107 protein-coding genes, 3 tRNA genes and 1 other RNA gene (1 of these 111 running past the window's edge) are annotated in these 113921 nt (G+C 67.9%); 47 read left to right on the forward strand and 64 right to left on the reverse strand.

Going from position 1 to position 113921, the window contains the following annotated elements:
- The 4 genes from G015_RS0112195 to G015_RS0112210 all read right to left on the reverse strand — a co-directional run.
- Positions 1 to 371, reverse strand: a 371-nt coding sequence (locus G015_RS0112195; protein WP_020146825.1) for a GTP-binding protein, incomplete at its 3' end; no start/stop codon positions are given.
- A 66-nt stretch (positions 372 to 437) separates the two neighbouring features.
- A tRNA-Thr gene (locus tag G015_RS0112200) sits at positions 438 to 513 on the reverse strand.
- 44 nt (positions 514 to 557) lie between these two features.
- Positions 558 to 631, reverse strand: a tRNA-Gly gene (locus G015_RS0112205).
- Positions 632 to 687: 56 nt separating this feature from the next.
- Positions 688 to 772 (reverse strand) — tRNA-Tyr (locus tag G015_RS0112210).
- Positions 773 to 980: 208 nt separating this feature from the next.
- Between G015_RS0112210 and pilB the strand changes: the two genes are divergently transcribed.
- From pilB to zapD, 5 genes are all read left to right on the forward strand, one after another.
- Positions 981 to 2699 (forward strand): type IV-A pilus assembly ATPase PilB, encoded by a 1719-nt coding sequence (gene pilB, locus G015_RS0112215; protein WP_018137562.1) that lies wholly within the window; start codon positions 981 to 983, stop codon positions 2697 to 2699.
- 51 nt (positions 2700 to 2750) lie between these two features.
- Positions 2751 to 3962, forward strand: a complete 1212-nt coding sequence (locus G015_RS0112220) for a type II secretion system F family protein (protein WP_018137561.1) — start codon at positions 2751 to 2753, stop codon at positions 3960 to 3962.
- Positions 3963 to 4247: 285 nt separating this feature from the next.
- Positions 4248 to 5111: an A24 family peptidase gene (locus G015_RS0112225; RefSeq protein WP_018138021.1), complete on the forward strand. Its 864-nt coding sequence runs from the start codon at positions 4248 to 4250 to the stop codon at positions 5109 to 5111.
- Between the two features lie 4 nt (positions 5112 to 5115).
- Positions 5116 to 5727 carry a dephospho-CoA kinase gene (gene coaE / locus G015_RS0112230; RefSeq protein ID WP_018138020.1) on the forward strand — a complete coding sequence of 204 codons (612 nt, stop codon included), beginning with the start codon at positions 5116 to 5118 and terminating at the stop codon, positions 5725 to 5727.
- Between the two features lie 150 nt (positions 5728 to 5877).
- Positions 5878 to 6648 carry a cell division protein ZapD gene (zapD, locus tag G015_RS0112235; protein WP_018649096.1) on the forward strand — a complete coding sequence of 257 codons (771 nt, stop codon included), beginning with the start codon at positions 5878 to 5880 and terminating at the stop codon, positions 6646 to 6648.
- A 22-nt stretch (positions 6649 to 6670) separates the two neighbouring features.
- On the opposite strand, the gene G015_RS0112240 is transcribed toward zapD, so the two are convergent.
- The 4 genes from G015_RS0112240 to G015_RS0112255 form a co-directional block, all read right to left on the reverse strand.
- Complete coding sequence (locus tag G015_RS0112240; RefSeq protein WP_020146826.1) at positions 6671 to 7672, reverse strand: Nudix family hydrolase; 1002 nt, start codon at positions 7670 to 7672, stop codon at positions 6671 to 6673.
- Entirely contained in the window at positions 7653 to 8864 is a 1212-nt protein-coding gene (gene argJ / locus G015_RS0112245) for a bifunctional glutamate N-acetyltransferase/amino-acid acetyltransferase ArgJ (protein WP_020146827.1), read from the reverse strand. The genes G015_RS0112240 and argJ overlap by 20 nt, the downstream gene beginning before the upstream one ends.
- 22 nt (positions 8865 to 8886) lie before the next feature.
- Positions 8887 to 11673, reverse strand: coding sequence for a preprotein translocase subunit SecA (secA, locus tag G015_RS0112250; protein ID WP_018138016.1), 2787 nt, complete (start codon positions 11671 to 11673; stop codon positions 8887 to 8889).
- A gap of 115 nt (positions 11674 to 11788) precedes the next feature.
- A complete protein-coding gene (locus tag G015_RS0112255; protein ID WP_018138015.1) occupies positions 11789 to 12679 on the reverse strand; it encodes a M23 family metallopeptidase in 891 nt (296 codons plus the stop codon).
- A gap of 48 nt (positions 12680 to 12727) precedes the next feature.
- Between G015_RS0112255 and G015_RS0112260 the strand changes: the two genes are divergently transcribed.
- A complete protein-coding gene (locus G015_RS0112260; RefSeq protein WP_018138014.1) occupies positions 12728 to 13156 on the forward strand; it encodes a DciA family protein in 429 nt (142 codons plus the stop codon).
- Between the two features lie 26 nt (positions 13157 to 13182).
- On the opposite strand, the gene lpxC is transcribed toward G015_RS0112260, so the two are convergent.
- From lpxC to rsmI, 19 genes are all read right to left on the reverse strand, one after another.
- Positions 13183 to 14106 carry a UDP-3-O-acyl-N-acetylglucosamine deacetylase gene (gene lpxC / locus G015_RS0112265; RefSeq protein WP_081601195.1) on the reverse strand — a complete coding sequence of 308 codons (924 nt, stop codon included), beginning with the start codon at positions 14104 to 14106 and terminating at the stop codon, positions 13183 to 13185.
- Positions 14107 to 14228: 122 nt separating this feature from the next.
- The gene (ftsZ, locus tag G015_RS0112270; RefSeq protein WP_012983557.1) at positions 14229 to 15386 is read right to left on the reverse strand and encodes a cell division protein FtsZ; all 1158 of its coding nucleotides are present in this window, start codon (positions 15384 to 15386) and stop codon (positions 14229 to 14231) included.
- A gap of 91 nt (positions 15387 to 15477) precedes the next feature.
- Entirely contained in the window at positions 15478 to 16713 is a 1236-nt protein-coding gene (gene ftsA / locus G015_RS0112275; RefSeq protein ID WP_018174839.1) for a cell division protein FtsA, read from the reverse strand.
- 23 nt (positions 16714 to 16736) lie between these two features.
- Positions 16737 to 17459: a cell division protein FtsQ/DivIB gene (locus tag G015_RS0112280; protein ID WP_018993160.1), complete on the reverse strand. Its 723-nt coding sequence runs from the start codon at positions 17457 to 17459 to the stop codon at positions 16737 to 16739.
- A 59-nt stretch (positions 17460 to 17518) separates the two neighbouring features.
- Entirely contained in the window at positions 17519 to 18460 is a 942-nt protein-coding gene (locus G015_RS0112285; RefSeq protein ID WP_018138010.1) for a D-alanine--D-alanine ligase, read from the reverse strand.
- Positions 18457 to 19416, reverse strand: a complete 960-nt coding sequence (gene murB, locus G015_RS0112290) for a UDP-N-acetylmuramate dehydrogenase (protein ID WP_018138009.1) — start codon at positions 19414 to 19416, stop codon at positions 18457 to 18459. The genes G015_RS0112285 and murB overlap by 4 nt, the downstream gene beginning before the upstream one ends.
- Positions 19413 to 20849, reverse strand: a complete 1437-nt coding sequence (gene murC, locus G015_RS0112295) for a UDP-N-acetylmuramate--L-alanine ligase (RefSeq protein WP_018138008.1) — start codon at positions 20847 to 20849, stop codon at positions 19413 to 19415. Before murC ends, murB begins: the two co-directional genes overlap by 4 nt.
- On the reverse strand, positions 20846 to 21946 hold the full coding sequence (gene murG, locus G015_RS0112300; RefSeq protein WP_018138007.1) for an undecaprenyldiphospho-muramoylpentapeptide beta-N-acetylglucosaminyltransferase: 1101 nt from the start codon (positions 21944 to 21946) through the stop codon (positions 20846 to 20848). Before murG ends, murC begins: the two co-directional genes overlap by 4 nt.
- Positions 21943 to 23145, reverse strand: a complete 1203-nt coding sequence (gene ftsW, locus G015_RS0112305) for a putative lipid II flippase FtsW (protein WP_018138006.1) — start codon at positions 23143 to 23145, stop codon at positions 21943 to 21945. Before ftsW ends, murG begins: the two co-directional genes overlap by 4 nt.
- On the reverse strand, positions 23142 to 24488 hold the full coding sequence (gene murD / locus G015_RS0112310; RefSeq protein WP_020146828.1) for a UDP-N-acetylmuramoyl-L-alanine--D-glutamate ligase: 1347 nt from the start codon (positions 24486 to 24488) through the stop codon (positions 23142 to 23144). Before murD ends, ftsW begins: the two co-directional genes overlap by 4 nt.
- Before the next feature lie 4 nt (positions 24489 to 24492).
- Complete coding sequence (gene mraY, locus G015_RS0112315) at positions 24493 to 25575, reverse strand: phospho-N-acetylmuramoyl-pentapeptide-transferase (RefSeq protein ID WP_018174844.1); 1083 nt, start codon at positions 25573 to 25575, stop codon at positions 24493 to 24495.
- Positions 25556 to 26929 (reverse strand): UDP-N-acetylmuramoyl-tripeptide--D-alanyl-D-alanine ligase, encoded by a 1374-nt coding sequence (murF, locus tag G015_RS0112320; protein WP_018995100.1) that lies wholly within the window; start codon positions 26927 to 26929, stop codon positions 25556 to 25558. The genes mraY and murF overlap by 20 nt, the downstream gene beginning before the upstream one ends.
- Positions 26926 to 28443, reverse strand: coding sequence for a UDP-N-acetylmuramoyl-L-alanyl-D-glutamate--2,6-diaminopimelate ligase (locus G015_RS0112325; protein WP_018138002.1), 1518 nt, complete (start codon positions 28441 to 28443; stop codon positions 26926 to 26928). Before G015_RS0112325 ends, murF begins: the two co-directional genes overlap by 4 nt.
- Positions 28440 to 30155 (reverse strand): penicillin-binding protein 2, encoded by a 1716-nt coding sequence (locus G015_RS0112330; RefSeq protein WP_018138001.1) that lies wholly within the window; start codon positions 30153 to 30155, stop codon positions 28440 to 28442. The genes G015_RS0112325 and G015_RS0112330 overlap by 4 nt, the downstream gene beginning before the upstream one ends.
- Positions 30143 to 30427: a cell division protein FtsL gene (ftsL, locus tag G015_RS0112335; RefSeq protein ID WP_018138000.1), complete on the reverse strand. Its 285-nt coding sequence runs from the start codon at positions 30425 to 30427 to the stop codon at positions 30143 to 30145. The genes G015_RS0112330 and ftsL overlap by 13 nt, the downstream gene beginning before the upstream one ends.
- Positions 30427 to 31356 (reverse strand): 16S rRNA (cytosine(1402)-N(4))-methyltransferase RsmH, encoded by a 930-nt coding sequence (gene rsmH, locus G015_RS0112340; protein ID WP_038050256.1) that lies wholly within the window; start codon positions 31354 to 31356, stop codon positions 30427 to 30429. Before rsmH ends, ftsL begins: the two co-directional genes overlap by 1 nt.
- Positions 31357 to 31358: 2 nt before the next feature.
- Entirely contained in the window at positions 31359 to 31799 is a 441-nt protein-coding gene (mraZ, locus tag G015_RS0112345; protein WP_018137998.1) for a division/cell wall cluster transcriptional repressor MraZ, read from the reverse strand.
- 292 nt (positions 31800 to 32091) lie between these two features.
- Positions 32092 to 32438: RNase P RNA component class A (gene rnpB / locus G015_RS13785), an RNA gene on the reverse strand.
- A gap of 48 nt (positions 32439 to 32486) precedes the next feature.
- A complete protein-coding gene (gene rsmI / locus G015_RS0112350; RefSeq protein ID WP_018174849.1) occupies positions 32487 to 33323 on the reverse strand; it encodes a 16S rRNA (cytidine(1402)-2'-O)-methyltransferase in 837 nt (278 codons plus the stop codon).
- A gap of 80 nt (positions 33324 to 33403) precedes the next feature.
- On the opposite strand from rsmI, the gene G015_RS0112355 reads away from it, so the two are divergent.
- The 3 genes from G015_RS0112355 to G015_RS0112365 are packed head-to-tail and all read left to right on the forward strand — an operon-like array spanning position 33404 to position 37020.
- The gene (locus G015_RS0112355) at positions 33404 to 35269 is read left to right on the forward strand and encodes a penicillin-binding protein activator (protein WP_020146830.1); all 1866 of its coding nucleotides are present in this window, start codon (positions 33404 to 33406) and stop codon (positions 35267 to 35269) included.
- A gap of 3 nt (positions 35270 to 35272) precedes the next feature.
- Positions 35273 to 35629 carry a YraN family protein gene (locus tag G015_RS0112360; RefSeq protein WP_020146831.1) on the forward strand — a complete coding sequence of 119 codons (357 nt, stop codon included), beginning with the start codon at positions 35273 to 35275 and terminating at the stop codon, positions 35627 to 35629.
- Positions 35626 to 37020, forward strand: coding sequence for an FAD-binding oxidoreductase (locus G015_RS0112365; RefSeq protein ID WP_020146832.1), 1395 nt, complete (start codon positions 35626 to 35628; stop codon positions 37018 to 37020). The genes G015_RS0112360 and G015_RS0112365 overlap by 4 nt, the downstream gene beginning before the upstream one ends.
- Here the strand turns inward: G015_RS0112365 and G015_RS0112370 are convergent.
- The 6 genes from G015_RS0112370 to G015_RS0112395 form a co-directional block, all read right to left on the reverse strand.
- Positions 37013 to 37447: a ClpXP protease specificity-enhancing factor gene (locus G015_RS0112370; RefSeq protein WP_018137993.1), complete on the reverse strand. Its 435-nt coding sequence runs from the start codon at positions 37445 to 37447 to the stop codon at positions 37013 to 37015. The genes G015_RS0112365 and G015_RS0112370 overlap by 8 nt on opposite strands.
- Positions 37444 to 38070: a glutathione S-transferase N-terminal domain-containing protein gene (locus G015_RS0112375; RefSeq protein WP_020146833.1), complete on the reverse strand. Its 627-nt coding sequence runs from the start codon at positions 38068 to 38070 to the stop codon at positions 37444 to 37446. The genes G015_RS0112370 and G015_RS0112375 overlap by 4 nt, the downstream gene beginning before the upstream one ends.
- A gap of 105 nt (positions 38071 to 38175) precedes the next feature.
- A complete protein-coding gene (locus tag G015_RS0112380) occupies positions 38176 to 38919 on the reverse strand; it encodes a cytochrome c1 (RefSeq protein WP_018993169.1) in 744 nt (247 codons plus the stop codon).
- Positions 38919 to 40328, reverse strand: a complete 1410-nt coding sequence (locus G015_RS0112385; protein WP_018137990.1) for a cytochrome b N-terminal domain-containing protein — start codon at positions 40326 to 40328, stop codon at positions 38919 to 38921. Before G015_RS0112385 ends, G015_RS0112380 begins: the two co-directional genes overlap by 1 nt.
- Positions 40328 to 40930 (reverse strand): ubiquinol-cytochrome c reductase iron-sulfur subunit, encoded by a 603-nt coding sequence (petA, locus tag G015_RS0112390; RefSeq protein ID WP_026182186.1) that lies wholly within the window; start codon positions 40928 to 40930, stop codon positions 40328 to 40330. The genes G015_RS0112385 and petA overlap by 1 nt, the downstream gene beginning before the upstream one ends.
- A 331-nt stretch (positions 40931 to 41261) precedes the next feature.
- On the reverse strand, positions 41262 to 42011 hold the full coding sequence (locus tag G015_RS0112395; RefSeq protein ID WP_026278797.1) for a Nif3-like dinuclear metal center hexameric protein: 750 nt from the start codon (positions 42009 to 42011) through the stop codon (positions 41262 to 41264).
- A 67-nt stretch (positions 42012 to 42078) separates the two neighbouring features.
- Here G015_RS0112395 and G015_RS0112400 point away from each other — a divergent pair, with 67 nt between their 5' ends.
- Positions 42079 to 43197, forward strand: a complete 1119-nt coding sequence (locus G015_RS0112400) for a S1C family serine protease (protein ID WP_018993133.1) — start codon at positions 42079 to 42081, stop codon at positions 43195 to 43197.
- Positions 43198 to 43240: 43 nt separating this feature from the next.
- Here the strand turns inward: G015_RS0112400 and G015_RS0112405 are convergent, their stop codons facing one another.
- The 6 genes from G015_RS0112405 to pepN all read right to left on the reverse strand — a co-directional run bounded on the left by G015_RS0112405 (position 43241) and on the right by pepN (position 51136).
- The gene (locus G015_RS0112405) at positions 43241 to 44149 is read right to left on the reverse strand and encodes a copper resistance D family protein (protein ID WP_020146834.1); all 909 of its coding nucleotides are present in this window, start codon (positions 44147 to 44149) and stop codon (positions 43241 to 43243) included.
- Positions 44150 to 44152: 3 nt separating this feature from the next.
- On the reverse strand, positions 44153 to 44521 hold the full coding sequence (locus tag G015_RS0112410) for a copper resistance CopC family protein (protein WP_020146835.1): 369 nt from the start codon (positions 44519 to 44521) through the stop codon (positions 44153 to 44155).
- 108 nt (positions 44522 to 44629) lie between these two features.
- Complete coding sequence (locus G015_RS0112415; protein WP_018137984.1) at positions 44630 to 46036, reverse strand: multicopper oxidase family protein; 1407 nt, start codon at positions 46034 to 46036, stop codon at positions 44630 to 44632.
- Entirely contained in the window at positions 46036 to 47679 is a 1644-nt protein-coding gene (locus G015_RS0112420; protein ID WP_028490928.1) for a TolC family protein, read from the reverse strand. Before G015_RS0112420 ends, G015_RS0112415 begins: the two co-directional genes overlap by 1 nt.
- Positions 47680 to 47823: 144 nt before the next feature.
- Entirely contained in the window at positions 47824 to 48264 is a 441-nt protein-coding gene (locus G015_RS0112425; RefSeq protein WP_051089003.1) for a hypothetical protein, read from the reverse strand.
- A gap of 235 nt (positions 48265 to 48499) precedes the next feature.
- The gene (gene pepN / locus G015_RS0112430) at positions 48500 to 51136 is read right to left on the reverse strand and encodes an aminopeptidase N (protein WP_020146837.1); all 2637 of its coding nucleotides are present in this window, start codon (positions 51134 to 51136) and stop codon (positions 48500 to 48502) included.
- Positions 51137 to 51458: 322 nt separating this feature from the next.
- Between pepN and G015_RS0112435 the strand changes: the two genes are divergently transcribed.
- Both G015_RS0112435 and G015_RS0112440 read left to right on the forward strand, forming a co-directional pair.
- On the forward strand, positions 51459 to 52280 hold the full coding sequence (locus G015_RS0112435) for a TatD family hydrolase (protein WP_020146838.1): 822 nt from the start codon (positions 51459 to 51461) through the stop codon (positions 52278 to 52280).
- Positions 52273 to 53040: an SDR family oxidoreductase gene (locus G015_RS0112440; protein ID WP_018993177.1), complete on the forward strand. Its 768-nt coding sequence runs from the start codon at positions 52273 to 52275 to the stop codon at positions 53038 to 53040. Before G015_RS0112435 ends, G015_RS0112440 begins: the two co-directional genes overlap by 8 nt.
- Before the next feature lie 26 nt (positions 53041 to 53066).
- Here G015_RS0112440 and G015_RS0112445 read toward each other — a convergent pair whose 3' ends face one another.
- Complete coding sequence (locus G015_RS0112445; RefSeq protein ID WP_020146839.1) at positions 53067 to 55706, reverse strand: PEP/pyruvate-binding domain-containing protein; 2640 nt, start codon at positions 55704 to 55706, stop codon at positions 53067 to 53069.
- A 152-nt stretch (positions 55707 to 55858) separates the two neighbouring features.
- On the opposite strand from G015_RS0112445, the gene G015_RS0112450 reads away from it, so the two are divergent.
- A complete protein-coding gene (locus G015_RS0112450) occupies positions 55859 to 56404 on the forward strand; it encodes a glycine cleavage system protein R (RefSeq protein ID WP_018138970.1) in 546 nt (181 codons plus the stop codon).
- A 186-nt stretch (positions 56405 to 56590) separates the two neighbouring features.
- Here the strand turns inward: G015_RS0112450 and G015_RS0112455 are convergent, their stop codons facing one another.
- The 3 genes from G015_RS0112455 to G015_RS0112465 all read right to left on the reverse strand — a co-directional run bounded on the left by G015_RS0112455 (position 56591) and on the right by G015_RS0112465 (position 60004).
- Complete coding sequence (locus G015_RS0112455) at positions 56591 to 58075, reverse strand: RimK family protein (protein WP_018138969.1); 1485 nt, start codon at positions 58073 to 58075, stop codon at positions 56591 to 56593.
- Positions 58068 to 59237, reverse strand: a complete 1170-nt coding sequence (locus tag G015_RS0112460; RefSeq protein WP_028490930.1) for a GNAT family N-acetyltransferase/peptidase C39 family protein — start codon at positions 59235 to 59237, stop codon at positions 58068 to 58070. Before G015_RS0112460 ends, G015_RS0112455 begins: the two co-directional genes overlap by 8 nt.
- Before the next feature lie 98 nt (positions 59238 to 59335).
- Positions 59336 to 60004: a haloacid dehalogenase type II gene (locus tag G015_RS0112465; RefSeq protein WP_020146841.1), complete on the reverse strand. Its 669-nt coding sequence runs from the start codon at positions 60002 to 60004 to the stop codon at positions 59336 to 59338.
- 117 nt (positions 60005 to 60121) lie between these two features.
- Between G015_RS0112465 and G015_RS0112470 the strand changes: the two genes are divergently transcribed.
- The 13 genes from G015_RS0112470 to G015_RS0112530 all read left to right on the forward strand — a co-directional run bounded on the left by G015_RS0112470 (position 60122) and on the right by G015_RS0112530 (position 72843).
- Positions 60122 to 60346: an addiction module protein gene (locus G015_RS0112470; RefSeq protein ID WP_018876504.1), complete on the forward strand. Its 225-nt coding sequence runs from the start codon at positions 60122 to 60124 to the stop codon at positions 60344 to 60346.
- Positions 60343 to 60642, forward strand: a complete 300-nt coding sequence (locus G015_RS0112475; RefSeq protein WP_018995083.1) for a type II toxin-antitoxin system RelE/ParE family toxin — start codon at positions 60343 to 60345, stop codon at positions 60640 to 60642. Before G015_RS0112470 ends, G015_RS0112475 begins: the two co-directional genes overlap by 4 nt.
- Positions 60643 to 60754: 112 nt before the next feature.
- Positions 60755 to 61075, forward strand: a complete 321-nt coding sequence (locus G015_RS0112480) for a BolA family transcriptional regulator (protein WP_017925236.1) — start codon at positions 60755 to 60757, stop codon at positions 61073 to 61075.
- Positions 61076 to 61085: 10 nt separating this feature from the next.
- On the forward strand, positions 61086 to 62291 hold the full coding sequence (locus G015_RS0112485) for an alkaline phosphatase family protein (protein ID WP_083925141.1): 1206 nt from the start codon (positions 61086 to 61088) through the stop codon (positions 62289 to 62291).
- Between the two features lie 65 nt (positions 62292 to 62356).
- Positions 62357 to 62659 carry a hypothetical protein gene (locus G015_RS0112490; RefSeq protein WP_018138962.1) on the forward strand — a complete coding sequence of 101 codons (303 nt, stop codon included), beginning with the start codon at positions 62357 to 62359 and terminating at the stop codon, positions 62657 to 62659.
- An 18-nt stretch (positions 62660 to 62677) separates the two neighbouring features.
- Positions 62678 to 67210 carry a DEAD/DEAH box helicase gene (locus G015_RS0112495; protein WP_020146843.1) on the forward strand — a complete coding sequence of 1511 codons (4533 nt, stop codon included), beginning with the start codon at positions 62678 to 62680 and terminating at the stop codon, positions 67208 to 67210.
- A 285-nt stretch (positions 67211 to 67495) separates the two neighbouring features.
- Positions 67496 to 67939 (forward strand): type II 3-dehydroquinate dehydratase, encoded by a 444-nt coding sequence (gene aroQ, locus G015_RS0112500; protein ID WP_012983603.1) that lies wholly within the window; start codon positions 67496 to 67498, stop codon positions 67937 to 67939.
- 7 nt (positions 67940 to 67946) lie between these two features.
- The gene (gene accB / locus G015_RS0112505) at positions 67947 to 68399 is read left to right on the forward strand and encodes an acetyl-CoA carboxylase biotin carboxyl carrier protein (protein ID WP_018138960.1); all 453 of its coding nucleotides are present in this window, start codon (positions 67947 to 67949) and stop codon (positions 68397 to 68399) included.
- Between the two features lie 33 nt (positions 68400 to 68432).
- A complete protein-coding gene (accC, locus tag G015_RS0112510; RefSeq protein WP_018138959.1) occupies positions 68433 to 69779 on the forward strand; it encodes an acetyl-CoA carboxylase biotin carboxylase subunit in 1347 nt (448 codons plus the stop codon).
- Positions 69779 to 70660, forward strand: a complete 882-nt coding sequence (prmA, locus tag G015_RS0112515; protein WP_018138958.1) for a 50S ribosomal protein L11 methyltransferase — start codon at positions 69779 to 69781, stop codon at positions 70658 to 70660. The genes accC and prmA overlap by 1 nt, the downstream gene beginning before the upstream one ends.
- Positions 70661 to 70711: 51 nt before the next feature.
- The gene (locus G015_RS0112520) at positions 70712 to 71449 is read left to right on the forward strand and encodes a hypothetical protein (RefSeq protein ID WP_018174871.1); all 738 of its coding nucleotides are present in this window, start codon (positions 70712 to 70714) and stop codon (positions 71447 to 71449) included.
- A gap of 60 nt (positions 71450 to 71509) precedes the next feature.
- On the forward strand, positions 71510 to 72502 hold the full coding sequence (dusB, locus tag G015_RS0112525; protein WP_018138956.1) for a tRNA dihydrouridine synthase DusB: 993 nt from the start codon (positions 71510 to 71512) through the stop codon (positions 72500 to 72502).
- Between the two features lie 2 nt (positions 72503 to 72504).
- Positions 72505 to 72843, forward strand: coding sequence for a helix-turn-helix domain-containing protein (locus G015_RS0112530; protein ID WP_018174873.1), 339 nt, complete (start codon positions 72505 to 72507; stop codon positions 72841 to 72843).
- A 64-nt stretch (positions 72844 to 72907) separates the two neighbouring features.
- Here the strand turns inward: G015_RS0112530 and G015_RS0112535 are convergent, their stop codons facing one another.
- A complete protein-coding gene (locus tag G015_RS0112535; RefSeq protein WP_018138954.1) occupies positions 72908 to 73687 on the reverse strand; it encodes an inositol monophosphatase family protein in 780 nt (259 codons plus the stop codon).
- Positions 73688 to 73816: 129 nt separating this feature from the next.
- Here G015_RS0112535 and G015_RS0112540 point away from each other — a divergent pair, with 129 nt between their 5' ends.
- Positions 73817 to 74134 (forward strand): DUF2322 family protein, encoded by a 318-nt coding sequence (locus G015_RS0112540; protein ID WP_018174875.1) that lies wholly within the window; start codon positions 73817 to 73819, stop codon positions 74132 to 74134.
- A 64-nt stretch (positions 74135 to 74198) separates the two neighbouring features.
- Here G015_RS0112540 and G015_RS0112545 read toward each other — a convergent pair whose 3' ends face one another.
- The 4 genes from G015_RS0112545 to G015_RS0112560 are packed head-to-tail and all read right to left on the reverse strand — an operon-like array spanning position 74199 to position 75862.
- Complete coding sequence (locus G015_RS0112545; protein WP_018138952.1) at positions 74199 to 74786, reverse strand: histidine phosphatase family protein; 588 nt, start codon at positions 74784 to 74786, stop codon at positions 74199 to 74201.
- Positions 74783 to 75349, reverse strand: a complete 567-nt coding sequence (gene ampD, locus G015_RS0112550) for a 1,6-anhydro-N-acetylmuramyl-L-alanine amidase AmpD (protein ID WP_018138951.1) — start codon at positions 75347 to 75349, stop codon at positions 74783 to 74785. The genes G015_RS0112545 and ampD overlap by 4 nt, the downstream gene beginning before the upstream one ends.
- A complete protein-coding gene (locus G015_RS0112555; RefSeq protein WP_081601210.1) occupies positions 75346 to 75672 on the reverse strand; it encodes a co-chaperone YbbN in 327 nt (108 codons plus the stop codon). Before G015_RS0112555 ends, ampD begins: the two co-directional genes overlap by 4 nt.
- A gap of 31 nt (positions 75673 to 75703) precedes the next feature.
- Entirely contained in the window at positions 75704 to 75862 is a 159-nt protein-coding gene (locus G015_RS0112560) for an entericidin A/B family lipoprotein (RefSeq protein WP_018138949.1), read from the reverse strand.
- A gap of 140 nt (positions 75863 to 76002) precedes the next feature.
- Between G015_RS0112560 and G015_RS0112565 the strand changes: the two genes are divergently transcribed.
- Positions 76003 to 78057 (forward strand): UvrD-helicase domain-containing protein, encoded by a 2055-nt coding sequence (locus G015_RS0112565; protein WP_020146844.1) that lies wholly within the window; start codon positions 76003 to 76005, stop codon positions 78055 to 78057.
- 256 nt (positions 78058 to 78313) lie between these two features.
- Here G015_RS0112565 and G015_RS0112570 read toward each other — a convergent pair whose 3' ends face one another.
- Positions 78314 to 80035, reverse strand: coding sequence for a potassium/proton antiporter (locus tag G015_RS0112570; RefSeq protein ID WP_018138947.1), 1722 nt, complete (start codon positions 80033 to 80035; stop codon positions 78314 to 78316).
- Between G015_RS0112570 and G015_RS0112575 the strand changes: the two genes are divergently transcribed.
- Positions 80034 to 81074, forward strand: a complete 1041-nt coding sequence (locus G015_RS0112575) for a lipid A deacylase LpxR family protein (RefSeq protein WP_018174878.1) — start codon at positions 80034 to 80036, stop codon at positions 81072 to 81074. The two genes, G015_RS0112570 and G015_RS0112575, sit on opposite strands and share 2 nt — an antisense overlap.
- Before the next feature lie 15 nt (positions 81075 to 81089).
- On the opposite strand, the gene G015_RS0112580 is transcribed toward G015_RS0112575, so the two are convergent.
- The gene (locus tag G015_RS0112580) at positions 81090 to 82037 is read right to left on the reverse strand and encodes an MBL fold metallo-hydrolase (RefSeq protein WP_018138945.1); all 948 of its coding nucleotides are present in this window, start codon (positions 82035 to 82037) and stop codon (positions 81090 to 81092) included.
- A 437-nt stretch (positions 82038 to 82474) separates the two neighbouring features.
- On the opposite strand from G015_RS0112580, the gene G015_RS0112585 reads away from it, so the two are divergent.
- Genes G015_RS0112585 through dut form a run of 3 tightly spaced genes read left to right on the forward strand, consistent with a single transcriptional unit; the run spans position 82475 to position 84780 of the window.
- The gene (locus G015_RS0112585; protein WP_018138944.1) at positions 82475 to 83077 is read left to right on the forward strand and encodes a DUF502 domain-containing protein; all 603 of its coding nucleotides are present in this window, start codon (positions 82475 to 82477) and stop codon (positions 83075 to 83077) included.
- 10 nt (positions 83078 to 83087) lie between these two features.
- The gene (coaBC, locus tag G015_RS0112590) at positions 83088 to 84338 is read left to right on the forward strand and encodes a bifunctional phosphopantothenoylcysteine decarboxylase/phosphopantothenate--cysteine ligase CoaBC (RefSeq protein WP_020146845.1); all 1251 of its coding nucleotides are present in this window, start codon (positions 83088 to 83090) and stop codon (positions 84336 to 84338) included.
- Complete coding sequence (dut, locus tag G015_RS0112595) at positions 84319 to 84780, forward strand: dUTP diphosphatase (protein ID WP_018995079.1); 462 nt, start codon at positions 84319 to 84321, stop codon at positions 84778 to 84780. The genes coaBC and dut overlap by 20 nt, the downstream gene beginning before the upstream one ends.
- Positions 84781 to 84798: 18 nt before the next feature.
- Here dut and msrA read toward each other — a convergent pair whose 3' ends face one another.
- The 13 genes from msrA to def all read right to left on the reverse strand — a co-directional run bounded on the left by msrA (position 84799) and on the right by def (position 98790).
- The gene (msrA, locus tag G015_RS0112600) at positions 84799 to 85434 is read right to left on the reverse strand and encodes a peptide-methionine (S)-S-oxide reductase MsrA (RefSeq protein ID WP_018995078.1); all 636 of its coding nucleotides are present in this window, start codon (positions 85432 to 85434) and stop codon (positions 84799 to 84801) included.
- Positions 85435 to 85465: 31 nt separating this feature from the next.
- Complete coding sequence (locus G015_RS0112605; protein WP_018993196.1) at positions 85466 to 86626, reverse strand: PQQ-dependent sugar dehydrogenase; 1161 nt, start codon at positions 86624 to 86626, stop codon at positions 85466 to 85468.
- Between the two features lie 84 nt (positions 86627 to 86710).
- Positions 86711 to 87535, reverse strand: coding sequence for an Fpg/Nei family DNA glycosylase (locus tag G015_RS0112610; protein WP_018993197.1), 825 nt, complete (start codon positions 87533 to 87535; stop codon positions 86711 to 86713).
- Between the two features lie 13 nt (positions 87536 to 87548).
- The gene (locus G015_RS0112615; RefSeq protein WP_018138938.1) at positions 87549 to 88526 is read right to left on the reverse strand and encodes a lipid A biosynthesis acyltransferase; all 978 of its coding nucleotides are present in this window, start codon (positions 88524 to 88526) and stop codon (positions 87549 to 87551) included.
- Positions 88523 to 88861 (reverse strand): tetratricopeptide repeat protein, encoded by a 339-nt coding sequence (locus G015_RS0112620; RefSeq protein ID WP_020146846.1) that lies wholly within the window; start codon positions 88859 to 88861, stop codon positions 88523 to 88525. The genes G015_RS0112615 and G015_RS0112620 overlap by 4 nt, the downstream gene beginning before the upstream one ends.
- Before the next feature lie 28 nt (positions 88862 to 88889).
- Positions 88890 to 90344, reverse strand: coding sequence for a TrkH family potassium uptake protein (locus G015_RS0112625; RefSeq protein WP_018138936.1), 1455 nt, complete (start codon positions 90342 to 90344; stop codon positions 88890 to 88892).
- A gap of 13 nt (positions 90345 to 90357) precedes the next feature.
- Positions 90358 to 91737 (reverse strand): Trk system potassium transporter TrkA, encoded by a 1380-nt coding sequence (gene trkA / locus G015_RS0112630; RefSeq protein WP_018138935.1) that lies wholly within the window; start codon positions 91735 to 91737, stop codon positions 90358 to 90360.
- 57 nt (positions 91738 to 91794) lie between these two features.
- The gene (locus tag G015_RS0112635) at positions 91795 to 93174 is read right to left on the reverse strand and encodes a sigma-54 dependent transcriptional regulator (protein ID WP_018138934.1); all 1380 of its coding nucleotides are present in this window, start codon (positions 93172 to 93174) and stop codon (positions 91795 to 91797) included.
- Positions 93171 to 95378, reverse strand: coding sequence for an ATP-binding protein (locus tag G015_RS0112640; protein WP_038038520.1), 2208 nt, complete (start codon positions 95376 to 95378; stop codon positions 93171 to 93173). The genes G015_RS0112635 and G015_RS0112640 overlap by 4 nt, the downstream gene beginning before the upstream one ends.
- Positions 95363 to 95932: a DUF4390 domain-containing protein gene (locus tag G015_RS0112645; RefSeq protein ID WP_018138932.1), complete on the reverse strand. Its 570-nt coding sequence runs from the start codon at positions 95930 to 95932 to the stop codon at positions 95363 to 95365. Before G015_RS0112645 ends, G015_RS0112640 begins: the two co-directional genes overlap by 16 nt.
- Positions 95933 to 95935: 3 nt before the next feature.
- Positions 95936 to 97291 carry a 16S rRNA (cytosine(967)-C(5))-methyltransferase RsmB gene (gene rsmB, locus G015_RS0112650; protein ID WP_020146847.1) on the reverse strand — a complete coding sequence of 452 codons (1356 nt, stop codon included), beginning with the start codon at positions 97289 to 97291 and terminating at the stop codon, positions 95936 to 95938.
- 3 nt (positions 97292 to 97294) lie between these two features.
- Entirely contained in the window at positions 97295 to 98257 is a 963-nt protein-coding gene (fmt, locus tag G015_RS0112655) for a methionyl-tRNA formyltransferase (RefSeq protein WP_018138930.1), read from the reverse strand.
- Positions 98257 to 98790 carry a peptide deformylase gene (gene def / locus G015_RS0112660; RefSeq protein ID WP_018138929.1) on the reverse strand — a complete coding sequence of 178 codons (534 nt, stop codon included), beginning with the start codon at positions 98788 to 98790 and terminating at the stop codon, positions 98257 to 98259. Before def ends, fmt begins: the two co-directional genes overlap by 1 nt.
- A gap of 144 nt (positions 98791 to 98934) precedes the next feature.
- Between def and G015_RS0112665 the strand changes: the two genes are divergently transcribed.
- From G015_RS0112665 to ubiA, 10 genes are all read left to right on the forward strand, one after another.
- Complete coding sequence (locus G015_RS0112665) at positions 98935 to 100104, forward strand: LysM peptidoglycan-binding domain-containing protein (RefSeq protein ID WP_012983636.1); 1170 nt, start codon at positions 98935 to 98937, stop codon at positions 100102 to 100104.
- A gap of 28 nt (positions 100105 to 100132) precedes the next feature.
- The gene (gene dprA / locus G015_RS0112670; protein WP_012983637.1) at positions 100133 to 101266 is read left to right on the forward strand and encodes a DNA-processing protein DprA; all 1134 of its coding nucleotides are present in this window, start codon (positions 100133 to 100135) and stop codon (positions 101264 to 101266) included.
- Positions 101263 to 101748: a DUF494 family protein gene (locus tag G015_RS0112675; RefSeq protein ID WP_012983638.1), complete on the forward strand. Its 486-nt coding sequence runs from the start codon at positions 101263 to 101265 to the stop codon at positions 101746 to 101748. The genes dprA and G015_RS0112675 overlap by 4 nt, the downstream gene beginning before the upstream one ends.
- A 141-nt stretch (positions 101749 to 101889) precedes the next feature.
- Positions 101890 to 104454, forward strand: a complete 2565-nt coding sequence (locus G015_RS0112680) for a DNA topoisomerase I (RefSeq protein ID WP_012983639.1) — start codon at positions 101890 to 101892, stop codon at positions 104452 to 104454.
- Entirely contained in the window at positions 104441 to 105034 is a 594-nt protein-coding gene (locus tag G015_RS0112685) for an L-threonylcarbamoyladenylate synthase (protein ID WP_012983640.1), read from the forward strand. Before G015_RS0112680 ends, G015_RS0112685 begins: the two co-directional genes overlap by 14 nt.
- 16 nt (positions 105035 to 105050) lie before the next feature.
- Positions 105051 to 105980, forward strand: a complete 930-nt coding sequence (gene hemF, locus G015_RS0112690; protein WP_012983641.1) for an oxygen-dependent coproporphyrinogen oxidase — start codon at positions 105051 to 105053, stop codon at positions 105978 to 105980.
- Between the two features lie 22 nt (positions 105981 to 106002).
- Positions 106003 to 107019: a porphobilinogen synthase gene (hemB, locus tag G015_RS0112695; RefSeq protein ID WP_012983642.1), complete on the forward strand. Its 1017-nt coding sequence runs from the start codon at positions 106003 to 106005 to the stop codon at positions 107017 to 107019.
- The gene (gene aroE / locus G015_RS0112700; RefSeq protein WP_012983643.1) at positions 107016 to 107864 is read left to right on the forward strand and encodes a shikimate dehydrogenase; all 849 of its coding nucleotides are present in this window, start codon (positions 107016 to 107018) and stop codon (positions 107862 to 107864) included. Before hemB ends, aroE begins: the two co-directional genes overlap by 4 nt.
- A 104-nt stretch (positions 107865 to 107968) precedes the next feature.
- Positions 107969 to 108634, forward strand: coding sequence for an OmpA family protein (locus tag G015_RS0112705; RefSeq protein ID WP_012983644.1), 666 nt, complete (start codon positions 107969 to 107971; stop codon positions 108632 to 108634).
- Between the two features lie 91 nt (positions 108635 to 108725).
- Complete coding sequence (gene ubiA, locus G015_RS0112710) at positions 108726 to 109595, forward strand: 4-hydroxybenzoate octaprenyltransferase (protein ID WP_012983645.1); 870 nt, start codon at positions 108726 to 108728, stop codon at positions 109593 to 109595.
- A 5-nt stretch (positions 109596 to 109600) separates the two neighbouring features.
- Here the strand turns inward: ubiA and G015_RS14445 are convergent, their stop codons facing one another.
- Positions 109601 to 110377, reverse strand: coding sequence for a ComF family protein (locus G015_RS14445; RefSeq protein WP_012983646.1), 777 nt, complete (start codon positions 110375 to 110377; stop codon positions 109601 to 109603).
- 12 nt (positions 110378 to 110389) lie between these two features.
- Between G015_RS14445 and G015_RS0112720 the strand changes: the two genes are divergently transcribed.
- The 5 genes from G015_RS0112720 to G015_RS0112740 all read left to right on the forward strand — a co-directional run.
- On the forward strand, positions 110390 to 110848 hold the full coding sequence (locus G015_RS0112720; protein WP_012983647.1) for a hypothetical protein: 459 nt from the start codon (positions 110390 to 110392) through the stop codon (positions 110846 to 110848).
- Positions 110845 to 111840: a biotin synthase BioB gene (bioB, locus tag G015_RS0112725; RefSeq protein WP_012983648.1), complete on the forward strand. Its 996-nt coding sequence runs from the start codon at positions 110845 to 110847 to the stop codon at positions 111838 to 111840. The genes G015_RS0112720 and bioB overlap by 4 nt, the downstream gene beginning before the upstream one ends.
- Positions 111841 to 111853: 13 nt before the next feature.
- Positions 111854 to 112606, forward strand: a complete 753-nt coding sequence (locus G015_RS0112730; RefSeq protein WP_012983649.1) for a class I SAM-dependent methyltransferase — start codon at positions 111854 to 111856, stop codon at positions 112604 to 112606.
- 10 nt (positions 112607 to 112616) lie between these two features.
- Positions 112617 to 113798: an 8-amino-7-oxononanoate synthase gene (bioF, locus tag G015_RS0112735; protein ID WP_012983650.1), complete on the forward strand. Its 1182-nt coding sequence runs from the start codon at positions 112617 to 112619 to the stop codon at positions 113796 to 113798.
- Between the two features lie 121 nt (positions 113799 to 113919).
- A protein-coding gene (locus tag G015_RS0112740; RefSeq protein WP_012983651.1) for a glycine zipper domain-containing protein crosses the window boundary here: on the forward strand, positions 113920 to 113921 show a 2-nt sliver of it. It continues 577 nt past the right edge of the window; only 2 of the gene's 579 nt are visible here; only part of the start codon is in view: it crosses the right edge, with 2 bases visible at positions 113920 to 113921; the stop codon falls past the right edge of the window.

Raw genomic sequence — 113921 nt, forward strand, 5'->3', positions numbered from 1 at the left:
CGCGCCAGCAGGATGTGCTCGCGGGTCTGCGGCATCGGGCCATCGGCCGCGGACACCACCAGAATCGCGCCGTCCATCTGCGCCGCACCCGTGATCATGTTCTTCACGTAGTCCGCGTGCCCAGGGCAATCCACATGCGCGTAGTGACGAATGTCGGATTCGTACTCCACGTGCGCCGTGGCAATCGTAATCCCGCGCGCCTTCTCTTCCGGCGCATTGTCGATCTGGTCAAACGCACGGGCTTCACTGCCGTACTTCTTGCCCAGCACCGCCGTCATCGCCGCCGTCAGCGTGGTCTTGCCATGGTCCACATGACCAATCGTCCCCACATTCACATGCGGCTTCTTACGCTCGAACTTTTCCTTGGACATCTCTCGCTTCCCCGGATCGTGACGCTTTCACAAGCGACGCAGGTTGTACGCTGACTTACACAAAATTGGAGCTCATGACCGGATTCGAACCGGTGACCTCTTCCTTACCAAGGAAGTGCTCTACCGACTGAGCTACATGAGCCTGACTTACCTGGCCAGGGCCGGACCCGAACCGTTCGGATCAACTGGAGCGGGTGATGGGAATCGAACCCACATCATCAGCTTGGAAGGCTGAGGTTCTACCATTGAACTACACCCGCAGAACCCTGGCTTGCCGAACCACCGCCCGCTACAGGCCGCTGGCTTGAAAACCCGATGGTGGAGGGAGGAGGATTCGAACCTCCGAAGGCTGAGCCAGCAGATTTACAGTCTGCCCCCGTTGACCGCTTGGGTATCCCTCCTCGATCAAGCCGCGTATTCTGAACCAGCGCGAAGCACAGCGTCAAGCAGGGATTGCATCCCGCTCGCAGATCACGCGGACACGCGCGCGTGTCACTCATTATCTGCCTATGATTTCCGATCATACGGTGCGCCTGACGGTTTCCATTCCACGACAGACGCACGTAGAGTGTGCCTATTCAGGACTTGAAGATTCGCGCGTAGAGGCCCATGCCCAACACGACAACGGCGCCCCGCCTGCCGGGTCTGGCCAAGCGTCTCGTGGACGCCGGCCTGATTGCGGAAGATATCGCTGCCCAGATCGCCGAGGAATCGCGCGCTCAGCAGACCCCTTTGATGCCCCTGCTGGCCAGCAAGGGGCAGGTCTCCGAGGCTCGCCTGGCCGAGGCCGCGGCCGAGGAGTTCGGGCTCCCGGTACTGGATTTGTCGTGCTTTGATCCCGAGCTGCTGCCCAAGGATCACCTGAACGAGAAGCTGATCCAGAAACACCACGCCCTGCCGATCATGCAGCGCGGCAACCGCCTGTATATCGCGGTCTCCGACCCCACCAACCTGGGGGCCACCGACGAGTTCAAGTTCGCTACCGGGATGCCGGTGGAGGCCGTACTGGTCGAGGGGCACAAGCTCGACCGCCTGATCGAAAGCGCGCTGAGCGCTGCCTCGTCGCTGATGGACGATCTGGGCGACGACGACCTGGAGAACCTGGCCATCGAATCGGGTGGCGGCGATGACGGCGACACGTCGGATGCCGGGGACGCGGTGGACGACGCACCCGTGGTGCGGTTCGTCAACAAGGTGCTGATGGACGCCATCAACCGCAAGGCGTCGGACATCCACCTCGAACCGTTCGAGAAGGATTTCCGCGTGCGCTTTCGTATCGACGGCGTGCTGCACGAGATCGCCCACCCGCCGAACACCCTGGCGCCACGTATCACCGCGCGGGTCAAGGTCATGTCACGCATGGACATCGCCGAGCGTCGGGTCCCGCAGGATGGGCGCATCAAGCTGAAGCTCTCGCGCACGCGCGCGATCGATTTTCGTGTCAGCACACTGCCCACGCTGTACGGCGAAAAGATCGTAATGCGTATCCTCGACCCGAGCAGCACCCAGATCGGGATCGATCAGCTCGGCTACGAGGAACACCAGAAGGAGGCCTACCTCCAGGCGCTCAAGCGACCCTACGGGATGATCCTGGTCACCGGCCCGACCGGCTCGGGTAAAACGGTGTCGCTGTACACCGGCCTCGGGATCCTGAACACGGCCGACCGCAACATCTCCACCGCGGAAGACCCCTCGGAAATCAACATGCCCGGGGTCAACCAGGTCAACGTGAACCCGAAGGTCGGGCTGACCTTCGCCAGCGCGCTGCGCGCCTTCCTGCGTCAGGATCCGGACGTGATCATGGTGGGCGAGATCCGCGACCTCGAGACCGCGGAGATCGCGATCAAGGCGGCGCAGACAGGGCACCTGGTGCTCTCCACGCTGCATACCAACGATGCCCCGCAGACCCTGACCCGACTGGCGAACATGGGGGTACCGCCCTACAACATCGCCTCCTCGATCCTGCTGATCATCGCGCAGCGCCTGGCGCGCCGACTGTGCACGAACTGCAAGGAACCGGAGGATCTCCCGGAGGAGGTCCTGCGCAAGGAGGGCTTCACCGACGCCGACATCCAGGCCGGGGTAACGGCGTATCGCGCGGTGGGCTGCGATCAGTGCACCAACGGCTACAAGGGGCGGGTCGGCATCTATCAGGTCATGCCGATCAGCGAAGAGATGCAGCGCGGGATTCTGGAGGGCTACAACTCCATGCAGCTGGCTCAGCAGGCCGCAAAGGAAGGAGTCGAGGACCTGCGCCGCGCCGGCCTGGTAAAGGTTCTGGCGGGGATGACCAGCCTCGAGGAAGTTAACCGCGTGACCAAGGACTAGGGAGACGCCGGAAGGGCTCCGGTTCGGGTCACCAGCACAGGGGGACAGTAGATGGCCGATTCCGGGACAATCTACGCTTGGGAAGGACTGAACAAGAACGGCGACCGGGTCAAGGGCGAGACCCCGGCCGACAGCGAAGCCGTCGCACGCTCCGAACTGCGCAAGAACGGCATCAATGTCGTCAAGATTCGCAAGAAGCCGAAGTCGCTGCTCTCCGGGGGCAAGAAGAAGATTGTCCCCGCGGACATCGCCTACTTCCTGCGGCAGATGACCACGATGCTGCAATCCGGCGTGCCGCTGGTACAGGCCTTCGAGATCGTCGGCCGCGGCAACGAGAAGCCGGCGATGCGCGATCTCGTGCTCAAGCTCAAGGCCGACGTCGAGGGCGGCGAGACCTTTGCCGCCGCGCTGGCCAAGCAGCCCAAGTACTTCGATGATCTGGTGGTCAACCTGGTCGAGGCCGGCGAGCAGGCGGGGACGCTCGAGACCCTGCTGGACAAGGTCGCCACCTACAAGGAAAAGACCGAGGCCCTGAAGGCCAAGATCCGCAAGGCCATGTTCTACCCGGCGGCGGTCATTGTGGTCGCAATCGTGGTTACGGCCATCCTGCTGATCTATGTGGTCCCGCAGTTCGAGGCGCTGTTCCAGGGTTTTGGTGCGGACCTGCCGGTCTTCACCCGCATGGTGGTCGACCTCTCGGATTTCGTGCAGTCCTGGTGGTGGCTGATCCTCGCGATCATGGTCGCGATCGGCTTCGCCTTCGTACAGACCCGGCAACGCTCACCCCGGTTTGCGCGTTTTCTCGATATCGCAATCCTGAAGGCCCCGGCCTTCGGTCCGATCCTGCGCAAGGCCGCGATCGCCCGCTTCGCGCGGACGCTGTCCACGATGTTTTCGGCCGGTGTACCGCTGGTCGATGCCCTCACCTCGGTCTCCGGCGCCACGGGCAACGCGCTGTATCGCGAGGCCACGCTGCGCATGCGCGACGAGACCTCGGCCGGGGCACAGCTGCAGTGGTCGATGCGCAATACCGGGGTCTTCCCCAACATGGTCGTGCAGATGGTCGCGATCGGCGAGGAATCCGGCTCGCTGGACTCGATGCTGGCGAAGGTCGCGGACTTCTACGAGGCCGAGGTCGACAACGCCGTGGACAGCCTCTCGAGCCTGCTGGAGCCCCTGATCATGGTCGTACTCGGCGTACTGGTCGGCGGCCTGGTGATCGCGATGTACCTGCCCATCTTCCAGATGGGTCAAGTCATCTAGGGAAGCCCTGACCAATGTACACACTCGCGTTGGTACCCCAGGTTTTCCGAGACAAGGCGCGCCGTGCAGCGGGTAGTGGTTCTACCCGCAAGCGGCGCAACGCAGGATCGGGGAACCTGGGGTTCCAACCCCACCAATCATTCAATGCAGGGGCTCGGCCGCTTTTGCGCGCGAACGGCGTTGCGGCTCGCTTATGTAGCTCGGCTACACTGCGCTTACCGCGCCTTGTTCGCACGCAAAAGCGACTCGAGCGCGAGCGTGCACATTGGTCAGGGCTTCCCTAGGATGCTCGGCACGGAAGAACTCCTGCCCCTGTCCTGGGCAATCGCGGTCGCAGCGGTATTCGGGCTGCTGATCGGCAGCTTTCTGAACGTGGTCATCGCCCGGCTGCCGGTGATGCTGGAGCGCGGCTGGAACGCCGAGGCACGCGCAATCCTGGAACAGGAGCCCCCGGCGGACGACACCCCGTTCGACCTGCTGCGCCCGCGTTCGCGCTGTCCCCAGTGCGAGCGGCCGATCCGCTCGTACGAGAACATCCCCGTGCTCAGCTTCCTCTGGCTGCGCGGGCGCTGCCCAGGCTGCGGCACGAGCATCAGCTGGCAGTATCCGCTGGTCGAGATCCTCACCGCAGTCCTGTTTGCCCTGACCATCTGGCACTTCGGAGCCGACACGACGGCGCTGCTGGCGCTGATCTTCACCGGCGTTCTGATCGCCGCCGCCGGGATCGACGCGCGCACCACCCTGCTCCCGGACCAGCTGACCCTGCCGTTGCTCTGGCTGGGGCTGCTGGTCAATATCCCGGGCACCTTCACCGATCTGCAGTCGGCCGTGATCGGAGCGACCGCCGGTTACCTGGTGCTTTGGCTGATCTTTCACGGCTTCCGCCTGGCCACCGGGAAGGAGGGCATGGGGTATGGCGACTTCAAGCTGCTCGCCGCACTGGGCGCATGGCTCGGCTGGCAGGCCCTGCCGGTAATCCTTCTGCTGGCTTCCCTGGTCGGGGCGATCGTCGGCATCCTGCTAATCCTGCTGCGCGGGCGCGACCGCAACATCCCGATCCCGTTCGGGCCGTATCTCGCGGCCGCCGGGTGGCTGGCACTGATCTGGGGCGATACGCTGGTGGCGTTCTACTTCCCACAGGGGCTCTAGTGTCATGCGGCGGGTCGGACTGACAGGCGGGATTGGCTGCGGCAAGAGCCGCGTCGCCGGGTTGTTTGCCAGCCTGGGGGTACCGGTGCTCGACGCCGACCGGATCACCCGCGAACTGCAAGAGCCGGGACACGACCTGCATGCCGCGATCGTTCAACAGTTCGGACCAGGGGTACTCGATGCGCGGGGACGCCTGGATCGCGGGGCCCTGCGCACACGGGTCTTCGCACAACCCGACGAGCGCAAGGCGCTGGAAGCGCTGGTCCACCCCGCGGTGCACGCAGAACTGGAACGCCGTCTGCGTGATCTGCCAGACACCAACGGCTATGCGCTGATCGTGGTGCCGCTGCTGTTCGAGGCCGGGTGGGAGCACGAGTTCGACCCGGTCATCGTGGTCGACTGCAAGCCGGAGGAACAGCTCGAGCGCGTCACCCATCGCGATGGCCGCACCCCGGCCGAGGTGCAGGCCATCATGGACTGCCAGTTGAGCCCGGACGAGCGCCGCCAGCGCGGCGACCGGGTGATCACGAACGACCGCACGACCACGGACGAGGATCTGCGCCAGCAGGTGTCCGGCCTGCACGATGAGCTGCGAGCCGTAACGGGGCATGGCTAGCCACATGCATCCGGGCCGCAATAAGGGGAGAGATTGCGCACCGACTCCGATTGCTGACAAGGACGGGTGGAAAGTCGCCCCCTGAATACTGGATACTGCCAAGGTCGTGTTGCCCCGCAACACCGAGAACCCAAGCCGGACGGGCCGCCCGTGACCCAATTGCTCACCTTCGAACAACCGCTGCACGAACGCGTGCGACTGCTGTTGCGTCTGGAGGCGCTGGCCCAGCGGTTCGGGGATGCCCTGGAGTCCGGCCGGCCTTTTGACCACCATGAGGCCCTGGTCTCGCTGGTCGACATCTATGCCCTGGTCACCCGCGTCGACATCAAGCGCGAACTGATGGGCGAGATCGAGCGCCAGACTGCCAACCTCAACCGACTCACGCACCAGCCGGGCGTCGACCCGGAGCGGTTCACCGAGACCATGCAGGCGCAGAAACGCCTGCACTCCGCCCTGGAAGAACAGGCCGGGGCGCTGGATCATCGGGTGCGTGGCAACGAATTCTTCAACAGCGTGCGCCAGCGCATGGCGCTACCCGGCGGGGCCTTCGATTTCGACCTGCCGATCTACCATCACTGGCTGGCCCAAAGCTCCCCGGAGCGCACCGCACTACTGCTGGAATGGTTCGAGCCATTGAACACGGTAGCCGAGGCGACCATCCAGGTCCTGTCCTATATGCGCCGCTCCGGGCGCTCGGAGTCCGCCATCGCCGAAGACGGCTATTTCGAACGCAGCCTGGACACGAGCCATGCATGGCAGCTGATCCGGGTCAGTGTCGATCCCGATCTGGGGTACTACCCGGAGATCAGCGCAGGACGCCAGCGCTTCACGGTACGTTTTTTCTCGCCCGAGGATTTCCGCAGCCGCCCCATCCCCGCCGCGCAGGACATCGAATTCCGGCTGTGCTGCTGTGCCCTGTAAGCGAGTTTAACGGATTCACTTCTCAAACCGCCGCTTCACCGGCCTGCATGCCCAGCAACCCCCGGATGGCCGCGATCCCCTGGGCTCCACAGGTCCGCGCCTGATCCAGATCGGACGCACGCATCCCGCCCAGGGCATAAACCGGGACCCCAGCCTCGCGCACCCGCGCGGCGAATTGCACCCACCCCATCCCCGGCACGCCGGGATGGGAGGCCGTGGAACACACCGGACTCAGGACGGCAAAATCCAGCCCCAGCCGGGCGGCGGCAGCCAGCCCTTCGGCGCCATGCACCGAAGCCGCCACCAGACCCGAAACCGAAGGGCGTTCGTCCAGCGCACGCCAGCGCCGCTCGGGGAGGTGCCATCCGATACCCAACAGGTCCGCGACCCACTCCCACGGGGCGTTGGCCAGCAGCGGTACCCCGCGAGCGCGGGCAAATCTGTGGAGTGGCTCGACCAAGGCGCGGTAGTCCGCCCGCCCCAATGACGGCGCCCGGACCTGCAGCATCGCGCCGTCCATATCCACCAGCGCTGCCTGGACCTGCTCAACCACGGCCGGGATCTCGGCCCGCACCGCAGGGGATGGCGTAATCAAGTAGCGCTGCGGCAGGACCAGGGCCTGGAACATCGGGTGATTGGCAGCGGGGAAATCCGCGGGGTCCAGGGTGGCCGGGTCGCGCCAGGCCCATTCCTGCCCCTCGCGGCCATGCACCTCGCCGGACCAGTCCGTTACCCGGAACACGCGCAGGGCCACGGAACACTCGGCAAAGTCATGGCGCACAGTCAGACACTGAACCCCGGCGCGCACGACAATCCCCAGCTCTTCGTGCAACTCGCGCACCAGCCCGGCAAAGGCGCTCTCGCCGGCATCGATCTTGCCGCCCGGAAACTCCCAATAGCCAGCCAGGTGCCGGCCGGCCAGACGACGGCTGACCAGCACGCGGCCCTCGGCATCGAGGACCAGCCCCACCGCAACCTCCAGCGGCGGAGTGGTACCGACCGGCTCAGGACCGGTATTCGGCATTGATACGGACGTACTCGTGGGAGAAGTCGCAGGTATACTTGCGGGCCACGGCCTGTCCCCGGCCCAGTGCGATCCGGATCTCGATCTCGTCCTGCGCAAAGGCCTGCTGCCCGGCCGCCTCGGTGTAGTCCGGGGAACGCCCGCCGCCGCGGACGATCTCGACGCCATTGACGGTGATGGCGACCTGCTCGATCACCAAGTCCGCGACGCTGGCGCGGCCGACCGCGGCCAGGATGCGCCCCCAATTGGGGTCGGAAGCGAACAGGGCGGTCTTGACCAGCGGCGACAGGGCCACGGTCTCGGCCACCCGGGCGGCTTCGGCCTCGTCACGGGCCGACTCCACCGCCACGGTCACGAACTTGGTCGCCCCCTCGCCGTCGCGCACGATCGCCTGCGCGAGCTCCAGGCACAGATCTCCGAGTGCGCGCATGAAGGTCTCGCGGTCCTCGGCCGTTGCCAGCGTCGCACTACTGGCGCCCGAGGCCATGCAGACGACCGCATCGTTCGTGGAGGTGTCGCCATCCACCGTAATGGCGTTGAAGCTGGCCCCATTCGCTTCGCGCAGCAAAGGCAACAGTTCGGCTTCGGTGATGGCGAGATCGGTCCCGATGAACCCGAGCATCGTGGCCATGTTCGGGTGGATCATCCCGGAGCCCTTGGCGATCCCGGTCAGCGTCACGGTACCGCCCGAGAGCTCGATACGGCGACTGCCGCCCTTGAGCACGGTATCGGTGGTCATGATCGCGCGGCCCGCCTGCATCCAGCCATTCGGTACCAGCGCCGCATGCAGTGTGGGCAGAACCTTGGTGATCCGCTCGACCGGTAGCGGCTCGCCGATCACGCCGGTGGAGAAGGGCAGCACCGCGCGGGCATCACCACCGACCACTTCAGCGACCGCCTCGCAGCAGGCCCGCGCAGCGGCCAGCCCCGGCTCCCCCGTTCCCGCATTGGCGTTGCCCGCGTTAATCAACAGCCAGCGGCCAGGGCGCGCGGACTGGTGTTCACGGGCCACGACGACCGGGGCGGCGCAGAAGGCGTTGGTGGTATAGAGCGCGGCAATGGTGGCATCCGCGCCGGCATCGATCAGCACCAGGTCGTCGCGCCCGGCATAGCGGATGCCCGCCGCGGTAGTCGCCAGACGGATACCGGGCACCGGCAGCAATGTGTCCGGTGGTTGCAGCCCAACGGCCATATTCACGTGCTCCCGTATACGTTCAGAGCTTGCCGTGGCACTGCTTGTACTTCTTGCCCGAACCGCACCAGCAGGGCTCGTTGCGGCCGAGCTTGGGGCCCTCGCGACGATAGGGGGTGTCACCACTGGCCACCGGCTCGCGCTCCTCCGCCCCGGCGTCCAGCGCACTGTCCGGGTTCTCGTGCTGGAAGTTCATGTCGGACTCGGCCGGGGCCTTTTTCTTCGGCTGCAGCGCCTCGACCTCTTCGGGCGAGCGCAGCTGGATGCGCAGCAGATACTTGATCACGTCGTGCTTGATGCGTTCCAGCAGGGACTGGAACATCGCGAAGGCTTCCTTCTTGTATTCCTGCTTCGGGTTGCGCTGGGCGTAGCCTCGCAGCCCGATGCCCTGGCGCAGATAGTCCATCGCGGCCAAATGTTCCTTCCACTGGGTATCCAGCACCTGCAGCATCATGTCGCGCTGCAGCCGGTTCATCGTGGTCTCGCCCAGCTGCTCGCGCTTGCCGGCAAGAAGCGTGCGGGCGTGCTCGATGATCCGTTCGCGCAGCGGCTCTTCGTGCAGGTCGTCCTCATCCTCCAGCCACTGCTTCACGGGCAGATCGATCCCGAATTCGCCGTTGAGTGCCTGCTCCAGACCCTCGACGTCCCACTCGTCCTCGATGGAGCCGGGCGGGATGTACTCGCTGATCTGGGCATTGACCACGTCATTGAGCAAGGCCTCGATCGTGTCGCTGATATCCTCGGTGGTCAGCAACTCGGCGCGCTGTTCGTAGATCACCCGCCGCTGGTCGTTGGCGACGTCGTCGTACTCCAGCAGCTGCTTGCGGATGTCGAAGTTGTGCGCCTCGACCTTGCGCTGGGCATTCTCGATCGCGCGCGAAACCCAGGCATTCTCGATCGCCTCGCCCTCCTTCATGCCCAGGCGTTGCATCAGCCCGCGCACGCGCTCGGAGGCGAACACCCGCATCAGGTTGTCTTCCAGCGAGAGGAAGAAACGGCTGGAGCCTGGGTCGCCCTGACGCCCGGAACGGCCGCGCAGCTGGTTGTCGATACGGCGGGACTCGTGGCGCTCGGAGCCGATGATGTGCAGACCACCGGACTCGAGCACGGCATCGTGGCGCTTCTGCCAGTCCGCCTTGATCTGCTCGCATTTCGCGGTGTCGTCCAGGTCCACTTCGGCCAGCTCGGCGTCCAGCGACCCACCCAGCACGATGTCAGTCCCGCGGCCGGCCATGTTGGTGGCCAGCGTGATCGCGCCCGGGCGTCCGGCGTGGGCAATGATCGCGGCCTCGCGCTCATGCTGCTTGGCGTTGAGCACCTCGAACTTGATCCCGGTCTTTTTCAGCGCCTGGGCCAGGCGCTCGGAGCTTTCCACGGAAGCGGTACCCACCAGTACCGGCTGTTTCCGCTCGACGCACCACTGGATCTCCTTGATGATCGCCTCGTACTTCTCTTCCTGGGTCAGGTAGACAAGATCCTGCATGTCGTCCCGCACCAGCGGCTTGTTGCCGGGGACCACGACAACCTCGAGGCCGTAGATCGTCTGGAACTCGTAGGCCTCGGTGTCCGCAGTACCGGTCATGCCGGCCAGTTTCTCGTACAGGCGGAAGTAGTTCTGGAAGGTAATCGAGGCCAGGGTCTGGTTCTCGCGCTGGATTGGCACGCCTTCCTTCGCCTCGATCGCCTGGTGCAACCCCTCGGACCAGCGCCGACCACCCATGATGCGGCCGGTGAATTCGTCGATGATCTGGACCTTGTTGTCACGCACCAGGTAGTCCACGTCGCGGTGGAACAGGGCGTGGGCGCGCAGCGCGGCATTCAGGTGATGCAGGACCTGGATCGCGCCGGCGTCATACAAGGACTGGTGCTCTTCCAGCAACCCCTCCTCGCGCAGCAACTGCTCGGCCTTCTCGTGCCCATCCTCGCTCAGAAAGACCTGCTTGGCCTTCTCATCGACGTAGTAGTCGCCCTCGCTCTCCTCGTCTTCCTGACGAGTGAGCTGCGGCGGTAGCTTGTTCATCCGCTCGTACAGTTCGGAGCTGTCACCACTGGGACCGGAGATGATCAGCGGGGTCCGCGCCTCGTCGATCAGGATCGAGTCAACCTCGTCGACCACCGCGAAATTGAGACCGCGCTGCACCCGCTGGTCGGCGGAGAACGCCATGTTGTCGCGCAGGTAGTCGAAGCCGAACTCGTTGTTGGTGCCGTAGGTGATATCCGCGGCATAGGCCTCGCGGCGGGTCACCGGACGCAGGTGGTCCATCCCGCCTTCTTCGGCCTTGTACTCGGGGTCGTACAGATACGAGGCGCTGTCCACGCCCAGCCCGCCGGAGGAGTTGACCACGCCAACGCTCAACCCCAGGGCGTGATACAGCCGGCCCATCCACGCGGCATCGCGGCGGGCCAGGTAGTCGTTGACCGTGACCACGTGCACACCATCGCCGGACAGGGCGTTGAGGTAGGTAGGGAGCGTGGCGACCAGGGTCTTGCCTTCACCGGTACGCATCTCGGCGATGCGCCCGTCGTTCAGCACCATGCCACCGATCAGCTGCACGTCAAAATGGCGCATGCCAAGGGCATGCACACTCATGGCTCGGCAGACCGCAAAGGCCTCCGGCAGCAGCTTGTCGATGGACTCGCCGTCCTGGGCGCGCTTGCGCAGCTCCGTGGTCTTGTGTTCCAGCTCCTGGCGCGGCAGGGCCTCGGTGGCTTCCGCGAGGGCGTTCACCTGCTCGACCTGCTTGCGATAGCGCTTGATGATGCGGTCGTTGCGACTGCCGAAGAACTTCTGTACGAGCTGCTTGACCATAGGGATCCGCTTGAGGGGGCTTGTATTAAGAGCCAGCCGTTGTCCGAAACCTATCTAGGATAAACCATCCGCCCACCACCTGCGCGGGGGGCGGGTGCCGGAGAGGGTTTCGGATTCAGTCGTCGCTGGGCAGGAAGTCGTAGGGGTTAACGGCCTGGCCCGCCTTGAGGACTTCGTAGTGCAGGTGCGTATCCGTGGCACGGCCCGTGCGGCCCATGCGCGCAATGGTGTCGCCGGCATCCACGCGCTGCCCCGGCTCCACCAGCAACTCCGAGTTGTGCGCGTAGCGGGTGCGCAGACCACCCCCGTGATCGATCTCGACCATCTTGCCGTAGGCATCGCGCTTGCCCGAGAACACCACGATTCCACCACCCGCGGCCCGGATATCCGAACCATGGCTGCCGGCGAAGTCCATGCCGGAATGGAAGCGCCGGGCGCCGGTAAACGGGTCATTGCGGTACCCAAAGGCCGAGCTGATCCAGGCCTCGTCGTCGACCGGCATCAACTGCGGGCGCAGGGCCTCGCGCGAGGCATCCTCGCGCAGTGTGTCGTCGATCAGGGCCACCGAAGCCTGGTGTCGATGGAGCAGGCGCTCCAGGGCGTAGAGGCGCTCATCCATCGCAATGGGTGAATCCGGGCCCTCCAGTTCGGGGCCACCCTGCCCCCCCATCGCGGGCATCAGCTCGGACAAATCCAGGTCAAGGCTCTCACCCACCGAGCGCATGCGCAGGTCGACGCGGGCGAGCTGGCGTTCGAGGACCACCACCCGTTCGGCCAGGTGTTTCAGGCCCTCGTGCGCAACCTCGCGCTCGGCGGCCTCGATCACCGCCTGGTCGCTTCCCGGTACCACCGGTACCTTGATGACCTCGCGCTGCTGCTGTCCCACCCAGTAGGCGGCGGCGACTGCGGCCACGACCAGGGCGAGCAGGGTTACGGAAAGGACAAGGGTGATGCGAAACGGGAGGCGGGTACAAAGGCCATCCGGTCGTAGTACGATCAGTTGCATGCGTTTCTCAATTACTCTTGTACTGTCGGGCTTCGTGGAGGCACGTCGATGATGCCGCGCCCCGCGAACCGCTTTGTCGCGGCGAATCTGAGCGTCCACAGCGACCGCGATCGGGAGCTGGAACGCGCGCTCGCCCCACTGGTGGGGGAGGAGCTACAGCGCGGACGCCTGGCGCTGACCCGGCAGGGAGAGACCCTGATCGCGGTCTGCGCCGATCGCCCACTGGCGACCGAGATCCGCTTCCAGCAGCGCGAGCTGCTCAAGACGCTCGCGGCGGCCGGCATCGAAGGCACCACCGAGGTGCGCATTCGACTCGACAGCACGCCACGTGCACCGCAATCCAAACCGGTCGCGGTTCAACGCGAGATCCCGGAGTCGGCCCGCTCGCTACTGATGCAGACCGCGCGCTCGATCGGCGACCCGGAGTTGGCCGGGGCGCTGGAACGCCTGGCGGCGCTACCGCCGCAGGGGCGCTAGCCCCCGCAGCGCAGGACAGGACCGCCCTAACTGCCAGCGATCGTGGGCGCCAGCTGCCCGAAGGAGATCGGCAAGCGCTCCGAGGGGTCCTCGAAGGTGACCTTTTCCCAGGCCGTCTCGTCCGCCGCGAGCTGGCGAATCAGCTGGTTGTTCAGCGCATGCCCGGACTTGTGCCCGGTAAACGCGCCGATCAGGCTGTGCCCCAGCAGGTACAGATCACCGACCACGTCGAGGATCTTGTGTTTGACCAGCTCGTTGTCGTAGCGCAGGCCGTTCTCGTTCAGGATCTTGTAGTCATCGAGCACCACCGCGTTGTCCAGGCTGCCACCCAGCGCCAGCTGGTTGGCGCGCAGGGCCTCGATATCGCGCATGAACCCGAAGGTCCGGGCACGCGAGACCTCCTTCACGAAGGAGGTGGACGAGAAGTCCAGCTCGGCGCGCTGGCTTCCGTCGGTAAACATCGGGTGTTCGAAGTCGATGCAGAAACCGACCTTGAACCCGTCATAGGGGTCGAAGCGCACCCATTTGTCGCCCTCGCGGACTTCCACGCTGCGCTTCACCCGGATGAATTCCTTGGGGGCGTCCTGTTCCTTGAGCCCGGCGGACTGCAACAGGAACACAAACGGTCCGGCACTGCCGTCCATGATCGGGACCTCGGCGGCGCTGACATCCACGTGCAGGTTGTCGATGCCCAGCCCCGCGATCGCGGAGAGCAGGTGTTCCACGGTCGAGACGCGCACGTCTCCCTTTACCAGCGTTGTCGACAAACGCGTGTCGCCCACGTTCTCCGCCCGAGCCGGGATCTCGACGACGGGATCCAGATCGCTCCGGTGGAAGACGATCCCGGTATTCACCGGCGCCGGTCGCAGCGTAAGCACGACCTTTTCCCCGGTATGCAGCCCCACGCCTGTGGCCCGGATGCTGTTCTTGAGCGTTCTTTGTCGAATCAACGCGTATAACCTCTTGCTTTTTCAGGTGCAAAGTGGAGCCCGGGGCCCTCCCGGGCTCCTCATGCACACAACGATTACCGCATTATTGCAAGTTTCCGCCCTCCCTGCATGCGGCCCCCTGCTCAGTCGGCTTGTTTGCGCAGAAAGGCCGGGATATCCAGCACATCAATGCCTTGCTGCTGGTTGTAGTCGACCGCGAGGTTGTCCCCGCCGCGACGCTTCACCGTCGGCTGGTCGAGGTCCACCTCGACGTCGGAGCCGACCGCACGCTTGGGCTGGGCATCGACCACACGCACCTGCGGGCGTTCCTGCTGGGCCGTCTGGGCACCGAGGCCGGTGGCCACCAGGGTCACGCGCAGTTCGTCACTCATCTCGGGGTCGATCACGGTACCGACCACCACGGTCGCATCCTCGGACGCCAGGGCTTTCACGGCCTCGCCGACCTCCTCGAACTCGCCGATTCCGACATCCATGCCCCCGGTGACGTTCACCAGGATCCCGCGGGCACCGGAGATATCGACATCCTCCAGCAGCGGGCTGGCGATCGCGGCCTCGGCGGCCTGACGCGCACGGTCTTCGCCGGTACCGGTGCCGGTACCCATCATCGCCATACCCATCTCGCGCATCACGTTGCGCACGTCGGCAAAGTCGACGTTGATCAGGCCGGGACGGGTGATCAGCTCGGCGATCCCCTGCACCGCACCGAACAGCACGTCGTTGGCGGCCTTGAAGGCATCCAGCAGCGTGGTGTTCTTGCCCAGCACGGTCAGCAGCTTCTCGTTCGGGATGGTGATCAGCGAATCGACCTGCTCGGTCAGCGCCTTGATCCCGGACACGGCCACCTGCATGCGCTTCTTGCCCTCGAACGGAAACGGCTTGGTGACCACCGCGACGGTCAGGATGCCCATCTCCTTGGCGATCTGCGCGACGACCGGGGCCGCACCGGTGCCCGTACCGCCACCCATACCGGCGGTAATGAACACCATGTCCGCCCCCTGGAGCAGGTCCTGGATGCGCTCGCGGTCTTCCAGGGCCGCCTCGCGCCCGACCGACGGATCGGCCCCGGCACCCAGGCCCTTGGTGATATCGCCACCCAGCTGCAGCAGCGTCTTGGAGTCCAGGCTCTTCAGGGCCTGGGCATCGGTATTGGCGCAGATGAAGTCCACGCCGTCGAGTTGCGAGTGAACCATGTGCTGTACGGCATTGCCGCCACCACCCCCAACGCCAACGACCTTGATCGTGGCGTTCTGGCTAAAGGTATCCATCAGTTCGAACGTCATGGCTGCGTCCTCTCGGTTCGTGTGTACATGTCTGTCGTTTGCCTATGGTCGGAGAGCGGTCCGACCCCCATAAACCCGGTCGCTCTGATCATCAGAGCTGCCCGGAAAACCAGCGCTTCATGCGCGCCCACACACCCTGGAACCCGCTACTTACGGGCCGGGCCTCCTGTTCCGCACGCGACTCGCGGGCGTAGAGCAACAGCCCCACCCCCGTCGCGTGGATCGGGTTCTTCACCACATCCAGGAGCCCGGTGACCCGCTGCGGCACCCCCAGGCGTACGGGCATGTGGAAGACCTCTTCGGCGAGATCCACCACACCTTCCATTCGGGACGAACCGCCGGTGAGCACCACCCCGGCGGCAATCATTTCCTCGGTTCCGCTGCGGCGCAGTTCCGCCTGCACCAGCTGCAGCAGCTCCTCGTAGCGCGGCTCGACCACGGAGGCGAGCGTCTGGCGCGACAGCCGGCGCGCGGCGCGATCACCGACACCGGGGACCTCGATGCTCTCACCCGGGTCGGCCAGCGTGCGCAGCGCGCAGGCGTACTTGATCTTGAGTTCGTCGGCGTACTGGGTCGGCGTGCGCAGGGCGACCGCGATGTCGTTGGTCACCTGATCGCCAGCGATCGGGATGACCGCCGTGTGCATAATCGCGCCGTGGGCAAAGACGGCGATGTCGGTGGTCCCGCCGCCCACGTCGACGAGGCACACCCCCAAATCCTTTTCGTCCTCGCTGAGCACCGAGTAGCTGGAGGCCAGCTGCTCGAGGATGATGTCGTCCACCCGCAGGCCGCAGCGTTCCACGCACTTGACGATATTCTGTGCCGCCGAGACCGCGCCGGTGACCAGGTGCACCTTGGCCTCCAGGCGTACCCCGGACATCCCGATCGGCTCGCGGATGCCCTCCTGCTCGTCGATGATGTATTCCTGCGGCAGCACATGGAGGATGCGCTGATCGGCCGGGATCGCGATCGCGCGGGCAGCATCGATCACCCGGTCGACGTCGCCGGCGACCACCTCTCCGTCCTTGATCGCGACCACGCCGGTGGAGTTGTAGCTCTTGATGTGAGAGCCGGCGATCCCGGTGTAGACCGAATGGATCTCGCAGCCGGCCATCAGCTCGGCCTCCTCGACCGCGCGCTGGATCGACTGGACGGTGGACTCGATGTTCACGACCACGCCCTTCTTCAGCCCGCGCGACGGGGAGGAGCCGATGCCAATGATCTCGATCTCGCCCTCGTCGGTCAGCTCGCCGACGATCGCCTCGATCTTCGAGGTGCCGACATCCAGGCCGACGATCAGTCCGGGTTCCGACTTCTTTGCCATCATCTTTCTGCGTCCTGTCGTTCGTGTCATCGGGCGTTGCCGCCGTTGTTGTCCGCTTCTTCGGCCCAGGCCACAGCCAGACCGTGCGGATAGCGCAGATCCACTCGCGCAATCGGGGCGTCCTCGCGCGCCCTCAGGGCCGGCGCCGCGCGTACCAGCTGGCCCAGCCGGTTCAGATTCACGTCGCGGCCCATCAGGACCTCGGCCCCGTCGGACAGGTGTATGGTCCAGTCATGCCGCTTGCCCTCGTGCACGCCCACCACCTCGAAACCGGCGTCGGCCAGGCGCGCGGAGACCTCCAGGTAGCGGTGCATCAACACCACCTGACGGCCGTCCTCGCCGGCCAGTGCCGGCAGGAAATCCCATTCGGCGAGATCCACCGGCCCGAACAGGCGCCCATGGCGGTCGACCAGGTGGTCGTCGCCCCACTGGGCCACCGGGACCGGCTCGGTCACGTGGATCTCCAGGGTGTCCGGCCAGCGCCGACGCAGTTGTACGCTGTCCACCCAGGGCATCGCCTGCAGCTCCCCGCGCAGCACCTCGAGGTCCGTACCCACGAAACCCGGTGCATGCGCCCGTACCCGCTCGAGAATCACGTCCGTGTCGGCGTGACGCGGCTCGCCGGTAATCTGGATGGAGCCGATCGGCAGATGCTGATCCGGGTCGAAGTGCAGCCACAGGCTGAAGCCCAGCACCAGAGCCCCGGCCAGTCCCATGCCGGCGAGCAGGCGTAGCCCCGGCCCCGTCATGGCCTGCAGCCGCGACGGCCCTGCCGGCCGCCGCGCGGGTCGCGTTGTACGTCGCGCGTTCAACGCAGCCCTCCGCATTCAAAGCTGGAATCGAGGATGCGCAGGCACAGCTCGTCGAAGTCGATGCCCGCCTGCGCGGCGGCCTTCGGCACCAGCGAGTGGTCGGTCATGCCGGGGATGGTGTTGACCTCGATCAGGAAGTTCTCGCCGTGTTCGTCCTGCAGGATGTCCACCCGGCCCCAACCGCAGCCCTCGAGGGCAGCAAAGGCGGCGATGGCCAGCGACTGCAGCTCCAGCTGCGCACTGCGCGACAGGTCCGGGGGCGGGCACAGGTAGCCGGTATCGTCCGCCTCGTACTTCGCGTGGTAGTCGTAGAAACCGCTCGCCGCGCGAATCTCGATCACCGGCAGGGGCTCGTTGCCGAGCACCGCAACCGTGTACTCGCGTCCGGTGATCCACTGTTCGGCGAACACCTGGCCCGGCTGCACGCGCGCCGCATCAAAGGCGGCCGGCAGGTCTTCAGCACGATCGACCCGGGTGATGCCCAGGCTGGAGCCACCGCGCGCGGGTTTGACGATCAGCGGCAGGCCGAGGGCATCCGCCACCGCCTCCGGATCGAAGCCCGGTGTCAGCAGGCGATACGGCGCACTCGGGAGGTTCGTGCCCGCCCAGAGGCGCTTGCAGGCCAGCTTGTCCATACCCAGCGCCGAACCGAGGACCCCAGTCCCGGTATACGGCATGCCGGCCATGTCCATACAGCCCTGCAACGTCCCGTCCTCGCCGCACTCGCCATGCAGTGCGATGAATACCCGGTCGTAGCCCTCCAGCGCCATGCACCGCGCCGTCTCGCGGGTAAGGTCAACGGCATGGGCATCGACGCCCTGGCGGCGCAGCGCCGCCAGTACAGCGTTGCCACTCTTGAGCGAGATGTCCCGCTCGCCGGACCAGCCGCCCATCAGGACCGCCACGCGCCCGTATTCTTCCGGTTTGCGCCTGCTCATTGCCTTCCCTCGATTGTCTCGTCCATGGGGCGCGGTCGACCCAGCAGCCGCACCTCGGGCTCCAGGCACACACCAAAGCGCCGCTCCACCTCGCTTTGGGCGTGGTGCAGCAGCCACTCGATGTCGGCGGCCTGCGCCGCGCCATCGTGGGTAATGAAATTCGCGTGCTTGGGGGAGATCTCCGCGCCACCGTGGCGCAGGCCCTTCAGTCCCGCCGCCTCGATCAGGCGCGCAGCGTGATCACCAGGCGGATTGCGGAACACCGATCCGCACGACGGCAGACCCAGCGGCTGCGTGCGCGAGCGCTCACGCAGCAGCTCCTTGATGCGCGCCGTGGCGGTGGCCGGATCGCCCGGTTCCAGCTGCAGCACGCAGCCGGTAAACCACTCGTCCGGACCCTCGACGCTGCGATAGCCGATGCGGTACTCGCCCGGCTCACGCTGGTGCTCCTGTCCGTCGGCATCCACGGTGGACACCGACTCGACCAGCGGCCAGATCTCGCCGCCCCAGGCCCCCGCGTTCATGCGCAAGGCGCCGCCCAGGGTGCCCGGGATGCCGGCCAGAAATTCACCGCCCACCAGTCCCTGGCGCGCACAGAAACGGGCCGCCTGGGCGCAGGCGAGCCCGGCTCCGAGCCGTACGCGGTTGCCCTCCAGGCGCTCGCGTTCGTTAATTACACCGGAAAGGTGCACCACCAGCCCCTCGATGCCGCCGTCGCGGATCAGCACGTTGCTGCCCAGCCCCAGGAAGGTAACCGGCATCGCGGGGGCATGACGGGCGTGATCCGCCAGCGCCGACACGAGATCGGCCCGGTCCACCGGCCGGAACAGCCAGTCGGCCGGACCTCCCACACGCCAGGAGGTCAGCCCCGCCAGCGGGGCATCGGGCCGTACCTCGCCCCGAGGGGCGTGGGCGAACGGGCCGTTCACCGGTTCCACCGCGCGAGCCGCCATCATGTCGTACTCCCGGGGCGTTTCATCGCTCCCAGCTGGTCCGGCAGCAGGCTGGCCAGCCGACCGATATCGCCGGCCCCCTGGGTGATCACGACATCGTTCGGCTTCAGCATCCCGGACAGGACCTCGGCGACGTCGGCCGCATGCTCGACGAACACCGGCTCGACCTGCCCGCGCAGACGGATCGCCCGCGCGAGGCTGCGGCCATCGGCGCTGGGGATCGGTTCCTCGCCGGCGGGATAGACCTCCAGCAGGATCAGCACATCGGTCTCGGACAGGGCCTCGGCGAAGTCCTCGAACAGGTCGCGGGTGCGGGTGTACCGGTGCGGCTGGAACACGGTGATGCGCCGCCGGTCGGGCCAGGCGTCGCGCGCCGCGGCCTGGGTCGCCTCGATCTCGCGCGGGTGATGCCCGTAGTCGTCGACCAGGGTCAGCGGGCCCGGCGCGGTCTCGAGCTCCTGCACCTGGAAGCGCCGCCCGATCCCCTGGAAGCGCTCGAGCGCCGCCTGGATCGCCGCAGGGGCAACCTCCAGTTCGTGCGCGACGGCCGCCGCGGCCAGGGCATTGAGCACGTTGTGCCGCCCGGGGAGGTTCAGCGTGACCGGGAACGCGGCCTGCCCGGGCAGCTTCAGGTCGAAGAACATGCGCACGCCTTCCTGGCGCACGTTCAGGGCGCGCACATCGGCTTCCGCCTCGATGCCGTAGGTCAGGCGCGGGCGCTCCAGTTCGGGATAGAGATCGCGCACCTGCGGGTCGTCCGCGCACAGCACGGCGATGCCGTAGAACGGCAGGTGATGCAGGAACTCGAGGAAGGTCGCGCGCAGGTTCCCGAAGTCGTTGCCATAGGTCCCGAGGTGGTCGGCATCGATATTGGTCACGATGCTGATCATCGGCTGCAGGTGCAGGAACGAGGCATCGCTCTCGTCGGCCTCGGCCACCAGATAGTCGCCCGCCCCCAGGTTCGAGTGACTGGCCGTGCTGTTCAGGCGCCCGCCGATCACGAAGGTGGGGTCCATACCGGCCTCGGCGAGCACGCTGGCCACCAGGCTGGTCGTGGTGGTCTTGCCGTGAGTGCCGGCCACCGCAATGCCATAGCGAAAGCGCATCAGCTCCGCCAGCATCTCCGCGCGGCGCACAATCGGGATCCCGCGGCGGCGGGCCGCCTGCACCTCGGGGTTGGAGGGATCGATTGCGCTGGAGACGACCAGCACATCGGCCTCGGCGACGTTTTCTTCGGTATGCGCGGGTGACACCGGGATGCCCATGCCCGTCAGTCGCGCGACCATCGCCGACTGCCCGAGATCCGATCCGGAGACCTCGTAGCCCAGCTGATGCAGGACCTCGGCGATCCCGCTCATGCCGGAGCCACCGATCCCGACACAGTGAATACGGCGGATGCGGCGCATCGCGTGGCGGGGCAGACGCGGGGCATTCATGAGTTCTTCCTCCCGCGCCGGGCATGGGCCATCTCCAGGCAGGCCTCGGCCAGACGCTCGGCAGTGTCGGGGCAGGCCTGTTCGCGGGCCAGCCGGGCGCGCTCGCGCAGGGCCTCGCGGCCCAGCGGACGTACGATCTCGGCGACCCGCTCTGGCGTCAGATCGGTATCGGCCAGGCGCCAGGCCGCACCCGCCTCGACCAGAGCACGGGCATTGGCGGTCTGGTGATCATCAACCGCATGCGGATAGGGCACGAACAGGGCCGGGACACCGGCCGCCGCGACCTCGGCCACAGTCAGCGCCCCGGCCCGGCAAATCACCAGATCCGCCCAGCCATAGGCCTCGGCCATGTCTTCGATAAACGGGGTCACCTCGTATTCCAGCGCGGTCTCGGCATAGGCCGCGCGGGCCTCGTCCAACGTACGCTCCCCGGCCTGGTGGCGAATCACCATCGGCTGCGCGTCGCGGGCCTGCTCGAGCCCCGCCGGCACCATGCGGTTCAGCGAGCGCGCCCCAAGGCTGCCACCCAACACCAGCACCCGCAGCGGGCCCGAACGCTCGTCGAAGCGCTGCTCCGGCTCCGGCAACGCGGCGATCTCCGCACGGACCGGATTGCCCACCACGGTCACGGTGTGACGCTCCGGGAAGGCGTGATCGAAGCCCGCATAGACCCGGTCCGCGATGCGCGCCAGCCAGCGGTTGGTCAGGCCGGCGACGGCGTTCTGCTCATGGATCGCCAGGGGGCGCCCCAACGCAGCGGCCATCAGGCCGCCGGGGCCGGCCGCAAATCCGCCAAAGCCGATCACCGCGGCCGGACGCAAGCGGGTAATCAGGGCCAGCGCCGCCCACAGCGAGATCCCGAGGCGCCAGGGCGCCAGCAGCAGTCCCGCCAACCCCTTGCCGCGCACGCCGCTGATCGGGAGGGTATGCAGCTCGATGCCCGCCGCAGGCACCAGACGCGTCTCGATCCCGCGCGCGCTGCCCAGCCAGAGGACCTCGACGCCACGGGCGCGCAGGGCGTCGGCGACCGCCAGCCCCGGGAAGACGTGTCCACCGGTACCGCCGGCCATGATCAGGATGCGCAGGGGATTGTTCATGCCCGCCCCCTCTTGCGCCGCGGCGCTGTCGACTGGCGCGGGGCCGGGATCTGCGCCTCGCGATAGACCCGCATCACCAAACCGATCGCCATCAGCGTGACGATCAACGAACTGCCGCCGTAGCTGAGAAATGGCAGCGTCATACCCTTGGTCGGCAGCAGCCCCATGTTCACGGCGAGATTGAGCGCACTCTGCAGCGCCAGCCAGATCGCGACACCAAAGGCCAGGTGCGAACCAAATGCATGCCCGGCACGCTCCGCCCAGAGCCCAATCTTCACGCAGCGCCAGACCACGACCGCAAACAGCGCGATCAGTGCGATCACACCGATAAAGCCAAACTCCTCGGCGAAGACCGCGAACAGGAAGTCGTTATGGGCCTCCGGCAGGTAGAACAGCTTCTGCACGCTGTTGCCCAGACCGGCACCGAACCAGCCGCCAGACCCGATCGCGATCAGCGACTGGGTCAGCTGGAACCCGGTCGCGAACGGGTCCTGCCAGGGGTCGAGGAATGCGGTCAGGCGCGCGACCCGGTAGGGCGCAGCCACTGCGACGAAGGCCATACCCACCGCGATGGTCGCGCCGAGCGCGGCGAACTGCCACAGCTTGGCGCCGGCCAGGAACAGCATGCCCATACCGATCGCCAGCATGATCGCCGCGCCACCAAAGTCGGGCTGCAGAAGCAGGAGTACTGTCCCGAAGCCCAGCACGACCAGCGGGCGGACAAAACCGCGCAGGTGCAACCGCAGGGTCGAGTAATGACGCACGATGTAGCCGGCCAGGTACATGACCACCAGCAGTTTCACCGGCTCGGCCACCTGGAGGTTGAACATGCCGATCGGGATCCAGCGGGTCGCGCCGTTCACGGTTCGGCCCACGCCCGGGAGCAGGACCGCAATCAACAGCACCATCACCAGGATCAGCAGCCAGGGACCGGCGCGCTCCCAGCGCTCCAGCGGGATCGCCCACATCACGGTCGCCAACGCCAGACCGATGGCGGCGAACAGGACCTGGCGCTGGAAGAAGTGCCAGGTGTTGCCATAGTAGCGCTCGCCCAGGTCCATCGAGGCCGAGGCCACCATGATCAGACCGAGCCCCAGCAGCAACGCGGCCGCGGCCAGCAGCGGCAGGTCCACGCTGTTGCGCAGTCCATCGAGCGAGTCGCGCGAGGGCAGTCCGAGGGGCAGCGATCCGGTACTCATGCCGCTCGCTCCCGCACGGCCCGCGCGAAGTCGTTGCCGCGGGCCTGATAGTTCTCGTACATGTCGAGGCTCGCGCAGCCCGGCGAGAGCAGCACGGTGTCTCCGGGCTGCGCCCAGGCCGCGGCCTGTGCCACGGCGGCGGTCATGTTGTCCACCCGCTGGACCGGCACCACCGAGGCCAGGGCCCGGGCAATCAGCGGAGCATCCTCGCCGAGCAGCACGACGCCCCGGACCTTGCCGGGCACGTAATCCGCCAGCGGCGAGAAATCCTGCCCCTTGCCCTGCCCACCGGCGATCAGCACCAGAGGCCCCGGCGTACCCCGTAGCGCGGCCAGGGTCGCGCCCACGTTGGTGCCCTTGGAGTCGTTGACGTAGTCGACCTCGGCCACCCGCGCGATCCACTGCGAACGGTGCGGCAGGCCCGCGAAGTCGGCCAGCGCAGCCAGCGCCTCGCTACGCGCCTGCGTTGATTCCAGCCACGGCCAGGCCAGCGCCAGCGCGGCCAGGGCATTGGCCCAGTTGTGCTGTCCGCGCAGACGCAGGCGCGCGGTGGACAGCAGGCGTTCCTCGCCACGCACCAGGTCCGGCTCGGCCTCGCCCGTCGTCACGCCGAAGTCGGTCGCGGCCAGCGGGGCATCCAGCCCGAACGAGACCACGCGCAGACCGGCCGGCAGGGGCAGCTCGCGCAGCCAGGGGTCATCGCGATTGAGCACACCGCGAGCGGCACGGTCGAGGATGCGGGCCTTGGCCTGGATGTACGCGGCCAGATCCGGGTAGCGGTCCATATGGTCGGGCGAGATATTCAGGATCGCGGCGCCATCCGGCACCAGGTGCTCGCTGCGTTCGAGCTGGAAGCTGGACAGCTCCAGGACATAGACCTCCACCGCCGGGTCCAGGAGGTCCAGCGCCGGGGTGCCGAAGTTGCCGCCGATCGCGACCTTGCGACCTGCGGCTGTCAGGATCTCGCCCACCAGGGCGGTGACCGTGCTCTTGCCGTTGGAGCCGGTGATCGCAATGACCGGGGCCTGCGCCACTGCCGCAAACAGGTCAATGTCGCCGGTGATCGCCGCGCCAGCGACCCGGGCCTGTTCGACGGCCGGGTGTTCCAGCGGGACCCCCGGCGAGACGATCAGGCGGGCATAGCCGGAGGTATCAAGACCGTCCAGCGGTCCGGCCCAGGCCTCGGACAGCCACGCGGCGGCGGCCCCGGCCGCCAGGGCCGGTGGGTCGCGGCGCGTGTCGGTGATCGCAAAGGCCTCGCCGCGCGCACGCAGGAATCGGGCGACGGACTGCCCCGTCGCTCCGGTTCCCACGATCAGATTGTGCGGCTGTGGCTTCGACATGGCGTTAGCGGATCTTCAGAGTCGCAAGACCAATCAGGACGAATACAACGGTCAGGATCCAGAAGCGCACGATCACGCGCGGCTCCGGCCAGCCCTTGAGTTCGAAGTGGTGATGCAGCGGCGCCATGCGGAAGATGCGCCGCCCGGTGAGCTTGAACGAGGCGACCTGCAGCATCACCGACAGCGTCTCCAGCACGAAGATGCCGCCCATGATCAGGAGCACGATCTCCTGACGGGTCAGGATCGCCATCATGCCCAGCGCCGCGCCCAGGGCCAGAGCCCCGACATCGCCCATAAAAACCTGGGCGGGATAGGCGTTGAACCACAAAAAACCGAGCCCGGCCCCGACCAGCGCGGCGGCGAAGACGCCGACCTCGCCCACCCCCGGCACTGCGGGGATCTGCAGGTAATCCGCGAACACCGCGTGGCCAGCTGCATAGGCGAACACCCCGAGGGCCCCGGCCACCAGCACCGCCGGCATAATCGCCAGACCGTCCAGGCCATCAGTCAGGTTGACCGCGTTGGAGGACCCGACCACGACCAGCCAGACCAGCGGGATGAACAGCCAGCCAAGGTGCAGCTCGAAATCCTTGAAGATCGGGAGATAGAAGCTCGTCTCCACCGGGCTCTGCGCGGTGGCCATGATCACGCCGGCGGCGATCAGCGCGAACAGCGTCTGCCACAGGAGCTTGGCCTTGGCCGAGAGTCCCTTGCTGTTGCCGTAGCGCAGCTTCAGATAGTCGTCCCAGCCACCAACCGCACCAAAGGCCAGCGTGGTCAACAGCACGATCCAGACAAAGCGGTTGGTCAGGTCGCTCCACAGCAGCGTGGCGACTGCCACCGCCACCAGGATCAGCGCCCCACCCATGGTCGGCGTACCGGCCTTGCTCAGATGCGACTCCGGTCCGTCGTCACGAACCTGCTGGCCGACGTTGCCGACCGTCAGCCGACGGATCATCGCCGGGCCAATCAGCAGCGCGATCGCCAGTGCGGTGACCACGCCCAGGATCGCGCGCAGGGTCAGGTACTGAAAGACCGTGAAGCCGCTATAGAACTGCGCGAGATACTCAGTCAGCGCGTACAGCATTCGCAGCCCCCCGCGCCGATGGGGCCAGTTCCAGCCCCTCGATGATGCGTTCCATGTGCTGGCTGCGCGAGCCCTTGATCAGGACCGTGGTCTCGTCCTCCAGCAGTTCCTCCAGGCGCGTCCGCAGGGCGTCATGGTCGGCAAACCACTCGCCACCCTCGCCAAAGGCCTCGGCGCTGTCGCGCGCGGCCTCGCCCAGGGCCAGGCAGTAGTCCACACCCATCGCGCGGGCCAGCGCCCCGGTCTCCCGGTGCAGCGCCGGGGTCTCGGCACCCAGCTCGCCCATCGCACCCAGCACGAGGATGCGCCGGCCGGGCATCGCGGCCAGCACCTCGAGACCCGCGCGCAGCGAGTCGGGATTGGCGTTGTAGGTATCGTCCCAGAGGCGCGCGCCGCTGGCATGCCAGAGCTCCTGCAGACGACCCTGCACCGGCGTCCAGCGCGCCAGGCCGTTGGCGATCGCGTCGATCGCCACACCCACCGCATTCGCCGCGGCGGCCGCGGCGACCGCATTGGCGGCGACATGGCGTCCCGGGCTGGCCAGGCGCAGGTCGCGGCCGGCGCCCAGGATCGTCAGGCGCAGGCGGTCGGGGGCCTGCCACATGCCCTCGATCTCGCCACCGCCCTCCAGGGAGAAACGCTGGCAATGGTGGTGTTCGTTCAGCGACAGCCAGTAGTCGGCGAACGGGTCGTCCAGATTGATCACGGCCGTGCCGCCCTGGGAGGGCAGCCCCGAGTAGATCTCGGCCTTCGCGTGGGCCACGCCCTCGAGGCTGCCAAAGCCCTCCAGGTGGGCCCGCCCGGCATTGGTGATCATGGCGACCATCGGCTCGGTCCAGCGCGCCATGCGTCCGATCTCGCCGGCATGGTTGGCGCCCATCTCGATCACCGCGTAATCGGCGTCCTCGGGCATGGCCAGCAGGGTCAGCGGCACCCCAATCTCGTTATTCAGGTTGCCCTGGGTGGCATGCACGGAGCCCACGCCCTCGAGGATGCAGCGCAGCATCTCCTTGGTCGTGGTCTTGCCATTGGAGCCGGTCAGCGCAATCACACGCGCCCGGCTGCGGCGGCGCCAGTGCTGGGCCAGCCGACCCAGGGCCTCGCCGGTATCGGCCACCACCACCTGCGGATGCCGGACATCCAGCACGCGCTCCACCAGCAGCACGGCGGCCGGCAGATCGGCGGCGACATGCTCGTGGGCATCAAAGCGCGGGCCGCGCAGGGCCACGAACAGGCCCCCTTCGAGGGGTTGCCGGGTGTCGGTGAACACCCCCTCGAAGACCCGCTCACCGTCGCCGTTTTCCAGACGGCCGCGTACGGCGTCCGCCAGTTCCTGTCCGGTCATCCGGATCATTGGCTACCCCCCCCACTGTCTCCCGCGTTCGTCCGAGCGGCGAGCTGGCGCGCCAGCTCGCGATCACTGAACGGATAAAACTGCGCACCCACCTGCTGGGTGGTTTCGTGCCCCTTGCCCGCCAGCAGGATGACGTCACCCGGGCCCGCCTCGGCCACGGCCGCGCGCACCGCCGCCTCCCGATCGCCCAGCTCGCGGCAGGCCTCGGGCCGACCGCAGCCAGCCAACACGGCGGCGCGGATCGCGGCCGGGTCTTCGGAACGCGGGTTGTCGTCGGTCACGATCACCTGATCGGCGCGCGCACTGGCGGCCCGCCCCATGGCCGGGCGCTTGGTGACATCGCGATCCCCGCCACAGCCAAAGACCACGATCAGTCGGCCGGCCGTGTGCGGGCGCAGGGCATCCAGCGCCGCCGCCAGGGCCTGTTCGGTGTGGGCATAGTCCACGACCAGCAACGCCCCGCCGGGCAGTTCGAAGCGCTCCATGCGCCCCGGGACACCGCGCAGACGCGACACCGCATCGACGGCGGCCTGCCAGGAATGACCCAGCGCCCGCAGGGCGGCGAGCGTCGCCAGCAGGTTGCCGACCTGGAACAGCCCGAACAGACCCGCCTGCACCGGCCAGGCCTCGCCCGCAGCCTCCAGCGTGAAGCGAATGCCGTCGGAGCCTGCCTCGACCTCCCGCGCGACCAGATCGGCGGGCGCCCCGACGGCGCTGTAGGTGAGGGTGCGCCCAGCCGTGGTTTCGTGGATCAGGCGCTGCCCGAGGGCGTCGTCGGCATTGAGCACCGCGGTCTCCAGCCCCGGCCAGGTGAACAGCCGCGCCTTGGCGTCGGCATATGCCTGCTGGCTGCCATGAAAATCCAGATGATCCGAGCCCAGCCGGGTCAGCACGGCGACACGCACGGGCAGCCCGGCCATGCGGTCCTGCTCGAGCCCGTGGGACGAGGCCTCGATCGAGAGCGCCCGGCAGCCGTCGGCGGCCAGCTGCGCCAGGTGCCGGCGCAGGTCAATCACACCCGGAGTGGTATGACCACAGTCTTCCAGTGCTCCGAGGCGTCCCACACCGAGCGTCCCGACGACCCCCGTGGGGACACCGATCTGCTCCAGGGCACCAGCCAGCAGCTGGCTGACCGAGGTCTTGCCATCGGTGCCCGTCACCGCGACGACGGGATATTCGGCCGGCCAGGCGCCCCAAAGGGCATCGCAGATCGCGGGCAGCGCGGTGCGCAGACCGCGGAGGTGCAGCACCGGAACATCGAGGGCCGGGGCCGCCTCGGCTTCATCCCACAGGATGGCCACCGCTCCCTGCTCGGCCGCGGTCTGCGCATAGGCAAGGCCGTGGCCTTGCGTCCCGCGCAGCGCCACGAAGACAGCCCCCGGGGTCACCCGGCGGCTGTCCTGGACGAGATCGGTGACACGCTGCCCAGCGACCTCGCGCGCCAGCGCCGGCGCCCCGGCGGGCCACAGGCTGCCCAGTGTCGTGACGGTCTGGACCGTATTCGCCGCCATCATGTCGAGCCCTCGCGTTCGGCGGCGAACTGCATGGGGATCTCCGGCATCGCGTCTGGGCGCACGTTGAACATCCGCAGCGCCGAGCCGATCACGTTGCGGAATACCGGCGCCGCCACGGCGCCGCCGAAGTAGGTGCCGGCATTGGGTTCGTCGATCACCACGGCCATCACGAAACGCGGATCCGAGGCCGGCGCCAGGCCCACGAAGCTGGAGATATAGCGGTCCTCGGTGTAGCCCCCGGGGCCACTCTTGCGGCTGGTACCGGTCTTGCCCGCGATGCGGTAGCCGTCGATCGCGGCCTGACGCGCGGTACCCTCGGAACCGATCGTGTGCTCCATCATCGCGAGCACGCGCTGGGCGGTTTCCGGGGACATCACGCCCGCCGGCTCGCGCAGGTCGTCGGCAGTCTGCACCAGCCGCACCGGGATGCGCTGGCCATCGTTGGCGAAAGCGGTATAGGCCGCAGCCATCTGCAGCGGGGTAATGGAGAGGCCGTAGCCATACCCCATCGTGGCCTGCTCGACCTCGCGCCAGGTCGGGAAGTCGCGCAGGCGGCCGCTCACCTCGCCCGGGAAGTGGGTCCCGGTCGACTGGCCGAAGCCGGCCTGGTGCAGGACCTGCCAGAACCGGTCCGGCGGCATGTCCAGGGCCAGTTTGGTCGCGCCGACATTACTGGAACGCGCGATCAGGGTGGTCAGGTCGATCACGCCATAGTCACGAAAGTCGCGCACGGTCAGGCGCCCGACACGCATGGTCCCGGGACGGGTGTCCAGGGTCACATTGGGGTCGATGATGCCCGCATCCAGGGCCGCCGCAACGGTGAAGGGCTTGATGACGGACCCCGGCTCCATGCTGTCGGTCAACGACCGGTTGCGCGCGAGTTCCGAGCGGATCGAACCGCGATTGTTCGGGTTGAAGCTGGGCTGATTGACCATGGCCAGGACATCACCCGTACGGGCATCCAGCAGCACGGCCGACCCGCCCTGGGCATCGTGCTCCGCCACCGCGGCCTTCAGTTCGCGGTAGGCCAGATACTGCAGGCGCTGATCGATGGTCAGGCGCAGCGTGCGGCCGTCGCGTGCGGGGCGGATACTGGCCACATCGCGGATCGTGCGTCCGTGGCGGTCGCGCAGCACACGCTTGGCACCCGGCGCGCCCGACAGCCAGTCGTTGAACGCAAGTTCGACGCCCTCCTGCCCGCGATCGTCAATATCGGTGTAGCCAAGGATGTGCGAGGTCGTCTCGCCATGCGGGTAGTAGCGCCGGAACTCACGCGTCAGGCCAAGCCCCTGAACACGCAGGGCGGTCACCTGCTCCGCCTGGGCCGGCAGCATATGCCGACGCAGGTACATGAACTCCCGGCTGGCACGCGCCTCGATGCGCTCGGCCAGCCAGTCGGCGTCGACCTGCAGCGCCTCGGCCAGCTCGGGCCAGCGATCGCGTTGCTCGAGCAAGTCCTTGGGATTGGCCCAGGCGGTCTGCACCGGAGCGGAGATCGCCAGCGGCTCGCCATTGCGATCCGTGACCATGCCGCGATGGGCCGATTCGGTCAGCGTACGCACCTGACGCTGCTCGCCCTGCTGCGTCAGGAAGTCGCGGCTGAGCACCTGCAGATCGATTGCACGCAGCACCAGGGCCACCAGCACCAGCGCGGAGACGACCAGCAGCACCTTCAGGCGGCCATGGCTGACCTGGCGCTTCAGCGCTCCCATGTGCGCCCCCCGATCACCACGATGCGATCCGGCTCGGGCTTGATCATGCCCAGTTCCTCAAGCGCCTGCTGTTCGATGCGGCCCTGCGTCGCCCAGGTCGACTGCTCGATCTGCAGCTGCGTCCACTCCAGGTTCAGCGCGTCGCGCTCCGAAAGCTCCGACTGATGCGTGATAAAGGCCTGACGTGCCTCGTGCTTGGCCGCCACCACCCCAACGGCGGAGGCAAAGACCCCGGTCGCCAGGATGATCAGGATGAAGCCGCGAAAGACCATCAGGTGCGCTCCCCCACGCGCAGTACCGCCGAGCGTGCACGCGGGTTGCGGCGCTGCTCTTCGGCGTCGGCACGCACGGGCTTGCCGATCGGGCGCCACGTGCGCTCGGGCGTTTCGGGCATCACCGGCAGCCCGCGCGGCAGGCGCGCGTCCGGGCGCGGGCCACGCAGCGCCTGCTTGACCATGCGGTCCTCAAGCGAATGAAAGCTGATCACCACCATCCGCGCGCCCGGGTGCAAAATCTCCGGGATCGTCTCGAGCCACTGCTCCAGCTCCTCGAGCTCCCGGTTCACATAGATGCGCAGGGCCTGAAAGGTGCGCGTGGCCGGGTGCTTGCCCGGCTCGCGCCCGGGGACCGCGCGGCGCACGATCTCGGCCAGCTGCGCAGTCCGCGTAATCGGGGCTTCGGCGCGCGCCGCAACGATCGCGCGGGCGACGCGGCGGGAATGGCGTTCCTCGCCATAGTGGTAGATCACATCCGCAATCTCGTCCTGCTCCGCGCGAGCCAGCCAGTCCGCCGCGCTCTCGCCCTGCGTGGGGTCCATGCGCATATCCAGCGGACCATCGTGCTGGAAGCTGAAACCGCGCTCGGGGGTGTCCAACTGCGGGGAGGAAACCCCCAGATCCAGAAACACACCATCCGGCGCACGATCGGGGAAGCGCCGACGCAGGGTATCGGCCATCGCCGAGAACGGGCCCGGCTCGAAGGAGAAGCGTGGATCGTCCGCAAACGAAGAGGCGGCCGCAGCCGCCTCGGGGTCCCGGTCCATCGCCAGCAGGCTTCCGCCGGCGCCGAGGCGATCGAGAATCGCGCGGCTGTGCCCGCCGCGCCCGAAGGTCCCATCGACATAGAACCCGTCAGCGCGCACAGCCAGCCCCTCCAGCACCGCGTCGCGCAGCACCGGGATATGAGTGGCGTTTTCCGTCATGGTCACAACGCAATGGACTCGAGCGCGTCGTCATCCACGTCACCCCCCAGCGCCTGCTCGCAACGGGCATCCCAGGAATCGGCATCCCAGATCTCGAACTTGTTGCCCTGCCCCAGCAGCACCGCGCGCTTGTCGAGGCTGGCGTACTGGCGCAGCGGCGTCGGCAGCAGGAGACGGCCGCTACCGTCCAGCTCGCACTCGGTCGCATGGCCGACCAGGAGGCGCTGCAGGTTGCGGACCTTCGGATTCATGTTGGGGCGGGACATCAGACTTTGCTCGATGCGCTCCCACTCGGGGAACGGGTACAGGAGCAGGCAACGGTCGGGATCTACGGTAATCACCAGCTGGCCGCCACAGGATGCCGCCAGCGTATCGCGATAGCGCGCGGGCATGGCCAAGCGACCCTTGGCATCCAGATTGAGTTGGCTTACGCCTCGAAACATGGCCGGTACCGGTTGCGGTGGTCACCCACCTTTCCCCACCTTTTCCCACTTTTCGACACTATAGGTACGGCTATCTCCAGGAGTCAAGAAAATTGACCCGAAAAAACCAAAAATAAGCGTTGAATCACAGAGACTTAGCGAACACCTGCCCAGCGACGGTGCAGCCAGAAAATAAGACCCCAAAAGCCGCGTCTTGAGGGCCACACTTAAGAAACTACTTCACTATTTTTCGGCAAGGACCGCCGACACGGCGAGACACGGACCCACGGATGGGGCCGCAAAGGTGGGAAAAAGTGGGAGCCGGCCGTAAGCCGGGTTCTGTCGTGGACAGTCATTCATCTGGGACGTCCGTCACCGGACGCCTCGAGCAGCCTACCCGGGTGCGATGCGGGCCACACCATGCACCCCTATTTGGCCTTGCTCCGGACGGGGTTTACCCTGCCACGGACTGTTACCAGCCGTGCGGTGCGCTCTTACCGCACCATTTCAACCTTACCTGTGCCCGAAGGCCATCGGCGGTATATTTTCTGCGGCACTTTCCGTCGGCTCGCGCCGCCCAGGCGTTACCTGGCGTCCTGCCCTGTGGAGCCCGGACTTTCCTCCGCATCCAGTGGATACAGCGACTGCCAGGCCAGCTCCCGCGCTCCTTTTACGCCCGCACCTGCAACAACGCAAGGAAAAACCCCATCAACCCTCGTCCTTCAGCCGCAGGGCCCGGGCATAGACACGGTTGCGCGGCAGTCCGGTGGCATCGGCAAGGACCCGCACCGCGCGTTTCAAGGGGAGCTCCCCCAGCAAGGCCCCCAGCAGGCGCTCATATTCGTCAGCCAGCGGGGCATCCTCGGACTCCGGGTCGGCCGCCTGCGGCGCCGGCGCGAGGATCAGAACGAACTCACCCCGCAGCCGATTGGCATCGGCATCGAGCCAGGTCGGGAGCCCGCCAGCGGCTCCTCTATAGTGTTCCTCGAACTGCTTGGTCAGTTCGCGCCCCAGGAACACCAGCCGCTCCGGCTCCAGTGCGGCCAGGTCGTCGGCAGCGGCGCGTACGCGATGCGAGGACTCAAACAGGATTGTGGTCACCGGCTGGGCCAGCAAGGTCTCCAGGCGGCGACGGCGGGCCCCACCAGCATGCGGCAGGAAACCCTCGAAGCAGAAACGATCGGACGGCAGGCCGGCGACGGCCAGCGCCGCGAGCGGGGCGCTGGCGCCGGGCACCGCGCGCACCGGCAGCCCCGCCTCCGTGGCCGCTCGTACCAGCCGGTAGCCGGGATCGGATACCAGCGGCGTACCGGCATCCGAGATCAACGCGAGATCGTCGCCCGCCTCCAGCGCAGACAATAAAGAGGGGATCCGGTCGCGCTCGTTATGCTCATGGAGACTGACCAGCGGGGTCTGCACCCCCAAATGCGCCAGCAGCCCGCCGCTGTGTCGCGTATCCTCCGCAGCGATACGCGAAACGCGCGCCAGCACGTCACGGGCACGGGGGCTGAGATCGGCCAGATTGCCGATCGGGGTGGCAACCACCCATAACGTGCCGCAATTCGTTGACACAACTTGATGCGCTTTCAATACTGACTCCCCAATACGCTGAGCATCTCGCTATCGTGAACCTATACCTCTCTCTAGCCGCCGGGGGGCGCTACCGGGGCCGTCTGGCCCTGAGCCTGCTCGCCGGCGCAATCCTCGCCGGCTGCGCGACCCCGCGCCCGGACCCAACCCCCGCCCCGGACCCGGAGGAGGAACGACCCGAGGTCGTTGACCTGCCGGCCGAGCAGCAGGCGCCGATCCTGATCAGCGAGGCCTGGGCGGACCCGCAGCCGGACAACGTGCGCGCGGCGATCGACGCGGTCCTGAGCCTGGACGACCCCGACGGCGACCTGGTCGACCGCGCGGACGCGCTGTGGCGCGACCTGGATGCCCAGCACCGGGAACCGCTGGCGGACCGTGTGCGTGGCGGCCGCCTGGCGGCCACCCGTGGCGAATGGGAGACTGCGCGCGAGCGACTCGGCGCCGATGACCCGGACGACGAGACCCGTACGCCCGAGGTTTACCGCGAGGGTCTGGCCCTGCATGCACGCCTGCTGGAGCATGAGCGTGAATGGTATCAGGCGCTGGACGCCCGTTTGCGCCTGGATGGGCTGCTCCTGCTGGAGCCCGATGACCAGACCGTTAACCAGGAACGCATCTGGGGCCTGCTCTCGGCGCTTCGACCCGCACAGCGTGACCGCCTGGCGGCGGGCGAACACCCGGATGCCGAGCCCTGGGTGCGGCTGTTCAGCGGACTGCGCAGTGTCAATTCGGAAGAAGACGCCCGCCGCGTGGCTGGCCAGTGGCGCGAGCGCTATCCGTCGCACCCGGCCAACAGCCTGCTCCCGGAACTGGTCGCAAGTCACCCGCTCCAGCCCGAGGCGCCGGAAACGATCCTGGTCCTCCTGCCGCTGTCCGGTGATCTCGCCCAGCTCGGCAATGCAATCCTCGACGGCATCACGCGCGCCTACTACGCGGAGACCGGGGGCCACGGCCGCCTGGTGGTGCGCGACACACGCGGCGACCCTGACACGGCAGCAGACCTCTACAGGCGCGGCGTCGAAGACGGCGTAAACCGCATCATCGGGCCGCTCAACCGCGATGCGGTACGCGCAGTGGCTGCGAGCGAAGAGACTCGCCCGACGCTGCTGCTCAACCGCACACAGCTCGACGGCAACGGGGCCTTCGGCACGCTGGCGCTGAACCCGGAAGAGGACGCCTACGCCGTGGTGGATCGCGCGGTACGTACGGGCTGGCGCAACCCGCTGGTCATCCTGCCCGAGGGCGAGTTCGGCGACCGCATTGCCGAGGCCTACCAGGATGCGCTCGCCGACCACGGCCTGCGGCCGCGCGATATCGTGCGCCTGCGGCCGGACGCCGAGGACATCAATGCCCGCGTGGGCAATGCGCTCGGGATTGAGCAGAGCGAGGCGCGCATTCGCGACGTCGCCCGCCGTACCGGGCTAAACTTGGAAGGCGACCCCCAGGTTCGGGGTGATGCCGATCACCTGTTCGTGACCGGAACCTCGCGCCAGATGCGCCAGCTCGTGCCCTACCTGCACTTCCACGGCGCGCGTCAACTCCCGATCATGGCAACGCCTCATATCTACGCCGGACAGCCGGATGCCAATCGCGACCGCGATCTCAACGGCATCGTCTTCCCGGACGCGCCCTACCTGTTTACGACCATCGAGCCGCTGAACGGCGAAATGGCCGAAGGGGCGACTGACGAGCTCCCGCGCTTCGTCGCGCTGGGCATGGATGCGATGCGGCTGAGCCTGCATGATCGCGCGGTACGCGAGGCCAGCCACCATCAAATCGTCGGCGGGGCCGGCACCTGGTCACTGAACCCGATCAGCGGGGACTGGGTGCGCGAGCCGGTCTGGGCGCGCTTCGAGAGCGGCGCACCACGCCAGCTGGGGTCCACCAGCGAAGGCAGCTGACCGATGCTCCGCCCGGGCGTGACCGGCCAGGCCGCCGAGGACCGTGCGGCGCACTACCTGACCGGGCAAGGCCTCACCCTGGTGGCGCGCAACGTGCGCCGCCCCTGGGGCGAGCTGGACCTGGTCGCACGCGAGGGCGACACGCTGGTACTGGTCGAGGTGCGCAAGCGTAGCCACCGCGGCTTTGGCGGCAGCGCCGAGAGTATCGATTCCGGCAAGCGCAAACGCCTGCTGCGGGCGGCCGAGGGCTACCTGCAGGAGAGCCGCTGGCAAGGCCCCGTGCGCTTCGATGTCGTGCTGCTGGACGGCGACGACACGATTGAATGGCTGCCCGACGCGATTCAGGGGGACCCGTCATGACACCGCTGGCACGCGAAATCGAGCAACTCCTTCCCGCCGAAGACCGCCTGCTGGACCCGGCCGATTGCTGGGCCTATGGTGCGGACAACTCCAAGCTGCACACGCCGCCGGATGCCGTCGCCTTCGCCCGCGACGCCGAGACGGTCGCTGAACTCGTCCGACTTTGCCGACGCCTCGGGGCGCCTGTGACCTGCCGCGGACGCGGCACCGGCACCACAGGAGCGGCGGTCCCTGATCATGGCGGACTGGTCCTGTCGTTCGAGCGCATGAACCGGATCCTGGAGGTCGACCCGGCGAACCGCTGGCTGATCGCGGAACCCGGAGTGACCAACGGCGAGGTGCAGGAAGCGGCAGGCGCCCTCGGGTTTTTCTGGCCCCCGGACCCCACGAGCAGCGCCTACTGCACGCTCGGCGGCAACCTGGCCTACAACTCGGCAGGCCCCCATGCGGTGAAGTACGGCACGCCGCGGGACAACACCCTCGGGCTTGCGGCGGTCGCGGGCACCGGCGAGGCCTTCCGTACGGGCGTGCACACGACCAAGGGCGTCGTCGGGTATGACCTCACCCGGCTGCTCATCGGGTCCGAAGGGACCCTCGCCGTGATCACCGAAGCCACGCTGCGCCTCACACCGAAACCCGAGGCGACGCGCCTGATTCAGGCCATTTATCGGACCGTGGGCGACGCGGCCGCCGCCGTGTCGCGACTGATGGGCCGCGCGGAGGTCCCGTCGGCCCTGGAGTTCATGGACCATTCGGCGATCGCAATGATTCGTGACTATGCCCCCGACTGCCCACTGCCCCGCGACGCCGGGGCTATCCTGATGATCGAGACGGACGGCACCGCGGCCGGGATCGACGCGACGACGCGCGGCGTCCGCGGCGCCGCCGATGGCGAGGGTTGCCTGCAGACCATCAGCGCGGACACCCCGGAAGAGGCCCAGGCCTTGTGGGCCGTGCGCAAGGCCCTCTCGCCGGCGCTGCGCACCGTCGCGCCGAAGAAGATCAACGAGGATGTGGTCGTACCCGTCTCGCGCATCCCCGACCTAATCGCGGGCCTCGACCGGCTCGCCCAGGCGCACGCGATCAAGATCGTGAACTTTGGTCACGCCGGTAACGGCAACATCCACGTGAATCTGTTGGTGAACCCGGACGACCCGCAGGAGCTCGCCGCCGCCGAACGCTGCCTGGACGAGGTCTTCACCCTGGTGCTGGGCCTCGGTGGCACCTTGTCCGGCGAACACGGGATCGGGCTAGTGAAACGCGCCTTTGTGGGCCGGGAGATCGATCCCGTGGCGCTGAACCTGATGGCCGGGATCAAACAGAGCTTTGATCCCGACAACATCCTGAACCCCGGCAAGGCGCCGGGGCCGGACATCACTGGGCTTACTTGACGACCTTCAGGGCGGGACCCTTGCGCTTGGCGGCCGGCTTGTCCCCGTCCTGATCCGAACCCGCGGGACCCGAGTCGTCTGGTCCGTCGCCGCCCGGGCCATCTTCCGGCCCTGGTCCCGGCTCGCTGCCGAACATCATCCCCTGCCCGTTCTCGCGCGCATAGACGGCGAGCACCGCCTGCGTGGGCACGTAGACGTCCATCGGGCTGCCGGCAAAACGCGCGGAAAAGGCGACCGCCTCGTCCCCGATATTCAGCGCCTGCACCGCAGACGGGCCAATGTTGAGCGTGATCTTGCCCTGCTCGACAAAGGCATCGGGCACTAGCGCACCCTCCACCGTGGCGTCGACCAGGATGTGCGGCGTAAAGCCGTTATCCGTGATCCACTCCCACAAAGCCCGGAGCAGATAGGGACGCGAAGAGGTCACAGCCTCAGCTCGCGCTCGGCCTCGGTGAGACTGATCTGGAAGGATTCCCGCTTGCAGACGCGATCCGCGTATTCCTGAATCGCAGCCGGCAGAGAATCGAGATCGATCCCCAGTGACGGCAGACGCCACATGACCGGAGCGATCGCGCAATCCACGATGCTGAACTCGTCACTCAGGAAGTACGGCTTCAGCTCGAAGATCTCGGCCGAGTTCATCAGGCTCTCGCGCAGGATCTTGCGCGCCTTGGTCAGCCCGCCCCCGGACGCCTTCTTCACCGCATCCAACCCCTCGTACCAGTCGCGCTCGACGCGATAAAGCGCCAGCCGCGCGGCCGCACGGGAGACCGGGTCCACCGGCATCAGCGGCGGATGCGGGAAACGCTCGTCCAGGTACTCGGTGATCACATGAGTCCCGTACAGCGCCAGGTCCCGATCCACCAGGGTCGGCACCTCGTTGTAGGGGTTGAGATCGGAGAGATCCTCGGGAAGCTCGTCCGGCCCGAGGTTGACGACATCCACCGCGATGTCCTTCTCGGCGAGGATGATACGCACGCGATGGCAGCGCACGCAGTCGTGAGCAGAAAACAGAGTCATTACGGAACGACGATTGGCGACCAGCGCCATAACTTTCTCCCTACCCCGGTCGTGCGGCACGCCGCGCCGGGCAGACGGTCAATAACACCGGCGGGCGCTCATCCGTGAGCGCCCGCCAGCGACGGTTCAGGCCGCCTAGTGTACGTCTTTCCAGTACTCCTTTTTCAAGAAGTAGGCCAGCACGGTAAACACGGCCAGGAAGATCAGGACGTACAGGCCAATGCGCTGACGGTCGAGCTGCATCGGTTCGCCCATGTACGAAAGGTAGGTGACCAGGTCACGCACTGCGCGATCGTACTCGCTCTGGCTCATCGAGCCATTGCGTACAAGCTCCAGCCGCTCGTTTCCGTCATCGTCCTCGACCAGCTCCTGCCAGCCCTGCAGCTCCCACAGCACATGCGGCATGCCGACGTTGCTGAACACCGTGTTGTTGGCACCCAGCGGGCGGTCCTCGTCGATGTAGAAGCTCTTGAGGAAGGTGTACACCCAGTCTTCGCCATGAATGCGGGTCGCCAGGGTCAGATCCGGCGGCGTCACACCAAAGGCCTCGTCGGCATAGGAGTCGGACATCGCGTTCTTCATCAGCGAGCCCGGGTTCACCAGGTCGCCATCCTCATCGGTGATGAAGATGAAGTTCTCGGTGACCTGCTCTTCGGTCAGACCGATGTCGCGACCCACACGGTTGTAACGCATGTACTGGGTGGAATGACAGGCCATGCAGTAGTTCATGTACAGCCGGGCGCCGCGTTGCAGCGACGCCTGGTTGGTCACGTCCACATTGGCTTTTTGCAGATCACCGCTGGCGCTTGCAGCCGAGGCCGCCGGCACGGTGAACAGGGCCGCCAGGGCCATAACAGTCGTTGCGATAAACGTTTTCATTACGAAGTCACCCTTTCCGGAACGGCACGATCACGACCCAGACCCCGGGCAAACACCGGGACCACCATGCAGACAAACAGATGCACGGTCGGGATCAGCCAGGACCACATAATCAGGCTAGCGTCACTCGGATCGAAGCGCGTGATGTCGTAGAGGGTGTAGATACCCACGACCACCGCGAACAGAATCAGACTGGCCGCCGCGGAGCGCTCCCGACTGAGGAACCACAGCAGGAAGAAGAACGCGAAGTACACAAGCGACCAGCGGAAGCTCATTTCGCTGATCATCGTGGTCGCCTGCTGCAGACCCAGCCAGCCCAGGATCACGAAAGCCACCACGAACGCCGCCAGGTTGAACTTGGCTGCGAACGAGCGATAGCGCATCGACAGAACCGGGTTGCGGTCCAGCCAGGGGATAAAGAACAGCATCATCACCGCGGCACCCATGGCCACCACGCCGAGGAACGGATCCGGCACGGAACGCAGCACCGAGTACATCGAGGTGAAGTACCAGACCGGCGGAATCAGCTCGGGTGTAACCAGCGGGTCGGCCGGGATCATGTTGTCCGGCTTCAGGAACAGACCGCCGCCCATCGGGAAGAAGAACATGATGACGGCGAACACCATCAGGAAGACGCCGACGCCGACGATGTCCTTGACGGTGTAGTACGGGTGGAACGGGATGCCATCCTTCGGGATGCCGTTCTCGTCCTTGTTCTTCTTGATCTCGACGCCATCGGGGTTGTTCGAACCCACTTCGTGCAGCGCGATGATGTGCGCGGCCACCAGCAGGATCAGCACCAGCGGCAGGGCAATCACATGCAGCGCGAAGAAGCGCGTCAGCGTGGCATCGGACAGCAGGAAGTCACCACGAATCCAGGTCACCAGATCCGGCCCGATGTACGGGATGGTCTGGAACAGGTTCACGATCACCTGCGCGCCCCAGTAGGACATCTGACCCCACGGCAGCAGGTAGCCGGCGAAGGCTTCGGCCATCAGCACCAGATAGATCAGCACACCGAAGATCCAGATCAGCTCGCGCGGCTTCTTGTAGGAGCCGTACATGAGCGCCCGGAACATGTGCAGATAGACCACCACGAAGAACATCGAGGCGCCTGTGGAGTGCATGTAGCGGATCAGCCAGCCCCATTCCACGTCGCGCATGATGTACTCGACCGACGCAAAGGCCAGCTCGGCATCAGGCTTGTAGAACATGGTCAGGAAGATGCCGGAGACGATCTGAATGACCAGCACCAGCAGGGCGAGGGAGCCGAAGAAATACCAGAAGTTGAAGTTCTTCGGCGTGTAATACTGAGCCAGATGTTCGTTCCACATCTGGGACAGGGGGAAGCGGGCGTCAACCCAACCCAGCAGCCCACCCTGCCACTTTTCCGCGGGATTACCGGCCATCAGACAGCTCCTCCGTCTTCATCTTCACCCACGAGCAGCAGGTTGTCCGTGATGTAGTGGTGCGGCGGCACCTCGAGGTTGTCGACCGCCGGCATGTTGCGATAGACGCGGCCGGCCATGTCGAAGCGGGAACCGTGGCAACCGCACAGCCAGCCGCCCTGCCAGTCGGAGCCCATGCCGGGATCGCCGATCTCCGGACGGAACGACGGCGAGCACCCGAGGTGAGTGCAGATCCCGATCAGCACCAGGATTTCCGGCTTGATCGAGCGATGCTCGTTCTGCGCGTATTCCGGCTGCTGGGCCTCGTTCTCGGAATCCGGATCGCGCAGGCGATCGGTCACCTGGGACAAACCATCCAGCATTTCGTCGGTACGCCGCACGATCCAGATCGGCTGTCCACGCCACTCGATGCTGACGCGCTGGCCGGCCTCGACCTCGGTCACGTCGAACTCGACCGGAGCCCCTGCTGCCTGAGCGCGAGCGCTGGGCTGCAAGGACGCCAGGAACGGGGTCGCGACCGCTGCGACACCGGCACCGCCGACGACTGTCGTCGCGGCGACGAGGAACCGGCGACGGCCTCGATTTACGCCTTGGTTTGCCATGTTTGTCTCTCCAAACAACGTGTTGAAATCGTGTCTCGGCAGCCACTCGATACGCGGACGAGGGTGCGGAGATGCCCGCAGACTGCCCCGTGAGCGCGCCGCCCTGGGCGCGCTCACGGGCGAACGGGCAGGCCACCGCGGGGCGGCCAGTAAAATCCGATAGAATTCCCGAACACGCTAATAAGGTCAAGTAGGTGAACGCCTTAAGACCGGGCGGACGGCGTCGCCAGACGCGCCCAATCGATCATAAGTTATTCATGATAAAGGCGGGATTTCAGCGCCCCCGGCAAGAGCAGATTGCCCCGCGAATGTGCGCTCGCCGGGGCGCCGGTCAGGCAGGGTTGTCGATGTCGATGAACCGGTGCTCCAGACCGAAACGTTCGGCGCACCATTCCCCCAGGGCAGGCGCCCCGTAGCGCTCGGTCGCATGATGCCCCGCGGCGAAGTAGTGCACCCCGCTCTCGCGCGCCTCGTGAGTGGTCTGCTCGGAAATCTCGCCACTGATATAGGCATCCACACCCTGCGCCGCCGCCTCCATCAGTAATGACTGCGCCCCGCCAGTGCACCAGGCAACGCGCCGAATCGGCCGCTCGCCGCCCGGCACCCACAGACACTCGCGCCCCAGCACGGCGGAGATGTGGTCGCGCAGGTCCGCCCCCGACACCTCGGCGGCAGAACGACCGTACTGGCCCACGCCGTCCTCGCGCAGCACCCCCTCGATCGCGAATCCGAGGCGATTGGCCAGTTGGGTGTTGTTGCCCAGCTCCGGATGCGCATCCAGCGGCAGGTGGTAGGCCACCAGATTGATCTCGTGCTCCAGCAGCCGGCGCAGGCGTTCACGCTTCATGCCAGTGACCACCTCTGGCTCGCCCTTCCAGAAATAGCCGTGATGCACCAGGATCGTGTCGGCCCCGTCCTCGATCGCGGCCTCGACCAGCGCCAGCGATGCCGTCACCCCGCTGACGATGCGGCGCACCTCGGCCCGCCCCTCTACCTGCAACCCGTTCGGACAATAGTCGCGAAAGCGCTCCGGCTGAAGCTCCTCGTTCAGGGCCTGCATTAATACGTCACGTTCGATCACGATCGGTTCTCCGGCTGGACCGGGATCGGCGGCTGTGCAGCCCATCCCATTTCGGTATATTCACTATATGGTGAATTTCTCGCGTTTCCTGCTGCAAGCGGCCCTGACCGGCGTGGCGATCGCCGTGGTCGTCGCCGTGTTCTTTCCGCATGTGCTTGACCGCGACCGGGGCGAGCAGGCGGAGCTGCAAGTCGCCGCCCCGCTCTCCACGACCAGCAGTGCCGCGCTCAGCTACGCCGACGGGGTCGAGCGGGCCGCGCCGGCCGTGGTCAACATCATGACCTCGCGCGTGCTCGACACCCCCGGCATCCTCGACCTGCACGAGTTCTTTGGCCAGCCCGTGCCCCCGGGCGACACCGAGCAGGCCAGCCTGGGTTCCGGCGTAATCATGACCGATCGGGGCCATATCCTGACCAACCACCACGTGATCGAGGAGGCCGACGCGATCGCTGTGGTCCTGCCCAATGGCGACGCCCATCCGGCCGAGATTATCGGCATCGACCCCGATACCGACCTCGCCGTCCTGCGCATCCGCACCGACGACGTGGCCGTGGCCACGGTTGGCCACTCCCGCGAGCTGCGGGTCGGTGACGTCGTGCTCGCGATCGGCAACCCCTTCGGTGTCGGGCAGACCGTGACCCAGGGGATCGTCTCCGCCACCGGGCGCAACCAGCTCGGGATCAACACCTTCGAGGACTTCATTCAGACCGACGCGGCGATCAACCCCGGCAACTCCGGTGGCGCACTGATCAATGCCAAGGGCGAGGTAATCGGCATCAATACCGCGATCTTCTCGCGCTCCGGGGGGTCCCATGGCATTGGCTTCGCGATCCCGGTGGACCTCGCCCGCGACGTAATGACCGAGATCATCGAACAAGGCTATGTCTCCCGCGGCTGGCTGGGGATCGAAGTCCAGGCGATGAACCGCGAACTGGCCGACTCCTTCGGGCTGGATGCCCCACGCGGGGTCCTGGTCGCCGGCATCCTGCGTGACGGCCCCGCCCAGGAGGCCGGCATCGAGATCGGCGACGTAATCACCCACCTCAATGACGACGCGGTCAACAGCCCGCGCGAGGCCCTGAATGTCATTGCACGGACCGATCCAGGCGCCGAACTGACGATCAAACTCCTGCGCGACGGCGAGGAAGTCGAGCTCGAGGCCACTGTCGCCCAGCGCCCGATCTGATACCCAATGGCACCTCCCGGATGTCCGGGAGGTGCCCCTTTCTCTACCCGTTGGCCGGGGAACTGACCGTGGTCAGTATGGCCGTGACCAGCAACACCAGCCCCACCAGTCCGATCTCCATCGCGATACTGCGCCGGAGGCGCTGCGGGGCCCGGGGCTCGCCCCGCTCGAAGGCGGGCACCAGGCGCCACTTGTTGGACGCCGCCAGCAGCAGGAGCAGGGCCACAATCAGCACCTTGCCGATCAGGAACTGCCCGTAGCCGGTAGTGAGCAGTGGCGTGACCCCGCCGAGCAGAAGCGCAGCCAGAACAACGCCCGCGAGCACCAGCAGGCCAACCCCGAACGCCGCCACCCGACCGAAGCGATCCAGGATGCGTACGGCATCCGCTCCGCCAGGTGGGTGTCCCGCCAGGCGATACAGGGGCCATAACGAACCAATCCAGAATGCAGCCGCCAGCAGGTGAAGCACCAGCAGCCCGCCGAGCAACCAGCGGGGTTCGTCGACCGTGTGCCCGACCTGGACGAAGGCGAGCATGACCAGCAACACGCCTCCGAGACTCAAGCCATGCCCGAGCCCCGGCAGACGCCGGGCATCCAGCAAGATCGCCTGCACCAGTAGCAAGCCACTCACGGCGAGGATTAGCTGAGTCCCCTGCGCGCCCTCGAATACCATGCCGAGCAGCATCGGATCGACTGCGGCGGCACCATTGCCACCGCCGAGATACCCGGCCTGCAGCGGCCACTCGATCACGGCCAGCACGATCGCGGCCCAGGCCGCGATCGCCCCCGTGCGGCTGGCCGCCCGACGTTCCGGATCGGGCAGATCCGGAAACGCCAGGCGAAACAGCACCGCCCCGGCCGCCAGCAAGGCACCGGCATAGAAGCCGGCCGCCACCAGGATCATGGCGACCGTCCAGGCATCCACACCGGCAAGCGCAGACAGCCAGGCCACGGCTCAGTCCTCCACCGTAAAGCGGAAGGTCCCGGACATCATGTGGCCGTCACGAGCCAGGCCGCGCCAGCGCACCTCGTAACGACCCGGTTCCAGGTCGCCGGCCGGGCGCACATGGTATTCCTCGGTCGGGTCATTGCCGGGCTGGTCTTCCAGGGAGACCCGGCCACGCGGGCCGATCACGTCGAACTGGGTAACGCGCATCGCGCCATCGAAGTGAATCCCGATCTCCTCCGGGGTGCCCTGCACCGTAGAGCCGTCCTCCGGCACGTGTCCCATCTCGCCCTCGTGGGCCAGCAGGGGAGCGGCGACAGCCAGCAGCAGGGCCGCAAGGGCGGAACGCAGGGTATTACGGGTACGAATCGTCATCATGATTGAGTGTCCTCTTTGTTAAGTGCAGTCGTGTCGTCTTAGAGTCCGCCGGCCGCAGGCCACCGGGGCCCGCCTTGCGGCGGTCCCGGTGCCCGCACCGGTGGAAACTCAGTGGTTATGGCCTCCGTGGCCGTTGTGTCCTCCATGCCCGCCATGGGCATCGCGACTGGGGGTCGGGAGCCCGTCGGAATCCGCACCCGCGACCTTGCCGCGGCGCACCGGACTACCGAAGTCGGGGTCGCTGCTCACACGGCGGGCGACCTCCCCGTCCGGGTGCCAGTACCAGCCCGGATCACGGAAATCCCCGGGCTCCAGGTCGTCGCGCACCTTGATCAGGGTGAACATGCCGCCCATGCCGATGTTGCCGAACGGTCCCTGGCCCATGCCCATCGCCAGGGTGTTCTCCGGCCCGCGCATATGGCCGCCATCGGTGTGGTCCTGGTGATCCGCCATGCCGTGCTCGCCCATGGCCATGTAGCCCGGCAGCAACGTGCGGATCTCCTCCTCGAGACCGGACTGGTCCACGCCCAGGGTGTTGGCGATGCCATGCCCCATCGGATTCATGGTGTGATGCGTCATGTGGCAGTGGAAGGCCCAGTCCCCCGGCGGTGCCGTGAACTCGATATCGCGGGTCTGGCCGACCGCCACGATCTCGGTGGTCTCCTTGCGCCACTGCTCGCGCGGCCAGCGCCCGCCATCGGAGCCGGTCACCTCGAACGACACCCCGTGCACATGCATCGGGTGGTTCCACATCGACAGGTTGCCCATGCGGATGCGCACGCGCTCGCCGGTCTTCGCCACCAGCGAGTCGATAGCCGGGAAGACCTTGGAGTTCATCGACCACAGATCGAAGTCCACCATGATCGACGGATCGGGCGTGCGGGTACCGGGATGCAGGCCCCAGTTGTGCAGCAGGATCGCGTAGTCACGATCCACCGGTTCGATCTCGCCGTCCTTCGGGTGGATGATGAACATCCCCATCATCCCCATCGCCATCTGCACCATTTCGTCGGCATGCGGGTGGTACATGTGCGTGCCGTGCTGGTTCAGCTCGAACTCGTAGACGAAGGTCTCCCCCGGATGGATCGGCGGCTGGGTCACGCCCTTCACCCCGTCCATGCCCGAGGGCAGATGGATGCCGTGCCAGTGCACCGAGGTGTATTCCGGCAGGCGGTTGGTCACGTAGATGCGGACCTTGTCGCCCTCCACCGCCTCGATGGTCGGCCCCGGGGTGGTGCCGTTGTAGCCCCAGCACTTGGCCACCGAACCGGGTGCGAACTCGTGCTCGATCTCCTCGGCGACCAGATGGAACTCCTTCACGCCGTTGTTCATTTCGTACGGCAGGGTCCAGCCGTTCGGCGTATGCACCGGCATGTAGCCCTGTTCGGTGCGTTCGCCGGGCGTGGCATCGCCCTCGTTGTGGTGCTCGTGACCCGTTTCGGCCATCACCCGGGTCAGGGTGGTTGCCGGCAGCATTGCCGCGCCGGCGGCCAGCAGGAAGTTACGCCGTTTCATCAGTGATGCCCTCCGTGACCGTCGTCGCCGTGGTCACCGTGATCGCCATGGTCATGATCTCCGTGATCTCCGTGATCTCCGTGATCCCCGTGATCCCCGTGATCCCCGTGATCCCCGTGATCCCCGTGATCCCCGTGATCCCCGTGATCCCCGTGATCCCCGTGATCCCCGTGATCCCCGTGATCCCCGTGATCCCCGTGATCCCCGTGGTCACCGTGGTCACCGTGGTCACCGTGGTCACCGTGGTCACCGTGGTCACCGTGGTCATGATGGTCGTGATCCATCTCGGACGGGTCATGCTCGAGCGCGTCGGTTTCGAGATAGCCCTCGTCACCCGGCGCCCCGCCCGGCAGCTCGCCGGCCACCGTAAAGGCCAGATCCACCCGGGCCCGCCAGTAGTCACCCAGCGCGGCCACGGCCCGCTGCCAGTCGGCCAGCTCTTCCTGCTTGGTCACCAGCAGGTCGAACACATCGTCGAACATGAAGTTCACCCGTTCCTGCATACGCTCCAGCTCGATCTCGCGGGCCGGGAGCAGTTCGTAGCGCTTGGTGCTGAACTTGTCCCGGTTATGAGCCAGCCGCACGAAGTGCTGGTGGACGTCGGCGGTCACCGCCTGCTCCAGTTTGGCCTTCCGGGCCTCGCCGTCCTCCAACCGCGCCTCGGCCCGGGCGATGCCGGCCTGGTTCTGGTTGAAGATCGGCAGGGTGAAGGAGATGCCACCGCCCCACAGGCGGGTGCCGTCCGTCTCGCGCTCGAACTCGATACCGGGCTCGATGTCACCCAGCCAGCGATAGCGCCGCACCAGGGCCACCCCCTCGGTGAGCCCCTCCAGGGCATGGTCCAGGGCCCGCAGGTCCAGACGCTGCTCCAGCGCCTGCTCGACCAGGGCATCGCGATCCTCCACACCGGCCAGCGGCAGTGGCAGCTTGCCGGGCACCTCCCAGCCATCCACCTGGCCGGGCAGCCCCATCAGGTGGGCCAGGCGCAGACGGGTCTCGCGCTCGCGCTGCCGCGCATCCTCGAGCTTCAGCCGGGCCTCGGCCGCACGGATGCGCAGCTGTGCCCGCTTCAGGTCGGGGATATTGCCGGCGTCATAGAAGCGCTCGCCCAGCAGCGAGCCGAGATCCGCGGCACGGGTCTCCAGCGCCTGTACCTGAGCCCGCTGGCGCGCGGCCACCGCGTCATACCAGGCACGCTCGGTGTCCGAGGCCAGGGCCACCATGCCTTCGGCCAGCTGCAGACGGGTGGACTCCCAGTGGGATTCGGCAATGTCCTGACGGGCACTGCGCATCAGCAGGCCGGAAATACCCCAGGCCAGGCCAACCCCCGTCTCGTTGCCGCCACCGCCCTCGGGGCGCATCACCGACAGCGACAGGGTGGGATTGGAAAACTGGGCGGCCTCGACCACGTCGGCGGCCGTCAGATCCAGCTTGGCGTAGGCCTGCTGCATGCGCGGGTTGCGCCACAGGGCCTGATGAATGGCCTCCTCGAGCGTCAGCTCGCCGGAGGGGCGGGGCATCTCCGACTCGGGCAGGTCGATCCCCTGCACCGAGATGTCCTCCTCCAGCTCGGAGCGGTCCAGCTCGGGCGCGGTGACCGCGCAACCGGCGAGGAACAGCACCGAAACGACGGGGAGCAGCAATCGGGTTGCTCGCATCGTGAAAATCTCCTTGATCGGACTTCGACTCCGCATCCCGCGCGAACGCGCGACACGGCCTTGCCGTCCGCCAGTGCCGAGTGGAACCCGGACGTGCGGACAGCCCCGGCGCTCGGGCCGGAAGTCAGATCAGGAGAGGATGGGGGGTCGGTACAACGCGGCCGCAGGCGGACCGCTCTGGAAGGAATACAGGCTCATGGCCTGCGTGACCGGGGTCAGCAGGTGCATCCCGGTGATGGACGGCATGCCCTGGCAGTGGCTGCAGGCCGAGCAACTCGCCAGACAGGCCGCGTCCACGCAATCCGCGTGCACGTTCACCCCGCTGGCGTCAGAGGAATCGGATGCTTCATGGGCGTGGTCACCGCCATGCCGGGTATCGGCATGACCGTCCTGCGCATGGTGATCATGGTCGTCGCCGTGCGAGTGATCATGTGAGTGCTCATGGGCCGCGTGATCCGCAGGCTGGTCACCCTTCGACTGGGCCCCGTGCATCGCATGCCCGGCGTGACCGGCGCCCTCGCTCGCGACGGCCGCAAGCGCCGGCAGGCCGGCGATCGCCAGCACCAGCATCCAGCACAGCAGTCGGTAGAAGACCCGTTTCACGTCGGCCAAACCCTCATCTCAAGGGGCATCACCCCGATAACCCGCCGTTACGCTACCACAGCCCGCACACATCAGCGCACCCGTGTGGGAGCGTGCCTGCACGCGAATGCCCCTGCCCGCATCCGCGCTTTGGCAGGGGCTTCGCGGGCAAGCCCGCTCCCACACACATTCCCGTCGCCCCATCGGCCAGGGGGCTGGCCTCCTACGCGAGCGCGCGTTCGATCACGTCACGCAGGTCGCGCGACAGTTCGAGCGCGGCGAGGCGCTCGAGTTCCGCGCGCATCTGTTCGCCGCGGGCGCTGTCCACCTTCTGCCAGCGGGTCAGCGGCTGGGCCAGGCGCGCGGCGGTCTGCGGGTTCATCGCATCCAGCTTCTCGACGAAGCCGCCCATGCGGCGGTAGCCCGCGCCGTCCTCCTGGTGGAAGTGGCGTTCGTTGCGCGCCATGAAAGGCCCCAATACCGCGCGCACCCGGTTCGGGTTGGTCCAGCGGAACCCCGGGTGCTCCAGCAGCGCGTCCAGGCGCTCGAAGCCGCCCGGGACCTGACTGCCGGCCTGCAGCCCGAAGTACTTGTCCAGCACCAGCGGGTCGTCGCGGTAGCGCTGTTCGAAGTCCGTCAGCAGCACCTGGCGGGCCTCGTGATCGAGCTCGTTCACCGCATTCAGCGCGCCCATGCGCATGGTCATGCTGCGCGCCTTCTGGTACTGCGCCAGGGCCTCGGGCACCGCAGCCTGGTCGCCGGCCGCCACGCGCAGCGCCAGCAGGCGGTTGCGCAGCTGGCGCCGGCCCATCGCCTCGGCGGTGAAGGCGCCGTTGTCCACATCGTCCAGCTTCGGCTGGATCTGCTGCATCGCACCCGCCAGCGGGGCATAGAGGCGCTTCTCCAGGTCGTCGCGCTCCATGCGCAGGCGCACCGGGTCGACGCGCTCGAACAGCTCGGCCAGCTCGCGCGTGGGCGGCAGCTGCAGGATGGTCGCCAGCAGCACCGGCTCGATCGCCGGGGCCTCGATCAGGGCATGCAGGGCGTGCTCGATGGCGGCCTCCAGCGCGGAGTCGGCGGCGTCATCCTCGATGCGCGCACGGATTGCGCGGCGGAACAGGGTCTGCGCCGCCTCCCAGCGGGCGAAGGCGTCGTCGTCGTGCGCCAGCAGGTGAGCCAGTTCGTCCACGCCCTGATTGGCGTTCAGGATCACCGGGGCGGAAAAGCCGCGCAGCCAGGAGATCGCGACCGGCTCGGCAGACAGATTCTCGAAGCAGAAGGTGTGCTCGGCGGCATCCAGCTCCAGAACCCATTCGTCGCACTCGGCGGCGTCGCCCTCGCGGAGGGCCTGGATCCGCCGCCCCTGGGCATCGAGAAAGGCCATGCGCACCGGGATCACGAGCGGATCCTTGTGGTCCTGCCCGGGCGTTGGCGGGGTCTCCTGCGCGAGCGTGATGCGGGCGGGACCACCGGGGCCGTCAAAGGCGGTACTCGCGGTCACATGCGGCGTGCCGGCCTGGGTGTACCAGCGCTTGAAGCGGGAGAGATCGCGACCGCTGGCCTCGGCCATCACCGCCACAAAGTCGTCCGTCGTCACGGCCTGGCCGTCGAAGCGCTCGAAGTAGAGGTCCAGCCCGCGGCGGAAGGTCTCGCGCCCGATCAGGGTGCGCAGCATGCGGATCAGCTCCGCGCCCTTCTCGTAAACGGTCAGGGTGTAGAAGTTGTTGATCTCGGCGTAGTGGTCCGGGCGCACCGGGTGTGCCAGCGGTCCGGCGTCCTCCGGGAACTGGAAGGCGCGCAGCATGGCGACATCGTCGATGCGCTTGACGCCAAACAGAGTGCAGTCGGTGGTGAACTCCTGGTCGCGGAAGACCGTAAGCCCCTCCTTCAGCGACAGCTGGAACCAGTCGCGGCAGGTCACGCGGTTGCCGGACCAGTTGTGGAAATACTCGTGGGCGATCACCGACTCGATGGCGACAAAGTCGCTGTCGGTGGCGGTGTCGGGGCTGGCCAGCACGTACTTGGCGTTGAACAGGTTCAGCCCCTTGTTCTCCATCGCCCCCATGTTGAAGTCGTCCACCGCGACGATCATGTACACGTCCAGATCGTATTCGCGGCCGAAGGCCTCCTCGTCATAGCGCATCGCCCGCTTCAGCGAGGCCAGCGCGTGATCGCAGCGATCGGCGTTGTGCTCCTCCACATAAAGCTCCAGCGCCACCTCGCGCCCGGACATGGTGGTGAAGGTGTCGCGCTGGCAGGCCAGATCCCCGGCGACCAGTGCGAACAGGTACGACGGCTTGGGGAACGGATCCTCCCACACCGCGTAGTGGCGCCCGCCGTCCAGCTCGCCGGCCTCCACGCGGTTGCCGTTGGCCAGCAGCACCGGGTACTGCGCCCGGTCCGCCTCCAGGCGCACGCGGTAGGTGGTCAGCACATCCGGGCGGTCGGGGAAGAAGGTGATGCGGCGAAAACCCTCCGGCTCGCACTGGGTGCATAGATTGCCGCTGGAGGCGTACAGGCCTTCCAGCGCGGTGTTCTGCTCCGGGTGACAGCGGCTGACGATCTCCAGCCGTGCCGCCTCCGGCAGGCCGTGCAGCAGCAGGCCATCGCCATCCTTCTCGAGCATGCCCTCGCCTGGCTCCGCACCATCCACGGTCAACGACGCCAGCTCCACGCCATCGCCGTACAGCCGCAGCGCTCCGTTCGGCTCCGCCGCCTGCGGATTGCGCCGCACCGCCATGCGCGTGGTCACCTCGGTGGTCGCCGCCGCCAGGTCGAAGTCCAGCTCCAGGCTCTCCACCACAAACGCCGGCGGCTGGTAATCGCTCAGATAAACCGCCTGGGGACTCGCATCACGCATTCCAAACTCCAGTCATCACTCGCTTTCCACACGTATCACGCCCGGCAAGCACGAACGCTAAACCCCGACAAAGGCAACGTCATTGCGAGGCGCCGCAGGCGCCGCGGCAACCTCCATCCATCACCCCCCACGTTTCTCGGCCCAACCACCGGGGTTCCTCACAGAGATCGCCACGTCGCTGCGCTCCTCGCGATGACACCGTCTCTTCCCGTCATTGCGAGGAGCCGAAGGCGACGCGGCAATCTCTCGACCGAACCCCGACTTGTACCCCGACCAGCGCCGGAAACTGGCACCACAACAACAATCCGTTAGCATACCGCGCATGGAATGGATCGATATCTGCTTCAACCTCACCCACGAATCCTTCAACAAGGAACGCGACGAGGTCCTCGAACGCGCCCGAGAGGCCGGCGTGTCCTGGATGCTGATCACCGGCGCCGACGCCCACCAGAGCGAAAAGTGCCTGGAGATCGCCGACCAGTACCCGGACTGCTGCCGCGCCACGCTGGGCGTGCATCCGCACCTGGCAAAGCAGTGGACCGACGCGATCGCCGCGCGGTTCAGTGACCTCGCACGCGCGGACGCCAACGTCGTCGCCATGGGCGAGATGGGGCTGGACTACAACCGCGACCACTCGCCGCGCCCGCAGCAGCGCATCGCCTTCGAGGCCCAGCTGGAGCTGGCCGCCGACCTCGGCCTGCCGGTATTCCTGCACGAGCGCGACGCCCACCACGACTTCGCCCAGACCCTGCGGCGCTGGCGCGACAAGCTGCCGGCCGCTGTGGTGCACTGCTTTACCGGCGAGGCCGATGCCCTGGCGGAATACCTCGACCTCGACTGCCACATCGGCATCACCGGCTGGGTCTGCGACGAACGCCGCGGCACCCACCTGCACCCGCTGGTGCCGCGCATCCCGCGCGGCCGCCTGATGATCGAGACCGACGCGCCCTACCTCCTGCCACGCACCCTGCCGAAGGGCAGCGGCAAGAAGATCGGCAACGGCCGGCGCAACGAACCCGCCTTCCTCCCCCACATCGGCGAATACGTGGCCCACCTGCGCGACGAGACCCCGGAAGACCTCGCCGCCCACACGACCGCCACCGCCACCGCCTTCTACAACCTGCCCGAAACCGCCGGTGCCTGAACCCCCGGACAGCGGGTCGCAACGCGTCGCGCTGGTCACCGGCGCGGCGCTCGGGATCGGCCTCGGCATTACCAAGCGCCTGGTGCGGGATGGCTGGCAGGTCGTGCTGGCCGATATCGACGGCCCCGAATGCGAACGGGCCGCCACGCGGCTGGGCCCCACCGCCCGGGCCATCACGCTGGATGTCCGCGACGAGGAACAGGTCCGCGAGGCGGTGCGACGCACGGAAGAATGGCACGGCGGCCTGGATGCCCTGGTGAACAACGCCGGCATCAGCGACCCGCACTCCGGACCACTGGAAGAGCTGGAACTCGCCGACTGGAAGCGCTGGCTGGACACCAACCTCACCGGCGCCTTCCTGCTCGCCAAGCATGCTCTGCCGCTGCTGCACCGCCGCCGGGGCGCCATCGTCAACATCAGCTCCACCCGCGCCCTGCAGTCAGAACCGGACACCGAGGCCTACGCCGCGAGCAAGGGCGGACTGGACGCCTTCACCCACGCCCTGGCGATCAGCGCCGGCCCGGGGGTCCGCGTCAACGCCATCCGCCCCGGCTGGATCGACACCCGCAGTCCCGAGCAGCAACAGGCCGAGCCGCTGTCCGCACAGGACCACACCCAGCATCCGGCCGGGCGCGTCGGCCAGCCCGGCGACATCGCCGCCCTCACCGCCTTTCTGCTCGGCCCCGACGCCGGCTTCGTCACCGGCCAGATCTGGACCGCCGACGGCGGCATGACCCGCCGCATGATCTACGCCGACTGACTCGTTCCGGCGACGGAACAGATCCGTCACCCCGTACCCGTCAAAGTCGAGCCGGCCCGGAAGCAGACGAGGCGCTGCTGCACCACGTCGGCGACCACCCGCAGGGCGGCGTCGCGGGTGTCATGGACCTGCACGGTTGCGAGTACCGCGGGGTCCACAGGGTCCCCGATGTCGACCTCGGGCGTGTGCGCGGGGTGCCGGTCGAGCCAGGCGGGGTGGTACTCGCAGTCCGCCTCGGCGGGGAACAGCGCGGCGTAGGCGATCCGCGCCTCCACCAGGTCCTGGAAGAAGTGGCTGCCGAACGAGAGGTCGGGGACGATGCCGGCATCGGGGTCGGCCACCTCCACCAGTATGCGCACGCGGTCAATATCGGCGAAGCGCACGGGCACGCCCAGTTCGGGGGTGCTGGTGCCCCAGCGGCCGGGGCCGATCAGGAGCGTGGTGCAGTCACCAGGGGTGGCATACTGGCGGTTGAGGGCGCCCACCAGGCGGGCGACGGCGTATTTCTGCGGGCGGGGCAGCTCGGCGTAGCGTGCGCCGTCCACGCGGATGACGCGGTCGATGGCAAGGTCCAGATTGCCGCCCATAAAGCGGCCCTGGCTGGAGAACAGCAGCCGCTGCGGGTCGACCTTCCCGGGCAGTTCCACCGGCCGGTCGCTGCCCAGGGTGGCGAGCGGCCGGCACTGCACCAGGTTCACGCCGGCGTTGCCTTCGGCGTCGAGGTGCACAGTGAACTCGACGTCCACCGGGTGGGCGTAGGCGGCCTCCAGGGTCTTGAGCAGGTCGCGCATCAGCGGGGCGAAGCCGGTGCGCTGCAGCAGCGGGGTGAAGGTCACCCGCCACAAGCGCTCCTCGCGCCCCTGTTCGCGGGCGCGGCGGCGGGCCTCACGGTCGACCTCGCCGAGCAGGTTCAGGGGCAGGTCCGGCGCGGCCTCGGCCAGTTCCTGGATGGGGACGACGGCCTCGCGGTTGGCCTGGATGTCGAGGACGTCGGCGGCGTGCTGCGAATAGCGGTACGCCTCCTCCGGGCTGCGAAACGGCCGCCGTTCGGGCTGGTCCAGTGCCACCACGCAGGCATGGTCGCGCGCGACCCGGTCCACCGCGCGGGTGCCCAGACCCAGCACCAGGCGCAGCATCCCGGCGGACGGATCCAGCGCGCCGTCCCAGACGAAGGTATTCCACGAGACCCCGACCCCGGCGGCGTCCGGAAGGTAGTAGTGCCCGTGGTAGCGACCGTTGACCCGCTGCAGCAGCAGCGCCATGGGTTCTTCCTGATCCATCAGGCCACGCTGCTGGCGGTAGCTCAACGCGTCGTCGCTCATGGTCGAGGCATAGACCCGGCGGATGGCGTCCTCCAGCTGCGCCAGACGCTCGCCGGGACTGCCCTGGTTTACGCAGAACACGCTCTCGTACTTGCCGGCAAAGGCGTTGCCGAAGCCGTCTTCCAGGAGGCTGCTGGAACGCACCAGGATCGGGTACTGCCCGTAGTGGTCGAGCACCCGCTCCAGCTCGCGGCGCACCTCCGGCGGGATCTCGCCGTGCAGCATGTCCCGGCGCAGGCTGCGCGCCTCGTCGAAGTAACCCTCCGCGGTGCGCTGGCGCATCAGCCGCGGCCACCAGCCGTTGTGCACCAGATAGGCGTAGTACACGTCCGCCCCGATGAAGTGCGAGTCGTGGGGCTCCAGCGCCCGCCTCCAGCGCTGCGGGTCCTGCGCGAGCAGCATGCGCCGCGCCAGCAGCATGCCCGCAGCCTTGCCGCCGATGTAGCCGCTGCCGACCATGTGGCTGCGGACCACCAGCAGTTCCTCCAGCCCGAGGTGACGCCGCGCCAGTTCCAGCAGGCGCTCGTCGCGGCCGATCAGCACCCGCAGGATCTCGTCCTGCACCCGGGCACGGTCGGCCGCCGGCGCCCCCTCCGCCAGCGCATCGGAGGCGGCGAGGAACAGGCGGTCCCAGTAGTCCAGTAGCTGCCGGCCGTGCGGCTGCCCGGGGCGCTGCTCCTCCAGCAACGCCTGCAGCCGCGTGGCCTCGCTGCTGTCCACCACCGGCACGAACTGCGTACCGTGCTGACAGTGCGGCAGGAACATCGTCGGCGAGCTGCGCTGCCACACCTTCACCGGCTGCACATGCACCGCCTCGCCGGCGCGGCGCACGTCGATCAGCACCTGCGTGGTCTCGCGGATGCGCGACAGCGTGGTGTGCGAATGGCTGTGCGGATGCAGCGCGAACCAGGCCACCGTATCCATCTCGTACAGATAGGGGCAGATGGCGCGGAAGAAGTTGCCCACCATGTGGTCGGTGGCCCAGGCCTCCAGCAGGTCGGAGAGGCAGTCGCACAGATAAAAGGCGCCGCGACCATGCTCGGTGATCAGGCGGAACACATGGCGGGTAAACGGCTCGAAGCCGCGTAACGCGTCGATGGCGACCACTTCGATGCCCGGGCCCGGCTCCACCAGCGGCGCATGCGCGCCAAAGCGCAGATAGATGATGGAACGGTCCTGGGCGCGGGCGGCGGCCACGAACGGCCGGACAAAGCGGCGGTAGTCCGCGATGTCATCGACCCGCCAGACCACGTTGTCGCCGATCCGCAGTCCGTCGAGCACCCGATCCAGGCCGTCCAGCCCGGTAGAGACTGCCTCGTGCTGAGGTTGCCGATCGGTGGCCATCAAGCGCCCGTGCGGTCTGGGCGCCCCACAGTACCCCCTGCCCCGCAGGTGCTCAACGCTCGGCACACCCACCCGGCACCGCGAGTACACCCAACAGGCGTCACTTGGCTTACCATGGACTGTCCTGCCCCAGCGGCAACAGGAGATCGACCATGAAGACATCTTTGATTCTTACGCTCATCGGACCGGACCACCCGGGACTGGTCAGCGCGGTAGCGGCCCGGGCACGTGCGGCGGGCGGCAACTGGCTGGAGAGTCGGATGGCACATCTGGCCGGGCAGTTTGCCGGGGTGGTACTGCTGGAGGTGGATACCGAGAACGCCGACGCGCTGGAGGCCGCGCTGCGCGGGCTCGAAGGCGACGGGCTGCAGGTGCATATCCAGCGGGGCAGCGAACTGCCGCCGGCGGCGCGGCATCCGGTGGTGCTGGACCTGATCGGGCACGACCGACCGGGAATCGTGCAGGACATTACCGCCGTGCTCTCGCACCACGGCGTGAGTGTCGAGACGCTGGAGACCGCCTGCGAGCCGGGCTCGATGACCGGCGAGCCGATGTTCCGCGCGATGGCCCGCCTGGGCGTTCCCGAGGACCTGGACCTGCACACCCTGCAGGATGACCTGGAGGCCCTGGCCAACGAGCTGATGGTCGACCTCGAACTCCACGACCCGCTGCAGGAACCGCCCGAGGCCGTAGCCTGACCGCCTCCCGACGCGGGTAGGCAACATCCTGCACCCACAGGCTGCCGTTGAGCGCAGCGAAACGCACCACTTCCCCGCTCGGTGCATCCCCCGATGCGATTCGCTTCGCTCATCACATCCTACGACGCTTCTTCATCCGGTCTGTACGCCAATGGCGTAAAGCGTAACGCCGTTCAACGCGCCACGTCAGGGCGCGGCGCGGTGGCGGCGGGCGGCGTCGAGGCGGCGGACAAAGTCCTGCATCAGGGTGGTGTAGAGCGTTTCGCCGAGGACCTTGTCCTCGATGCCGGCGTCGAGGTTGGGGTTGTCGTTGACCTCGATGACCATCACGCCGCGCGGGGTCTGCTTGAGATCGACGCCGTAGAGGCCATTGCCGATCAGGTTGGCGGCCTTGACGGCCGTCTTGACCACGGCGGCGGGAACGTCCGCCAGTGCCAGCGTGCGAAAGCCGCCCTCGCGCGGGCCGCCCTTGGCGTCGTGATTGACGATCTGCCAGTGCTTGCGCGACATCAGGTACTGTGAGGCGTACAGCGGCTGCCGATTGAGCACCCCGATGCGCCAGTCGAACTCGGTGTAGACGAATTCCTGGGCGAGGATCAGATCGCTCTCCTTCAGCAGGCGCCGGGCAATGGATTCCAGCTCGGCGCGGTCGTTCGCCTTGAATACCCCGCGCGAGAAGCTGCCGTCCGGGATCTTGAGCACCACGGGATAACCGATCTGTTCCTCCGCGCGCAGGATGGTCTCGCGGTTGAGGATCACGGTCTTTGGCGTCGGCACGCGATGGGCGGCCAGGCGCTCGGCCAGATAGACCTTGTTGGTGCAGCGCAGGATGGAGTCGGCGTCGTCGATCACCACCATGCCCTCGGCCTCGGCCTTGCGCGCGAAGCGATAGGTGTAGTGGTCGATGGCCGTGGTCTCGCGGATAAACAGGGCGTCGAACTCCGCCAGCCGTGGCAGATCGCGTGCCTGGATCAGCTCGACATCCATCCCCTGCTCCTGCCCGGCGCGGGCGAAGCGCTTGAGCGTGGCCGGCGTGGACGGGGCCATGGCCTCGTCCGGGTTGTGCAGGATGGCCAGCTCGTAGCGCGCGCTGCGTGCCCCGCGGCGGCGGCGCCAGGGTTTGGAGAGGTAGCGCTCCAGCGCGGCGAAGAAGGCTGGCTCCTGCTCGGGTTCCAGCGCGTTCAGCGCGAACGGGCGAAGGGCGTGGATCTGCCAGCGTCCCTGCAGCCGGAACTCCACCCGGAACATCGGCGCGGGGAACAGGGCGAACAGCTGCGCGGCGATCTCCTGCAGTGCCGGCTCGTCGCACTGGCCGAACAGCACGGTCAGCTCCAGGCGCTCGGGCTGCGCGCCCTGGCGGCTGCGGCCCAGAACGCGCGCCACGCGCTCGTCCAGCTCCTCGGTATCCAGGCTGTAGATCGACTTGCGCGACAGGTCCTGCAGGGTGCGCACGCTGGGGATCACCCGGTGCCCGCGCGCCTCCGCCAGCAGCGAGCCGTAGTACCCGGCGGACAGGTAACGCTGGCTGCGGCACAGGTTGATCACACGCAGGGTGGCCGGGTCGTCGGCGGCCGGGCCGCGCAGGTAGTCGTCGATGGCCATGACCGGAAGGTCGGGGAAGTGCGGCTTCCAGTCCGCCCGGCGCTCGACCAGGATGCGGTGCTCAGGCATGCGCGCCCTCCGCCGCCCGGCGCGGGCCGACGATCACCGCTGCCTGCAGGCCCGCGCGGCCGTAGCGCGCCATGCGCTCGAAGTCCGCACGCGCGATCGGCATGTTCACCGAGTCCACCGCGCGCTCCCCTTGCTCCACGTCCACGAACGGGTCATGCACGTAGACAAAGCGCTCGTCGAAACCCGTCACCGTGACCCAGTGCGGGAAGCGCTCGGCATACAGCCGCACGCTGCTGATCAGAACCACTGGCACCCCGCCTTCGCCAAAGCGCGCCTCCAGCTGGGACACGTTCACCGGGCCGTGCACCACCGGCACCCCGAGCTGTTCCAGCTCCTCGACCATGTCCTCCTGCACCAGCTGCATCACCTCCTTCTTCTCCGCGCTGCGCACGGAATCCCCGAACGCCACCCCGCGATCGCGCACCAGCAGTTCCACCTCGAACCCGCGATGGGCGGCCGCCAGCGCGAGCCCGTACGGCCCGCAGCCGCCGTGGCCCGAGGTCATAAAAATCGTGGTGGCGTCGCGCCACAGGCGCAGCTCCAGGCGCCGGTCCAGCTTCAGCGCCGGGTCCACCGCGCGCATCGCCATCATCAGCGCAGCCGGGCCACAGGTGAACTCCAGCGTCTGCGCGTAGTACGGGGCGCGTACCAGCGCCGGATCGGGGCCGGTCGCCAGCGACTTCTGCAGCCGCAGCGCATCCATGTGGTCCTCGTAGTAGTCGTCGATGGTGCCGAAGTCGCGATACCCGAGCCCGCGGAACAGGGCCAGGCTGGCCGCATTGTCGCGCCGCACCTCCAGACGCAGATCGGTCCGCCCGTGCTGGCGCGCCGCGTCTTCCGCCGCTTCCACCAGGCGCCGGCCCAGCCCCTGGCCGCGCGCCCGCGCGCTGACCGCAATCGAGTACAGCCGCGCCAGCGACGTCCCGCGGCTGAACAGCAGCATAACGTAGCCGAGCAGGCCCTCCCCGCCGGGTCCCTCCGCCACCAGCGTGGCCGCATGCCCGCGCGTCAACAGGTAGCGAAATTGCCGCCGCGAGATGCGATCGATCTCGAACGCCGCATCTTCCAGCGCGACTAGCGCCTCCAGATCCTCCAGCGTGGCCGGACGGATCAAGGGCGATTCCACTGTGGGCGCAACCCGTTGCTTGACCTGCTGGCTCACGCTCCTCTCCCGGCGGCGGCCCGATCTCCATCGTAGCGCAACCACCGGGCGCCAATAGCCCGCTCCAGCAGGAATATTTGCCGACGGCAAGACCCCGGCTAACGCAGTACCCCGGACAGTTCGTCCAGGCCGCCGATGGTGGCCGTGGGCTCCCCGCCCCAGGGGTCGAAAAGACCCTGCCGCGCACGGTCGAGCCAGACCGTGCGTATGCTCGCAGCCTGCGCGCCGATCACGTCAAAGGGGTTGCCCGAGATCAACCACGCATCCGTGGGCGAGGCATTGGCCCGCTGCAGGAAATGCCTGTACACGCGCGGGTCCGGCTTGAAGCAACCGATCTCGTCCACGCTGACGAGATCCTCGAAGCGATCCCCCAGCCCGGCGTTCCGCAGCAGCCCGCTGACCGTCTCAGTGGTCCCGTTGGAGAACGCGAACAGACGGTGTCCCTCCGCCCGCAACTCGTCCAGGGCCGACCCCGCATCGGCGAAGGCCGGGAGCTCTCGATAGCACCGCAACAGCTCCGCCTCCTGCTCCGCTTCGAGCGCGATACCCAGTGCCTCGCAGCAGTACCGCAGCGCCTGCTCGGTGCAGGTATCGAAATCCGCGTACGCCCCCATCAGCCCGCGCCGGAAGGTGTACTCCAGCTGCTTCTCGCGCCAGGCCCGCGCCAGCACCGGCGCCCGCTCGCCCATCCACCCTTCGAGCGTCGCCGTAACCCCCTGGGTATCGATCAGCGTCCCGTACACATCAAACGCCAGCGTCTGCCGCATAGCCCCTCCCGGATGTAACCACCAAACCGCCATCTCGCACTACCGGCCGCAAGATGCCAGTATGAGAATTCCGCTTGCGCCGGTCATCGCCCCCAGCGATACCAGGAAGATGGTGACATGAAGATCAAAGACCTCATTGACGAAGCCGAGTCCCTGCCCGTGGAAGAGCGCGCTCTGGTGGTCGATTCCCTCCTGCGCAGCCTGAACCCGCCCGATGCGGGCGTGGACCGCAAATGGGCGGAGGTCTCGCGAAAGCGCCTGAAAGAGATCCGCTCGGGCACAGTCGAAGCGATTCCGGGCGAACAGGTCTTCGAGAGGATATGGAGCCGGTTTGAACGATGAGTTTTCGCTTTCACCCGGAAGCGGAGCAAGAACTCACCGAGGCCGTTCAGTACTACGAAGAAATCGAGCCCCGCCTCGGGAACGATTTTGCAGTTGAAGTGTTTGCAGCGGTGCAACGCGCCATCGCCTACCCGCGTGCCTGGACCGTTCTGGAGGGCGAAGTGCGGCGCTCATTCGTGAAGCGGTTTCCGTATGGGGTTCTCTACGCAGAAGAGGACGGGGGCATCCTGATTCTCGCGGTCATGCACCTGCACCGCCACCCGGATTACTGGAAGGAACGCACACGGGAAGGCTGATGACTGCCCCCCAGACAGCGGCAGCCATGCGGCTGGCCAAGGATCTGGACATGCGGGTACGACACGGCACACTGAGTGCGATGTCCCGTCAATCGAAGCACTGGAGTCGTCGATGAGCATGCAGGAGACCATTACCCGGAAGCTGGAGGAGCGCTTTGCGCCCGAGCATCTGGAGGTGGTGAACGAGAGCCACATGCACAACGTGCCGCCGGGTTCGGAGTCGCATTTCAAGGTAACGGTGGTATCCGAGGCCTTTCGCGACCAGAAGCTGATCGCGCGGCACCGGCTGGTGAACCAGGCCCTGGCCGACGAGCTGGCCGGGGGCATCCACGCCCTGGCGCTGCACACGCTGGACCCGGACCAGTGGTTCGAGCGTGCCGGCAAGGTCGCCGACTCCCCGCCCTGCATGGGTGGCGACGGCGGCAAGGCCTGATCGCTTGTCGATAACGGCTAACGCCGCGGCCGACTCGGTCGTGGATGACATCCTGCGCGCCCGGCTGGAAGCGCCGGGGCTGATGGACCTGCTCGGCCAGATCGAGGCCAGCCTGAACCCGGTGGCCAGCCACCCGCCGCTGGCGGGTGTATCCGAACACCTGGGGCCGGACCGCCATATCGTGCTGTGGCTGATCGACGGTTTTGCCACCCGCTATCGCCGCCACACGCCGCTGCTGGGCGCGGACTACGTAACCGACCTCGAGACCGTGTTCCCCAGCACCACGGCGACCGCGATCACCAGCATCCTGACCGGGCGCACGCCCGCGCAGCACGGCCTGCTCGGCTGGCACACCCGCCTGCCGTCCGCCGAACGCACGCTGACGGTACTGATGGGCCAGGAGCGCGACGCCGAGGACCGCCCGGCCACGCTCGGCTACCGCGAGCTGACCGGCCGCGTACAGCCAGACCGCCTGGTCGACCGGCTCGGCTGCCACACCACCATGATCGGCCCGGACTGGATCGGCGGCACCCCGTACAACCGCATGATGAACAGCTCCGCCGCGTTCATCGGCTTCGAGGACCTGTCCGAACTGCCGGCGCGGGTGGCCGCGCACGTGAACGCGACCCCGGGGCCGCATTTCACCTACGTCTATTGGTCGGAGCTCGACCACCTGGGCCACCAATACGGCCCGGAGAGCCCGGAGGTGGAGCGCCACCTGAAGCAGCTGGACCTGGCCTACACCGCGACCTGCGCGCAGATCCAGCGCCCGGAAAGCGTGTTCCTGACCACCGCCGACCACGGCATGCGTACCATGGAACGCCGCCTGGACCTGCGCGAGCACCCGGCGGTGCAGGCCTGCCTGCGCCACCGCCTGACCGGCGAGCCACGCGCGGCCATCGCCCATGTGCGCGAAGGACGCGACACGGACTTCCTGACGGCCCTGGACGCCGCCTTCGGCGCGGACGTAGCCGCAGTCCCCGCCGCGGACTGGCTGGGGCCCGGCACGCTGGGCCTGCCGCCGGGGCATGACCGTGAGCACCCCGAGCTGCGGGCACGCGCCGGCGACTACCTGCTGCTGCCCGCGGAGGACGCCTACCTGGTGGACCCACCGGACGACGACGAGGGGCCGTTCTTCGTCGGCGCCCACGGCGGCCTGTCGCCGGAAGAGCGGCATATTCCCCTGTTTCTTCGGAATATCGGCCAGTCGCGGTAAACTATCGGGTTCTGTGCCGGCCAAACGGGCTGGCGCTGGCTGAAACAAGACTGTCCCGAGATCCCATGAACGACACCGCCGACCAGACCTACAACAACGCCGCCCAGCACCTGATCGAGCTGGCGAACCGGCTCGCCGATGACGGCCAGGCCACCGAGACCGGCGACGTCGCCGACGGCCTGCTGGCCGGTGCCGTGCACTTCTGGCTGTACAGCCGCCAGCCCTGCGGCGATCCGTTGTGCGAGGACTGCGCCCCGTTCGCGGACGCCGAGAGCCGTCTGGCCATGCTGCACGAGCTGATTGACGAGCTGGCGCGCGACAGCGACTACTTCCACGCCACCACCGACACCACCGTCGGCCACGCCTGACCCGCTACGCCCGAGCCGATGCCGGTCACGCCCTTTCGCCCCGCGACCGATACCTGGTTCGGCGAGGCCTTCGGGCAGGCGACCGCGATCCAGTCGCGCGGCTGGCCCGCGATCCGGGCCGGCCATCACTGCCTGCTGATCGCCCCCACCGGCAGCGGCAAGACCCTCGCCGCCTTCCTCAGCGCCATTGATCGCCTGACCGGCGAGCCCGCCCCGGATGCCCGTCGCGGCTACTCGGTGCTCTACATCTCGCCGCTGAAGGCGCTGGCCACCGACATCGAACGCAACCTGCGCGCCCCGCTGACCGGGATCGCGCAGACCGCCGCGCGCTTGGGCGATGATGCCCCGCGCGAGCCAGTGGTCCATATCCGCACCGGCGACACCCCGCAGGCCGAGCGCCGCGCTCAGGCGCGCGAACCCGGCGATATCCTGGTGACCACGCCGGAGTCGCTGTACCTGCTGCTGGGCTCGAAGGCCGCCGAGAACCTCGAATCCGTCCACACGGTGATCATCGACGAGGTGCACGCGCTGGCCGGCAACAAGCGCGGCGCCCATCTCGCCCTGTCGCTGGAACGCCTGGCCGAGCGCTGCGACAAGGACCCGCAGCGCATCGGGCTGTCCGCCACCGTGCACCCGGTGGAGGTGGCGCGCGGCTTCCTCGGCGGCGACCGCGAGGTGGAGGTGATCGACGCCGCCGAGCCCCCGCGCCTGGACCTGGAGATCCTCGCCCCCGAGGAGCCGCCCGCCGCGCACGCAGCGCCGACCGTCGAGGGCCCGGATACGACGACCCCCTCGTCCGGCCCGATCCCGTCCGGCTCCATCCTCGGCGCGGTGTACAGCCAGGGCACCGGGCAGCTCCCCGCCGCTGGCGGCGACCGCGCCGCACGCCTGGAGCCGCGCCTGCTGGCCGCGATCCTGGAGCACCGCTCCACCATCGTGTTCGTGAACAGCCGCGGGCTGTGCGAGCGTCTGGTCCAGCGCATCAACGAGGCCTGGCGCGAGCAGCAGCCGGAGGATGCCGAACCGGTGGAGGATCTGGTCGCCGCTCACCACGGCAGCGTGTCCCACGAGCGCCGCGCCGAGATCGAGGGCCGGCTGAAGACCGGGCGCCTGCGCGGCATCGTCGCGACCAGCTCGCTGGAACTGGGCATCGACATGGGCGCGGTGGACCTGGTGATCATGGTCGAATCCCCCGGCGCGGTCGCCCGTGGGCTGCAGCGCGCCGGGCGTGCCGGGCACGGCGTGGGCCAGGTCTCGCGCTCGCTGCTGCTGCCGCGCTTTCGCGGCGACCTGCTCGAATGCGCGGTGATCGGCGAGCGCATGCAGGCCGGCGCGCTGGAACCGATCCACGCCCCGCACAACCCGCTGGACGTGCTGGCCCAGCAACTCGTCGCGATGGTCTGCGAACGCCCGCGCACGGTGGACGAGCTGCACGCGCTGGTCCGCCGCGCCGCGCCCTGGCGCGAGCTGTCGCGGGCGCTGCTCGAGGCCACGCTGGACATGCTCTCCGGCCATTACCCGAGCACCGACTTTGCCGACCTGCGCCCCTGGCTCGCCTGGGACCGCGCCCGCGACGAGCTGACCCCGCGCCGAGGAGCGGCACTGGCCGCGCGCCTGAACGCCGGGACCATCCCCGACCGCGGGCTGTACGGCGTGCATGTCGGCGAGGGCGGGCCGCGCATCGGCGAACTGGACGAGGAGATGGTGTTCGAGCTGAAGACCGGCGAGAACGTGACCCTGGGTGCCAGCACCTGGCACGTGGAGGCGATTACCCGCGACCGCGTGCTCGTCTCCCCCGCCCCCGGCGAGGTCGGCAAGCTGCCGTTCTGGCATGGCGACGGCCCCGGCCGCCCGATCCAGCTCGGCCAGGCCATCGGCGCCGCGACCGAGCGGCTGGCCCGCATGAACCGCGCCGAACGCACGACCTGGCTCAGGGAACACGCGCCACTGTCGGAGGCGGCGGTCGAGACCCTCAGCGACTACATCGACGAGCAGCGCGAGGCCACCAGACAGCTGCCCTCCGACCAGCGCATCGTGGTCGAACGCTTCCGCGACGAGGTCGGCGACTGGCGCGTCTGCATCCTGACCCCGTTTGGCGCGCGCGTGCACGCCCCCTGGGCGCTGGCCCTGCAGAGCGCGCTGACCAGCCGCTCCGGCTTCGAGGTGCAGGTGATGTACACCGACGACGGCATCGTGCTGCGCCTGGCCGACAGCGAGGACCTGCCCGAGCTGGACAGCCTGTTCCCCGACCCGGAGGAGCTGGAGGAGGCGGTCACCCGCGAGCTGGGCAACTCCACGCTGTTCGCCAGCGCCTTTCGCGAGAACGCGGCACGCGCCCTGCTGCTGGTACGCAACCGCCCCGGCCAGCGCACCCCGCTGTGGGCGCAGCGCCTGAAGTCGCAGCAGCTGCTGGCCTCGGTGCGCGAGTACGCGAGCTTCCCGGTGGTGCTGGAGACCTACCGCCAGGTGCTGGCCGACGTGTTCGACCTGGACGCCCTGCGCCAGATCCTGCGCGGCGTGCAGGAACGCCGCATCCGCGTGCACGAGGTGGAGACGCCGCAGGCCTCCCCGTTCGCCCGCAGCCTGGTGTTCGCCTATGTCGCGGCCTACATCTACGAGCAGGACGCGCCGATGGCCGAGCGCAAGGCCCAGGCGCTCACGCTCGACCGCGGCATGCTGGCCGAACTGCTGGGCCAGGCCGAGCTGCGCGAACTGATCGACCCCGAGGCCCTGGCCGAGCTGGAGGCCGAGCTGGCGCACGCCACCGAGGCGACCCGGGTGCCGGACGCCGACGCCCTGCACGACCTGCTGCGCCGGCGCGGGGACCTGAGCCCGGACGAAGTGGCGGCCGCCTGTGCCGAGGCACCGGGGCCGTGGCTGGAACAGCTCGCCCGGTCCCTGCGCGCGGTGGAGGTGCGCATCGCCGGCGAGTCGCGCTGGATCGCGGCCGAGGACGCCGCGCTCTACCGCGATGCCCTCGGCGTGGTGCCCCCGCCCGGCCTGCCCGCCGCCTTCCTGGAACCGCCGCAGCGCCCGCTGGAACAGCTGCTGCGCCGCTACGCCCGTACCCACGGACCTTTCCGCAACGAGGACCTGGGCGCTCGCTACGGCCTCGCGCCGGGCGCACTGCTGCCGGCGCTCGAGAGCCTGGAGCGCGCCGGCGTACTGCTGCGCGGCGAGATCCGCCCGCAGGGCACCGGCGAGGACTGGTGCGAACTGGACATCCTGCGGCGGCTGAAGCGCCGCACCCTGGCGCGGCTGCGCGACGAGGCGGCGGCGGTGGACGCCCGCGCACTGGGCCGCTTCCTGCCGGCCTGGCAGGGTCTGACCGAACCCGGACGCGGGGCCGGCGCCCTGCGCGACACGCTGACGCAACTGGAGGGCATCGCCCTGCCCTGGTCCGCCTGGACCGCCCACGTACTGCCGATGCGGGTGCGCGACTTCTCGCTGGATGCGCTCGACCGCATCACCGCCTCCGGGGAGTTCGTCTGGGTGGGCAGTGGTGCGCTGGGCCAGCGCGACGGGCGCCTCCGCTTCCTGCGCCGCGAACAGGCGATGGTGCTGCTGGAACCGGAGGCCGGTGCCGCGGATACCCCCGCCAGCGACGACCCGCTGGCGCAGGCGATCCTGGAGGCCCTGGACCGGCGCGGCGCCTGCTTCTACCTGGAGCTGGAACGCGCAGCCCGGACGGCGCAGCCGGACGCCCGCCAGGACGCGATCGAAACCGCGATCTGGGACCTGGTCTGGGCCGGGCAGATCACCAACGACACCTTCGCGCCGCTGCGCAGCCTCGGTCAGCGCCGGACCTCCGCGCGCGGCCGGCGACGCCCGGGACAGGGTCTGGCGGGCGGGCGCTGGTCACGGGTCGCCGAGCTGATCGACCCCGGCGTGTCGCTGACCGAACGCGCCCGCGAACAGGCCGAGAACCTGCTGGCCCGGTACGGCGTGGTCAGCCGCGAGATGGCCCGCGCCGAGGGCCTGCCGGGCGGCTTCGGGCGCGTATATCCCGTCTACCGCGCGATGGAGGACGCCGGCAAGCTGCGCCGTGGCCACTTCGTCGAGGGCCTGACCGGCGCTCAGTTCGCCCGCGCCGGCGCAGTGGACCGCCTGCGCGCCCTGGAACGCGCGGCCGACGACACCCCCGAGCCGCAGTGGCTGGCGAGCGTCGACCCGGCCAGCCCCTGGGGCCAGCTCCTGCCCTGGCCGCAGCCGCCGGAAGCGGCCGAGGGCCGCCTGCGCCGCGTGGCCGGGGCGCTGGTCGCGCTGGCCGGCGGCCAGCCGCTGCTGTACCTGGCCGCCTCCGGTCGCCAGCTGTTCGTCTGGGAGACCATCCCCGGCCTCGACACCGGCGAGGCACATGCGGCACTGGTCACCGAGGCGATCCGCCAGCTCGCCGGGAGCCGCTGGCTGCCGAAGCGCCGCGGCGTCACCATCGAGAGCATCAACGGCGAACCGGCGCGCCAGTCCCCGTTCGCCGCCGCCCTGCGTGCCGGCGGCGCCCTGGGCGAGGTCCGCGGCCTGCGCCTGGAGCCACCCGCCGGCCGCCGTTGATGCGATTCGCTGCGCTCATCGGCATCCTACCGTGACATCGGCGCGACCTAGGGTGCGTTGAGCCCTGCGAAACGCACCGTTCGCCCGGAATCTCTCGAAGCTCGAACGGCTGCCCCAACCCATCGGCATATCGCAGTCGCCCATCACACGAGCCCGGGCAAAAAACGCCTGTCTCGCTGGACACTCGCACCACCGGTACGGCAGAATCCCGTTCATTCGATGCACCTTCCATTTTTGGTGCAATCGCGTCCATTCACGACAGGATCGCTGCCGATTCCGCCCATCATGCCTTCTATCCTGCTACTCAACGGCCCCAACCTGAACCTGCTGGGACAGCGGGAGCCGGAGCGGTACGGGCACCATACGCTGGCGGACATCGAGGCCGACCTGACTGCGCACGCCCAGGCCGCCGGGGAAACCCTGGCCTGTTTTCAGAGCAACCACGAGGGCGAGCTGATCGACCGCATCCATGCGGCACGCAGCGAGGGCGTACGCCGCATCCTGATCAACCCGGGCGGCCTGACGCACACCAGCGTAAGCCTGCGCGACGCCCTGCTAGGCGTCGACATCCCGTTTTACGAGATTCACATCAGCAACATCCACGCGCGCGAGGCGTTTCGTCATACTTCGCGCCTGGCCGATGTCGCCGCCGGCACCCTGAGCGGGTTCGGCGTCATCGGCTACCGGATGGCACTGGACGCGGCAATCGCGGCCCTCAAGGAGTCATAGACACCCCATGGATATTCGCAAGGTCAAGAAACTGATCGATCTGCTCGACGAGAGCGGCATCCACGAGATCGAGATCCACGAAGGCGAGGAATCGGTGCGCATCACCCGTTCGCCGAGCGGCTCCGCCGTGGCCGCCGCCCCGGCAGCGATGCCCGCCCCGGCACCGGCCGCCGCCCCGGCCGCCCCGGCGGGCGAGGCCGCGGCACCGGCGGCGCCGGAAGTGGACGGCCACCCGGTCACCGCGCCGATGGTCGGCACCTTCTACCGTGCCCCGAGTCCCGGCGCGAAGCCCTTTGTCGAGGTCGGCCAGACGGTAGAGGTCGGCGAGACGCTGTGCATCATCGAGGCGATGAAGATGCTCAACCCCATCGAGGCGGACCAGGCCGGCACCATCCGCGACATCCTGGTCGAGAACGGCAACCCGGTGGAATACGGCCAGCCCCTGTTCATCATCGGCTGACGCCCCCCGACTTCGCTGCCTACAGGTCCGAGCATGTTTGAAAAGATTCTGATCGCCAACCGCGGCGAGATCGCCCTGCGGGTCCTGCGCACCTGCCGCGAGATGGGCATTGCGACGGTCGCGGTGCACTCCAGCGCCGACCGCGACCTGAAGCACGTGCGCCTGGCCGACGAGTCGGTCTGCATCGGGCCGGCCGCCTCCGGCGAGAGCTACCTGAACATCCCCGCGCTGATCGCCGCGGCCGAGGTCACCGATGCCGGCGCGATCCACCCCGGCTACGGTTTCCTGTCGGAGAACGCGGACTTCGCCGAGCGCGTGGAGTCCTCGGGCTTTGCCTTTATCGGCCCGCGCGCCGAGACGATTCGCCTGATGGGCGACAAGGTCTCAGCCAAGCAGGCGATGCAGGATGCCGGCGTCCCCTGTGTGCCCGGCTCCGGCGGCGCGCTGACCGACGACGCCGACACCAACATGGCGCTGGCCCGCGAGATTGGCTACCCGGTGATCATCAAGGCCGCCGCGGGCGGCGGTGGCCGCGGCATGCGCGTGGTGCACACCGAGGGCGCGCTGCTGCATTCGATCTCGCTGACCCGCAGCGAGGCCCAGCAGGGGTTCGGCAACGACACCCTGTACATGGAGAAGTACCTCGAGCACCCGCGCCACGTGGAGTTCCAGATCCTCTCCGACAGCCACGGCAACGCCATCTGCCTGGGCGAGCGCGACTGCTCGATGCAGCGCCGCCACCAGAAGGTGATCGAGGAGGCCCCGGCACCGGGCATCACCGACGAACAGCGTCAGGCCATGAGCGAGCGGCTGGTGCGGGCCTGCCAGGAGATCGGCTACCGCGGCGCCGGGACCTTCGAGTTCCTGTACGAGAACGGCGAGTTCTACTTCATCGAGATGAACACCCGGCTGCAGGTCGAGCACACGGTGACCGAGCAGGTCACCGGTATCGACCTGGTGCGCGAACAGATTCTCATCGCGGCGGGCGAACCGCTGTCCCTGACCCAGGATCAGGTGGAGATCCGCGGGCACGCGATCGAGTGCCGCATCAACGCCGAGAACCCGGCCACGTTCATCCCCAGCCCGGGCACCATCCAGCAGTATCACGCCCCGGGCGGGCTCGGCATCCGCATGGACACCCACATCTACAACGGCTACGCGGTGCCGCCCTACTACGACTCGATGATCGGCAAGCTGATCGCCCACGGGTTTGACCGCAAGATCGCAATCGCCCGCATGCGCGGCGCGCTCGGCGAGATCGTGATCGACGGGATCGAGACCAACATCGCCCTGCACAGCGAGCTGATGAACGATGCGAACTTCCAGAACGGTGGGACCGATATCCACTACCTGGAGAAGAAGCTGAAGTCGCTGACCTGATGAGCCTCGCCGAGCTGCAGTGCCAGATTGCCCCGGAGCAGGCCGAGCCCCTGGAGGATGCCCTGTTCGAGCTTGGCGCCGTCAGCGTGGAGCTCCACGACGGCGCCGACGAGCCGCTGTTCGAGCCCCCGCTGGGTACCCATCCGCTTTGGTCCAGCGTGTGCCTGAAGGCCGTGTTCGCCGACGCCACCCAGGCCGAGCTGGCCGCGGCCTCGCTGGAGCGACTCCAGCCGGCGCCGGAATCCATCTCCGTGGTCGCGATCGAGGATCAGGACTGGGTGCGCGCGGGGCTCGATGGCCTGGGCGCCATCCACTGCGGGGGCCCGCTGTGGATCGTGCCCTCCTGGGAGACCCCGCCCGACGTCGAGGATGGCGTGTTCGTGCATCTCGACCCGGGCCTGGCCTTTGGCACCGGCAATCACCCGACCACCGCGATGTGCCTGAAATCACTGGCGGCGAACCCGCCACGCGACCAGCAGGTGCTCGACTACGGCTGCGGCTCCGGCATCCTCGCGATCGCGGCGCTGAAGCTGGGGGCACGACATGCAGTGGGCACCGACATCGACCGCCAGGCCGTCCAGGCCACCTACAGCAATGCGGCGGAAAACGACATCTCCGAGGACCGGATCGAGGTCGGACTGACCGATCACCCGGTACCCAATGCCGGCTTTGATCTGGTTATTGCCAACATCCTGGCCAAGCCCCTGATCGACCTCGCCCCGGAACTGGCCCGCGCGGCCCGCCCGGGGGCACGCCTGCTGCTGGCCGGCCTGCTGGAGCGCCAGGCCGACGAGGTCATGGCGGCCTACGCGGACGCCTTCGACATCGGGATCGAGGACACCCGCGAGGGCTGGGCCCTGCTCAGCGGGCGCCGGCGCTAGCGTATGCGCCCGCGACCGGTCTTCTGGCACGGCTGACCGGAGCCCCTCGCGATGCTCGCCCGCTGTCCCCATTGTGGGGTTGCCCACACCCTGACCCGCGGCGAAGAGCTACGACTGGACCGGGCACATTGTGATGCCTGCGGTGCGGACTTTGCACTGTTCGTGGCACTCGAGATCGGCGGCGCCGGCGAACGGGCAACCGGCCCCGGCATCTCGGCGGTGCGCCACACTGCCTCCCTGGATATCGAGCGCAGCCCCCGGCGCCAGACACTGGAACTCGATATCGATACCCGCCCCGGGCAGACCACGGCATTTCCGGGACGACGCCCGGGGCGGGCCTTCGCTGCCTTTCTGGCCCTCCTGCTGCTCGCCCTCCTCGCCCTGCAACTCCTGCTGGCGCCGCCGGTGCCCCCGGGGGCCTGGAGCGGACTGGACGACGCCCGGGCGAGTCTCTGTGCCACCCCGCGGGTCGAGGATCTCTGCCCGCCATGGGAACCTGGGCGCGAACCGGAACGCATCCGCGTCTCCTCCCCCGACCTGCACCTCGCCAACGCGGGAGACCTGTCCATGCGCTTTGAGCTGGAAAGCCCACTGCAACAGGGATGGCCGGTCATAGACGTTTGGCTGTCGGACCGACTGGGGACACCCCGCGGCCATTGGCGACTCCATCCGGCGGACGGCCATGCCAACCTTCAGGCACCGATGGCGGCGGGTCACCGCTATGCGATCGAGATCGAATTACCTGATACCGGGCCGCACATCACCGGGGCCCACATCACGCTGCACTGACCCCGCCCCGCTCAACGCTGCTAGACTCTCGGGTTTTACCCTGCTGGTTCGAAATCCCGCATGCAGCTCGGCCCCCACCATTTCCCCGGCCCACCCGTGTTCCTGGCCCCGATGGCCGGGGTCAGTGACCGGCCGTTGCGCCTGATCGCGCGGCGCCTGGGCGCGAGCGCGGCTGTCTCGGAGATGGTCACCTCGGACACGCGCCTGTGGGGCAGCGACAAGAGCCGGCACCGGCTGGACCACCGCCAGGAACCCCGCCCGCGCATCGTGCAACTGCTGGGCAACGAACCCGAACCGCTGGCCGAGGCCGCGCGCGAGAACGTGCGCCGCGGGGCGGACGTGATCGACCTGAACCTCGGCTGCCCCGCCAAGAAGGTCTGCAGCAAGGCCGCAGGCTCGGCCCTGCTGGGGGAACCGGAGCGGGTACGCGAGCTGCTGACCGCACTGGTGGAAAGCGTCGAGGTCCCGGTCACGCTGAAGATGCGCCTGGGGCTGGATCGCGAGCGGATCAACGCCGAGACCATCGCGGGCATCGCGCAGGATTGCGGCATCGCGATGCTGACCGTGCACGGGCGCACCCGCGCCGACGCCTATCGGGGCACGGCCGACTACGAGGCCATCGCGCGTGTGGTACGCGCCGTTTCCATCCCGGTGCTGGCCAACGGCGATGTAGTCGACATCGACAGTGCGCGCCGGGCGCTCGCAACCACCGGCGCGACCGGACTGATGATCGGGCGCGGGGCACAGGGGCGCCCCTGGCTACCCGGCCAGATCCGCGCCGCCCTCGCCGGCGAACCGGTGCCAGTCGACCCGACATGGGATGCGCGTCTTGCGCTGATCGAGGAGCATTTGCAGGCATTGCATGCGCAATACGGCGAAATGCAGGGCGTGCGTATCGCGCGCAAGCACCTGGGCTGGTATCTTCAGCACATGGGTCTCGGGGAGGACCCAACCCGGGCGGCACGGGCTTCCCTTCTCGCCGCCACTACCGCTAGTGAACAGCTTGGGCGCCTGCGCGCCATTCTGTCAGGAATCACAAGCGAGGCCGCATGAGGATGGACGTACCCTCTTTAGAACAAGAACAAAGCGGGGAACCGGTATCATCCGGCAACCTCGCGTCGGGCTGCGTACTCGCCGAGTCGGTGCGCAATGCGCTGGACCAGTATTTCGAGACGCTGGACGGGCAGAGTAGTCACGACCTCTATGCGCTCGTAATGAACGAGGTCGAGCGCCCGCTACTGGCCTGCGTGCTGGAGCGCTGCAACGGCAACCAGAGCCGGGCGGCGGCGCTTCTGGGGCTCAACCGCGCCACGCTGCGCAAGAAGCTGCGTGCCCATGGCCTGATCAGCGAGAACGGCCACGGGAACGGAAACGGGAACGGCGCCCAGCGCTAACTCACCCCGCCGGACCCGGCACACGCCCGCCACCTGACGGGCGTGTGCGCAATCATCGACCGATCTAGCCCTTCCAGCCGAGGCGCTGCAGCGCCGTGCGGTGCAGTTCCGGCGTCGCGGCCGCCAGCACGTTGGTGGTCTGCAGGTCCAGCTCGCCGCCAGACAGATTGGTGAAGGCCCCGCCCGCCTCGCGCACAATCACGGCCAGCGCCGCGATATCGAGGATGTTCACATCCGACTCGATGATCAGGTCGATGCTGCCGCGCGCCAGCAGGTGGTAGTGGTAGAAGTCGCCATAGCCGCGCGTGCGATTGACCTCGGCCATGATCCCGCCCAGCGCCGCCCAGCCTTCGGGATTCTGCGCGAGGGTCTTCAGGTTCCCGGTGGACAGCGAGGCGCGGCCCAGCTCGGTGGTCGGGGCGACGGCAATCTTTTCGCCGTTGAGGTAGGCGCCCTGGCCCTTTTCCGCCCAGGCGCGCTCTCCGAACTGCATGCCATTGGACAGCCCCAGGATCAGATCGCCCTTGTGCATCAGCGCGATCTGGGTGGAGAAGAACGGGTAGCGGCGCACGAAGCTCTTGGTGCCGTCGATCGGGTCGATCAGCCAGACATAGTCGGAGTCCATGTCCGACTGGCCGGTTTCCTCGCCGTAGAAGCCGTGATCCGGGAACCGCTCGCGGATCACCTGGCGGATCGCCTGTTCGCTTTCCACGTCGGCGCGCGTCACGGGCGTGTCGTCGGGCTTGGTCTCCACATCGACGCCGGCGGCGTAGTAGTGACGAATGACCTTGTCCGCGGCATCGGCGGCGGCCTGGGCGGCCTCCATAAACGCGCTTTGCTGCATGCTGCTACCCCTTCAAAAAAGGAGCTATCTTAGCATGCCGCCCCCAGCGGCTCTGGCCAGGAAGCGGTCGGCGGTTGTCCCGGCCCCGGCATGCCCCGATAATGCCGCCATCTTTTCGAGGAGTCCGACATGCCCAAGAAGCTGCCCGACGTCAGCAATCTCGAACGCCTGGAACTGTTCGGCGAGGACTACAACCCGAGCGCGACCATCGAGAACGTGGACGGCCAGACCCTGTCGCTGCAGATCTACTACCAGCTGGCGCTGGACTACGGCGGCATCGGCCCGAAGGCCGCCAACTCCGGTTTGCTGATGTACGGCAGCCATGCCGACGATGCCCGCGCCAACCCGGGCAAACACCCGAACATCGACCGCCTGTTCGAGATCCTCGACAAGGGCTACTACCTGTCGGTGAAGGCTGTACCCAAGCGCAAGAGCCGCGCCAGCTAGTTCCTTGCGGAGACGTTCTCCCGTTCCGGCGCATACGTGCAAACCGGAACGCGTCCTCCGCACATCACGGCAGGCGGTTGGTGTGGATCACGCGCCAGCCGCGCGTCGGATGCCGATGCAGTCGGGTCCGGCTCGCATACTCGCATTCCAGCTGGAACAGCCGCTCGTCCGGCACCCCCATCACCCAGCCGACCAACGCACGGATGACCCCGGCGTGCACGATCACCAGCACTCGTTCCACCGGCTGGCCGCCGACCGTGGTCTCGAAGGCCGCCTCCACCCGCCGGCGAAAGGCGCCCAGCGGCTCCGCCCCGGCCGGCCGCGAATGCACCGGATCGGCATAGAACGCCCGGTATTCCTCCGGCCGTTCGCGCTGCAGCTCGACCCGTGTGCGTCCCTCCCAGTCGCCAAAGCCGACCTCGCGCAGGTCCGGCTCCAGATGCAGGGACAGGTCACGCTCGTCCGCCAGGCGTTCGGCAAACGCCCGGCACCGGTGCATCGGCGAACTGACGACCGCCTGCCAGCCGTCATCGTCACGCACCGCGTGTTCCATCTGCGTCCACCCCTGCGCGCTGAGCGGGTCGTCGCAGCCATGCCCACGATAGCGCTGCCCGCCCTCCGGTTCGCCGTGTCGCAACAGATCCACAATCATGCCGTGTCCTCGCTCAGGCAGGCCTCCAGGCAGGCCCAGTCGAAATGCGGGCCCGGGTCGGTCTTGCGCCCGGGGGCGATGTCGCAGTGGCCCACCAGCGCATCCGGGGTAATGGCCGGAAAGCGTTCGCGCAGCCAGCCGATCAAACGGGCCAGCTCGGCGTACTGCACCGGCGTGAACGGGTCGTCGTCGGTGCCCTCGAGTTCGATGCCAATGGAAAAATCGTTGCAGCGCTCGCGGCCACGCCACTGCGAGGCGCCGGCATGCCAGGCCCGCCGGGAGAACGGCACGAACTGGGTCGCCACCCCCGCCCGATCGATCAGCACATGGGCGGACACGCGCAGATCGGCGATCTGCGCAAAGTAGGGGTGGGCACCGGGGTCGAGCCGGTTCTGGAACAGTTCGGCCACGTGCGGCCCGCCGAACGTGCCCGGCGGCAGGCTGATGGCATGCACGACGATCAACTCGGGCTCCATCCCCGCAGGGCGTGCGTCCTGGTTCGGGCTCTCAAGCACTTGGGCCGACGGCCACCAGTCGCGATCGACGATCATAGTCTCGGTCACGGGGCCTCCTCGGGCGGGCGCTGCAGGCAGGCCGCGAGGGCCTCGAGCAGCAACGGCAGGCGTGGCGGGGCCTCGAGGCGGCCGTGGTAGGCACCGGCATTGAAAACGAACAGGGCCGGGAGGTGGAAGACCTCGAACTCGCGCACCAGCGCGGTATCCATCTCTGCATCGACGACGAACAGGGCGGGCGCTTCGGGCTCGGCCTGCCACTGCTCCAGCACCCGGCCCATCACCTTGCAGGCCCCGCAGCCCCGGCGGGTAAACAGGATCACCGCCGGACCCGGGACCTCCAGGAGGTGCTGATGAAAGTCGAACTGGGTCAGCCGGGGCAGGCCCGTCTGACGCAGGGTCGGGTCAGTTGGAGTTGTCTTCGGCCTGTCGCTCAATGGATTCACCGGCATCCTGCACGTCTTCGCCAAACCCCTCCATAGTGGCGCAACCAGCGATGCCAAGCGAGCCCAGAGCCACCAGCAGGATCAGCAGGGCGGCGGGAATGCATTGCGTGAAATGCATGCGAGCTCCTTGTCTCTTTCGTGATTCGGTCCGTGATACCGACCGCCAAAGGGCACTCCAGGGACGGTCACACTTTATGAGGCGCACGCACTGGGGTAGTTTACGCGCCGCCCTCTTTTCGTGAAGGAAGTCGCAACCCTGTGTCCGACCTGAATCCGCAACAACAGGCGGCCGTGACCACCACGGACCGCCCCCTGCTGGTCCTGGCCGGAGCGGGCTCGGGCAAGACCCGGGTGATCACCGAGAAGATCGCGTACCTGATCGAGCAGCGCGGGCTGGAGGCGCGCCGGATTGTCGCGATCACCTTTACCAACAAGGCCGCGCGCGAGATGCGCGAGCGCGTCCAGGGACGCCTGTCGAAGGAACAGGCGCGCGGGCTCGGCGTCTCCACCTTCCACACCTTCGGGCTGAACTTCCTGCGCCGCGAACTGGACGCGGCCGGGCTGCGTGCGGGCTTCTCCATCCTCGATCCGGGCGACTGCCGCTCGCTGCTGCGCGAGATCACCTACCGCGACGATACCGGCTCCGAGGTCGACGCCCTGATCGGCCACATCAGCCGCTGGAAGAACGACTTGATGACGCCGGAGGAGGCGCTGCACGAGGCCAGCCAGATGAGCGACGCCCCGGAGGCGACCGCCGCGGCCAATCTCTACCCGCGCTACGAGGATGCCCTTCGCGCCTACAATGCGGTGGACTTCGACGACCTGATCAAGCGCCCGGTGGACTGCCTGCGCGCGGACACCGAGCTGCGCAACCGCTGGCAGGACCGCATCCGCCACCTGCTGGTGGACGAATACCAGGACACCAACTCCGCGCAGTACCAGCTGGTGCGCCTGCTGGTGGGCGTCAGTGACGGCCTGACGGTGGTCGGCGACGACGACCAGTCGATCTACGCCTGGCGCGGCGCCCGCCCGGAAAACCTCGCGCGTCTGCAGCAGGACTTCCCGCGCCTGGAGGTGATCAAGCTGGAGCAGAACTACCGCTCCACCAACCGCATCCTGCATACCGCGAATGCGCTGATCGCCAACAACCCGCATGTGTTCGAGAAACGCCTGTGGAGTGCGCTCGGCGAGGGCGAGAAGATCGAGGTGATCGGCTGCTCCGACGCCGACACCGAGGCCGCGCGCGTGGTCTCCGAACTGATGCGCCGGCGCTTTCGCCTGAACGCGGGCTGGGGCGACTTCGCGATCCTCTACCGCAGCAACCACCAGTCACGGTTGTTCGAGAAGCTCCTGCGCGAGCAGGGCATCCCCTACCGCCTGAGTGGCGGGCAGTCGTTCTTCGAGAAGGCCGAGATCAAGGACCTGGTCGCCTATCTGCGCCTGCTCGCCAACCCGGACGACAACACCGCCTTCCTGCGCGTGGTCAATGTGCCGCGCCGCGAGATCGGCCCGGCGACGCTGGAGAAACTCGGCCACTACGCCAACCAGCGTGGCACCTCGCTGCTGCAGGCCGCGCGCGGGGCCGGCCTGTCCGAGTACATGGACGCCCGGGCGCAGGCACGCCTGGAACGCTTCACCGACTGGGTCGACGGCTTCCAGCGCCGCGGCGAGGACGAAGCGCCGGACGCCTTGCTGCGCACCCTGGTCGAGGACATCGACTACGAGTCCTGGCTGCTGGAGAACAGCTCCAACCCGCGGGCCGCGACCCGACGCATGGAGAACGTGCGCGAGTTCATCGACTGGGTCGGGCGCATGGGTGGCGGCGGCAACACCACCGCGGAGTACGGCGACGACGAGGCAGACGACGCGCAGACCATGGACCTGGCCGATATCGTCAACCGCATCAGCCTGATGGACATTCTCGACCGCAACCGGGAGTCCCAGGACGGCGACGAGTCCGTGCAGCTCCTGACCCTGCACACGGCCAAGGGGCTGGAGTTCCCGCATGTCTGCCTGGTGGGTTTCGAGGAGGAACTGCTGCCGCACCGGGTCAGCGTGGAGGACGATTCCATCGAGGAGGAGCGGCGGCTCGCCTATGTCGGGCTGACCCGTGCCCAGCAGACCCTGCTGATCACCTACGCCCAGAACCGGACCCGCTACGGCGAGACCCTCGAATGCGAGCCCTCGCGCTTTCTCGACGAGCTGCCCGAAGAACACCTCGAATGGCCGGACGCCAGGCCGCCGGATCCCGAGACCCAGAAGCTCACTGCCCAGGCCCACCTGGCCGGCCTCAAGGCCATGCTCGGCAAATAGCCGCTGCGCGGCCGGGGAGCCTTCGCTCACTACTGGGGCGCCCGGCCCATTCCGGACGCCCCGGCCCGCTCCCCCCTTCGTCTTCTTGGCATCTCGCCGTGCGCGCCCAGCGCCTCAGGCGGCCCAAAAGTATGAAATTTGTCACACCCTGCTTTTGATTCTTATATCAAAGCCCCCACCTCAATTGAAGCCGCAAATGCGATCCATACGGATCTGGTCAAGCAAGCCCCCTGTCCGGCCTCCGGCATCGACGGCATCAGTGGCGCAGCTTCAGGCCGACCTTGGTGATGCGGGCGCCGTCCATCTCGCGGATCACCAGGCGCATCGGGCCAAGGTCGACGGCGTCGCCGACGACCGGCTCGGCCTGGAGTTCACGACGCAGGTAGTCCTCCAGGGTGTCGCCCTGGTGTTCGGGCGGTACCGGGGCGCCGTAGGCCATGCCGACCGCCCCGAGTTGGGCGTCGCCATTGAGGGCAAACTCCCCGAACACACTTTGCTCGGTCAGGCGTTCCGGCACCTGGTCCTGCGGGACGAACAGGCGGTCGAGGTCATGCAGATCGGCCGGGGCGACCATGATGTAGAGGTGGTCGCCGGCATGCAGATCGAGCAGCTCGAGCGTGTCCAGCAGCTTGCCCTCGCGCAGGTGAGCCACGACCCGCGCACTGCCCGGCAGGCGGAAGTTCGACCACGCCTCGCGCACCACCGGCGTGGTCTCGGCCAGGCGATAGCCGACCAGCTCCATCTCCTGCTGTCCGGGGATGTCCAGCTCGGTGCGCTGCACCCGCGCGGTGGTCGGGGGCAGCTCCAGTCCCAGCCAACGCGCCGAGGGCGCGACGGTCCAGCCCTGCACCAGCAGCGAGATCAGCACCACGAAGAACACGACGTGGAAGAAGTAGCCCGCCAGCTCCAGCCCGGCGAGCAGCGGGAACAGCGCCAGGATGATCGGTACCGCGCCGCGCAGACCGACCCAGGCGATGAAGACCTGTTCGCGCCACGGGAAGCGGAACGGGTACAGGCACAGCCATACGGCCAGGGGCCGGGCAACCAGGATCAGGACCGCAGCGACGAGCCCCGCATCCAGTGCCACCGGGGGCAGCCCCGAGGGCGTCACCAGCATGCCGAGCATCAGGAACATGCCGATCTGTGCCAGCGAGGCGATCCCGTCGTGGAAGCGCTTGATGTTCTGCGAGGCCTCCAGCGGGCGGTTGCCGATCAGCAGCCCTGCCAGGTACACGGCCAGAAAGCCCGAGCCGCCCACCAAGCCGGTCAGGCCGAAGATGGCCAGTGCCCCGGCCATCGCGAACAGCGGGTACAGCCCGCCCGCCATCGGCACCCGGTTGATCAGCGCCAGCAGGGCGAAACCGCCCGCCACACCAAACAAGGCCCCCAGCCCCATTTGCTGGACAAACTCGATGGCGACGACCACCCCGAATTGCTGGTCGGGCATCAGCAACAGCTCGATCAGCACGATGGTCAGGAAAATCGCCATCGGGTCGTTGGAGCCGGACTCGATCTCGAGGGTGGCGCCGACACGGCTTTTCAGCTCGAGCCCGCGCGAACGCAACAGCGAGAACACCGCAGCCGCGTCGGTGGATCCCACAATCGCTCCCAGCAGGAGCCCCTCCAGCCAGGACAGCCCCAGCCACCAGACGGCAAACACTCCGGTCAGGCCCGAGGTCACGAGCACCCCGAGCGTGGCCAGTCCCAGGGCCGGTTTCAACCCGATACGGAAATTGCGAGCAGGAGTGCGCATCCCGCCGTCGAACAGGATAATCGCCAGCGCGGCCGAGCCGATCAGATAGGCCAGGGTGATATTCTCCACCTCGAGACCGCCCGGGCCCTCCGGCCCGAGCAGCATGCCGATCACCAGGAACACCAGCAGCAGGGGCACACCCAGCCGCGAGGTGATCACGCTCGAAAGGATGCTGCCCAACAGCACAATGGCCGCCAGGAAGATGATCTGGTTGGAGAGGTCCATGCGTCGATCATACCGGAAGCCCCCGAAAACCCGCCCGGGGAGAGCGGCCCTTGCCCTGGCCGGCGCGCTGGCTGTCCCACTGGGTCTCGCAGCAGCGCCGGCCGCCGCCGAGCGCGGCGTCGACGCGCTGCACTTCGAGTTCGAGAACGACCTGTTCGCCGGTGAGGACCGCTACTACACCAATGGTTTCCGCATCGGCTGGACGCGCAGCGAGGAGCGCGTACCCCCCTGGCTGCAGCGGGTCGCGGACGCCCTGCCCTACTTCGTCGATCGCGAGGAGCGCGGGCGCCTGAAATCGGCCATCCACCTGGGCCAGAACATGTACACCCCGGAGGACATCGAGCGCTCGCCCGCGGACCCGGACGACCGTCCCTACGCCGGCTGGCTGTACCTGAACTTCAGCCTGGCCGAGGATCATGGCGACCGCCTGGACCGCCTGCAGGTCACCGTGGGCACCGTCGGGCCCGCCTCGCTGGCCGACCGCACACAGAAGGAAGTCCACAGCTGGTCCAGCGCGCCGCAACCACAAGGCTGGGACGATCAGATCGGCAACGAGGCAACCCTGATGGTGGGCTACGAGCGCCAGCTACGCGGGCGCTCGCATCGCGCCGAGGGCGGCTGGGGCTGGGACCTGACGCCACACTGGGGCGCGACCGTGGGCAGCCCATTCACCTTCGCCAACGCCGGTGCAATCGTGCGCGCCGGCCGCAACCTGCCACGCGACTACGGCCCGCCTCGGATCAATCCGGCCCTATCGGGTTCGCATACCTTCGAGACGGTCGGCTCCATGGGCGGCTATCTGTTCGCGGGGGTAGATACCCGGCTGATGGCCTATGACCTGTTCCTGGACGGCCCGCTGTTTCGCGACGGGCCCTCGGTGGACAAGCACCCAGCAGTGGGGGAACTGACCGCCGGGTTCGTGTTCCATGTGGGCGGGGTGCGCCTGGGCTACACCCATGTGTGGCGTTCGCGGGAGTTCAGCGGCCAGGCCAAGGGCGCGGCGGAGTTCGGCTCGCTGCACGCCACCTGGCAGTTCTGACTCCGGCCGCGCGCCTCAAAACACCGCGGCCTCGACGTCGGGGTAGGTCGTGGCGACCGAGCGGTCGATCTTGTCCTCGAAGCCCGGGTAGTCCTCGAGGATGTCCGCCATGCGCTCGCGCACGAGCGGCACGGTCTCGAAGTCGGCCAGCCCCTGCTCCACGCCCTCCTCAATCGCATCCCAGAGGGTGACCAGATAGTTCTGCAGGCGCGGCAGGGTCTCCGCCCCCTCGAGCCGGCCGTGGCCGGGCACGACCACATCGGGTTCCAGCGCGATCAGCTCGTCCAGCAGCTCGATCCACTGCGCGACATCGCCATCCCAGACCGAGGGCGCGCGATCGCTGTACACCACATCCCCGGCCAGCAGGATCTTCGTCTGCGGCAACCAGACGATCAGGTCACCCGGGGAGTGGGCACCGCCGGAGGGAAAGATGACGACCTCGGTACCGCCCAGGACTCGCGTGACGCGCTCGTCCACGGGCTTGTTCGGCAGCAATGGTGTGGTATCGCCGGTCGCGCCATCGGTCATCTCGCGAAAGTTCTCGACCCAGGTTTCGGCCTCCGCCTCCATACGCTCGATGGCCTCGGGGCCGGCCATGATCTCCGGCTCGTCTTCGGCGAACGCATGATTGCCCAGCCAGTGGTCGCCATGACTGTGGCTGTTCACGATCCAGCGCACGGGCTGATCGGTCACCTCGCGGATGGCCTCGCGCAGGGCCACGCCCATGGTCTCGGACGAGCCAGTATCGAACACGAGTACACCTTCGTCGGTCACCACGAACGCCATGTTCGCGTTCCAGCCGAGATTCTCGCGGCTGGGGAAATCGCGCGCCGATGTCATCACGGCGTAGACCCCGGGGGCCACGGCCTCGGGCTGCATTTCGTAGTCCTCGGGCGCCGCCGGCTCGCCAGCAGGCGACGACGTGGTCAAGACCAATGCCATCGCCAGGCTCGCCAGCACCACACCCAATGGTTTCCATCCCTGCATGGCAATCACCCCCGACTATTCCCGATCGTGAAGAATAGACCCGCCAGCCGCCGCAAAGTGCGCTGCGCCGCCTACGCGGCCGAAACTGATAGCATCGGGGCCTCCCCCCAGGGAAACACTGATCAATGTACACGCTCGCGTTGGTACCCCAGGTTTTCCGAGACAAGGAGCGTCGTGCAGCGGGTAGTGGTGGTTCTACCCGCAAGCGGCGCAACGCAGGATCGGGGAACCTGGGGTGCCAACCCCACAAACCATTGAACAGCAGGGGCTCGGCCGCTTTTGCGTGCGTACGGCGTTGCGGCTCGCTTATGTAGCTCGGCTACACTGCGCTCACCGCGCCTTGTTCGCACGCAAAAGCGACTCGAGCGCGAGCGTGTACATTGATCAGTGTTTCCCTAGGATGGAGACTGCAGGTGCGCAAGATTTCCCGGACCTTCCTGACCGGCCTGGCGGCCATCCTGCCCCTGGTCATCACCCTGGCCCTGCTCTGGTGGCTGGGCACCACGGCGGAGACGGTGCTGGGCGGGCTGCTGCGCGCGATCCTGCCCGATGCCCTGTATTTCCCGGGCCTGGGCATCCTGGCCGGGCTGGGGCTCGTGTTCGCGCTGGGCGTTCTGCTGCAGGCCTATGTGGTGCGCGGCCTGTTCGATTGGGTGGAATCGCTGATGCAGCGCATCCCAGTGGTCAAGACCATCCACGGCACCGTGCGCGACGTAACGAATCTCCTTTCCGGCGACATCCATCAGCGCTTCGGGCAGGCCGTGCTGGTGACCTTTCCGGGCAGCGACTTCAAGCTGGTCGGCTTTGTTACCCGCGAGGATTTCGAGGGGCTTCCGGAAAACCTGGGTGGCCCGGAGACGATCGCGGTCTACATGCCGATGAGCTACCAGATCGGCGGCTACACCCTGATGCTGCCGCGCGACCGCATCGAGCCACTGGATCTCTCGCTGGAGGACGCGATGCGCTATGCCCTGACCGCCGGTGTCTCCGCGCGCCAGGACAAGGGAACCGGGTAGAATTCGCTGCATGACGGACCACCACGACCACCAGCCACGGATTCTGATCGGCGTCAGCGGCGGCATCGCCGCCTACAAGGCCTGCGAGCTGGTGCGCGAGCTGAAGCGCGCCGGCTGCGAGGTGCGCGTGGTGATGACGGCCGGCGCCCGCGCCTTCGTGACCCCGCTGACCTTCCAGGCCCTGTCCGGCGCGCCGGTGCGCACCGAGCTGCTGGATGCCGAGGCGGAATCCGGCATGGATCACATTGCCCTGGCACGCTGGGCGGACCGCATCGTGGTCGCCCCGGCCAGCGCCAGCCTGATCGCCCGCTACGCCCAGGGCCTGGCGGACGATCTGCTGAGCACGCTGCTGCTGGCCACCACCGCGCCGGTCGCCCTGGCACCGGCGATGAACCATCGCATGTGGGCCCACCCGGCCACGCAGGCCAATATCGCGACCCTGAGCGAGCGCGGCGTGACCCTGATCGGGCCGGACAGCGGCGACCAGGCCTGTGGCGAGCAGGGCGAGGGTCGCATGCGCGAGCCCGCCGCGATCGCGCGGGAGCTGCTGCAGCCGGCACACGCCCCTCTGGCCGGGCGTCACGTACTGATTACCGCCGGCCCCACCTTCGAGCCGATCGACCCCGTGCGCTTTATCGGCAACCGCAGCTCCGGGCGCATGGGCTTTGCCCTGGCCGCGGCGGCACGCGACGCGGGCGCACACGTGACCCTGGTGCATGGGCCGACAGCAGAGGCCGTACCCGCGGGCGTCGCGGGCATTGCCACGGAGACGGCGGCCGCCATGCATGCCGCAGTGATGGAGCGGCTGCCCGAGACCGACATCCTGATCGCGGCCGCGGCCGTTGCCGACTACCGCCCGGCCGAGCCGCGGGCGCAGAAGATCAAGAAGTCCGACCCGGTGATGCACCTGGCGCTGGAGCGCACCCGGGACATCCTGGCCGAGGCGGCAACTCAGGCGGCCTCCCTCCCCCGGCGCCCGTTCCTGGTCGGCTTCGCGGCCGAAACCGAGCACCTGCGCGAACACGCCGAGGCCAAGCGCCGCGCCAAGGGGCTCGACCTGATCGCCGCCAACCGGGTCGGCGAGGGCCGCGCCTTCGGCACCCCCGACAACGAATTGCTGTGCCTCTGGGAGGGTGGCGAGCGCCGGCTCCCCAACCAGCCGAAGACCCAGCTGGCCCGGGCGCTGATCGACCTGATCGTCGAGCGCTGGGCCGAATGCGAAACGGACCAAGGAATCCCGAATGCCCGCCCCCGAGATTGACCTGAAGATCCTGGACCCGCGCATGGGCGCGGACTTCCCGCTGCCCGCCCCGGCCACCGACGGCTCGGCCGGCGTGGACCTGCGGGCGATGATCGAGGCACCGCTGACGCTGGAGCCGGGCGCCGCCGAACTGATCCCGACCGGGCTCTCGATCCATATCGAGGACCCGGGCTACGCCGGGATGATCCTCCCCCGCTCCGGGCTGGGCCACAAGCACGGCCTGGTGCTGGGCAACCTGGTCGGGCTGATCGACGCCGACTACCAGGGGCCGCTGATGGTCTCCTGCTGGAACCGGGGCAGCAAGGCGTACACCCTGGAAGTGGGCGAACGCCTGGCACAACTGGTGATCGTACCAGTGGTACAGCCACGTTTCCGCGTGGTCGAGGACTTTGAGGAAAGCGCCCGTGGCGTCGGCGGCTTCGGCTCCTCCGGCCGCGGATGACCGTGCCCCGATGATCTCTCAGCCCGAGGGATAGGACACGCCCAGACCACCCAGGCCGCAGTAGCCGTTGGGCACCTTGGCCAGGTACTGCTGGTGGTAGTCCTCGGCAAAGTACCAGGCGTCCAGCGGCTGAATCTCCGTGGTAATGAGGCCACGCCCCGCGGCGTCCAGCGCCGCCTGGTAGCGCTCGCGGCTGACCTCGGCCGCCGCCTGCTGCTCGGCCGAGTCCACATAGATCGCGGAGCGGTACTGCGTGCCGACATCATTGCCCTGACGCATACCCTGGGTGGGATCGTGCCCCTCCCAGAACACCCGCAAAAGCGTATCGATGGACACCCGGGCCGGGTCGAACACGACGCGCACCAGTTCCGTGTGCCCGGTCTGCCCGGAGCAGACCTCCCGGTAGGTCGGGTTGCGGGTGTAGCCACCGCCATAGCCCACACTGGTCGAATACACACCGTCGGTCTGCCAGAACAGCCGTTCTGCTCCCCAGAAGCAGCCCATGCCGACATGCAGCACCTGCATGCCGTCCGGATAAGGCGGCGCGAGTGGCGTGCCCAGCACCATGTGCCGTGGCGGGACCGGCAGCGGCTCGTCGCGCCCGGGCAGGGCCTCCTCGGGCGCGGGCATGCGCGGCTCGGAAAACGCAAACATCACAAGGGCTCCTTCCGGAAACGGGGATTCGTCAGCCGGGGTCGGCCGGGGTCAGCCGGATCAGCTCGCCCGGGTTGTGGTCGGTCAGCACGTAAATCGCGCCATCGTGCACGCGCACATCGCGGATGCGGCGGCCAAGATCGGGGAGCAGGTCTTCCTCGTTGACCAGCTCGCGGCCCTCGAAGGTCAGCCGGCGCAGGGTCTGGCCCCGCAGGCCACCCACCAGCAGATCGCCATCCCAGGCGGCAAAGGCGGAATCACGCAGGATCGCCATGCCGGACGGGGCAATGGCCGGCGTCCAGTAGTGGATGGCGGACTCCATCCCCTCCTTCTCGGACTCGCCGGTACCGATCGGGCCGCCGGAGTAGGCGCCGCCATGCGAGATCACCGGCCAGCCGTAGTTCAGGCCGGGCTCGATAATATTCACCTCGTCGCCACCGCGCGGCCCGTGCTCGTTCTGCCAGAAGGTGCCGGTCTCGGGATCGATCACCATCCCCTGCGGGTTGCGCACGCCGATCACCCAAAGCTCGGGATGGGCGCCATCCTCGTCGAGGAACGGGTTGTCGTCGGGTACCGAGCCGTCATCGTGCAGGCGCACGATGCTGCCGGCATGGTCGTCCTTCTTCTGGGCGCGATCCTGGTCACCACGATCGCCGATGCTGACGTACACATAGCCCTCGTCGTCGAACACGATGCGCGAGCCGAAGTGACGCCCGCCGCGGGCCGCCGGCTCGGCGGAGAACAGCACTTCGACCTCCTCCAGCGCCCCGTCCGTGAACTGCCCGCGGGCCAGGCGCGTCGTCTGACCGCCCTCCACCTGCGCGGAATAAGTGAAGTACAGCCAGCCGTTGTCCTCGTAATCCGGGTGCAGGGCCAGATCCAGCAGCCCGCCCTGGTTATTCGCAACCAGGTCGTCCGGCAGGCCGGACACCATCTCGCCGCGCCCCTCGAGGTTCTCCGCGTCGGGGAAATAGCGCAGCTGCCCGGGCCGCTCGCTGATCAGCGCCCCGCCATCCGGCAGAAAGGCAATCGCCCAAGGGTGATTGAGCCCCGAGTGCAGGACTTCGCCCCGCAGCTCGCCGTCGGCGGTGGAGAATTCCTCGGCCGCGATCCCGGCCGAACCCCCGCAGGCCACCAGAAGCCCGCCCAGCAACGGGGCCGCCAGCAACCGCCCCGGGTATCGCTTGTCCATGTCCCTGCCCTCGTTAGGTCCGTACCCGTTGGTGGCCCGTACCCGCCGCCGGGTTCCCCGGGGCACCAACGCGAGCGTGTGCATTCATCCGTGTTTCCCCGGCTGACAGGACGGACACCAGTAGGTGGAGCGCAGGTGCTCGCCCGCCAGCGCCCGCTCCACCGGTGTCCCGCAGGTGCGGCAGGCCTGCCCGCTGCGTCCGTACACGTTCAGGTACTCGTCCGTCTCGGCCCGCGCGCGCGTGATACGCGGGCCCGGCTTGAGGTTGCGTCGCAGCAGGCGCGCCGCTTCGCAATAGAGCGCCAGGAGCTCGTCATCCGTGATCGCGCCGACCGGGTCGAGTGGATGTCGTCCGTGCAGGAACAGCACCTCCGACTTGTAGATGTTCCCGATGCCGGACGCCAGCGACTGATCCAGCAGCACATCCAGAATGGGTCGCGCGGGGTCGCTGCGGGCACGGATACGCCGGACGACTGCGGTCAGGTCCACCTCCGGGTCCAGCAGATCCGGCCCCACGCGCGCATCCAGTCGCTCCGGGTCGCCGCGCCCCTCCGGCCGGGGTTGCCAGGCGAGTTCGCGCGGATGGAAACAGACCAGCACCCGGTCCGCGAGCCGCAGCACGGCCCAGGCCTGATACTCCGGCTTGTGCCAGACGGCCCCCGGCGCATACTGGTGCCAGGTCCCGTACATGCCCAGGTGCGTGCGCAGCTGCCAGGCGCGGCCCGCGGCGTCGTCCAGCTCGATCAGCAGATGCTTGCCGCGCGCGCTCACGCCACGCGCAGCCATGGCCCCATGCTCCACCAGTGCCGCACCACGCCGGGACCGGGTCGACACGGCCTCCAGCGCGGCGCCGGTCAGCAGCGGACCCAATGCCCGGGCCAGCTTGTGGATGGTATCGCCCTCGGGCATCGCGGATGGACGATCAGCGCTTGCGGCTGGGATAGAGCGGGGGCTCGCCCTCGGGACGGGTGCGAAACAGGCGCATGGACCACAGGTACTGGGCCGGGGCCTGTGTGACCCCGCGTTCGATGGCCTGGTTCATCTGCCGGGCATCCGTATGGTCATCGCCGCTAGGGAAGCCCTCGAGCGGGGGCCACAGGCGCATCACGTACTGGTCCGCCACCGAGTCGTACCAGGCGAAGCTGGGCAGCACGGCCGCCTTCGACATGCGCGCCAGGCGGCCCAGCGCAGTGAGCGTCGCCTTGGGTACCCCAAAAAAGTCGACGAACACCGCTCCCTCGGCCCCCAGATCCTCGTCCGGCAGGTAGTAGAAGAAACGGCCGCGGCGAAGCTGGCGAATGGCCGGACGCAGGCCCTGCTCACGGGCGAAGATGTCGCCCGAGTAGCGTGTGCGGCTGCGGTGGTTAATCCACTCCAGCACCGGGTTCTTCATCGGCTTGGCGAACGACACACCGTCGTACATCTGGCTCATGCGCACGCCGCCGTAGTCCAGCGCCAGCGAATGCGGGGCGAGGACGATCACCGGCGTACCGGCCGCCTGCAGGCGCTCGTAGTGTTCCAGCCCCTCGATGCGGATGCGCGCGGCGTGCTGGCCGGGCTTGCCGAACCAGAGCAGGCCGTAGTCCAGCACCGTCTGCGCCTGGTAGCGGTAGTAGGCCTCCATGCGCTTCTCGCGCTCGGCCGGGGTCATTTCGGGGAAACACAGCTCGAGGTTGCACTCCACCACCGCGCGGCTGCGCCCGGCGCCCTTGCGGATCAGTCGCCCGAGCCCCCGGGCCAGTGCATGCACGGCCGGGCGCGGTATCTCCTGCAGCACCCAGGCGACGCCCAGCAGCAGCCAGCTGCCCCAGTAGCGCGGGGCGAAATGACGGCCGGTCAGCGGTGCCTGATAGGCGCCTGCCTCCTGGCCCGAGCGGGTCTCCCCGGCCTGTTCGCTCATGCGCCCCCGCCCGCATCGAGCTGCTTGCGCGCGCGCTTCGCATAGACCTCCATCTCCTTCGCCGCCTGCAGGTCGCCCTTCTCGGTGGCGACGGCAATGCCGCGTTCGCAGGTGGACAGCGCGGCCTGCGGCCGCTCCAGGTCAACGAGGGTCTTGGCCAGCAGCTTCCAGGCGGCGGAATACCCGCCATCCAGTTCCAGCGCGCGTTCCAGGTGCGGAATCGCGGCCTCCTTCTGGCCGTCGGTCGCCAGGGCGTTGCCCAGCGAAAAGCGCAGCATCGCGGAGTCCTGTCCGCCATCCAGCATGTTCTGGAAGCGTTCGATCATGTCACTCATGGAGCTCCTCCTTCTGGATATCGTCAGGCTAACGCCGCCAGAAGGCGGGCGACAGAAGCACCAGCACGGTAAAGATTTCCAGCCGGCCCATCAGCATCGCCAGCACCAGCACCCACTTGCTGAAGTCGTTAATCGAGGCGTAGTTGGCCCCGACCTCGCCCAACCCGGGGCCAAGGTTGTTCAGGGTCGCGGCCACCGCGGAGAACGAGGTGACCTGGTCCAGCCCGGAGGCCATGATCAGCAGCATCATCACCACGAAGACCATCACGTAGGCGGCGAGGAAGCCCCAGACCGCCTGGACCACGCGGTCGGGCGCTTCCTTGCCGTTCACCTTCACCGCGATCCGGGCATGGGGATGGATCAGGCGCTTGATCTCGCGCAGCCCCTGCTTCACCAGCAGCAGTACGCGCACCACCTTCATCCCGCCGCCGGTGGAGCCGGTGCAGGCCCCGATGAACGACAGGAAGATCAGCAGCACCGGGAGAAAGCCCGGCCACAGGTAGAACGCATCGGTGGTGAAGCCCGTGGTGGTCGCCACCGACACCACGTGGAAGATCCCCCGTCGCAGGGCATCGTTCGTATCGGCGGCAAAGCCGCTCCACAGCATGTAGCCGACCACGATCACGGCGGCGGAGACCAGCAGGATCAGGTAGGTACGCAGTTCCTCGTCACGCCGGTACGGCTTCCAGGTCGCGCGGTGCAGCACCAGGAAGTGCAGCGCAAAGTTCATCCCGCCAAGAATCATGAACGCGATCGCCACCGTCTCGATCGCCACCGAATCGAAGTGCCCGATACTGGCGTCGTAGGTGGAGAACCCCCCGATCGCGATGGTCGAGAACGCATGCCCGACCGCGTCGAAGGCCTCCATCCCGGCGGCCCAGTAGGCCAGCGCGCAGGCCACGGTCAGGCCCAGGTAGATGTACCAGAGGTTGCGCGCGGTCTCGGCAATGCGCGGGGTCAGCTTGTTGTCACGGATCGGGCCGGGGGTTTCGGCCTTGAACAGCTGCATGCCGCCCACGCCCAGCAGCGGCAGGATCGCCACTGCCAGCACGATGATCCCCATGCCACCCAGCCACTGTAGCTGCTGGCGATACCACAGGATCGCGCGCGGCAGGTCGTCCAGCCCGGTGAGCACCGTCGCCCCGGTGGTGGTAAGCCCGGACATGGACTCGAACACCGCATCGGTAAACGAAACCGGCAGGTTCGGGTCCAGTACCAGAGGCGCCGCCCCGGCAATCCCCAGCCCAAGCCAGAACAGCACGACCAGGATGAAGCCGTCGCGCACCTGCAGGTCGCTGCGCGCCCGGTACATCGAGCCCCACAGGATCCCGCCGATCAGCAGCAGCAGCGCGAACGCCTGCAGGAACACCCAGGCGGTGGACTCGCCGTAGAGAAATCCGATCGCCGCCGGCGGCAGCATGGTCAGGCTGAACAGCGTCAGCAGGACCCCAAGCAGGCGGGCGGTGGATGCGAAATGCAGCATCGGCCAGTACGACCTAGAAGAACAGCGCGGAGGGCTGGAACAGGCGCTGCACCTGCTTGACCTTGCGCCGGTCGGTCAGGAACAGGATCACGTGGTCACCGGCCTCGATCACCGTGTCGTGGTGCGGGATGATCACGTCCTCGCCGCGCACCACCGCGCCCACACTCGTACCCTCGGGGAAGTCGATCTCCTCGATCCGCCGCCCCACCACCTGGGAGGTGCGGGCATCGCCGTTCACCACCGTCTCGATTGCCTCGGCGGCGCCGCGACGCAGGGTATGCACGGTGGCCGTTCCGCCCTCGCGCACGCGCGCCAGCAGCGCGCTGATGGTCGCCTGCTGCGGCGAGATCGCGACGTCAATCGTGCCGCTTTGCAGCAGGTCCACATAGCTCGGACGGTTGATCAGCGACATCACCTTGCGCACGCCCCAGCGCTTGGCCAGCATGCCGGCAAAGATGTTGGCCTGGTCGTCGTTGGTCACCGCACAGAAGACGTCGTTGTTCTCGATGCCGATCGATTCGAGGAAGCGGTCGTCCGCACTGTCGCCATGCAGGACCAGCACATTGCTGGGCAGCGAGCGCGCCAGGTGGTCGGCGCGATCCGGGTCGCGCTCGATCACCTTGACCCGGTAGCGCTTGCTGAGCGTCTCCGCCAGGCGCTCGCCGATATTGCCGCCGCCGGCGATCATGATGCGTTTGTAGGGCTTTTCCAGCTTGCGCAGCTCCGAGGTGACTGCACGGATGTTCTTCTTCGCGGCGACGAAGAAGACCTCGTCGTCAGCCTCGATCACGGTGCTGCCATCCGGCTGGATGGAGCGGTTCTGGCGAAAGATCGCCGCGACCCGCGTGTGGATGCCGGGCATGTCACTTTGCAGGTTCTTCAGCTCGTGCCCGACCAGCGGCCCACCGTAGTAGGCGCGCACGCCGACCAGCGAGACCAGCCCCTCGGCAAACTCCAGCACCTGCAGCGAGCCCGGATGCTCGATCAGGCGGTGGATGTGACGGGTGACGATCGCCTCCGGCGAGATCAGCATGTCCACCGGCATCGCATCCTGGGCGAACAGCTCCGGGGTCTCGTGGTAATCCCGTGAGCGCACACGGGCGATCTTGGTTTCGACGTTGAACAGGGTCGAGGCAACCTGACAGGCGATCATGTTCACCTCGTCGGAGTCGGTCACCGCGATGACCATCGAGGCATCCTGTGCCCCGGCGGCCTCCAGCACGCTCGGGTGCGAGGCGAAGCCGTTCACCGTCTTGATGTCGAACTGGTCCTCCAGCTCGGCCAGGCGCTCGCCGCGGGAGTCGACGATGGTGATGTCGATGCCGTCGGCGCTCAGGGCCTCGGCCAATGACTGGCCCACCTGCCCGGCGCCGAGGATGATGATGTGCTTCATGCGTCTCCCGTCCCGGAGATGTCAGGGCGTCGTGCCAGGGAAACGAAGGCTGGCGTCTCAGCCGTCGGCCTTCACCCGTTTTGGATCGATGCCCAGTGCCTTGAACTTGCGATAGAGGTGGGTGCGCTCCAGCCCCACCCGCTCGGCCAGCCGTGTCATGTTGCCTTCCGAGCGCTCCAGTTGCTGGATCAGATACTCGCGCTCGAACTGCTCGCGCGCCTCGCGCAGCGGCAGGTCGGGGATCGCCAGTGCCCCCTCCTCGAACTCCTCACCGCGCTGCGGCTGGCCGGTCAGGGTGCGCTCGACCTCGTCGCGGGTGATCTCGTCACCGGAGCCGAGGATCATCAGCCGTTGCACCAGGTTGCGCAGCTCGCGCACGTTGCCGGGCCACTGATACTGCTGCAGCCGCTCCAGCGCCGGACGCTGGAACAGCCGCATCGGCAGGCCTTCCTGCTGGTGCAGATGGCGCATATGGTAGTCCAGCAACTCCGGGATGTCCTCCGCGTGCTCGCGCAGCGGCGGGATGGCCAGCGGGAGGACGTTCAACCGGTAGTACAGGTCCTCGCGAAACCGGCCCTGCTCCACCGCCGCGCCAAGGTCATGCTGGCTGGCGGCAATCACCCGCACGTTGACGCTGATCGGCTGATCGCCGCCGATACGGGTAATGCGCTGGGTATCCAGGGCATGCAGCAGACGCCCCTGCGTCTGCATATCCATCTCCGCGACCTCGTCGAGAAACAGCACGCCACCGGCGGCCTGCTCGAGCAGCCCATAGCGCACACGATCGCCTTGCTCGCTTCCGAACAGCTCGGCCACGGCCTCGTCGCCCGACAGCGAACCGACCGATACCACGATGAACGGACTGTCCCGACGGGCGCTGCGCGCATGCAGCAGCCGGGCGAAGGTCTGTTTGCCCACCCCGGGCTCGCCGGTAATCAGCACCCAGGTGTCGTGTTGCGCCATGCGCTGCACCTGGTCGCGCAGGTTCACCATCACCGCACTGCCGCCCACCGGGTCGGCGACCGTGCCGGCATGGCGTTTCAGGCCCACGTTCTCGCGCTGGAGGCGGGCGGCCTCCAGGGCGTTGTTCAGCGTGATCAGCAGCTTGTCGATCGACAGTGGCTTTTCGATGAAGTCGTAGGCCCCCAGGCGCGTGGCATCGACGGCGGTCTCGACATTGCCGTGGCCGGAGATCATCACCACCGGACAGGGCAGACCCTCGTCGTCGCCCCACTCCTTGAGCAGGGAGATCCCGTCGCCATCCGGCATCCAGACGTCGAGGAGAATCAGATCCGGCCGGCGACTACGGCGCTGAGCCTTGGCCTCGGCCACCGAGCCGGCCAGCGCCACCTGATAGCCCTCGTCCTCGAGGACATCCTGCAACAGCATCCGGATATCCGGTTCGTCGTCGACGACCAGTACGTAGGGTTCGCTCATTCCGGTTCCTCGTGGGCCAGGGCCTGCGGGGTATGTTCGACCGGGATGCGAATGCGGAAAACCGCCCCACCTTCGCCCGCCGGTTCATTATGGCACTCAATCATGCCGCCATGTTCCTCGACGATCTTCTGCGCGACCGCCAAACCGAGACCGGTTCCACGCGGCTTGTCGGTGGTGTAGGGCTCGAAGATGCGTTCCAGCAACTCGGGCTTGATACCCGGGCCGGTGTCGGTCACCCGCAGCTCGATATGGGGTCCGGTCGGATCGTCGAGATAGGCGGTCGCGATATGCACCACGAACGCCTCCTGGTCCTTGCCGGCCTCCAGCGCGTTCTTGATCAGGTTGTGCAGCAGCTGTCGCAGGCGTCCGGCGTCGCCCCGAATCCCGGGGAGGCCCGACTCCAGGTCGGTCTGCACACGGGAATGGCCGTCGGAATCGACATACAGCTCGCAGACATCCTGGATCAGCTGGTTCAGGTCCACCGATCCCAGCTCCAGGCGCGGGGCCTGGGCGTAATCGCGGAAGGCGTTGACCAGCGTCTTCATCGCCTCCACCTGCTGGATGATCGTGCCAGTCGCGCGATCCAAGACCTCGCGGTCAGCCCCGTCCAGGACCTTGCCGAGCCGGCGCGACAGACGCTCGGCGGAGAGCTGGATCGGGGTCAGCGGATTCTTGATCTCGTGTGCCAGACGCCGGGCCACCTCGCCCCAGGCCGCGTCGCGCTGCGCCTTCAGGAACTCGGTCATGTCATCGAACACGATCGCGTGCAGGCCGCGGCTGGAGCCCGAGGTTGGCAGCCAAACGGCACGCGTCATCAGCACCTTGCGCCCGGAACGCGTAAACACGACAACCTGCCGCGACCACTCGTCTTCCTGGCGCGCCAGGGCATCGTTGATCGCCTCGAAGAACTGCCCGACCAGCGGACACTCGGCGCCCAGCTCGGAGATCGGACGCGTGCGGGCGCCCTGCAGGTCGCACTCCAGGATCTGGCCGGCGGCCTCGTTCGCGGTGCGAAGGCGCAGACTGCCATCCAGCGCGAGCACGCCGGAACGCAGGTGCTGCAGGACGCTCTCCAGGTAGGCGCGCTCGGCATCCAGCAGGCGGCGGTTGCGTTCGGCCTCGTCACGCGCCTCGTTCAGCGTGCGCGTCATCGCATTGAACGACTGCACCAGAAAGCCCAGCTCGTCGGCCCGCTGCACCGCGAGCCGGGTGGAATAGTCGCCAGCCGCGACCGAGCGCGTCCCCTGCACCAGATCGGAGATCGGACGCACCATGCGCCTGGCCACCAGAAGCCCGGCCCACAAAGCCGCCATCAGCGAGATCGCCAGCGCCAGCGACAGGGTAAAGATAAAGCCCTGGATGATCGGGCCGCGCAGGTAGGCGAATTCGCGGTAGCCGGCAAAGGCATCCTCCACGCGTTGTGACAGGGCCGACATGCGCGGATCGACCGGATAAATCCCCTGCAGGATGCGGTTCTCCGCCCCCGGTCTTCGACTACTGGTGGTCGCCACCACGCGAATCACCAGCGAGCCGTCGGTCTGCGGCTCAAGTCGCGAATACGGCTGCTCCGGGCGCACCCGCATCAGGATATCGGCCCCGGGGGGACTCGGCAGGCGGCGGATCGGGCTGTCGGTGGACGAGGCAATGATGCGGTTGTTGGAGCCGACCAGCGTCAACTCCTGGGCCCCAACCTGACGGCGGTAGTCATTCAACGCCAGCGGAACCAGACCCTCCGAGACCCCTTCCAGCTCGCTCATCATCTCCTGCGTCTCGGTCGCCAGCTGGCGCACGCGCAGATCCAGCGACGAACGCGACAGCTCCAGGGCATCCTCCAGCGCGGAGTCCACGCGCACGTCGAACCAGGAGTCCACGCCCTCGTTCAGGAACTCGAAGGAGAAGTAATAGACGACCGATACCGGCAGCACCGCGACCAGCATGAACCCCCCGACCAGCCGCAGCGTCAGGCGACTGCCGGGCACCCCCTGGCGATACTGGGCGACCATGCGCACGAACTGGTGGACGATCAGCCCCCCCAGCACCAGCAGGATTGCGGCGTGGAATACCAGCAGCCACAGGAACAGCTGCTCGAAGCGGGCCTGGTCCTGCGCCGCCCCGCCCATGACCACCAGCGAGGTCAGCAGCAGCAGGAACAGCAGGCCCATGCCCAGCAGGCCCCATGGGAAGCGTCTTAATCCAGGGACCATCGATGCCACTCCCGCCGGGTGGTGAGGTCACCGCGCAGACCGGCATCCAGCTGCAACGGCAAGGGCAGCGCCGAATACACAAGCAACAGCCGCGCGGCCATGTTGTAGTCTTCCGGCCGCTCGCGCACCGCCCCCGGGACGCCGTGCATCGGCAGGCGCCCGAGTCGGCGGGCGACATACTCCAGGGCATCGCCCAGGGTCGGCTTGAGCTCCATCCGGTCATCGTTCACGTCGGTTACCAGGTAATACCGGTTCAGCGCAAAATATTGCAGCTTGACCCGGCGTGTCTCGCGCTGCACGGACTCCCGTCCCAGCCAGCGATCCCGTTCGATCCGGGCCTCGGCCTCGAACTCCAGTGTGACCCCATTGGCCAGCGCATCTTCCAGCACCTGCGGCAGTCGCATGTCGAGCACGAGGCGCACCAGCAGGGTGTCATCGTCCATCCACATGTGCCGGGCGTCGCGGATCTCCAGGGCCTGCGCCGTACCCGGGACCAGCGCCAGCACGAGCGACCACGCCAGCAGGAATCCGATCGGCGACCGCCCCGCGCGCATGCCCTAGTCCTTTGTCAACAACGCGTAGTAGAAGCCATCGCCGCCTTCCAGGCCCAGCGGCAGCGCCCAGCCGACCGAGCGTACGTGCGCGCCGGCGATCGGCGGGCCGCCCTCGGGCTCCAGCGCGCGCGCATCCGGCGTGCGCTGGAGAAAGCCCGCGACCACCGCGCCGTTCTCCTCCGACAGGAGCGAACAGGTCGCATACAGCAGGCGCCCGCCAGGGCGCAGCAGTCCCCAGGCCGCCTCCAGAATACGCGCCTGCTCCGCCGCCAGGCGCGGGATGTCGTCGGCGCGACGCAGGGTCTTGATGTCCGGGTGACGCCGGATCACCCCGGTCGCCGAGCAGGGCACATCCAGCAGGATCGCATCGAAGGGCTGGCCATCCCACCAGGCATCGGGGTCGGCGACGTCGGCCGCGGTCAGTTGCGCGGCGAAGCCCAGTCGGTCGAGATTTTCGCGCACCTGCACAAGTCGCTCGGCATCGTTGTCCAGCGCAGTCAACTGGAGATCACCACCCGCCCGTTCCAGCAGATGACCGGTCTTGCCGCCCGGGGCCGCGCAGGCATCCAGCACGCGTTCGCCCGGCTGCGGATCGAGCAGGACCGCCGCCCATTGCGCAGAGGCGTCCTGCACCGAGAGCCGGCCCTCGGCAAAACCGGGCAGTCGAGCGACGTCCGCGGGTTCCTCCAGTGTCAGGGCTGCCTCCAGCTGAGGATGCGCCTGTGCCGGGTGCCCCGCCTCGACCAGCGCCTGGAGGGCGTCCTCGCGCGAGGTGCGGGACAGGTTCACGCGCAGGGTCATAGGTGCGGGACGGGTGGCCGCCTCCAGCAACGTCTCCCAGTCGTCGGGCCAGGAGGCGCGGATCGCCTCCAGCAGCCATTCCGGAACGGCATAACGCAGCGCCGGGTCTTCCCGGACTGCCGCCTCCAGCGCATCCTGTTCGCGCTGCGCGCGCCGCAGTACCGCATTGATCAGCCCCACCGCACCGGGGCGATGGATGGCCCGCGCCAGCTCCGCGGTCTCGCGCACGGCCGCGTGGTCACGGGTAGAGAAATGCATCAGCTCGGCCAGCCCCTGCGCCAGCAGCACACCGATCACGGCGTCTTTCTTGCGCAGCGGGCGCTCCAGGAACCCGTTTACCAGCGCCGACAGTTGCGGATACCAGCGCAGCGTGGTGTAGGCCAGCGCCTGCACCCAGGCCGCGTCGCGGGCGTTCAGCCCTTCGGTTGCGTGCTCGACCGCGCGCGTCAGGGAATGCCCCTGCAATACGACCCCCTCGGCCGCCTCCAGCGCCCGCTGGCGCGGGGAGCGCGAGTCCACCCGCGAGGGTACGATGCGTCCGTTGCGCTTGCCCGCCATCGCTCAGCCGCCCGCGAGGCGCTGCCCGATCAGCGCCGTAGTATTGGCCCAGTCCGCGGCCGCAACCGGGCGCTTGCCCGGCAGCTGCACGGTCTCCAGAAGCAGCTGACCTTGTTCGGTGCCCACTTGCACCCCGTCACGGCCCGCGGCTCGGATGGTGCCCGGCTCCGGGTCCGCCGGCCCGGGCAAAGGGCGCGCGGCATGCACGCGGATCACCTGCTCGCCCCAGCGCGCCTGGGCAACCGGCCAGGGGTTGAAGGCCCGCACCTGGCGATCCAGCTCCACCGCCGGGCGGGCAAAATCCAGCCAGGCCTCACCCTTTTCCAGCTTGTGCGCGTAGGTCGCGCCGGCATCGTCCTGTGGTTCCGGCTGCGAACGCCCCGCGAGGATCTCGGGCAGCCGCTCCAGCAGCAGCTCGGCGCCCAGCGTGGCCAGCGTATCGTGCATCTCACCGGTGGTCGTCGTCGCCGTGATCGGGGTCGAGCGACAGGCGTGCACCGGGCCCGTGTCCAGGCCGGGCGCCATCTGCATCAGGCAGACCCCGGTCTCGGTATCGCCGGCCAGGATCGCGCGGTGGATCGGTGCCGCACCGCGCCAGCGGGGCAACAGCGAGGCGTGGATGTTCAGCCCGCCCCGGCCCGGGATCTCCAGCACCGTTCGCGGCAGGATCAACCCGTAGGCCGCTACGATCAGGATATCCGGGCGCCAGGCGGCCAGTTCGGCCTGGGCCTCGGGCGATTTCAGGGATTCCGGCTGCAGCACCGGGATGCCGGCCGCCTCGGCGGCGACCTTGACCGGGCTCGGGCGCAGTTGGCGCCCCCGCCCCGCCGGGCGATCCGGCTGGGTGTAGACGGCCACGGGCCTCGGGCCGCGCTCGATCAGGGCCTCCAGCGCAGGGACCGCGAAGTCGGGTGTACCCGCGTAGACCACACGCGGCAATGGCACGTCCTTGTTGCCTTGCTTCATCAGACGGCGGGCGCCGCGGCCTTGTCTCCCGCGCCGGCCCGCGCGCCCTGCTTCTCCAGCTTCTTGCGGATGCGATTGCGCTTCAGGCTGGAGAGGTAGTCCACGAACAGCTTGCCGTCGAGGTGGTCGATCTCGTGCTGGATACACACGGCCAGAAGGCCATCGATATCGAGCTCATAGGGCTGGCCGTCTCGGCCGAGGGCACGCACACGAATACGGTCGGCGCGCTGCACCCGCTCGTAGAATCCGGGCACCGACAGGCAGCCCTCGTCCATCTCCTCCTCGCCGGAGGTCTCGAGGATCTCGGGGTTGATCAGCACGTGCGGCTCGCTCTGGTCATCGGAGACATCCGCCACCAACACCCGCTTTTGCACGTTGATCTGGGTGGCCGCCAGACCAATGCCCGGCGCGTCGTACATGGTTTCCAGCATGTCGTCGACCAGAGTGCGGACCTCGTCGTCCACCGTCTCGACCGGCTCCGCCTGCAGACGCAGGCGGGGATCCGGGAAATGCAGTATTTCGCGCTTGGCCATGAAAAACCTCAAACTTTGTACTGTACAGATGCCGCAATTCTGCTAACGTTGGACCGCAATATCCGCGGAATTGCGTCATCCGCATGGGGCCGGGCTAAAGCAAAAGAAGGCTCGGGGAGCGCGCGGATCTGACAGGGGACAGCAATGTACAAGACCAGGGCGACCACGACCTTCGTTCTGCCGGGCATTTTATTCAGTGTAACGCTGTTGCTCGGCGCCTGCGCAGCCACCCAGACCGAAGAGGGGGCTGCCACCGCCGAGGACACCGAGGCCACACAAACGGCCCGCAGCGAGGACACCTCCCGCGAAACCGACCGGGCCGCCGAGACCCCGGAGCCGGAACCCGAGATCCGCGAATCCGCTCCCGAACGCTACGTGGTCCGCGAGGGCGACACCCTGTGGGACATCGCCGCGATGTTCCTGCGCGATCCGTGGTACTGGCCGGAGATCTGGCTGGTGAACCCCGAGATCGAGAACCCGCATCTGATCTATCCGGGCGACGTACTCAGCATCTACTACGTGGACGGCGAACCGCGCATCACCGTGGATGGCGGCCCGCGCGTTCGCCCGACCAAGCGTCTGTCGCCCGAGATTCGCGTAGTCGATCGCGATGAGGATGCGACCCCGATCTCCACGCTGCAGTCGTTCATGTTCCGTCCGCAGGTGCTGGACGACGAGACGCTGGACAACGCCCCCTACATCCTGGCCTCGCAGGATGAGCGCGTGATCTTCGGCCCGGGCGACCGCGTCTACGTGCGCAATGCCGAAGACACCCAGCAATACGACCTCTATCACATCGTGCGTCGTGACGGCGAGCTGGTGGACCCGGACACCGGCGAGAACCTGGGCATTGCGACCCTGCCGATTGGCGAGGCCGAGATCGTCGAGCCCGGCAACGTGGCACGCGCAAACATCCGCAAGGGTGAGCGCGAAGCCATCCGTGGCGACCGCCTGGTCCCCTATGCCGATGAACAGGACATGCTGTTCGAGATCGGACGTCCGCCAGAAGACCTGGAGGGCACGATCATCTCCCTGTTCGACGCGATCAGCCAGATCGGCCAGCTCCAGGCTGCGATCATCAACCGTGGCGAGCGTGACGGCATCGAGAACGGCCAGGTGATGACCGCCTACACCGCCGGCCGCCAGGTTCGCGACCCGATCAGCGACCGGGCGAACGAGGTCGTGACCTTGCCCGAGGAATCGGTCGGAACGGTGATGGTGTTCCAGACCTTCGAGAAGGTCTCCTACATCCTGGTCACGGAGTCCGACCGCACCCTGCGCGAGGGTGACAAGGTCCGCCATCCGTCGCACTGATCCGCTCGCACGGGCATCCGCACCACCGATGACCGACGACTGGGACCGGGCGACGCATCAGCGCGCCTGGCTGGAACTGATCAACACCCCGGGGCTCGGCCACCAGCGCCTGCTGCATCTGGTCGAGGCCTTTGGCGGTCCCGGCGCCGCCCTGGCCGCTTCTCCTAGCGAATGGCGCCATCACGGCGTCGAGCTGAATATCGACCCGGCGGCCCGCACGGCAGCCGCCGATGCCGACCAGGCCTGGCTCGACCAGGACGAGCGGCACCACCTGCTATGCCGGGATGACCCCGACTACCCGCCGCTACTGGCCGAAATCCCCGATCCGCCCCCGGTCCTGTACCTGAACGGCGACCCGAGCCTGCTGCATCGGCCGCAAATCGCAATCATCGGCGCACGCGAGTGCACGCCGCAGGGCGAACGCCTGGCCGGGGAGTTCGCGCGCGAGCTCGCCGGTGCCGGCGTGGTGGTGACCAGCGGCCTGGCGCGCGGCATCGACGGGGTGGCCCACGAGGGCGCCCTGGCTGCCCCCGGTGGCCGCACGATCGCAGTCGTCGCGACCGGCCCCGACCGCATCTACCCGGCGCAGCATCGTCGCCTCGCCCACCGCATCGCGGATCACGGACTGGTCGTATCGCTGTGGCCAACCGGCACGCGCCCACTGGCGCGCAACTTCCCGCAGCGCAACCGGGTGATCAGCGGCATGGCCCTGGGCACGGTCGTGGTCGAGGCCGCACTGAAGAGCGGATCGCTGATCACCGCCCGCCTGGCGGCGGAACAGGGCCGGCAGGTCTACGCGGTGCCGGGCTCGGTACTGAGCCCGGTCAGCCGAGGTTGCCATCGCCTGATCCGTGATGGGGCGCAACTCGTGGAATCGGCCGACGAGGTGCTGGAAGACCTGGCGGACTGGCTCGGCGTCGCCCCCGGGGAGACAGCCAGCACACCACCGGAACCGGCCCGGGAGCCACTGGATCCGGAGCAGGAACGCGTGCTGAACGCGATGGGTTTTGACCCGATCCCGCTGGAAACCCTGCGGGATCGCACCAAATTGACCATCGAGCGCCTTTCATCCATGCTGGTTTTGCTGGAACTCAACGGCCGTGTGGCCGCCCTCGACCACGGGCGCTACCAGCGCCTCGACGCAGGATCCCCTGAATCATGAACGAAAGCGTGCTGGATGTGCTCATGTACCTGTTCGAGCACACCATGGACGAGGAATCCGACGAGGAGCCGGATCGCGCGGAACTGGAACGCCACCTGGTGGAGGCCGGTTTCGCCCGCCCCGAGATCGACCGCGCCCTGGGCTGGCTGGATCGCCTGATGAGCGAGGCCCCCCTCACCGGTCGCGGCGGCGACAGCGCGGCCCAGCGCATCTATGCCCCGGAAGAGCGCAAGCGCCTGGACACCGAGGCGCACGGCTTCCTGCTGCACCTGGAGCAAAACGGGCTGCTGACCGCCGGCACCCGCGAGCTGGTACTGGACCGCGTGATGGAACTGGACGCCGAGGAGATCGACCTCGACCAGCTGCGCTGGGTGGTGCTGATGGTGCTGTTCAACCAGCCCGACGATGCGATCGCCTATTCCCGCCTGGAAGAGGTGATGCGCGACGATGCCGGCCCGTCGGCCGTGGATTATCTGCACTGAGTCCACCGTCCTCCGCAGACAATGCGGTAGCCACGGGCGTTTTCCTCCTCTAGTCTTTAGCGCCCGTGAACCCGGTCGCTGCCATGCGACCGCGATCGCCCCGATACGGAACCCGCTGCCACGGAGACGGTCCCGAGCGACATGAGCAAGCACCTCGTCATTGTAGAGTCGCCCGCCAAGGGCAAGACCATCGAAAAATATCTCGGCCCGGACTACCAGGTCATGGCCTCCTATGGCCATGTCCGCGACCTGGTCCCCAAGGAAGGGGCGGTGGACCCGGAAAACGGGTTCCGCATGAAGTACGACGTGATCGAGCGCAGCGAAAAGCAGATCGAGGCGATCGCCAAGGCTCTGAAGAAATCCGATGACCTGATCCTCGCGACTGACCCCGACCGTGAAGGCGAGGCAATCTCCTGGCATCTCTACGAGGTGCTGCGTGACCGCGGCCTGCTAGACGATCGTGGCGTGCATCGGGTCGTGTTCCACGAGATCACCAAGAAGGCGATCCAGCAGGCGATCGAGGAACCGCGCGACCTGGCCAAGCCGCTGATCGATGCCCAGCAGGCGCGCCGCGCGCTGGACTACCTGGTCGGCTTCAACCTCTCCCCGCTGCTGTGGCGCAAGATCAAGCGCGGCCTGTCCGCCGGGCGCGTGCAAAGCCCGGCACTGCGCATGATCTGCGAGCGCGAGAACGAGATCGAGGCCTTCGTCCCGCGCGAATACTGGACCCTGGATGCGAAGGTCGAGCGCCAGGAGCAGCCGTTCACCGCGCGCCTGACCTACCTGGACGGCAACAAGCTGGACCAGTTCGACCTGAACAGCGCCGAACTCGCACATGACGCCCAGAAGCGCCTGACCGAGGCCGCGAACGGCGAGCTGCGTGTCGCCAAGGTCGAGAAGAAGCAGCGCCGCCGCAACCCGGCCGCGCCGTTCACCACCTCGACCCTGCAGCAGGAGGCCTCGCGCAAGCTGGGCTTCACCGCATCGCGCACCATGCGCACCGCGCAGCAGCTGTACGAGGGGATCGATCTGGGCTCCGGCGCGATCGGCCTGATCACCTATATGCGTACCGACTCGGTGGCCCTGGCCGGCGAGGCGATTGGCGAGATCCGCGGCCTGATCGAGGAGCGCTATGGCGCCAACAACGTCCCCGACAGCCCGCGCCAGTACAAGACCAAGTCGAAGAACGCGCAGGAGGCCCACGAGGCTATCCGCCCGACCTCCGTGCGCCGCCTGCCGAACGAGGTCCGCGCCCGCCTGAGCAGTGACCAGGCCCGGCTGTACGACCTGATCTGGAAGCGCACCGTCGCCTGCCAGATGATCCACGCGACCTTCGACACCGTGGCCGCCGACCTGGTCCCGGGTGACAGCCGACACCAGTTCCGCGCCACCGGCTCCACCCTGGTCGACCCCGGCTTCATCGCCGTCTACCAGGAGGGCCGCGACGACGCGCAGGATGACGACGAGGACAAGCGCCTGCCGGAAATGGCCGAGGGCGACACGGTCCAGCTGGAAGAGGTCACCGCCGACCAGCACTTCACCGAGCCGCCGCCGCGCTACACCGAGGCCAGCCTGGTGAAGACGCTGGAGGAATACGGCATCGGCCGTCCGTCCACCTACGCCAGCATCATCTCCACGCTGCAGTCGCGCGAGTACGTGGAGATGGACGGCAAGCGCTTCATCCCGACCGACACCGGCCGGATCGTGAACAGCTTCCTGACCCAGCACTTCGACCGCTACGTGGACTACGACTTCACCGCGAAGCTGGAAGACGAGCTGGACGCGATCTCGCGCGGCGAGAAGGACTGGGTCCCGGTGCTGGAGGATTTCTGGGGCGACTTCCGCGACCGGGTGAAGGAGAAGGAAGAAAACGTCACTCGCGCCGAGGCCGTGCAGTCGCGCGAACTGGGCCCCGATCCGCAGAGCGGACGCCCGGTCAGCGTGCGCCTGGGCCGTTTCGGCCCGATCGTGCAGATCGGCACCAAGGACGACGAGGAGAAGCCGCGCTTCGCCGGCCTGCTGCCCGGGCAGAAGATGGACAAAATCACCCTCGACGAGGCGCTGGAGCTATTCAAGCTGCCGCGCGACCTCGGCGAGACGCCCGAGGGCGAGCCGGTGATGGTCAACATCGGCCGCTTCGGACCGTACGTGAAGTACGGCTCCAAGTACGCCTCCCTCGGCCCGGACGACGACGTCTGGACCATCGAGCTGCCGCGCGCGCTGGAGATCGTCGCCGAGAAGAAGAAGAAGGACGCCGAACGCTTCATCAAGAGCTTCGACGAAGAGGGCATCCAGGTCCTCAACGGGCGCTACGGCCCTTACGTGACCGACGGCAACAAGAACGCCAAGATCCCCAAGGAGACCGATCCCAAGTCCCTGACGCTGGAACAGTGCCAGGAACTGATCGCCGCCGCCCCGGAACGCAAGGGCCGCGGCCGCAAGGGGGCGGCCAAGTCGACCGGCAAGTCCTCCGGGAAGACCGCCTCCAAGTCGTCGACCGCAAAGAAGACGACCACGAAAAAGGCAGCCACCACCAAGAAGGCCGCCAGCAAGACGGGCACGAAAAAGGCCACCGCAAAGAAGACGAGCACGTCGAAGAAGGCCCCGGCGAAGAAGGCTTCGACCGCCAAGTCTGGTAGCGCGAAATCCGGCAGCGGCGACAGCCGCCTGAGTGCCCAGCCCTCCGGCGACCGTGGATCCGAATAGCCAACCGCTGCTAACCCCCGAGATCGAGCCCGTCGCGCAGTGCGTGCGCGACGGCGGCGTGGTCGCCTACCCCACCGAGGCGGTCTTCGGCCTTGGCTGCCGCCCGGATGACCCCCGGACGATCGATCGCATCCTCGAGATCAAGGGCCGCCCGGCCACCAAGGGACTGATTGTGGTCACCGACCGGCTGGATCGCCTCGCGCCCTGGCTGGCGCCGCTACCGGCCGAACGCCGGGCCGAGATCGACGCCAGCTGGCCTGGGCCGACCACCTGGCTGCTACCCGTCACCGATGCCTGCCCGCCGCTGCTGCGCGGCGAACACGACAGCCTCGCGGTACGCGTCACCGCCCACCCGGAGACGCGCGCGCTGTGCGCGGCCGCGGGCAGCCCCCTGGTCTCCACCAGCGCCAACCGCGCGGGCATAGAGCCCTGCCGCACCTGGGACTGCGTGAACACGCAGCTCGGGGCGGGCATCGACGCGATCCTGCAGGCAGAATGTGGCGGGCGCACCGCACCCAGCACGATCCGCGATGCCCGCACCGGGGCCTGGCTCCGGGGCGCGCCGGATACCCACGAATAACCAACCGGGACGCAGCATGAGCCAGGACCACGTCTCCATCGACCGTGTCATCGACTACCTGCAGGGCCTGCAGGACCGCATCTGCCAGGGTCTCGAGGGCCTGGACGGCCAGGCCCGCTTCCAGGAGGACGCCTGGGAACGCCCGGCCGGCGGCGGCGGCCGCACCCGTGTAATGCACGAGGGGCGGGTCTTCGAGCAGGCCGGGGTCAACTTCTCCCATGTGATGGGCGACAACCTCCCGGCCTCGGCCACCGCGCACCGCCCGGAGATGGCCGGACGCTCGTTCCAGGCCACCGGCGTGTCGCTGGTGATCCACCCGCACAACCCGTATGTGCCGACCTCGCACGCGAATGTGCGCTTCTTCATCGCGGAGAAGCCCGGCGAGGAGCCGATCTGGTGGTTCGGCGGCGGCTTCGACCTGACCCCGTACTACGGTTTCGACGAGGACTGCATCCACTGGCACCGCACGGCCGAGGCCGCCTGTCGTCCGTTCGGCGAGCACCTCTACCCGGCGCACAAGCAGTGGTGCGACGAGTACTTTCATCTCAAGCACCGCGACGAGCCGCGCGGCGTCGGCGGGCTGTTCTTCGACGACTTCAGCGAGGGCGGCTTCGAGCACGCCTTCGGCTACATGCAGAGCGTCGGCAATGCCTATCTGGATGCCTATGGCCCGATCGTCGAGCGTCGCCACGCGACCGAATACGGCGAGCGCGAGCGCCAGTTCCAGCTCTACCGGCGCGGGCGCTATGTCGAGTTCAATCTGGTCTACGACCGCGGTACCCTGTTCGGCCTGCAGTCGGGCGGGCGCACCGAGTCGATCCTGATGTCGCTGCCGCCGCTGGTGCGCTGGGAATACAACTACCAGCCGGAGGCCGGCACGCCCGAGGCCGAACTCTACGAGCGCTATCTGAAGCCGCGCGACTGGCTGGCCGAGTCCGCCGGCTGACCCACCAACAAGGACGACCCGCATGACCGCACCGATCGCCCCCTATCCCGCCGGCCGTCCGCGCCGCATGCGCCGCGACGCCTTCTCCCGCCGCCTGATGCGCGAGCATCACCTGCGCGCGGACGACCTGATCCTGCCGGTGTTCGTCACCGAGGGCGAAGGGGTGCGCGAGGCGGTGCCGTCGATGCCCGGCGTGGAGCGCGTCAGCATCGACCTGCTGCTGGAGGAGGCGGCCGCCGCCGTGCGCCTCGGCATCCCGGCGCTGGCCCTGTTCCCGGTGGTCCCGGGCGAGAAGAAGAGCCTGGATGCCGCCGAGGCCTGGAACCCCGAGGGCCTGGCCCAGCGCGCGGTACGCGCGCTGAAGCAGGCCCACCCCGAGCTCGGCGTGATCACCGACGTCGCCCTGGACCCGTTCACCACCCACGGCCAGGACGGCATCATCGACGATGACGGCTACGTGGTGAACGACATCACCGTCGAGGCGCTGGTGAAGCAGGCGCTGTCGCATGCCGCGGCCGGGGCCGACGTGGTCGCCCCCTCCGACATGATGGACGGGCGCATCGGCGCGATCCGCACCGCGCTGGAAGATGGCGGGCACGTGCACACGCGCATCCTCGCCTACTCCGCCAAGTACGCCTCGGCCTTCTACGGGCCGTTCCGCGATGCGGTGGGCTCGGCCAGCAATCTGGGCAAGGGCGGCAAGGAGACCTACCAGATGGACCCGGCCAACGGCGATGAGGCCCTGCACGAGGTCGCGCTCGACCTGGCCGAGGGCGCCGACATGGTGATGGTCAAGCCGGGGATGCCGTACCTGGACGTGGTCCGCCGGATTCGCGACGAGTTCCAGCGCCCGACCTTCGTCTATCACGTCTCCGGCGAGTACGCGATGCTCAAGGCCGCCGCCGAACGCGGCTGGCTGGACGAGCGCGCCTGCGTGCTGGAGGCCCTGACCGGCATGAAGCGCGCCGGGGCCGACGGCATCCTCACCTACTACGCCCGCACCGTGGCCGAATGGCTGACGGAGGACGCGGCCCGATGAGCGAGCCGCGCCCCGATCGTTATGGCGTGGTCGGCAACCCGATCCGCCATTCGCTGTCGCCGCGCATCCATGCCCTATTCGCCGAACAGACCGGGCAGCACCTGACCTACGAGGCCCTGCTCGGCACCCCGGGGCAGTTCGCCGAGGAGGTCTGGGCATGGTTCTCCTCCGGGTTCCGCGGCCTGAACGTGACCGTCCCGTTCAAGGAAGAGGCGTTCGCCCTGGCCCGGGTCCTGACCGACCGCGCCCGGCGCGCCGGCGCCGTGAACACCCTCTGGCGCGACGACGAGCGCCAGCTCCACGGCGACAACACCGACGGCATCGGCTTCTGCCGCGACCTCGACCGCCTGGGTGGCGAGGTGCCCGGCCGGCGCATCCTGATCCTCGGGGCCGGCGGCGCGACCCGCGGGCTGCTGCAGCCCCTGCTGGAGCGCCACCCCGCACAGCTGGTGATCGCCAACCGCACTGCGGCGCGGGCCGAGGCACTGGCCGAGGACTTCGCCGACCTGGCGATCGATACCGAGCTCTCCGCCTGCGGCCTCGACGCCCTGCCCGCCGGCCCGTTCGATCTGGTCATCAACGCCACCGCCGCCGGCCTGTCCGACGCGGGCCTGAACCTGCCCGCGACGCTGGTGCACCCGGACAGCCTGGCCTACGACCTGGTCTACGGCCCCGGTGCGGCCCGGTTCCTTGACTGGGCCCGGGATGCTGGCTGCCGGCAGACGTCGGACGGCCTGGGCATGCTGGTCGAGCAGGCCGCCGAGGCCTTCGCGACCTGGCGCGGCATCCACCCCGACACCACCCCGGTATTGCGCCAACTGCGTCACGAAAACGACACGGCCTGACGCCCGGTTCACCTTCCGTTCAAGCAACGGCGCAATCCTGTTCCCGAGCGCGCCCGTGGGCGCAGACTGAAACCCGGGAGTTCCTTCCCGGCTGGGGGGCAAGCATGATCTCGCGCATTGGTGTTCTGGTACTGGTCGGTTTTCTGACCTTCGCCATCGGCTGTACCACCACGGATCCCTATACCGGCGAGGAGCGGGTATCGCGCACGGCCATCGGCGCCGGTGTCGGCGCGGCTGCCGGGGCCGTGGTCGGCAGCATCACCAGCCGCCGCAACCGCACCCAGCGCGCGATGATCGGGGCCGGGATCGGGGCCCTGGCCGGCGGTGCGATCGGCAACTACATGGACCGCCAGGAGGCCGAGCTGCGCGAGCAGCTGCGGGGAACCGGTGTCAGCGTGACCCGCGACGGCGACAACATCATCCTGAACATGCCCGGGCACATCACCTTCGATATCGACCGCACCGACATCAAACCGGAGTTCGAGGAGGTGCTGAACTCGGTGGCGCTGGTCCTGGCCGAATACGACCAGACCGGTATCGAGGTCGCCGGCCATACCGACATCACCGGACGCGTCGAGTACAACATGGACCTGTCGGAACGGCGCGCTCAGAGCGTCGGGCGCGCCCTGATACGGCGCGGCGTCCAGTCGGTGCGCGTCGACACCGTCGGCTTCGGGCCGCATCAGCCCATCGCGACCAACGAAACCGCCGAGGGCCGAGCGCTGAACCGGCGTGTAGAACTGACCCTGTTCCCGCTGACCGCGGACTGAGCGCCGGCCCCCAGCGCGGCCGGGCCGGGGATTGCCCGACCCGCCCCCTTCCGCATCCATCCGGCGCGCCGGGCTGGTAAGCTTGGCCGCCATGGACGCACGTGCACGCCTGTGGGAACTGGCCCGACTGGTCCGCCTGGACCGACCTGTCGGCATCTATCTGCTGCTGTGGCCGACCCTGTGGGCGCTCTGGATCGCAGCCGAGGGCTGGCCGCCGGGTTCGCTGATCTTCATCTTCGTTGCCGGCGTCGTGCTGATGCGCTCGGCCGGCTGTGCGATCAACGACTACGCGGACCGCGACTTCGACGCCCATGTCGCCCGTACGCGCGACCGCCCGCTGGCGCTGGGCACGATCACCCCGAACGAGGCACTGGCGACCTTCGCCGTGCTGGCCCTGACCGCCTTCGTGCTGGTCCTGTTCACCAACCTGCTGACCATTCTCTATTCCCTGGTCGCGGTGGTGCTGGCCGCTACCTATCCCTTCGCCAAGCGCTTTCACCACTTTCCGCAGGTGCACCTGGGCGCGGCCTTCGCCTGGGCCGTGCCCATGGCCTTTACCGCGGTCACCGGGGATCACCCGCCGCCGCTCGCCTGGCTGCTGTACGTGACCGTGCTGGCCTGGACCGTGGTGTATGACACCTTCTACGGGATGGTGGACCGAGAAGACGACCTGAAAATCGGGGTGAAGTCCACCGCCATCGCGTTCGGCGAGATGGACCGTCTGATCACCGCGGGGCTCCAGGTGCTCGTCTGGCTGGGGCTGTACCTGATCGGCCAGCATGCCGGGCTCGGCGGCTACTACACGGCGGGGCTGGTGATCGTGGCGATGCTGATGTTCTACCAGCAGTTCCTGATCGCCGAACGCGAGCCGACCGACTGCCTGCGGGCATTCAAGAACAACCATTATCTCGGTGCCGTGGTCCTGCTCGCGATGATCGCAGACCATCATCTGGGGGGCTAACTCGGTTACGCGCGGGCAAGCGCCAGACCCTCGACCGATGCCGCTCCCGCCGCCCGCAGCGCACGGGCCAGCGCATCCAGGGTCGCCCCGGTCGTGACCACATCGTCCACCAGCAGCACCCGCTCGCCCGCCAACTCCGCGTTCACGGCAAATGCATCGCGCAGGTTCCGGCGCCGCTGTGGACCGCTCAGCGTCTGCTGCGAAGGCGTGGCCCGTACGCGGCGAACGCATGCGGTATCCAGCGGGAGCCCCAGGACCTCGGCGACGCACCGCGCCAGCGGCTCGCACTGATTGAACCCGCGCTCGCGCAGGCGCGAGGGGTGCAATGGAACGGGCACCACGCGGGTAGGCAACGGTGTCGGCACATCCCGGCGTTCGCGGGCTGCCTGTGCGGCCAGGTCCACGAGGATCCGTTCAGCGCGGGCGTGGCCGCTGCGCTTGTAGGCCAGCAGCACCCGATCCAGCGGCCAGGCATAGGCCCATGGCGCCCGCAGGGCGTCTACTGCCGGAGGGCGGCGCTGACAGGCGGGGCAGGCCACTGTCGCCGGCAGGGGTGCCGCGCAACCCGGGCACGGGGCCTCCACCCGCACCAGGTCCTTGCGGCAGGCAGGACAGATGGCCCCGCCCTCCGGCAACGGGGCCAGACACAAGCCACAGTGGTCGGGATACAGCGCCCGGGCCGCCCAGGCGCTCAGCGCACGCAGCGCGCCCGATCGCTCTCCAGTTTGCCCCGGCGTGGCTGAAGGGGGATGAGCCATGATGGTATGCTTCCGCTTTTGCATTCAGGGTAGTCCATGGCGACCAAGACCGTCTCCGCACGCAGTTCGCGGCGCGCCGCCGCGATGTTCGACGTCGGCAATCTGATCAGCGTGTCGATTGCCGGCATCCCGCTGTTTGTGGTTAGCAGCGAGGGGGTCGGAGTCGGCTTCATCATTGCCGCGATCATGGGCATCGTGCCGCTAGTGCTGTGGTTTGGCGCCTCCATGCTGGTGTACGCCCTGAACAAGCACCACCCCGATCCGCGCGTGGGCCATTTCACGCAGTGGGCGGCCTATCGCTACTACGCGCTGATGGGCCTGCTGATCGGGGTCGCCACCTTCTTCCCGCCGGATCTGGCCTACTACCGCGCCTATTGGGCCGTGGCTGCCGCCATCCTGCTGCCGTGGACGGTCTACGCCCTGTTCCGCGTCTACCGCGAACCCTGGGCCGATGTCGCCATCCCGGCGGAAGCCGACAAGGAGCCACACTCATGAGCACGCCCCGCCACGACTGGAACACCGACGAGGTCGAGGCCCTGCTCGACCTGCCGCTGAATGACCTGATCTTCCGCGCGCAGACCGTGCACCGCGAACACTTCGATCCGAACGCAGTACAGGTCAGCACGTTGCTGTCGATCAAGACCGGGGCCTGCCCCGAGGACTGCGCCTACTGCCCGCAGAGCGCGCACCACGAAGTGGAGCTGGAACGCGAGCGCCTGCTGCCACTGGACGAGGTGCTGGAGGCGGCGCGCAACGCCCGCGCCCAGGGTGCGACCCGCTTCTGCATGGGTGCCGCCTGGCGCAACCCCACCGACAAGAACCTGGAGCGCGTGATCGAGATGGTGCGCGCGGTCAAGGACGAGGGTCTGGAGACCTGCATGACCCTCGGCATGCTGAAGGCCGAGCAGGCGAAGCGCCTGTCCGAGGCAGGTCTGGACTACTACAACCACAATCTCGACACCTCGCCGGAGTTCTACGGGCACATCATCTCGACGCGCACCTACGAAGACCGCCTGGAAACCCTGGAACACGTACGCGAAGCGGGCATGAACGTATGCTGCGGCGGCATCCTCGGCATGGGCGAATCGCGCCGTGACCGGGCGCGTCTGCTGCAGCAGATGGCCAACCTGCCGAAGCACCCGGAGTCAGTCCCGATCAATCAGCTGATCCAGGTCGAGGGCACCCCACTGCACGGGATCGAGGACCTCGACCCGCTGGAGTTTGTGCGCACCATCGCCGCCACCCGCATCCTGATGCCGGCCTCCTACGTGCGCCTGTCCGCCGGGCGCACCGAGATGTCCGACGAGATGCAGGCCCTGTGCTTCCTGGCCGGCGCCAACTCGCTGTTCTACGGCGACACCCTGCTGACCACACCGAACCCCGGCGAGAACCACGACCTCGCGCTGTTCGAACGCCTCGGCCTGCACCCGGAGACCGGGCCGGAAGCCCCCGGGGAATCGGACCGGCCCGCCTCCGCATCGGCCTGATGCCGACCGGCCAGTGGCGGGCGACTTTCCCGATCATTTCTCGGCGGTGGCGGCGGCGTATGCCCGCCACCGCCCGGACTACCCCGCCGATCTCTTTGACTGGCTGGCCGCGCGCACCCCGCACCACGAACAGGCCTGGGACTGCGCCAGCGGCAATGGCCAGGCCGCGCAGGGCCTGCAGCCTCACTTCTCCCAGGTCGTAGCGACCGATGCCGCCCCAGCCCTGCTGGCCGCTCTGCCGGCGACAGCCGGGATCAACCGAGTAGCCTGCGCCGCCGAGGCCTGCGCACTGGCCGATACCTCGGTGGATCTCGCCTGCGTCGCCCAGGCCGCGCACTGGTTTCGCCACGCCGAGTTCCATGACGAGGTTGCACGCGTCCTGCGCCCGGGCGGCCTGCTGGCGATCTGGGGCTACGGCATCCTGCGCGCCGAGGACCCGGCGCTGGACCGCCTGCTGACCGACTTTCACGACACCACCCTGGCGCCCTGGTGGCCGGAAGAACGCAGCCATATCCGCAGCCACTACCGCGACCTGCCGTTCCCCTGGCCGGAGATCGAGACGCCCGAGTTTCGGATCGACCGCGAATGGGGCCGCGACACCCTGCTCGGCTACCTCGGCACCTGGTCAGCCATCCGCCGCGCGCAGACGGCCGGCCAGGATCCGCTGGCCGCACTGGAGCCAGCCCTGCACGCACTGTGGCCGAACGCGGACATCACCGCCCGCCTGCACTGGCCGATCTTCCTGCGCGCCGGGCTGCGGCCGTGAGTCCGTCACCATGAGCACCTCGCTGCAGGCCTTCCTGCAGGCCCGTCTCGACCGCGTGCGCACGGACGGTCGCTGGCGCCGGCTGCGCACGCTGGACGGTCCGCAGCAACCGGAGCAGGTCATCGACGGCCAGCCGGTTGTTGCCTTCTGCTCCAACGACTACCTGGGTCTGGCGGCGGATCCGGCCGTCGCCGCCGCCGCCCGCGAGGCCCTCGACCGCTACGGGTTTGGGGCCGGGGCCGCCCATCTGATCAACGGCCACACCCGCGCCCATGTGGAACTGGAGCAGGCGCTGGCGCGCTTCACCGGGCGCGAGCGCGCGCTGCTGTTCTCGACCGGCTACATGGCCAACCTGGCGCTGGTACAGACGCTGGCCGGCCGCCACGACACGGTGTTCGAGGACCGCTGGAACCATGCCTCGCTGATCGATGCCGTGCGCCTGGCCGGCGCGCGCAGCCAGCGCTATCGTCATGCCGATCCCGGGCACCTGCGCGATCGCCTGGAGCGGGCTCCCGATCGCGGGCATCGGCTGGTCGTCACCGACGGGGTGTTCTCCATGGACGGGGATATCGCACCCCTGCCGGAGCTAGCCGCGCTGGCGCGCGAGTTCGATGCCTGGCTGATGGTGGATGACGCCCACGGCCTGTCGGTGCTGGGCGCGACCGGTGGCGGCAGCTGCCAGCACCACGGCCTCGGCGCGGACGATGTGCCGATCCTGATGGGCACGCTGGGTAAGGGATTCGGCGCCGCCGGGGCCTTCGTTGCCGGCTCCGAAGCCCTGATCGAGACCCTGATCCAGACCGCCCGGCCCTACATCTATACCACCGCGATGCCGGCCGCCCTCGCCGCCGCAACGCTGGCGTCCGTGCGCATCGCCGAGGCCGCAACGGATCGGCGGGCGCACCTGCAGGACCTGCTCCAGCGCCTGGGGGCGGGCCTGGACCGGCTCGGCCTGCAGCACCCGCCTCCGTTGACCCCCATCCAGCCGGTCCAGATCGGTGACGCCCACCGCGCTAGCGACGTGGCCGAGAGGCTGCTGGCCGCCGGGTTTCTGGTCCCGGCGATCCGTCCGCCCACAGTCCCCGAGGGCCAGGCACGGCTGCGCATCACCCTGTCCGCCGCCCACACCGAGGCTCAGGTGGATGCCTTGCTACGGGCGCTGGAGCAGGCCCTCGATCATGCGACTCCGTGAACCCGTACACACCCCGGCATTGACGCCCTTCACGTTTCCGAAAACCGCCATTCCCCGTTAAAGAACCGTTCAGCGACCCCGCGCGAGGCTGGGGCCGAGCACGGTCGAAAGGAGACGGACCAT

This window comes from Thioalkalivibrio sp. ALJ15, assembly GCF_000383695.1.
GTDB lineage: Bacteria > Pseudomonadota > Gammaproteobacteria > Ectothiorhodospirales > Ectothiorhodospiraceae > Thioalkalivibrio.

Excerpts from the sequence above, each read along its gene's own strand:
- pilB (WP_018137562.1), top strand. The coding sequence starts at position 981 with ATGCCCAACACGACAACGGCGCCCCGCCTGCCGGGTCTGGCCAAGCGT.
- G015_RS0112220 (WP_018137561.1), top strand. The coding sequence starts at position 2,751 with ATGGCCGATTCCGGGACAATCTACGCTTGGGAAGGACTGAACAAGAAC.
- G015_RS0112225 (WP_018138021.1), top strand. The coding sequence starts at position 4,248 with ATGCTCGGCACGGAAGAACTCCTGCCCCTGTCCTGGGCAATCGCGGTC.
- coaE (WP_018138020.1), top strand. The coding sequence starts at position 5,116 with ATGCGGCGGGTCGGACTGACAGGCGGGATTGGCTGCGGCAAGAGCCGC.
- G015_RS0112240 (WP_020146826.1), bottom strand. The coding sequence starts at position 7,672 with ATGCCGAATACCGGTCCTGAGCCGGTCGGTACCACTCCGCCGCTGGAG.
- argJ (WP_020146827.1), bottom strand. The coding sequence starts at position 8,864 with ATGGCCGTTGGGCTGCAACCACCGGACACATTGCTGCCGGTGCCCGGT.
- secA (WP_018138016.1), bottom strand. The coding sequence starts at position 11,673 with ATGGTCAAGCAGCTCGTACAGAAGTTCTTCGGCAGTCGCAACGACCGC.
- G015_RS0112255 (WP_018138015.1), bottom strand. The coding sequence starts at position 12,679 with ATGCAACTGATCGTACTACGACCGGATGGCCTTTGTACCCGCCTCCCG.
- G015_RS0112260 (WP_018138014.1), top strand. The coding sequence starts at position 12,728 with ATGATGCCGCGCCCCGCGAACCGCTTTGTCGCGGCGAATCTGAGCGTC.
- ftsZ (WP_012983557.1), bottom strand. The coding sequence starts at position 15,386 with ATGACGTTCGAACTGATGGATACCTTTAGCCAGAACGCCACGATCAAG.
- ftsA (WP_018174839.1), bottom strand. The coding sequence starts at position 16,713 with ATGATGGCAAAGAAGTCGGAACCCGGACTGATCGTCGGCCTGGATGTC.
- G015_RS0112280 (WP_018993160.1), bottom strand. The coding sequence starts at position 17,459 with ATGACGGGGCCGGGGCTACGCCTGCTCGCCGGCATGGGACTGGCCGGG.
- G015_RS0112285 (WP_018138010.1), bottom strand. The coding sequence starts at position 18,460 with ATGAGCAGGCGCAAACCGGAAGAATACGGGCGCGTGGCGGTCCTGATG.
- murB (WP_018138009.1), bottom strand. The coding sequence starts at position 19,416 with ATGATGGCGGCTCGCGCGGTGGAACCGGTGAACGGCCCGTTCGCCCAC.
- murC (WP_018138008.1), bottom strand. The coding sequence starts at position 20,849 with ATGAATGCCCCGCGTCTGCCCCGCCACGCGATGCGCCGCATCCGCCGT.
- murG (WP_018138007.1), bottom strand. The coding sequence starts at position 21,946 with ATGAACAATCCCCTGCGCATCCTGATCATGGCCGGCGGTACCGGTGGA.
- ftsW (WP_018138006.1), bottom strand. The coding sequence starts at position 23,145 with ATGAGTACCGGATCGCTGCCCCTCGGACTGCCCTCGCGCGACTCGCTC.
- murD (WP_020146828.1), bottom strand. The coding sequence starts at position 24,488 with ATGTCGAAGCCACAGCCGCACAATCTGATCGTGGGAACCGGAGCGACG.
- mraY (WP_018174844.1), bottom strand. The coding sequence starts at position 25,575 with ATGCTGTACGCGCTGACTGAGTATCTCGCGCAGTTCTATAGCGGCTTC.
- murF (WP_018995100.1), bottom strand. The coding sequence starts at position 26,929 with ATGATCCGGATGACCGGACAGGAACTGGCGGACGCCGTACGCGGCCGT.
- G015_RS0112325 (WP_018138002.1), bottom strand. The coding sequence starts at position 28,443 with ATGATGGCGGCGAATACGGTCCAGACCGTCACGACACTGGGCAGCCTG.
- G015_RS0112330 (WP_018138001.1), bottom strand. The coding sequence starts at position 30,155 with ATGGGAGCGCTGAAGCGCCAGGTCAGCCATGGCCGCCTGAAGGTGCTG.
- ftsL (WP_018138000.1), bottom strand. The coding sequence starts at position 30,427 with ATGGTCTTTCGCGGCTTCATCCTGATCATCCTGGCGACCGGGGTCTTT.
- rsmH (WP_038050256.1), bottom strand. The coding sequence starts at position 31,356 with ATGACGGAAAACGCCACTCATATCCCGGTGCTGCGCGACGCGGTGCTG.
- mraZ (WP_018137998.1), bottom strand. The coding sequence starts at position 31,799 with ATGTTTCGAGGCGTAAGCCAACTCAATCTGGATGCCAAGGGTCGCTTG.
- G015_RS0112360 (WP_020146831.1), top strand. The coding sequence starts at position 35,273 with ATGCTCCGCCCGGGCGTGACCGGCCAGGCCGCCGAGGACCGTGCGGCG.
- G015_RS0112365 (WP_020146832.1), top strand. The coding sequence starts at position 35,626 with ATGACACCGCTGGCACGCGAAATCGAGCAACTCCTTCCCGCCGAAGAC.
- G015_RS0112375 (WP_020146833.1), bottom strand. The coding sequence starts at position 38,070 with ATGGCGCTGGTCGCCAATCGTCGTTCCGTAATGACTCTGTTTTCTGCT.
- G015_RS0112380 (WP_018993169.1), bottom strand. The coding sequence starts at position 38,919 with ATGAAAACGTTTATCGCAACGACTGTTATGGCCCTGGCGGCCCTGTTC.
- G015_RS0112385 (WP_018137990.1), bottom strand. The coding sequence starts at position 40,328 with ATGGCCGGTAATCCCGCGGAAAAGTGGCAGGGTGGGCTGCTGGGTTGG.
- petA (WP_026182186.1), bottom strand. The coding sequence starts at position 40,930 with ATGGCAAACCAAGGCGTAAATCGAGGCCGTCGCCGGTTCCTCGTCGCC.
- G015_RS0112400 (WP_018993133.1), top strand. The coding sequence starts at position 42,079 with ATGGTGAATTTCTCGCGTTTCCTGCTGCAAGCGGCCCTGACCGGCGTG.
- G015_RS0112410 (WP_020146835.1), bottom strand. The coding sequence starts at position 44,521 with ATGATGACGATTCGTACCCGTAATACCCTGCGTTCCGCCCTTGCGGCC.
- G015_RS0112415 (WP_018137984.1), bottom strand. The coding sequence starts at position 46,036 with ATGAAACGGCGTAACTTCCTGCTGGCCGCCGGCGCGGCAATGCTGCCG.
- G015_RS0112425 (WP_051089003.1), bottom strand. The coding sequence starts at position 48,264 with ATGCTGGTGCTGGCGATCGCCGGCCTGCCGGCGCTTGCGGCCGTCGCG.
- pepN (WP_020146837.1), bottom strand. The coding sequence starts at position 51,136 with ATGCGTGATGCGAGTCCCCAGGCGGTTTATCTGAGCGATTACCAGCCG.
- G015_RS0112435 (WP_020146838.1), top strand. The coding sequence starts at position 51,459 with ATGGAATGGATCGATATCTGCTTCAACCTCACCCACGAATCCTTCAAC.
- G015_RS0112445 (WP_020146839.1), bottom strand. The coding sequence starts at position 55,706 with ATGGCCACCGATCGGCAACCTCAGCACGAGGCAGTCTCTACCGGGCTG.
- G015_RS0112450 (WP_018138970.1), top strand. The coding sequence starts at position 55,859 with ATGAAGACATCTTTGATTCTTACGCTCATCGGACCGGACCACCCGGGA.
- G015_RS0112455 (WP_018138969.1), bottom strand. The coding sequence starts at position 58,075 with ATGCCTGAGCACCGCATCCTGGTCGAGCGCCGGGCGGACTGGAAGCCG.
- G015_RS0112465 (WP_020146841.1), bottom strand. The coding sequence starts at position 60,004 with ATGCGGCAGACGCTGGCGTTTGATGTGTACGGGACGCTGATCGATACC.
- G015_RS0112470 (WP_018876504.1), top strand. The coding sequence starts at position 60,122 with ATGAAGATCAAAGACCTCATTGACGAAGCCGAGTCCCTGCCCGTGGAA.
- G015_RS0112475 (WP_018995083.1), top strand. The coding sequence starts at position 60,343 with ATGAGTTTTCGCTTTCACCCGGAAGCGGAGCAAGAACTCACCGAGGCC.
- G015_RS0112480 (WP_017925236.1), top strand. The coding sequence starts at position 60,755 with ATGAGCATGCAGGAGACCATTACCCGGAAGCTGGAGGAGCGCTTTGCG.
- G015_RS0112490 (WP_018138962.1), top strand. The coding sequence starts at position 62,357 with ATGAACGACACCGCCGACCAGACCTACAACAACGCCGCCCAGCACCTG.
- G015_RS0112495 (WP_020146843.1), top strand. The coding sequence starts at position 62,678 with ATGCCGGTCACGCCCTTTCGCCCCGCGACCGATACCTGGTTCGGCGAG.
- aroQ (WP_012983603.1), top strand. The coding sequence starts at position 67,496 with ATGCCTTCTATCCTGCTACTCAACGGCCCCAACCTGAACCTGCTGGGA.
- accB (WP_018138960.1), top strand. The coding sequence starts at position 67,947 with ATGGATATTCGCAAGGTCAAGAAACTGATCGATCTGCTCGACGAGAGC.
- accC (WP_018138959.1), top strand. The coding sequence starts at position 68,433 with ATGTTTGAAAAGATTCTGATCGCCAACCGCGGCGAGATCGCCCTGCGG.
- prmA (WP_018138958.1), top strand. The coding sequence starts at position 69,779 with ATGAGCCTCGCCGAGCTGCAGTGCCAGATTGCCCCGGAGCAGGCCGAG.
- G015_RS0112520 (WP_018174871.1), top strand. The coding sequence starts at position 70,712 with ATGCTCGCCCGCTGTCCCCATTGTGGGGTTGCCCACACCCTGACCCGC.
- dusB (WP_018138956.1), top strand. The coding sequence starts at position 71,510 with ATGCAGCTCGGCCCCCACCATTTCCCCGGCCCACCCGTGTTCCTGGCC.
- G015_RS0112530 (WP_018174873.1), top strand. The coding sequence starts at position 72,505 with ATGGACGTACCCTCTTTAGAACAAGAACAAAGCGGGGAACCGGTATCA.
- G015_RS0112535 (WP_018138954.1), bottom strand. The coding sequence starts at position 73,687 with ATGCAGCAAAGCGCGTTTATGGAGGCCGCCCAGGCCGCCGCCGATGCC.
- G015_RS0112540 (WP_018174875.1), top strand. The coding sequence starts at position 73,817 with ATGCCCAAGAAGCTGCCCGACGTCAGCAATCTCGAACGCCTGGAACTG.
- G015_RS0112545 (WP_018138952.1), bottom strand. The coding sequence starts at position 74,786 with ATGATTGTGGATCTGTTGCGACACGGCGAACCGGAGGGCGGGCAGCGC.
- G015_RS0112560 (WP_018138949.1), bottom strand. The coding sequence starts at position 75,862 with ATGCATTTCACGCAATGCATTCCCGCCGCCCTGCTGATCCTGCTGGTG.
- G015_RS0112575 (WP_018174878.1), top strand. The coding sequence starts at position 80,034 with ATGCGTCGATCATACCGGAAGCCCCCGAAAACCCGCCCGGGGAGAGCG.
- G015_RS0112570 (WP_018138947.1), bottom strand. The coding sequence starts at position 80,035 with ATGGACCTCTCCAACCAGATCATCTTCCTGGCGGCCATTGTGCTGTTG.
- coaBC (WP_020146845.1), top strand. The coding sequence starts at position 83,088 with ATGACGGACCACCACGACCACCAGCCACGGATTCTGATCGGCGTCAGC.
- dut (WP_018995079.1), top strand. The coding sequence starts at position 84,319 with ATGCCCGCCCCCGAGATTGACCTGAAGATCCTGGACCCGCGCATGGGC.
- msrA (WP_018995078.1), bottom strand. The coding sequence starts at position 85,434 with ATGTTTGCGTTTTCCGAGCCGCGCATGCCCGCGCCCGAGGAGGCCCTG.
- G015_RS0112605 (WP_018993196.1), bottom strand. The coding sequence starts at position 86,626 with ATGGACAAGCGATACCCGGGGCGGTTGCTGGCGGCCCCGTTGCTGGGC.
- G015_RS0112610 (WP_018993197.1), bottom strand. The coding sequence starts at position 87,535 with ATGCCCGAGGGCGATACCATCCACAAGCTGGCCCGGGCATTGGGTCCG.
- G015_RS0112615 (WP_018138938.1), bottom strand. The coding sequence starts at position 88,526 with ATGAGCGAACAGGCCGGGGAGACCCGCTCGGGCCAGGAGGCAGGCGCC.
- G015_RS0112620 (WP_020146846.1), bottom strand. The coding sequence starts at position 88,861 with ATGAGTGACATGATCGAACGCTTCCAGAACATGCTGGATGGCGGACAG.
- G015_RS0112625 (WP_018138936.1), bottom strand. The coding sequence starts at position 90,344 with ATGCTGCATTTCGCATCCACCGCCCGCCTGCTTGGGGTCCTGCTGACG.
- trkA (WP_018138935.1), bottom strand. The coding sequence starts at position 91,737 with ATGAAGCACATCATCATCCTCGGCGCCGGGCAGGTGGGCCAGTCATTG.
- G015_RS0112635 (WP_018138934.1), bottom strand. The coding sequence starts at position 93,174 with ATGAGCGAACCCTACGTACTGGTCGTCGACGACGAACCGGATATCCGG.
- G015_RS0112640 (WP_038038520.1), bottom strand. The coding sequence starts at position 95,378 with ATGGTCCCTGGATTAAGACGCTTCCCATGGGGCCTGCTGGGCATGGGC.
- G015_RS0112645 (WP_018138932.1), bottom strand. The coding sequence starts at position 95,932 with ATGCGCGCGGGGCGGTCGCCGATCGGATTCCTGCTGGCGTGGTCGCTC.
- rsmB (WP_020146847.1), bottom strand. The coding sequence starts at position 97,291 with ATGGCGGGCAAGCGCAACGGACGCATCGTACCCTCGCGGGTGGACTCG.
- fmt (WP_018138930.1), bottom strand. The coding sequence starts at position 98,257 with ATGAAGCAAGGCAACAAGGACGTGCCATTGCCGCGTGTGGTCTACGCG.
- def (WP_018138929.1), bottom strand. The coding sequence starts at position 98,790 with ATGGCCAAGCGCGAAATACTGCATTTCCCGGATCCCCGCCTGCGTCTG.
- G015_RS0112665 (WP_012983636.1), top strand. The coding sequence starts at position 98,935 with ATGTACAAGACCAGGGCGACCACGACCTTCGTTCTGCCGGGCATTTTA.
- dprA (WP_012983637.1), top strand. The coding sequence starts at position 100,133 with ATGACCGACGACTGGGACCGGGCGACGCATCAGCGCGCCTGGCTGGAA.
- G015_RS0112675 (WP_012983638.1), top strand. The coding sequence starts at position 101,263 with ATGAACGAAAGCGTGCTGGATGTGCTCATGTACCTGTTCGAGCACACC.
- G015_RS0112680 (WP_012983639.1), top strand. The coding sequence starts at position 101,890 with ATGAGCAAGCACCTCGTCATTGTAGAGTCGCCCGCCAAGGGCAAGACC.
- hemF (WP_012983641.1), top strand. The coding sequence starts at position 105,051 with ATGAGCCAGGACCACGTCTCCATCGACCGTGTCATCGACTACCTGCAG.
- hemB (WP_012983642.1), top strand. The coding sequence starts at position 106,003 with ATGACCGCACCGATCGCCCCCTATCCCGCCGGCCGTCCGCGCCGCATG.
- aroE (WP_012983643.1), top strand. The coding sequence starts at position 107,016 with ATGAGCGAGCCGCGCCCCGATCGTTATGGCGTGGTCGGCAACCCGATC.
- G015_RS0112705 (WP_012983644.1), top strand. The coding sequence starts at position 107,969 with ATGATCTCGCGCATTGGTGTTCTGGTACTGGTCGGTTTTCTGACCTTC.
- ubiA (WP_012983645.1), top strand. The coding sequence starts at position 108,726 with ATGGACGCACGTGCACGCCTGTGGGAACTGGCCCGACTGGTCCGCCTG.
- G015_RS14445 (WP_012983646.1), bottom strand. The coding sequence starts at position 110,377 with ATGCAAAAGCGGAAGCATACCATCATGGCTCATCCCCCTTCAGCCACG.
- G015_RS0112720 (WP_012983647.1), top strand. The coding sequence starts at position 110,390 with ATGGCGACCAAGACCGTCTCCGCACGCAGTTCGCGGCGCGCCGCCGCG.
- bioB (WP_012983648.1), top strand. The coding sequence starts at position 110,845 with ATGAGCACGCCCCGCCACGACTGGAACACCGACGAGGTCGAGGCCCTG.
- bioF (WP_012983650.1), top strand. The coding sequence starts at position 112,617 with ATGAGCACCTCGCTGCAGGCCTTCCTGCAGGCCCGTCTCGACCGCGTG.